Below are 115343 nucleotides of genomic sequence, written 5' to 3'. Positions count from 1 at the left end.
TTTCTCGCGTCGAAATCGCCCTGGCGCAAAGCACGGTCGCCTTTCAGCATGTGATGGGACAAAGCGATCATCATGCCGACAGCATGCTCGGCCACCGAATTGGAATTGGCGTGCGGCGTGTTGCATACAAAAATGCCGCGCTCGGCCGCAGCCTTCTGATCGATTTGATCGATACCCGCCCCGTGACGGGCGACGACCTTGCAGTTGGGAGCGCTTTCGATCAGCGTTCTGTCAATCGCAGCCGTACGGACAAGAATCGCATCCGCTTCACGGGCAAGCGGCAGAACCGTCTCCCGATCCAGCCGATCGGGTATCGTAATGCGGCAATTCGCTTGCCGCAGCACTTCCAATCCTTCGGAATGAATATGCTGCATGACCAAGATGTTGAAAGGTTTCATCGTTTGCCTCTTTTCTCGATCCCTTATTGATATTTTCGTATATAATCCGCCGTAAACTGCTCGATAACCGTGTCGCCGCCGCTTTTTCGCCATCGCTCCAGCTCCGCCTGCCAGCCGGCATCGTCGATATTGCCCAAAATGTAGTTGGTTTGGGCGCTGCGGATCATTTCATCGAGCTCCTCGCCTTTGTCGATATAATGTTGGGAAGTCAGCGTGAGCGCCGCATTCGGGACGATATACCGCATATTATCGGCAGCAATCGTCCAGCCTTTGTTCTGCAGCCCGTTCAGCTTCAACTTTCCGGTAAATAATGCCGCCAGGTCCATACTGCCTGATTGGTCGTACCCCTCCTTCTTATTTGGCCAACATGTTACAGACTTGTCTGATTACGCGCAATAGTACTGATTCAACCAATCTGCAGGGGATAGCCGTTAAACCTGAGTCTGGCATGGTTTTCGACAATGATCCGCATTGACGGCCCAGAACCGCTTTCGTACTGTTTTAACCGGGCAAACCGCAAGTCGATTCCATTTCCCGTCGCCATCCAAGCCGCGCAAAATTAATGATGGAAGGAAGCCGCCGTTTCCGATACAATGAGAAAGGCAGCGGCCCATTTTTTCCCGAATAGGAATTAAGGTGACATAATGAGAGCGGAGTACAAGGTACTCAGGGACAACATCCGGAACAATTTGTTGAACGGTATTTTCTGGTCCATCGGATTTAATTTCGTCACGCCGTTTATCGGCGTGCTCGCTTCGCGTCTCGGAGCCACCAACAGCGACTACGCCATGCTCTCTTCAGTACCTGCGCTGTTGACCATTTTGTTGACCCTTCCTGCGGCGATGGTGATTACCCGGTTCCGCAGGCAAAAACGAATTGTCGGCGGTTTGATTTTGCTATGCCGCTTTTTTTATTTTTTGTTAATCTTCGTTCCGTATTTAACCGCTTCTCCGATAACAGCGCTTATTTTGCTGGTCGGCTTGTACAACGCTTTCAATTCCGTCATCGCCGTGGCGTGGCAATCGATGATAGGGGAATTGATTCCCGCCGCCTATCGCAACCGCGTATTGGCCAAACGGAATATATGGACCGGCTTGTGCGGGATGATCATAGCGTTTGTCGCCGGCTGGAGCATCGATCGTTTTCCGTACCCGTACGGGTATCAGCTTGCTTTTTCGATCGGCTTTGCCGCTGCTGTTGTGGAAACATGGTATTTTATGAAGCTGCGCATTCCGAGCGAGGAGCCGGAGGCGACGGTTGGGCCAAAGAAGCACCGGCCCGAAGCCGGCAAGGAACGGGACGAACGTCCGCAAAGCGACGCTGCCGCAGTCCATTGGCTGGAAAAATATCAATTAAACCACGGCAGAGCTTATTACCTGTTTAGCGCAAGCGCCATCATCTTCATTTTTTCGTGGCAGGCGGTTTGGCCTGTTTATACGAAAATCAAAGTCGACACTTTGCAGGCAACCAACACGATGATCAGCATCGATACGATTGTCGGTGCGATCGGCATGCTGATCGGCTTCCAATTATGGGCCCGCTTCGCAGACCGCAAAGGGACCGGCTGGGCGTTATTCGGCTCTGCGTTTACGCTTGCGGTCACTCCCTATTTCTGGCTGTATATCCCCGGCATGAGCTGGGCGTACCTGTACGATTTTATCGGCGGCATCGCAACGGCTGGCTTCCAGCAGGCCGTCTTCAACCGGCTGCTGGAAATCGTCGCGAGTCGTGGGCGTCAGCGGGCGATCGCCATTTACACGACGCTGACGCAGGTGTCGGCGATTTTTGCACCGATAGTCGGCATGCAGCTGTACTCCGGCGTATCGTATGAAGTCTTCATGAGCATACTCGGTACGGCACGAGTCACAGGCTCCTTGTGCTTTCTCGCCATTTTGTCCCCGGCGCTTGTCAAATGGGCAGCCGGCCGCAGGACTGAAACGGTTCCTGGGTCTGTCGGAGCGGCGGATGAAGGCATGGACAACGGCGCAGGTACCGGCGAACGGAGCGGAACAGACGGCGGAAGCTCCGTCATCGATACGGACGGCGCAGCAGGCGGCGATATGGGCAGCAGCCCGGCGCGGAACGCCGTTAAGAGAGATCGCGGCCATACGCTGTGAACGGACACCAACAATCCGACAGGTCCGCGCTCGATACACGCTGCTGCTGTACACGCGGTTGTCGGACCCCGTGCAGTCGTCGGCAAGGACAGCCCGATACAAAGGACGTCGCCGGTTTTAATCGACTTTTGCCCCGAACGAGCGTAAAAACGCAACAGCCTGAACCGCATCCATCCGCACGCCTTTCACATTGACGGGTTTCAAATCGACGCCCTCCAGCACCGCTCCCCGCAGGTCGGCGCCCTGCAGCTTCACCTGGCCCAGCTGGGTCCGGGTCAAATCCGCGTCTCTTAAGTCCGCTTTCTCCATATTGCAGCCATGCAAATCGGCCTCATACAGCCTTACTCCCCGCAAATCCTGCTTGGCCAAATTCATATTCCGCAAATTCGTATACGACCAGTCGCCCCGGCGAATCGTGACCCCTTCCATTTGCGCCAGCGAGAAGTCCGAGCCCGTCATTTTACATTCGGTGAAAGACGCCACGAACAGATTGGCGCCGTAAAAGCGGCAGTTCAAAAACGCGGATTCGGCATGCGCCGAAGCATTCAGCGATGCGCCTTGAAAATCGCATTCGATAAACCGGCAGCTGATGGTGTTAATCTCCTGCAATATCGCACTTTTAAAGCTGCAGCGCGTAAACGTACAGCGGATAAGCTCGCCGTCTCTTTGATCGGCCCCGCTGAAATCGTGGCTTTCGTATGTTTGGTCGATATATTGGTACATCTGGGATCACCTTAGACTTTTTTCAACCAGTATACCATGACGTCTGCGCAAGAGGCATCAACATGTATCGCATGCCGACGGACTGTGCTAAGATGAAAGCCAAGCGCGATTACGCATAAACCTGCAGCATTGCCCGCAAGGATGCCGGCCCGCTCGCTGCATCGTCCGAAGGAGGAGAAACGACAATGACATTAAAGCAGGAACTGCAATGGATTTTTTTCGATCTGGGGGAAACGCTGATTGATGAATCGGCGGCTATATTGGAAAGCATCCGTCAATTTGCCGTGGAATCGGCAGCGCTCGGATATGCGTTTCATCCGGATGAGGTAGTTAGAGGACTTGAGGATGCCTATCGCGCATTTGCCGAATTTCCGATGGGCGATTATATGGAGCGGCATGTTGCTTCCGTCGACCACCGACGGATCATAAAACAAAATATGCGATACCGAAAAGATATGGAGCGGCCGTTTCCCGCCGCCCTCCCTCTCGTCCGCGAGCTGTCCGGTCTGTACCGGATCGGAATCATCGCCAATCAAGGTCCGGGAACCACTGACCGGCTGAAGGCTTATGGGTTCGCGGAATATATTACGGTATGCTGCGAATCGGCCGAGGCCGGGTTCGCCAAGCCGAACCCGCAGCTGTTCCAGCTGGCGCTGGAGCAGGCGTCGTGCCTGCCCCGGCACGCCGTTATGATAGGCGACAGGATCGACAACGATATCATCCCCGCGAAGCGGCTTGGCATGAAAGCCGTCTATGTGCGCCAGGGACTTGCCAGGTATCAGCCGATTCCCAAAGGAGCCGATGCTCCCGATGCCGTATTGGATAAAATAGAAGACATTCGTTCCCTGCTCATGCGCTGAACGGCTAATGTATAATCCTTGCGTACACGTTAAGACGGAATAGATGCGGGTATCAACATTTAGAGGTTTACCCATTGACAGGAAAAGCCTGCCGATGCTATATTTTATAGTAGAGTATCCCGCTGGGTATTATATGCATTCACAACCGGACAACCGGAGACCGCCCCCCCAGGGCTGCGTTTCCGGTTTTTCGCGTTGCATGAACAAAAAGAATCTTTAGAAAAGGAGAAATTGCGAATGAATTCGACGATACGTCAACTGCAGCAGCACCGCTCCATCCGCAAGTATAAGCCCGATCCGTTAAGCGGCGAGCAGGTCAGAGCCATCATCGAATCGGCGCAAAAGGCTTCAACCTCCAGCAACATGCAGGCCTACAGCGTTGTCGGAGTGACCGGAGCGGAGGCGAAGCGGCAGCTGGCTCATCTGGCGGCCGATCAGCAGTTTATCGAGGAATGCCCGTTGTTCCTTATCTGGTGCGCTGATTTGCTGCGGCTACAACATGCGTGCGCCCCTGTCGAGGAGGTGCGCATACCGGCAACGACCGAAATTTTTATTATTGCGACGGTCGATGCCGCGCTGGCCGCGCAAAATGCCGCCGTTGCCGCGGAATCGCTCGGGCTCGGCGTCGTATTTGTCGGCGGCATCCGCAACCATCCGAAGGAGGTGTCGGAGGTGATCGGACTGCCGAAGTTTGTCTATCCGGTGTTCGGCATGTGCGTAGGCTACCCTGATCAGGAGCCGACACAACGGCCAAGGCTGCCGCTGGAAACCGTCTACCACCGGGAAACGTACTCAACGGATTCGTATGCGCAAGGGATCGAGGCGTACAACCGCTCGCTCGCCGAATTTATGCGCACCCGCGCAGGAGGTACACGGGAATCCGATTGGTCCAGGGAAATGGCCAAACGGTTAAACTCGCGCCAGCGGACCCATATGAAAAGCTTCTTATTCGAGCAGGGCTTTGAGCTTCAATAACGCGAACGGAGGCCGACAATTGACCGATCTGCTTATTATTGGCGCCGGACCTTACGGGATTTCATTGGCTGCCCATGCGAAAGCCCATTGCCTGACCTATACGCTGCTCGGTTATCCGATGCATTTCTGGAAGCATCAGATGCCGCAGAATATGTTCATCCGCACCCACCCGGATTCGGTCTATTTATCCGATCCTCATGAAAGCTTCACCCTCCTGCGGTTTGCCGCCGAAAGCGGAATTGATCTGCCGGTTCCGCTGCCCCGCCCGCTGTTCGTCGATTACGCGACATGGTTCGCGGCCCGAACCGGCGTGCGTTTCACGCCCGAGCATGTGCTGCAGCTGAGCCGGACCGCTGACGGCTACGAAGCCGTCACGGAGGGAGGGGGCGTCTATACCGCGCGTCATGCAGTGATCGCGACCGGCCTGCAGCACTATTCGTACATACCGGACACGTACGACGGCCTGCCGCCAGGCCTCGTTTCCCATACATTCGCCCTAACGGACTTCCGTCCGTTTGCCGGGAAACAAGTTGCCGTGATCGGCAGCGGCCAAAGCGCATGGGAAGCCGCGGCGCTGCTCCATATGGCTGGAAGCGATGCGGAGCTGATATACCGGCGCGACGCCGCCAATTACAGGGAAGGCCAATCGGGCAGCGAGCTCATCCAATTGGGCGAGACGTTTTTCGATTTGCCGCTGGAGCAGAAACGGGAAAAACAGGTGCAGCCTCCCGGCAGCGCCGCCGCGTTCCTGCGTCCGTATGTGGAGGGCAAAATCCGCGAAACGGGCAATGCAGTTGTCCAAAAAGCGGAAGCCGTCGACGGCGGCAAGCTGCGGCTTGAGCTGTCCAACGGGGAGACGCGGCTGTTCGACCATCTCGTCAGCGCGTCCGGCTATCGGATCGATATCGGGCGCGTTCCGTTTCTGGAGCAGCGGCTGCTGGAGCTGCTGGAGCGCGAGGATGACGGAAACGGCCGGTATCCGAAGCTGGATGCACACTTTATGAGCAGCCTCCCCGGTCTGTACATCGCCGGCCCGCTCGCCTCATACAGCCACGGCCCGGCCTTTCGCTTTATCGCCGGAGTGCGGAAAGCTTGCCGCAGCATTATCCCGCGCATCGTCCGGAGCATGGCGCATGCGCGAAGCGGCAGCTCATAATAAGATGTGCGACATAATGAAGAACGCTGCCTTGGGGAATACGCTGGCGGCGTTCTTTTTTGCCGATTGACGGTTTTAGCCCTCTACTGCCGCATATTGATTTTCAAGCGTCATTTACATACATACAGTATGTATGTTAAACTGGATATATCCAAAGCTAAGGAAGTGATAGTATGAAATTATCCAGTTTTTATCCGGTCATTTTGACCGAACGGGTTGCCGAAAGCTCCGCGTTTTACACGGACTATTTCGGGTTTGAGAAGGTGTATGAAGCCGATTGGTACGTGAGTCTGCGATTAGCCGGAGGAAATACTCCGTTCGAGCTGGCTCTGCTGAATGCGGCTCATCCTACCGTACCTGCAGCTTACCGCAAGCCGGCGCAAGGCTTGATCCTCAATTTTGAGGTGGACGATGCGAACGCGGAGTATGCCAGGCTCATTGCGGACAACCAGCTTCCTCTGGAGCAGGATATCCGCGACGAGGAGTTCGGGCAGCGGCATTTTATAACTCGCGATCCTAACGGCGTCCTCATTGACGTCATTCAAATCATTCCGCCTTCCGAAGCGGAGAGCACCCAATACGTGGAGAACATTTGGTCGGGAGCCCAAGCGGGCGAGCCGGCACCTGGCATCGGAACTGCCGGAAAGAATCGGGATTGAAACGTAAAATCAGATAGGAGCCAAGCCGCATCATGAGGAGAAAGAAGGAAGATACGAACGAAACGATCCGCAAGCTGATCGACGTCGCGAGAAATTATTTTACAGCGCAAGGTTATGCCGATACGGCGTTGGAGGATATCGTGCATGAGGCCAAGCTGACGCGCGGGGCCGTCTACCATCATTTCGGAAGCAAGAGAGGCATTTTTCAAGCGGTACTGGAATCCGTCCAAAAGGAGGTCGGGGAACGGGTTGAAGCCGAGGCATCCCGAAGCGACGATGCTTGGGAGCAGCTGCTGCTTGGATGCCGCGCATTTGTAGCAGCGGCCGTCGAGCCCCGAAACAAGCGAATTTTGCTCATCGACGGTCCTGCGGTGTTAGGCTGGGAAGCCTGGCGCATGATGGATGAGCAAAATTCGATGCGGCACCTGCGCGAGCAGCTTCACATGATGCAGCGGCAAGGATATGTGAAGCCGGTATCCGTCGATGCGCTGACTCATTTGCTTTCGGGCGCTCTGAACGAAGCCGTACTCTGGATGGCGCAGCTGCCGGATGAAAAACAATCGTTGGAGGAAATCATGCCAGTTATTTCCCTTTTATTGGAAGGATTCAAGCTTCCGCGCATGACGATTTGATCGGGTGGATGCGGAAAGAAGTCCGCATCTCCTTCAATCGGTTAAAAGGACGGTTCGGCTCCCGCTGCCGTCCAATTGGTGCCGCGAACGTGTTCCGGACGCGCCAATCCCAAATGGCCTCGCAGCGTCTCCGCCTCGTAGGCGGTGCGAAACAAGCCCCGGTTTTGCAGCTCGGGCACCACTTTGTCGACGAAAATGTCCAGCCCGCCAGGGAAAACAGGCGGCATCAGATTAAACCCGTCGGCAACGCGTTCGATAAACCAGCGTTCGATCACATCCGCCAGCTGGAGCGGCGTTCCCGTGAACGTCAGATGTCCGCGCGCTCCGGCCAGATGGACGATCAGCTCCCGGAAGGTCGGCCGTTCCCGCTGAATCAAATCGAGCAGCAGCTGATGGCGGCCTTTCATCCCGTTAATGGTTTCAATGCCGCGCGCTCCGTCGACAGGCACGCGGCTATCCAGCGAATAGCCCGTAAAGTCGACGCCCAGCCGGTCGGAGAGACGCTGAATCGCCCCGGAAACATCGGTCAACGCAAACAGCTCGTCTTCGAGCTCTTTTGCTTCGGCCTCCGTCCCGGCAATGATCGGGCTGAGCCCCGGCAGTACCTGGAGCTGGTCGGGGGTGCGGCCATACCGGGCCAGCCGTGACTTGACGTCGGCGTAGAATGATTGCGCCTCCTCAATCGACGGCTGCGCCGTGAAGATCACCTCCGCCGTCTTCGCCGCCAGCTCTTTTCCGCTATCCGAGGAGCCGGCCTGCACCAGCACCGGATAGCCTTGGGGAGGGCGCGGAATATTAAGCGGACCCCGGACGGCATGAAATTTTCCTTTGAAATGAATTTCATGCACCTTGCCGGCATCAAACTGCCGTCCCGATTGCTTATCGAGCAGCAGCGCATCGTCCTCCCAGCTGTCCCACAGCTGCTTGACGACTTCCACGAACTCCTCCGCGGTCTCATACCGCAGCGCATGATCCGGGTGGTTCGCTTTCCCGAAATTATAAGCGTCGTTGCCGCCTGCTCCCGTTACGATGTTCCAGCCGGCACGGCCGCCGCTTATATGATCTAGCGAGGCGAATTGGCGGGCGATATGAAAGGGCTCGTTGTAAGTCGTATTGACCGTCGCAATCAAGCCGATATGGCGCGTCGCCATCGCCAGAGCCGACAGCAGCGTGAACGGCTCCACCCGCCGCCAGGTGCCGGAATAATTGTCCGAAATAAACAGCGAATCGAACAAGCCCCGCTCCGCCGTCTGAGCCAGCTCCCGGTAAAAGCCGACCTCCAGCGTGCGCTCCGGCTGCGCCTGCGGATGCCGCCATGCCGCTTCATGATGGCCGGTATTGCGCAGAAACAGGTTGATATGGATCTTGCGCTCCCGCTCCGGACGTTCCCGGTAAGACGATATTGAACTCATGCTTTTCCACCTCATTTTCGATCATAATTTAAGGCTGTCGGTTAAATGTCCGTTATTTGTTTTTTTGCAGCCGTTCGACCTCTTTATCCACGCTTTCCGACGCTTTGCGGATCGCCGTATTGACGTCCGTGCCGGTTGCGATGCTTTTGGCGGCTTCGGTTACGTACTTCTGGACGTCAAGCTCGAACTGATGGAAGTTATGCTCCTGCAGCGGCTCGCCGACGAAGACGTTCTGCACTTTTTTGCCTTTCAGCACCGGAATGTCGGCTCCATACTCCTTTTCCAGCTCTTTATTGATAATTGCGGGCACCCGGCCGTTGCGGGCCAAAATCCGCTGCACCTCCTCGGACAAAATTTGCGCGATCGCCAAAAAGGCTTCGTCCTTATGCTTGCTTTTGTTGGAAACCGAAAGCGTGTGAACCTGCGCCTCCCTCGTTTGGCCCAGATGATCGCTGAAGGTCGGAATCGGCGCGATGTCCCAATTCACCTCAAGTCCCTGCTGACGCAGCTCCTCCAACGGGCCGACCATATTGGCCAGCCAAGTCGGCCGCATCGCCAAATTGCGGTCTTTCATAAATTCGTCGCGACCGTACACATATTTGTTATCTTTGCCGAGATAACCGGGAATTTCATAGTTCTGTTTGGCGATTGCAAACACGCGCACCCAATCCGGCGAATTCAGGAACGATTTTCCCGTCTTCGAATCGATAATGGGCAGCGCCAAATTTTTGGCGATTCCGATCGGGCCTTCGGCATCGATACCGATATAATTGACGCCGTTTTCTGTCTTCGTCAGCAGCCGTCCCAGCTCAAGAGCCTGCTCCCACGTCATCTGCTGGTCGGATGGATACGGAACGCCGAATTTATCGAAAATATCTTTGTTGTAATACAAAATATGTTGGTTGGAATTGAACGGAATTGCGAATATTTCGCCCTTGCCCGAAAGCCCCTTGGCGTAATTGTATAAAAACGGCTTGATCCGGCTTTCGTCGAATTTATACTTTTGGATCAGCTCGCGCAAATCCTGGTACACGCCGATGCTGAGCAGCTTCGTATGCGTGGTCGAGCTGGAATAAATCAAATCCGGATTGGCTCCGGAGGAGAAAAAGTCCTCGGGCGTCGTCCCTGTCGGCGGTTCGATCCGCTCGATCGTAATATTCGGATACTTTTTGTTGACGGGATCGGCGATAAACGTTTTAAATTCCGTATTCGTCAAGGTGCCGCTGCTCGTGTAAAACTGCAGCTTGACCGGATCTTTCGAGCCGGCTGCCGCTTCTCCGGCAGGATTGCCTGCAGCGGATGGGGACGATACGTCGTTTTTGCCCGTGCAGCCCGCAAGCGCAATAAAAACCAAAACCAACAAAGCTGATAACCATTTTCTCATTTCAATCATACACCGCCTGTTATAAAGTAGCTTTTCTGTAAAACAATCGACTAACCTGACTCTCCCCCCGCTACTCGACCAATCCGGTCCTTTCGATTCCTTCGACGAACCACCGCTGGGCAATCGCGTACACGACGAGCACCGGCAAAATGATCAGGAAGGACGCGGCCATTTTGACCGGCTCGGCAAATATGCTCGTGCCCCCCTGTGCGGAATCAGCATTCAACGAAGCTGCCAGCTTCGCCAAGCTGATCGAGAGCGGGACCTCCTTCGCGCCCGACATGTACATCGACGGCAGGTAGAAATCGTTCCAGTTCCAAACGAACGAAAACAAAAAGACGACGATAATCGCAGACCTGGATATCGGCAGCATCACCTTAAAGAAAAAGCGAAACGCGTTCGCGCCGTCCATCCTCGCCGCCTCCTCCAGCTCCTTGGGCAAGGTGGAAAAAAACTGCCGGAATATAATGACGAACAGCGCGCCCTTCAGCCCATGCCCGAAGATGGCCGGCACAATCATCGGCAGGACGGTATTGGCCCAGCCGAGCTGCTTGAACATAATGATCGACGGCAAAATCGTCAGCTGCGGCGGCAAAATAAATGTGAATACAAGCGCGGCGAACCACAGCTTTTTGAACGAAAATTCCAGCCTGGCGAAAGCATATCCGGCAATCGCGCAGGAAATGATTTGCAATACCGTCACCGACAATGAAATCGTCAGGCTGTATACGAAGCCGGAGTTGTACTTGAGCAGCTTGAACGCTTCCTCCAGATGTCCCGTATAAATCGAACGCGGGACCCAGATCACGGACGGATCCAGCATATTCGAAGCGTCCTTGATCATCGTTCCGGCCATATACAAAATCGGTTTGATATAAATGAACGCCGTATCGACAAGGATCAAGTACATGAACAACCGGAACAGAAATCCTTGATCCGCTTCCTTCCCGATCCAGAAATGCTTGGCGGAGACGAGCCGGTCATCGGCGGTTTTCCGATACGGCCGGCTGCGGCTCCTGACTGCGCGAACGATGCGCTCCATGGCGACTGCCTCCTCGTCATATGTCGTCCTGTTATGTTGCCCTGCAATGTCATGCTGTATATCGTTCTGTTTGTCATACTGTTTGTCATACTGTTTGTCGTTCTGTTTGTCGTTCTGTTTGTCGTTCTGTTTGTCGTTCTGTTTGTCGTTCTGTTTGTCGTTCTGTTTGTCGTTCTGTTTGTCGTTACGTATCGTCATGCGTCAGCTTACCGTTTCCCGCCCAACGCTTTATCCAGCCGGCCGAACACAAGCAGCACCGCCCCGATAAAAACGAGCACAATGATAAAATAAATCCACGCCAGCGCGCTTGACAGCCCATAGTTGGCTGTGGTCACTTTGCTGATGATCGGATTGGACGGAAACGTAAACAGGTCGACGACCGTGAAAATCGTATTCAGAAAAATAAACGGTGCGAGCCCGGGCAGCGTAATTTTCCAAAAGGTGTGCCAAGGGTCGGCGCCGTCGATTCGCGCGGCCTCGTAGACCGATGACGCAATCGTCTGGCGGCCGGCCAAAAAGATTAAAATCTGTACGCCGGAATACCACAGCACGATCACGAACGAGCTGATCACATGATTGATCGGCTCGGCCCAGGAGGCGGGCACATACTCCATTATGAAGTAGCTGATATGGAGCGATTCCACGAAGGCCAGCTGCCCTTCCCCCTGCTGAATGAACTCCATCATAATCTGCCCCGAGGAAAAGATGACCGGCAGGAAAAAGATGATCCGGAACAGCGTCCTCCCCCAAAAGCGTTGATTGAGCAGGATCGCGACCATCAGCGAAAACAGGATAATGACCGGGATCATGACGGCCGCCTCGCGCAAAAACGGAATAAGGCTGTCGTACAGCAGCCCGCCGTCCGAAAACAAAATTTCGCGGTAATAGTCCACGCCGTTCGGCACCGTTTCAATTCCGCCGACCGTTACCTTCACCCGGTGAAAGCTCATGTAGAGCGAGAAGCCGAGCGGAAACGCGACGAAGGCGAAAAACCCGAATATCCACGGAGCTATAAACAGCGTGCCTTCCCATTTACGCAGTGCGGCCGCCTGCAGTCTGATGCGGCTCACGGCTTCAAGCCTCCCTTCACCACGATGAAATCTTGCGCCGGTACCCGGACCCGGCCGTCCGAATAGTCCTGCTCATTGTAATTGACAATGACCGTCTGGCCGCCTTCGTACGCCGTCTCCATCACGTTCGGGGCCAAGGCGCGGTGGCCGGTAATAAATTTGTCCTGAACGGCGCCGAGCGCTTCGTTAAACCGTTTGTATTCCTCGGCCGCCTTCTCCAGCCAATCGCGGTAATCCATACTGTAATACCAGATGGAGTAAGCGCCTTTCATGCTGCCGGAGGAAGCGCTCGTAAACACATAAGCGGGATAAGCTCCATACTCGATGCTGCGCAAAAACTCGTTGCGGTACTGCTCGCGCAAGTTCGACCATTCAGACGTATAGGTGACCAGTCCGTGAAGCACAATTTGCGCAAACGGAATCGGCTCGTCGACGAAAATATCGTAGGAGTACGTGTCCGCCAACCGGTGAATGTGGTCAACCTGATCCAATGCGTACAGGTTGGCGTTTTCCACATTGACGCCGCCGAGCGCCTCCTTCGTCTGCTTCAGAATGCCGCGCTGGCTTTGCAGCGCCTCGCTGCGGCTTGCCGAATAGCGGCTGTTGAAATCGCTGTTCAAATATTGTCCGATCCCTTCGTTGTAATAAACGCCGTCGGCCCCGAGCTCCTTGTACATTTTCAGGTCGCCGTCGGCCAGCCGGGCTGCGAACTTGGGACTGACCAGCGTCGTCATTTCCCGGTTCGCCGGATTTTCAAACTCCAGCACCGTGCCGGACAAATCCCGCATGCCGTCGAACATCGGCCAAAACCCGTCGCGCCCGTTGCTGTTCAGCGTATAATTGGCGGTCAAGTAAACGGGAATACGCTCCGAATGCGCATAGTCGATAAACCGTTTCATCCCTTCGTTGCCGCCGAGCCGGGAATCGACCGGGAACAAGCCGCCGTACGAGCTGTAGCCGCCGTCCTGCCATCCGGCATACTGCACCGTCAGATTGCCGATGCCGTGCGCAAGCAGCCCTTTGACGATGTCCGCCGCTTCGGTCGTCGTCGTCCCCGTTATGTATTTGTCCCAGAGCAGCCCCTTTTTAATATCCGCCCCGATAATATCCGCATAAAACGGCACGTCGCCGGATTTCGGACGCAGCGGCTTCAAGCCTTTCTCCTTGATTAAATAAGTCCGGTATTTATCGGCCATAGCGGCGTAATCGCTGCGGCCCGGCTCCAGCAAATAATAACGGGTTACCCGTTCGGGCACGGTAAACCGGTCTTTGCTGTAGGTGAAAAAGCCGGTTTGCGTTTTTTTGCCGGTCGCCTGAAAATATTTCGTCCGGTACTGCCATTCCGGAGTGACCCAGTAATATTGCCCGAAAGCTCCGCCCGGCGCGGCGAACAGCTTGCCGTACTCCTCGCCGGAAACCATCACGCCGACAAAAGCTCGCGACCCCGCTTTCATTCCGAACACGGGAAGCCGGAGCGGATTGCGGGCCGTCTTCTCGTTGAAGAAGGCGCTGTCCGCACCGTACACGCTGGCACGGTAGAACGACTTGTCGTTCGTCAGGTTCGGCTTGAACCGGATCAGCGCGCCGGAGCCGTCCGGCACGACGACATAGCCTTCTTCCTGTTCCTTGTAGGCTGCGGAACCGAAGAGCGGATACAGCTTCACATTCAGCAGACTCAGCTTGCCCTCTTTAATCTCCCGGTCATATATGACCGTTTCCACGCTGTCCTCCTTCATCCTGACCTCCACCGGAATTTTGAACTGCGTGCCGGTAAAGTGGAAGGTCGCCCTGAAGCCGCCGGCCGTCAGCTGGAATGATTCCAGTGCGCCCCGATCCTCCAGCCAGCTGATCGTCTTCGCTTGCGATTTGGAATTCGAGGCATCGATATACTCCGCCATGATCGGAGACATCAGGTTGTTCCGCCAATTGCCGGTGATCGTCTCCTTAGGCCACTGCTCGGGGTCGGGATACGAACGCCATGTTTGCCCGCTCTGCTTGTGCTCCACCTTGAAGTGGGCGGTTTTGTCGTCCACCCACAGCTTTAACGCCGCGGATTCCGCAGCCGGGCGGAATCCCGCCTCGTCCGGCAGCGCCAGCCTCGGCGCTGCGCTTGCCGCCGCAGCCGGCTGCGGCTGTGCCGTCCCTGCTGCGGTCGCAGCCTCGGGAGGCGGCGGCTGTGCCGCCCCTGCGCCGGCTGCGGCCCCGGCCGCCTGAGCTGCCGAAGGGGCCCCTGCAGCCGCAGCAGCGGTCGGCGGATCGGCCGCATACAGCGGCCGGTCGCCCGGCGCCCGCAGCAGGTACAATCCGGCGGCAAGCGCCACCGCCGTGACGGCGGCGGAAGTAACCCATACGCGGTTTCGGCTCATCGGATCGTCACCTCCTGGAACACCGCATAGACGAAATCCGTCAATTCCTTCGTAAGTCCGATCGTAATGAAGACCAGGACGCCGCATACCGCCATCGTCAATGCGGATAGCGCGACATTGACCGTCGTCTCGCCGACGCTGTAGTTTTGCATGCTTTGCACCTTCCAGAAGAGCAGCAGGCCGATCCACAGGAACAGACCGACATGCATAAAGTTGAAAATCGCGCTTTCGTTTAAAGTCATTACATTGGAAATGACCGTTAGCGGCAGCCCGATCAGCACCAGCGGGAACAGCGCATAGCAGCTTCCGTAGACGACATCGCGGAATCTGCCTTCCCCGCGGTATATAGTGCTGATCAAATAGTTGGATACAACCCATACGAGCCAAATCACGAGAAATTGAACAACAACGACAAGCAGGTTTATTTCAAGAAACACATCCGGATTATAAATGAAGCTGATTCCCGCCCGCATCACGCAATAGGAGGCAAGCGCCAGCACAAAGAGGATCAGGCTGCTGGCGAAGCTGCCCTTCCGCTCGTACCTGAGCGCGCCGAATCCGTCGATCGGATGTTTCAGAATCGTAAACGCGTGCCTTAGCTGCCGTACAAGCCCATACTCGCCGCGCTGTTCCTTCCAGCTTCGCCATTCGGCCCGCCAACCTGCTCTGCGGCTCCATGACCGCAGTACAAACAGCAATAGCAGTGCGATCAAAATCGCATTCATCAGCATGCCGAAGTTTTTTTGAAACCAGAACAGCCGGTTTTGCCAGAATGCGTCCGAATATCCCTGAGCATGGCCGGCCTCCGCGAACAGCCTTTGCGCTCTTGGATAGTCGCCTTTTTTATAAGCGGCTTTGGCAAGTCCCGCAATGGCAGGCGTGTAATAGGCGTTCAACCGGTTTACCTCGGCCCAGGGCGCCTCGCTCTCCTCATATTTGCCCTCCTGCGTCAAATGATTCGCCTTATGCACAAGCGCGCCGAATTCGGAAAGGCGGAACGACTGCACGAGATTGTTTTCGCCGTCCAGAATAAACAGTTCATTCTTCGAATTGTTGGCGATCGCGGTCGGCGTTTTGACCATGCCGAGCTTCGTTGTGACCGTACTGTCGTCGCCCCACCAGAAAAACAGCAAATTGCCGCTGCTGTCGTATTGGTTGACGACCTTGTGCTTGGCGTCAATCGCGGTCATATTGCCGTCGCGGTCGACCGTCAAATCCGTTAAAACCGGCACGGAGCGGTTAAAATTGGAAAACGCGATTTCGCCGAAGACCGTCTTTTCCCCGGGCTTCGCAAATTCGCCCTTGCCGCCGAGCTGATCCAGCCCGGCAATATTCAGCTTCTTGATCTGCTGCGTCTCCACATCGCTCGATACGGTGTAGATCAAGCCGTCCTGATCCGTCGCCACGCTGGCGATTGATCCGGGAAGCTTGCTGATTTCCCTCTGGTACATCTCCCTGGAGTAGATGAATCTTTTGAACATGTCGATGACTGAGAAGCTCGTCGCATTCGCCCCGAAGAAGCCTTGGAAATTGCCTTCCGGATCGAGCTGCAGCAGGCCCTGATAGCCGCCGAGCGAGGCGATGTACAGAAATCCCCTTTTGTCCACAACAAGCTTTACCGGATCAAACTTGAACGACGCGGATAAAAACTTCGATTCGGGACGCTTGTATTCGCGCACCAGCTTTCCATCCTTATTTAACCGGACAATCCGTTTATTTCCCGTATCGGCGATGTAAATATGCCCATTCGTATCGACAAACAGCCCCTGCGGCTTGTTCAGCGGGCTTTCCTTGACTTCCAGTATGCGAACGAGCTCCCCCCGTTCATTCAGGTGGACAATCCGGTTGTTGCCGGTATCGGCAATATACAGCTGGTCATTGCTGTCGATGAACAAATCCTGCGGCTGCTTGAGCGGCGAATGGAGCGGCTGCCCGGGCTTTTTGGGATCGTCGATATATAGCTCACGCGCCCATGCCCCCGCAGGGTTATAAGCCGGCTGCGTCCAAACGAGCTGCTCGTAGCCGTCTTTGTAATTCGTATTGTAAGGCGTGTAGGCATGCGCCGCTTCAGGCCGGATCAGCACCGGCCCGAGCAGGACCGTCACAACGACCGCAAGAAGCCGCTTCAATAAACGTGGACGCAATAGCAACAAGGCTCCTCCTTTCCGCGGCCGCTCGTTATTTAATCCCCGAGTGGGCCATCGTCGCGATCACTTTCCCTTGAAGAAACAAAAAAATAAGCAAGTTCGGGACGAACATAATAAGCGCAGCAGCGGCCGCCGCCCCTTGACGGGCCACGATATTCGCTTGATTATTCGTCAGCGTCGTCAAAAAGAACGGGAAGTTTTTCATCTCGTCATCCTGCATGAACAACGAGGATGTCTCGACGTTTCCCCACGAGCTCTGGAACGTCAAGATCGCAACCGTGGCAACGGCCGGCATGCATACCGGAATGACCACCCGCAAAAAGATGAGAAACTCGCCGGCGCCGTCGATTTTGGCGGCCTCCAGCAGCTCGTTCGGGAGCTGGTCGATAAATTGCTTGAGCAAAAATACCCCGACCGGCATTGCCAAGAGCGGCAAAATATGCCCCCAATACGTATTCATAATGCCCAAATGGCTGACAGCCAAATATCGCGGAATTTGCATCACCTCGGGTGCGAACATCAGCGTCAAAATAATAACGGCAAACACGAGCTTATGCCCCGGAAATTTATGCTTGGAGATCGGATAGGCGCACATGGCGCTCACTAGAGTGACGCCGATCACCGCAATAACGGCGATAACGATGCTATTGAACAAGTACCGGGACAGCGGCACCGTCAGATTGGAAGCGACAACGAACAGCTCCGTGAAATTTTGCAGCGTCGGCTCTCTCACGATAAAGTTCGGCGGATAGACGAACAGCTCGTGATACGGCTTGAACGCATGATTCACGATGTAGACGATCGGGAGCAGCATAAACACCGCCAGCACGGACAGAAGCGCGATAAGCACGATCTGAAAGCCGTCCACCCGCTTCAGCCTGGTCCTCCTTTTCCAGCCGGAGAAAGACTTGAAAGGCTTGTGAAGCACATCGATCCGTCTCATCCTTCATCCTCCCTGGTTCCGAACAATCCCCAGCTCAGCTTGTTACATGCATACATCAATATGAGCAAAAATACGGAAATCGCCGAGGCGTATCCCATCTCGAACCGGATGAAGCCGTAATCGTCGATATGATTAATGATCAGGTGGCCCGCGTATTCGGGTGTCGGATGCACACCGGACAGCTCCTCGCCGATCGCTCCCGCTTTGAATGTGGACACGATCGCCATCACCGCGCCAAACAGCATTTGCGGTTTCATCGACGGAATCGTAATGTACCAGATTTCCTGCAGTCTGCTGCCGATTCCGTCCAGCCTGCCCGCTTCATACAGCTCTTTATTGACGTTTAAAATGCCGGCCAGCATCGCCAGAAATCCGACACCCATGCTGGACCACAGCGTCACGACGATCATCGAATTCATTAAATAGTCTTTATCGGTCACCCACAGCTTGGGCACATCAATGATTCCGAGCTGCAGCAGCACGCTGTTCAAATAGCCGATCCGGTCGCCGGTCAGCATCGGCAGCCAGACGATCGACATGGCAATGCCTACCGTCAACGACGGCGTGTACATCGCCAGCGCGAACCATCTGCGCAGGACGTCGGGCAGCTGGGTTATTAGCCAGGCCAAAACAAATGCGGCGACATAGCCGCCCGGACCTACCAGCAGCGCAAACTTGAACGTATTCGGCAGCGCGTGCTTCAGGAACAGCAGATCCTGCGACAGCAAATACTGAAAGTTTTGCCAACCGATAAATCTCGGCGGCTGAATCGCGTTAAAATAAGTAAAGCTCAAGCCTATGGCGGCCAGCACCGGGATGAGGATAAAAGCGACAAAGCAGAGCATGAACGGCGCGATAAACAAATAGGAAAGACGATACGCCCATATGTCCGCAAGCAGGCTTTTGCCCCGCGCACGCACAGCTTTTTCCGCAGCCGCTTCCGGCGCAGGGCGGACGGCCGGATTCGCGATTTTACTTAACATATGCATCGACTCCTTCCCACGGCGTATCGATAACCGGCAAATCCAACGTTTTTACCGTACGGCCGTCTTGATCCACGTAACCGAACTCCTGCTGCTTGCGCCTCAGCTCCCGGTCGATATCGAGCACCGCCGTCTCCAGCGAAGAACGGAAATTGACGCCGTCAACAACCGTCCTCAGCCACGCGTTTTTCAGCTCCCGCTCGAGAAAATAACCGCCGGGCAAGTTAGGAATATCTTTGTACCAGCGCCACTGCTTCAAAATGACCTGAGCATCCTCCTGCTTCCACGGAAGCTTCACGAACGCATCGGCGATAGATGTGTTCCAGCGAAACGCCACGCCGTTCACCGCTTCGATATCGTTGCCGTAGCGTGCCTGCACCTCGGCGGAAGTCCACCATTTTATGAACGTCCAGGCTTGATCCTGCTTTTTCGACTTTGCAAAAATAACGCCGGTCCGCTGGCCGCCGCCGGCCCAGCGCTCGATCGTGCCGTCCGGCTGCCGGACGCCGGGAATTTCGGCTATTCCCCAACGACCGTTCAGCTCAGGCGCTGCAGCGGCCAGCTGCACGTACATGTTATAGTCGGAGACGCCGACCGGCATCGTGCCTCTGCGGAAATGCTGGTAAAAGCTCGGCACTTCCTTTTCCACCGCGTAAATGTTGAACAAATCCGTCCACTGCTTGAAGGCTTTGAAGCCCTGCGGCGTGCTGAGCGCGGTCGACAGGCCGTCGGCGCTGTAAAAGTCCGACTGATTTTGATAAAAGAACGGCGTGTAATCTTTCGAATTCGAATAAAAATTGAGCGAGTGCTGCTGCAGCGTCGGCAGCATCGCATTTACGTCATCCCATGTTTCCGGAACTTCCAAATGTAGCTGCCGCAAAATATCTTTCCGGTAAAAAAGCACCTGAAACGATTGCGTCTCCGGAATCGCGTAATACCCTTTGTTATAGTAAAGCGGGAGCCACGAGCCCGGACTGAACCGCCGGTACAGCTCCTGAAAATCGGGGAACTGCGACAAATCCGCCACGCTGCCGCGGATTGCGTAATCGACGGGCAAATCCTGAGTCAGGCCAAGCGCCACATCCGGCTGAATGCCAGCCGCATTCGACATGACCAGCAGCTGCGCGGTCGGCAGCAAATTGACTTTGACCTTAATGCCCGTATCCGGAGTAAACCATTCGTCGGCCAGCTGCTGCAGCTGGTCCACATAATCCCTTCCGCGCTGCACCCACACATTCAGCACGCGCTCGTCCAGCCGGCTCAATTGATTCCGGGATTGAAACGAGTAGAAAAAATTCGCGACCGTCCCGGCAATTCCGGACAGCCATGAAGCTTCCATCGAAGGAAACGGCTGCTCCACGGGAGCGATGTAAATTTCATCCAGCTGCAGCGGCTGCTGCAGCAGCGTTTCGATGAAGCTGCTTATTTTTTCATTCATCAATGTGATCTGATCGGTATAGTAGGGAATATCGTCGAGCTTCTCCAGCAATTTGCGGATATCCTGGGCTGACGTGTCCAGGCCTTGGCTGACATTGTCCTTATCCCCGTTCACGCTCTGCAGCTGCGCCGACAAGTCCGCCAGCCGCCTGGCCGCCAGATCGAGGCGCTCAGGCAGATCAGGCAGATCCTGAGCGATCTTGTACGTCCGGTTCCGGTCCACGATGCCGCCGGTCAGCGACCGTAGATCCTGCTCGATCGAGCGCAGCTGTGCGGACACGTCGTCAATGCCGATCAGCACCGGCTTGACCGGCGCATGGGTAACGGCCATCGACAGCGTATGCCGTCCTTTATCCAGCTGAAGCTCATACGGCTTGCGGTCGCCATCCTGCAGCGTCCTCCCCTTCCAATCCGAATGATAAGGAAACCGGTAGGCAAGAAATTCGCGGAACGGAACTTGGCCGTCCAGCTTGATCGTGCGAAACGACGATTTTTGCGAATATTGATTTTGCAGCGCTCGCATCGCCAGCTTGTATGTGCCCGTCTCGGGAACCTCAAAGCTCCAGGTGATCTCCTGATTCTGATACACCCACCTCCGTCCGCCGACGGTATTGTAGGTGATGTAGCCTTTGGCCGCCGGAACGGTGCGAGCGTCCGTATCGGAAAACAATTTGATGGATGTATCGTTCTTATATTCCATCTCTTCGGCCTGAAGCGTTATTGCCTTCGCCTGCACGGGAGCCGATTTGGCGTAGGCCGCCCGCACATCCGTATAAGACTTGAGCTTTTGCGGCGGAACGAGCCGGATTTCGTCGAGCGCGACCGGCTCGACGCCGCTAAGCCTAAGCGTATGCATCCCTTCGCCGAGGTTCCATTTTAACGGTTCCGCATAGGCGCCTTCCGAGTCGATGAATGGCTTGGTCTGCCATTCCCGGGCTTCGAAGGAACGCGGACGCACTTCATCGCCGTCCTCATTTTTCAAAATCGGGCGCGCGTCCTTCCATTTCCGGTATAAGCTGATCGAGGAAGCTTCACGAAACGGATGGCGGCCGTCCAGCGTCACATCCCATACGATTGCATTTCCGACCCCGTTTCCTTCAAGCGGACGGTATGTAACATGAATCTCATACAAGCCGGCGGCCGGTACCCGGAAGGTGTATTCGACCCATTGGGTCTTCGTTCCTTTCCACTGCAGCACATGCGGCTTGCCCTCAAAGCCGCCGCTTGCGAACGAGCCGCCCGTTGAGTAAGCCGACGGCTCTGCGGCCGGAATAAGGATCCCGGATTCGGCGTCCTTGATCCCCTGCTTCTGCCAGTCCTCGATCAGGCCGGCGTAATAAGGCTCCGCTCCGCCGACGTTGCTTGCCGTATCCGCCGGCCCGGAAGCGTCAGGCTGAGGCGGCTTGCTTGCCTCCGCAGCGCTTGCCTTCCCGATCAGCCCGGTCCAGCCTGGCGAGCTTTGTCGCGAACCGGGCTGCCCCGGTTCGACGGTCTGTCCGGTCCGCCCGGGCTGCACGGATTGAACGGATTGAACCGTCAAACCGGGCAGCAGCTCCGCCAATATAAGCACAATCGCCAACAACCATACCGGACGGCGAAGCTTTGATTTGAAACGCAATGCGAACACCTCCTCACGATGAAATGCGCTTACTCTGTAAATCTAACGCCGGTGTCCGCATGGAAAAACAATGCCTTGCTCATATCAGGGGCGATTCTCACCTTTTCGTCCTCGGCGTATTGAAAATTCGGATGGACGCGGACGACCAGCAGCCGGTCCTGGCCGATATCGAGATGCAGAAACCGGTCGGCTCCCATTAATTCGCTGAGCTTGTAAACGCCGGTCATGACCGTATCGGAATACAAGCCTTCCAGACTTATATTTTCCGGCCGAATACCCAGCGTGACCGTCCGGTTGACCTGCTTGTGCTTCTCAAGCACCCGGCCGATGTCCTCCGGAATTTCCAGCGAAAATCTTGAAGTCGAAAATTCAAGCCGGCCCGGCACATGTTCGACTATACGTCCTTGCAGGAAATTCATTTGCGGGGAGCCGATAAAACCGGCGACGAACGTATTGCTCGGATAGCGGTAAATCATATCAGGCGTGTCCACCTGCTGAATTTTGCCGTCCTTCATCACGACAATCCGGTCGCCCATCGTCATCGCCTCGACCTGATCATGCGTCACGTATATAAACGTGACTCCCAGCTGCTTGTGCAGCTTTATAATTTCCGTCCGCATCTGGACGCGCAGCTTGGCATCGAGATTGGACAGCGGTTCGTCCATCAGAAACACCTGCGGATTGCGGACGATCGCGCGCCCGAGCGCCACACGCTGCCGCTGGCCGCCGGACAGATGCTTCGGCTTGCGTTCCAGGAACGGCTCGATTTCCAGGACGCGAGCGGCGCGCTTGACGGCCAAATCGATCTCATGCTTCGGCAGCTTGCGAAGCCGCAAGCCGAACGCAATATTTTCGTATACGGTAAGGTTGGGATAAAGCGCATAATTTTGAAAAACCATCGCAATATCACGGTCTTTCGGGGGCAGGTTGTTAACCAGCTTTTCCCCAATATAAATTTCCCCTTCGCTCACATCCTCCAGCCCTGCGATCATTCGCAGCGTCGTCGATTTGCCGCAGCCGGACGGCCCGACAAATACGAGAAATTCCTTATCGCGAATGTCAAGGTGAAAATCATGGACGACCGCATGCTTATCTTTGCCGTACTTTTTATACAGATGATTGATGACGATGCCAGCCACGCCTCTGCCACGCTCCTTTGCCTGATTCGCTGTTCCGCTGTGCCCCCAGCTTAGTTGGGCGAGGCGGCTGCGGTCTCGCGCTGCGCGGAAGCGGAAGAAGAAGCGCCGTTCACGGCTTCGGCTTGCCTCGGTCCGCTGTCTCCGCCATCCGTCCCGCTCGCGCCATTCGTAATGGCGTCGATCTCGGCCAGCTCTTCGGCGGACAGCTTCTCCCCGACATGCTGTAGCGATTCGGCAACCTGATTCGGATTGGACGCCCCGAGGATCGCCGATGTAACATGCGAACGGCTCACGACCCAGGTCAGCGCCAGCTGCGCCAGGGACCAGCCTTTGCGCTCGGCGATTCCCTTCAACCCCTCGACGATTTGGAAATTGCGCTCTTCGGCGAGCAGCGGCTTCAGTCGCTGCTCGCCGGCTGCACCGCGCGTCCCCGCCGGCGGCGTCTCGCCGAACCTGTACTTGCCGGTCAGTAATCCGCGTCCCAGAGGGCTGTACACGATCACGCCAACCCCTTCGGAGGCGGCGAACGGCAGCAGCTCCCGTTCAATTCCGCGGGCGATTATGCTGTACTCCGGCTGTACGCTTTCGAACCGGTGCAAATTCAGAACGGCCGACAATCCGTGCGCCTTGGCAATTTGCCAGGCGGCATAGTTGGAAGCGCCCAGATAGCGCACTTTTCCTTGGCGGACCAAATCGTCCAGCGCCCGCAGCGTCTCCTCGAGCGGCGTGTTTTCGTCAAACCGGTGCACCTGGTACAAATCGATATAATCCGTTTTCAGCCGCTTCAGGCTGTTTTCCACCGCCCGGATAATATGATACCGGCTTTGCCCGGCATCGTTGGCTTCCACCCCGACGCGACCGTGAACCTTGGTGGCCAGGATGATTCTGCTCCGGCGCGGGCCGAGCAAATTGCCGAGAATCGTCTCGGATTGGCCGGATTCCAACGGGTTTTGGTTGTCTGTTCCTTTTCCGTACACATCGGCTGTATCGATGAGCGTAATGCCCGCATCCAGCGCCGCGTCCAGCACCTCGGCCGAATGGCGCTGATCGATCCAGCGACCGAACGCCATCGTTCCCAGGCTCACCTCGGACACTTTCAAGCCGGTTCTTCCCAATCTTCGCAAAGCTATCGTCATTCTATGACACTCCCTTTAGTTTGATTAAATAATGAAAACTCCACAGCTGTAGTTCCGCCGTTTTGAAACAAGCTGCCGTTGCGGGCGCGGCGGGTAATCCTTCTGCTTCCCCGCTGCGGTTATGTCGTTGCCGGTTTTCAGCCATCCCTGTGATGCGGTTCCGTCGTTGCCCGGTTTTCAGCCATCCCTGTGATGTGATTCTGTCGTCGTCCGGGTTTCAGCCATCCCTGTGCTCCGGTTCTGTCGTTGCCCCGGTTTTCAGCCATCCCTGTGATGCGGTTGCGTCGTTGCCCGGTTTTCAGCCATCCCTGTGATGCGATTCTGTCGTCTTCCGGGTTTCAGCCATCCCTGTGCTCCGGTTCTGTCGTCTTCCGGGATCCAGCCCTCCCTGTAATGTGGTTCCTCGTTGTACTGAACTCCAGTCATCCTTGCGCCGCAATTTCTTGCGCTTGGCGGGCCCGTTCCCTGAGCTTTCGTTGAACCGCCGGAATGAGCGTCCGTCCCGACAAGGAAGCCTCCTCCAAATTCGGGTAGCCCGAAAGTATAAACGACGAGACGCCGATGTCGATATATTCAAGGAAGCGGTCAGCCACCTGCTCCGGCGTGCCGACGAAAGCCATTGCGCCGCCGCCGCGAATCGTCGACAGGCCCGCCCAAAAATTCGGGCCGATCACATAATCGTCCTTGGCGGACAGCCGCCGTACCCGATTTTGCCGTTGCTGACCGGCCGACTCCGCTTGCGAGAAACGCAGCTCCGTATCGGCCAGCACAGCCGGATCGACCTTGCTGACGATCCGCTTGGCCGCCGCCCAGGCTTCCTCCTCGGTATCGCGGATGACGACCTGGGCCCGGATGCCGTAGCGGATTTTCCGGTCAATGCCCTGCGTCCGCAGCAGCTCCTTCCGATGAAATTCCACCTCGTCAATCTGCTCCCGGATCCAGTCGACCGGCTCTGCCCACATGAGGTACACATCGGCGATTTCCGCCGCAGTTCGCTTGGCGGCAGGCGAGCTGCCGCCAAAATAAAACGGCGGATGCGGCCTTTGTACCAGCGAAGGATAGCTGACGCCGCCCTCCAGAGTAAAGTAAGTGCCGTTAAAGTTCAACGGCTCGATCTCCTTCTCCCGGCTGCGGCTCGCCAACAGCTTATTGCCTTCCACGCCATGGGAGTTGATCCACAGCTGGCGAACGATCTTTATATATTCCAGCGTCCGGGCATACCTGGCGTCTTTATCGAACGCCAACGAATCGCCCATCGCTTTCATATCGTCGGGCGAGCTGCCGGTCACGATGTTGATCAACGCCCGGCCGCCCGTCACCTCGTCCAGCGTCGCTCCCATCCGGGCGGCAAGCGCCGGTGCAATAAGACCTGGTCGCATCGCGACCAATGGCTTGAACACCTTCGTGTGCGCCGCCAGCGTCGCTCCCATGATCCATGCGTCGGTGCATGCGCCCCCGGTCGGTATTAACGCGAACGTATAGCCGGCCTCCTCGACGGCCTGCGCGACCTTGATCATGTATGGAGTATCGACAACCCGTTCCGGCTTTACGCCGATAAAGGGGCCGTCTCCCCGCGTCGGCATATACCAGCCGAATTCCGGCACCGCATCACTGCTGCCAATTGCCATTCCATCCACCTCTTTTTCATAAAATATTGACAACCCGGAATAAACGGCTTCGCCGACCTTGCGGGACGTGCGCGTTTATCAAGGTTGTGCGAAGCAAAGTGTAAAATCTTGCACTTTTTATTCAATCAAAAAAAACACAACGATGCGCTGTGCTTCTCCAGTTGTCTGGTCAGAGCTTTTTACCTCTATTCATTTTGAAATAATAGGGTTAAAAATGCTGTTACAGCCGCGCGATGTCGGCAGCTTTCCCAATTACAAAATCGTCGTCTTTGCGCTTTGGAACAGATTAGCGGGCTTTGCCAAGCCCAGATTTTCCCGGAGCGTCTTTCCTTCATATGACGTGCGGAACAATCCCCGGTTTTGCAGCTCGGGAATGACGCGGTCGACAAAAATATCGAGACCGTCAGGATAAATTTGCGGCATGACGTTAAATCCGTCGGCAGCTCCGTTCTTGAACCATTGCTCGATGACATCGGCCGCCTGCACCGGCGTTCCGGTAAACGTGAGATGTCCCCTCGCCCCGGCCAGACGGGCGACAAGCTGGCGGATCGTCAGCTGTTCGCTGCGCGCCAGATCGACGACAAGCTGGTGGCGGCTTTTATTGCCGTTCACCTCCTCCAGCTGCTTGGCCGCATGCAGCGGCACGGGTCCGTCCAGCGGATATTCGGACAAGTCGACGCCGAACCGGGCGGAGAGCCGGCCGACCGCCGCTTCTATATTCGTCAATGCGTTCAATTCCTCCTCAAGCTCGCGCGCTTCGGCAGCCGTCTCGGCAATGATCGGACTGAAGCCGGGCAAAATGTTCAGCTGTTGCGCGGTCCGGCCGTATTTGGCCAAGCGCGACTTCACATCGGCGTAAAACGACTGGGCGCCCGCTAAAGTTTGATGCGCGGTGAAGATGACCTCCGCCGTTTTGGCCGCCAGCTCCTTGCCGCTATCCGAAGAGCCCGCCTGCACCAGCACCGGATAGCCCTGCGGCGGACGGGGAATATTCAGCGGTCCTTTAATCGCGTAGTAGTTCCCTTTATAGTTTATTTCATGCACCTTGCCGTTCTCGATCTGTACGCCGGATTGTTTGTCATAGACGAGCGCATCATCCTCCCAGCTGTCCCACAGCCGCTTTGTTATTTCCACGAACTCCTCCGCATCGTCGTAACGCTCCGCATGCTCCGGATGCTCTTCCCTGCTGAAGTTGAAAGCCGCCGATTGAGCGCCCGTGACGATATTCCAGCCTGCCCGCCCGCCGCTTATATGATCGAGCGAAGCAAACTTTCGGGCCACGTGGAACGGCTCGTTGTAAGTAGTGCCCACCGTAGCGATCAAGCCGATGCGTTCGGTAACCATCGCTAACGCGGCCAGCTGCGTGAACGGCTCGAGCTTATTGGAGCGGCCCGCATAGCCGTCCGCCAAAAAAACGGAATCCATCAGCCCCCGCTCGGCGGTTTGCGCCAGCTGTTGAGAGTAGCGGATATCCAGGTTCAGCTCGGGCTTCGTTGCCGGATGCCGCCACGAAGCTTCGTGATGACCGCTCCCAAACAAAAATGCGTTTAAATGCAGCTTGCGTTCAGATTGACTCATGTCTCCAACTCCTTTTTTTATACCTCGTCCTTAGGGGACGAGCACGTTTATCAAGGTTGTGCGAAGTCTAAGTATAATATCTTATACTTTCTATTCAACGAACGAAAAAAAACCGGAGATCTGCCTGTGGCGGGATCTCCGGTTTTCCGGTAGCTATACTATATTATTCCTATTAATTTACTGTGTTTTTAACTATAATGCGCTCCGTTCGTTTTGTCAATCATCAATTTCAATTTTAAACTCCCGGCGGTTTAATCGGCAGCGATCCAGTGAATGTCCATACGTTCCGGCCTTATCCACCCATTCTGCGGGCGGAGCCGTATCGCTGATGACGATATCCGCCTTGTCCAAACTCTCGATTTTATAATAATGGTTCGTCCCGAGCCCCTTTCTTGCCGCAGCGAATGAAATTCTCTTCCTTTTGATTGCATATATACCCGCCGGTGACGCAAAATAATTGGAAGGAGCAGCCAATCAACCATCCGATTGCCCTCATTTGCTCATTTTTTCCCTTACAAAAAAATTACCAATCTCGTTTTTCGTATGAAATGAATTGACTGAGAGCGTCAGTACAATTAAACTATGGTTAATTATGTTTGTGTATGCACAGGAGACAAGCCCTTTTTCCCTTTAACGCTTTTCCCGGTTAAAATGATAAAGTGCTCTTAGGCAAGCATGCGAAACAAAGTTACAGATTGAGAGGGGACCTAATAATGATGAAAAAGAAAACATGGACATCGCTTGCACTCGCAGCGCTGCTGATTACCGCAGTCGGCTGCGGCCAAAAGCCGGGAAACACCGCGGCACCGCCTACAACCGGATCCGCCAACCCGGAGCAAAAAACGTATAAAGTCGCCATATCGCAAATCGCCGAGCATCCGTCGCTGGACGCGACGCGCCAAGGCTTCATCGCAGCGTTGAAGGACGCCGGAATCGTTGAGGGCAGCAGCCTGAAGCTTGATTACAACAACGCCCAGGGCGACCCTACGAACAATTTGTCCATCGCTCAGAAACTCGCTTCGGCCGATAACGATCTTGTACTCGCTATCGCCACTCCGTCCGCTCAAGCGGTCGTACAGCAGGTGAAAAAATCGCCTGTTCTTTTTGCGGCCGTAACCGATCCCGTCGCGGCGAAAATCGTAACCGATCTCGAAAAACCGGGCGGCAACGTCTCGGGCGCGTCCGATACGAATCCGGAAGCCATTACGAAGCTGATGGATTTCATCGCCGGCAATTTTCCGAAAGTGAAAACAGTCGGCGTCGTGATCAATGAAGGCGAGCCGAATGCCGTCGTCATGACGAAGAAAGCGGAAGAAGCATTGGCGAAGCACGGCATCAAGCTTATCAAAGCGCCTGTCACGAACACCTCGGAAGTCAAACAAGCGGGCCAATCGCTGATCGGCCGTGTGGACGCGATGTACATTACGCTGGACAACACCGTTGTAAGCGGCGTGGATACTTTGCTGCAAATTGCAAAAGATAAACATATCCCATTCTTCTCCAGCGATCGCGATACGGTCGAGAAAGGCGCATTCGCCACGTACGGCTTCAAATATTACGATCATGGCTACCAGGTCGGTCAGATGGCTGCCGACATTTTGAAAAACGGCAAAAAGCCGGCCGAGATGAAAGTAACCGTACCGGATAAGCTGGACCTCATTCTTAACCTGAAAGCAGCGAAAGATCAGGGAGTTGAGGTAACCGAGGCAATGAAATCGTCGGTGAAAGACAAAGAGAACAACATCATTCAATAATCATTGCCGGTTTTCACAAGGGGTGAACGGTCCTTCTCGTTCACCCCTTTTCCAAGTTGAGCTCAATTTTCGGGAGGTTATCCACCATGATAGATTCGCTATACGGTGCGGTTGAATTAGGACTGCTGTACGCGTTGATGGCGCTTGGCGTATACATCACGTTCCGCATTCTCGATTTTCCCGATTTGACCGTGGACGGCAGCTTTACGACTGGCGGAGCTATAGCTGCAATTATGATTACAAACCATTATTCTCCGCTGCTTGCCTGTCTGACGGCCTTCGTCGGCGGCCTCGCCGCCGGCGCATGTACGGGACTGCTGCATACAAAAGGAAAAATTAACGGACTGCTGTCCGGTATCTTAATGATGATCGCGCTGTACTCGATCAATATGCGGATTATGGGCAAGCCGAACATTTCGCTGCTCGGCAGCGACAGCTTGTTCAGTTCTGTATCGCCGTTTACGCTGATGGTGATTGTCGTCGTCGTCGTCAAACTGCTGCTCGACGCCTTTTTCCGCACCGATCTGGGGCTTGCGCTGCGGGCAACCGGCGATAACGCCCGGATGATCCGGAGCCTGGGGGCAAACACGGATACGACGACGATTCTCGGCGTCAGCTTGTCCAATGGGCTGGTCGCTTTATCCGGCGCGTTGATTGCCCAGCAATCCGGTTTTGCCGATATTTCGATGGGGATCGGGATGATCGTCATCGGTCTGGCTTCCGTCATTATCGGCGAAGCGATTTTTGGAGCGCGCACCATATTTCGCGCCACCCTTGCCGCTGTGCTGGGCTCCATCATCTATCGGATTGTCGTGGCGATCGCGCTGCAGGTCGAATGGCTGAAAACGTCCGACTTGAAGCTGATTACCGCTATTATCGTCATCATCGCGCTGGTTCTGCCCTCCATGCAGCGTTCGTTGAGACAGCGGGCCTACGCGAAAAGGCGTTCCGCCGAGCTGACGGCTGCCGTCATGAAGCAAAACCCGGGAGGTGGCCGTTAATGCTGCAGATCGCCCATGTATCCAAATTGTTCAACCCGGGAACCGCGGACGAAAAAATCGCCTTGATCGACATTAATCTGAAGCTTAACCCAGGCGATTTCATTACGGTTATCGGCAGTAACGGGGCGGGGAAATCGACGCTGATGAATGTTATTTCCGGTGTCATGACGCCCGATGCCGGGGAAGTGAAAATTGACGGAAACGCGATTCATCAGCTTCCTGAATTTAAGCGCAGCCGTTGGGTCGGACGCGTCTTTCAAGATCCGATGGCCGGTACGGCGCCCCGGATGACGATTGAGGAAAACCTCGCGATGGCGTATAAGCGCGGCAAATCGCGCTGGCTCGGATTTGGCGTAACCGCCGGCAAGCGCGCCTTCTTCCATGATCAGCTCAAGCGGCTCGGCATCGGCCTGGAAAACAGGCTGCGCGCCAAGGTCGGCCTGCTGTCCGGCGGCGAGAGACAAGCGCTCAGCCTGCTGATGGCTACGTTCACAAAGCCGCAAATTTTGCTGCTGGACGAGCACACGGCGGCGCTGGACCCGGCCAGGGCGGAGCTGATCACCCGTCTGACGGAGGAAATCGTTCGCGAGATGAAGCTGACGACGCTGATGGTCACCCACAACATGGAGCAGGCGATCCGTCTCGGCAACCGGCTGATCATGATGGATAAAGGCCGGATCATTCTCGACGTCAACGAGCAGCGAAAAAAAGATTTGACGATCGAGCAGCTGCTCGGCGAGTTTGAAAAAATTAGCGGCAGCAAGCTGTCCGACGACCGGGTCGTGCTCGGTTAAGCGGTGCGGTACAAAAAGAGCTTCCCCGCACAAACGTTCATAACGCTATTTATCGAAACGCAAAGAAGATCGCCAAGCCCGGACAAGCCGGGCCATAGCGGTCTCCTTTTTTTTCATGCGCACGTTATCGGCAGCGCTCGACCGCCGCCTGTTCGGACATTTTCGCCGTTAAGATAAGCGTGTCAGCGTATTATTCGGTCAGACCTTCAGCTGATATTCCGCTTTGTACTCTCTGTATTCCGGGTTTTCTCCGCAAATCATCAGACCTTGCCCCCAGTTGATGTGAACGTCGCTGGTCGGCGGATCGGCCGGATCCCGGAATTGGAACAGGACATTCCTTCTGGGGCGCCGGCTGCGGTTAATGTCCGAGCCATGGATGGTCAAGTAGTTGAAGAACAGTACATCCCCGGCATTGGCCGGACAAGGCATCGCCGATGTTAGCGGATATTCGCGGTGGTCCAAATACCATCTGCCGACATGGGGCAGCGGACCATTTTTGTGACTTTCGGGGATGACGCACAAACAGCCGTTCTCCATATCCGAATCGTCCATATGAACGCTTGCCGCCAGCATCGAATGATTGGCATGGGGAAAGTAAGGATAATCCTGATGCAGCGGAAAGGCTGCGCCCTTCTCCGGCGGCTTGACAAGCATCTTGCTGTGATGCAGCTGTACATTCGGCCCGATTAATAACGACAATATGGCTCTCATGTTCGGATGGCAGGCGGCTCGCGTAAATACGGCGTCATGGTAATGAACATCATGAAACCCTTTCAGCACAAGGCTTTTCAACTCATCCGGAGGCAAATAATCCCCTTGCCATGTATGGCTTTGTTTAATATGCTTGGCTGTCGCCGCCTTCGTTATAATACGGTCCGTAGCCAGACGCATGTCGTTCACTTCCTCCGGAGCGTACACCCCCTTCACGAGCAAATACCCGTTTTCATTGTAAAAATCGGCATCCTGTGCTTTAATCATACTACGAGTCCTCCCCTTTCAAGCAGCTGGTTGAAGCGATAATCTCCTTTCATTATAGGGTTTGTTTATCGAATTTGTATTTGTCAAATTCAGTCCACTTTTTGTATTTTTCAGACAGGATGGTGATAGAGATGTTTCAATTTCAATCGGAAAAGGCATTGTCGATATTGGAAAGCTTCGCATCGCATCCCGGGGACGACCGGCTGCAATTTAGGGTCCATTATTGGGGAATCAATCCCATGCATTATGACAACCATCTGCATAAGCATTCGTTTTATGAAATATGCTATGTGATTGACGGGTCGGGCCGGTACTTGGACGACGGCCATTGGTTTGCGCTTGAACCGGGCACGCTTTTCTGCTCCAGACCCGGTATTTGGCATCAAATCCGCAGCGATGCAGGCATGTATTTGCTGTTTGTAGCGTTCGAGCCTGATTCCGCTCATTCCGATCCGCAAGCTTTACGAATGTATCAAACGCTGCATACGACGGACCGGTTTCTGCTTCACCAAGCCAACCATACTTCAACGGCTCTGCTATGGCAGGCTTTGATGAGGCAGCTGGAGGCGCCGCACCCGTTATGGAAAGAAACGTTATCACCCATGGCTCTGGCTCTTATCGTTTCGTTCTGCAGTACGTTCCGCAAACCGGACGAGGATATGAGGACCATTCCCCCGATTAAAACGGATGCCCGCCTGCTCAAAAGAGCATGCGTTTTCATTATAGACAATATATCCCAGCCGCTTCCGCTTGACTCTATCGCCCGATATTTGAATATATCCGGCCGCCATTTATCCCGTTTGTTTTCCGAGAAGCTCGGAATCAGCTACATAGGTTACGTGCAGCGCGAACGGGTTCGCCACGCCGCCGAGCTGCTTGCTTATACGGATATATCCATTCTGGAGGCTGCAGAAAAGACCGGCTTCAATTCGGTCCATTATTTCACTCGGGTATTCGCCAAACAAACCGGACTTCCGCCGGGGGAGTATCGTCAGTTGCACAGATCAACCCTTGATCCCCGTTAAAGTTACGCCTTCAATAATATATCTTTGCCCGAGAATGTAGACAATAAGAACGGGAATGACTGCAATGGCCGAGCCTGCCATCATTAATGTCCAATCGGTTATGTACATGCCCCGAAATAAATTAAGCAAAAGAGGAACGGTAAACTTTTCGGGGCTGTTCAAAAATATAAGCGGTCCGAAGAAGCTGTTCCACATGCTTAAAAAGGTAAAAATAGCCAGTGCCGCAATGGCCGGTTTGATCAAAGGGATGATGATGCGCCAATAAATCGTCCAGCGGTTGGCGCCGTCCACGATGGCCGCTTCCTCCAGCTCATCCGGAATGCTTTTTATAAACTGCCGCAGTAAAAATACGCCGAACGCATTAAACAAGGCCGAGGGAACAATTAAAGACAGATGGGAATCCAGCCAGCCGATCCCCTTCATCATCAAATACAGCGGAATGATCGTAACCTGATGGGGAACCATCATCGTAGCCAAAAATAAAACAAAAATCGTTTCCCGGAACGGGAAGCGGATTTTGGCGAACGCATAGGCCGCCATCGAGCAAGTAATCAGCTTGCAGGACACCGAAATAAAAGCGATGTAGAAGCTGTTGAAATAAGCTTGGCCGAATGGCAGCGCTTCCCATGACTTTCTGTAGTTCCCCCATTCCCAGGGATCGGGTATCCACTTGGGCGGAATTAAAAAAATTTGCGAGAACTGCTTGAGCGAGCTTAGCACCATCCATAAAAACGGGGCTATCATAATCATCGCGCCGATGATCAATATGACATGCAGCATAACCGTAAATACGGTGCTGCTCCCGCTGCGGTCCGTCTTAAGCGCGGTCAATTCCGTCATGCGGTCCCGGGATTCTTGAACTGCTTTTGCTTCCATATCGTTTGCCTCCTTCTGCGCTTTATGCTATCCGCCATAATGAACCCACCTTTTGGACATATGCATTTGAATGAGCGTCAGCGTCAAAATGATAGCAAACAATATCACTGCGGCCGCAGCGCTTTTACCGAAAGTGAATTCCACAAAGGCCAGCTGATACACGTGATAGACGATCGTATAGCTTGCCTTGGCCGGGCCTCCCCCCGTCATAATGAACGATTGGTCGAACACCTGGAAAGATCCGATAATGGACATGATCGTCGCAAAAAAAGTCGTAGGCGACAGCAGGGGAAGCGTGATGTGCCAAAACTGGCGAAACTTGCTGGCTCCGTCAATCTGCGCAGCCTCGTAATAGGAAGCCGAAATTCCTTGAAGACCGGCCAAAAACAGTACCATGTTGCCTCCAAGCCCCCACCAAATACTCATCATCGCAATCGAGGGGATGACAAGCTGCCGGTTCGTCAGCCAATCGGGGCCGATAATCCCGAACCACTGCTTCAAATATACGTTAATGATGCCAAATTCCGAATTCAGCAACCACAGCCAGACGATGGAGACGGCAATCGAGCTTGTCACAACGGGCATATAAAAGAACAACCGGTAAATCACTTTGCCGCGTACCTTGTTCAGCGCCACCGCTACCAGCACAGCGAGAAAGATCCCGACAGGCACAACCAAAGCCGTATACCACGCCGTATTGAACAAAGCCAGCTTAAAATCGGGATTATGAAACTGGCTTGTAAAATTCCCGAGCCCGATAAATTGCTTCTCGCCGAAGCCGTCCCACTTCATGAAGCTTAAAATAAAGGCGGAGACGAGCGGAATTAAGGCGAATAAAATAAGTCCGACCATTTGAGGCAAAATAAAAAAATAACCCCAAAGGCCTTCCGACATCCGTTTTTTCATTGGTCACCCACCCTTCGTTAATAAGGGGGAAGGCTCCTCTGAAGCAGCCTTCCCATCCCCTATCGAGTGCTTATTTTTTGCTGGACTTATATTCCGCAATTTTCTGATTGGCCTTTACGCCAAGATTTTTAAGCGTCTCGTCCAGATTTCCGTCCTTCAGCCAGAGCGCCTCCATCTCGTCCAGTATTACTTTGCTTAGACCGGGTATACCCGCTTCGGCCGGCGTTAACGCGTAGCCGATTTCACGCGCTTCCAGAAAATATTTGGAATGCTCCGGCAAATTGCCTTCGGCAACGACCTGATCCGCGCCCATTATGGAAGGAACCGCATTGCCTCCGCCTTGAAGGCGGAACATCTGGCCTTCCTTGGAAACGAATTCGCTAATAAATTGATAAGCTTCCTTCGGATATTTGGTCGTCTTGTTCAATACCATATAAGCGGTCGCCACGCCTGCAGGTTCAATCTTTTTCCCTGTATTGGTCGGGAAAGGCACGACGTCAAACTGAAGATCTTTATTTTGTTTAAATATCGGCAAATACCAGCGGCCTGCGGACACGTATCCGACCTGATTGGACATGAACATGGCATCCCCGCCCTGTCCTTTCGGCAAAGTGCCGGCAAACGTAATATTTTTATTTTTTATATTGTCATAAAGAAATTTGTAGCCTTCCACGCTTTTCGGGTCCTTATCCGCTACAAACTCGCCTTTATCATTGTAAATGGTTCCTCCATTAGCCGTTAGAAAGCTGTAATACCGGTACCAGCTGTTGTCCAGCACGAAGCCATGCTTGCCGTTGGCGCGTATTTTCTCCAGCGTGCCTTTAAACGCATTCCAATTCCATTCGCCGCGTTCATACAAATCCGCAGGCATGACGGAAACGCCGGATTCCTGCAAAAGCTTTTTATTGTACCAAAGCACAATCGGGTTGCAATCCACAGGGATTCCATATATTTTCTCATTTTGTTTACCCGGGCCCCATAGCCCTTTGTAGAAATCATTTTCTTTGATTTTGCCTTCTCCCCCTTTCAAATAAGGGGTCAGCTCCGTAACGGTCTGGTTTTCAATCAGCTTGATCATCGTTTCGACCCCGGAATAAAATACATCCGGCGCCGTTCCCCCGCTTAGCTGGGTCAATATTTTTTGCTCGTAATCGCTCGGGATCGGAATCAATTCAAATTCGACGTTCGCGTTCTTTGCGTTATATTCTTTAGTGAACTCCTGGAATCGGCTTAATTCCCCGGGATTTCCCCATGTCGCCCATTTCAGCTTTATTTTTTCCCCGGCCTTGGGGGCCGCTGTCTGCCCTCCCGCTTTGCCTTGCCCCCCGTCATTGCTGCAAGCTTGCATCAGAGGAACCAAGGTCATAGTCGCCGTTAATAATGCAAGCGGTAATCTGGTTTTCAGCTTCATATCGATCATCCTTCCGGCAAAATAATAATGAATACGCTTTCAGTATATCTTTTGCTTTTTTCGATTGGTACCGCTTATATTCCGAAAAGGTGCATTGCTTTCCGAAATTTGGGAGACGGGATTTTAGCCCCGCCCCTCTCTGTAATCGGCCGGCGATACTTTCATGACCTTTTTAAAAACTTTGCTAAAATATTTGACGTCGTTGAATCCGGATAATTCCGCAACTTCATACACCTTTAATGTCGTGGTCCGAAGAAGCTCGCACGCGCATTTCAGTCTTAAATGGGTTAAATAGTCGATAAAGTTTTGATCCATTACTTTTTTGAACATCTCGCTAAAATAATTTTTACTTACCGCCACGTGATCCGCCACATCCTGCAATGAAATATTTTGCTTATAATGGGCTTTCAAATAAGCTACCGCATTGCCTACAATACGCCGATGGGTGCCGAGATCTTCCTCGGACTCGTCCCCGGAGCTCCACAGCTTTTCGAAAACATGCCGGATCAAGCCTTGCACCTCGTCTACCGTTTCCATAAATGCCAACGCTTCAATCTGCTCGACGGGAGTTATTCTTTTATTCCTGCACATTTCGAACAGCGAGATCAGGTCCTGAGCTTCGCGCTTCACTTCCGTCGGCGTTCGATGCTCCTTGGTCCAGTATTGCATCAGCCGGTTCAAGTGAACGGAAGCCTTCTCCCTGCCTGCGACGGTTATCGCTTCCTTGAGCCGGATCATCAATGCTTCCGCTTCGCTTTTGTCCGCACCGCAAAAGTACGGTTCATACGGCAGAATGCCTCCAAGTCCCTCGTAAAAACGTAATTTCGCCGCCATTTTCCCTTCCTGCATAGCTTGTTTAACCGATTCCGCTCCGGTAAACCTTCGGCTGACTCCCAATGTAAACGAAAATCCCCGGCTTTTAAGCTTGGATTGGAACAAGGATACGCGCTCCATAAAATCGCACTGCTCATTCGGCTGGGGCATAATCATGATTAAGGGACCGGAAAATCCCCTGACGGCAACGCCTTCACCGATGATTTCATAATAGCTCTCCTGGATTTCTTCCATCGTAATTTCCACGTACACGTCTTCTTCCGAAAGGAAATTTAGAGCGCCGTCCAGCAGGCATACGACGATCCGGTAGCCTTCATTCATCCACAGCAGCGCATGGTCCGGCTGATGCACGGCAGACGCCTCTCCCGCTACCATCTTCATGAAGGCTTTCTCCAGCTCGATGCGTTTTTCCGACAGCTCGTTTTGAATATACATGCTATTGATTTTGCGCTCCTCCAGAAGCTGCAGCTTGACTTTTTCCAAAATTTCCTTCAAGCCTTCCGGCTCCAGTGTCGGCTTCAGTATATAATCGGATGCGCCCAGACGCATCGCTTCCCTGACGTAAGCAAAATCGCTATGGCAGCTGAGCAATACGATCTTGATCCATGGGGACCGCTCTCTGGCCATGCGCATTAATTCCAAACCGTCCATGACCGGCATGGCAATATCGGTAATCAGGATATCGACTTCGTTACGTTCTATCCAGCGAAGCGCGCTTTTACCGTTCGATGCTTCTCCGATCAAGCTAAACCCGTGCGACTCCCAATCGAATGTCGTCCTTAACGCCATGCGGGCGAAAGGCTCATCATCGACCAATAAAACCCGATAGATGCTCATGCTTATCCCCCTCGCTGAAATAGGTTCCGTATTCGGACTCGGCAGACGCTTTTTTGATCGGAAAGGTCAAGGTTACACTAGTGCCATGCCCCTCCTTGCTTTCCACCTGCACACCGTAAGAAGCTCCGTAATACAATTGGAGTGTTTGATGTACATGAAAGAGACCGATCCTCGTCATTCCGGTCGTTTTCGTGCTGTCTTTTCCGGAAAGCAGCTGCGGCACCTTATCCTTTTCGATGCCCATACCATCATCCTTAATGACAATGACGGCATTGTTTCCGTTCGTACTAACAGTGATCTCAATGGAGCCTTCATCCTCCTTCGGAGCAATTCCATGGAAAATCGCGTTTTCCACGATGGGCTGCAGCAGCATTCTCGGTAACGTCAAATCCGCCAGCTCCCGGGGACTATGTATGTTCAAAGCGATTCCGTTATTGTACCGGTATTGCTGGATCACCATATATTTCTCAAGCAATTCAAGCTCTTCCCCCAATTTCACGATAGAGCCGCTTCTTTCCAGACTCGCTTCAAGCAAATGCACCAGATTAGTAATGGCGTTGGCTACATCCTCCGTCCTTTGCAGCTTTGCCATCCACCGAATCGAATTGAGCGTATTGTATAAAAAATGCGGATTGATTTGATAGCGCATGGCCCGGATTTCCGCCTTTTTCTTTTCATTCTCCTCTTTCGCAATCCGTTGGATAAGAACGTCGATTTGGCGAATCATTTTATTGAAGCTTTGTCCGAGCTGGCCGATTTCATTTTTACCCGTAATGTTGAAGCGCACCGACAAATCCCCCGCCTCGCTTCGCTTCATCAGCTTGCTCAGATGGATAAGCGGCTGGCCGATTTTATGCGTCACAAAAAAACCGATGATGACCGCCACGATAGCGGAAGCCAAAGCGATCCAAACCGTCAAATCCCGTATTTCCATGGAGCTCGCCACCAGCTCTTGAACCGGTACGATGCCCGCTACCCTCCAGCCGTTATCCAGCTCCGACGGAATCACCATCATATCCCGGCCTCTTATATTCGTCACTTGTGTTCGATTCGGCAAAATCAGATCCGAGGCCTGACTATACAGCGAGGAATCGCGATGATACACAAACCGGTTGCTTTGATCGATCATGTAGGCATATCCGGTTTGACCGAATTGAATGGCGTCAAGCGTTTCCGTCAATATTTTCCCCCTCGCCTCTATGAACATCACTCCGATGATTTTTCCCGTATCGACATCTTTAATCGTCCGTCCCAATCCGAAAACGGGAATTCCCATGTTAATCCCTTTCAAATAGGAGGTATCGGACAGACCGAACCAAACTGTGGGACCGTTGGCTTTGATGATTTGTTCGTACCATTCCGTCTTCCAGGGGTCCATAACGCTTTGCAGGGGCGAGCTGACAACCGAGTTTTGCCTGTTGATGTCGAGAATATAAATATCCATCACTTCAGGCATATTCATCATCAACGAAATTAAAAAATCTTTGGCTTCGGTATTCAGTTTAATATTGTCGTAGGGAGTTATGGTATTCTTAGATTGCAGAGCCTCTTGTATCGTTTTATTGCTGAGCAGCCTCATCGATGTATTATCGAGACCTTTAAAAACAAAATTTAAATTGTCCCTCACCTGTTTTATCGTTAATGAGGCTACATTGCTCACCTGATCCTCAATCATGCGCGCCGACTTTTCATACGACAAGTAACCGCCAATCAAAACCGGAATGAGAATGCTTACGAAAAAAAGTAAAAACAGCTGGAGCGCAATCGAATGTAAGCGGTTAAATGTTGCGATGCGAAATAATTTGGGCCCGGCCATGCTTCATCCTCCATTCAAAAATTAATTATTGTCGGGTCAGATCGCCCGTCGGACAGCTTCTAGTATATTATTCAATTAAAGGGTCTTATTTCCTCCCGGACCCATCCTTCCGGACGACGGCATCACCGTCCCTCAAGGGCGGGCAAATTTATCAAATTTGGCAAAACAAAAAACTCCCGAAAGAAGGGGCTCCCTTGGAAAATCGAAGTTCATTATCCGATCGGCGCTTTCCCCGAATTAGGATGGCCGGCGATTTTACAGTGAAAGCCGGATGGACGCTGGATAAGAGGCAATTATATGAATATGAGCTTGTTTATTTCCCGGCCGGCACTCAAACCCGCTATACGGTTGAAGACAAATACTACATTCTGGACGAGCCCTGCTTCATTCTAACCCGTCCATTGGAACCGCATATGTACCAATTCGACTCCTTGCAACCGACAAGACATTTGTTTATTCATTTTGATATCGACTTGCCGGCGGCTGACCGGCCTGCGTGTTCCATTTTATCGCCCGGATCCGCATCTTTAATCCCGAGCGCGCAAATATCAATTCTTCCCGGCTTATTAAAGCAAATTATACATCTGGCTTCTGCCAAACCGATCCGTTGGATGGAGAGAGGCGCTTTGCTGCTGTATACCCTTTTGACTGAATTGGACGCCGCCGCTTCGGACATCGGCAGCATGGAATCCCCGCCTCCGTCACAAATCTCAAAGGCTCTTCAATACATTGACCATCATCTGACGCGGTCTCTTTCCGTCGCCGAAATCGCCCGCGATTCCGGATGGACGCATGAGCATTTCACAAGAGTTTTTGTGCAGGCTGTAGGCGTTTCTCCGCAAAGCTTCATCGCCCGCCGTCGTATTGAGAAAGCAAGCCAATTGCTTATTCAAACCAACTCCAGCATTAAAGAGATAGCTTACGCCGTCGGCTTCCGGGACGAACATTATTTTTCCAGATGCTTCTCCAAAATAAAAGGCCGTTCGGCATCCGATTACCGCAACCAATTTTCGGATCCGCGCGCACAGCACTTGGCCCCGGCCGAGGCGTATACCGCTGCCTATCCGATGAACCGTTATTTCATCTATTCAAGGGAATAATTATCAAATCCGTCCACCAAACAAACATATTCGTTCATTGAGCAAGCCGTGACGATTATAGATAATGAAATTAACCAAAGATAAACGGTTTCTCCGTCCTTAGGGGACGAGCGCGTTTGTCGAACAAAATTTGTTTGGGAGGTTTTCCTGATGTTGATTTTTGCCGGAATACAAAATCCTTATGCCCTTGGACAATACGGGGTCGAAAAAAACGCAAAGGTTTTGCAGCGGTACCGTTATATCCATGAGAGCTTGCTGCGCATCGCCGCAGGCCATCTGCCCGCCAGAGAGGATTGGAATTTGAAGGCAGCGCTTGCCAGGCATCTCTATGAGGATGCGGAAGCCGCCGATCTGCTGCGGAAACGGATTACGGAACTGCGTACGTCTCCGGCCGTTCTGAATCACGAGCCTGACGCCGCTCTCTCCCTGCTTATGGAGGAGCTGATTCAAGCCCGCAGCGATTTGGAGCTTACCGCCGGTATTTATAAGGTCATTAAACCCGCGATGCTCCGAGTGTATAAGAAGCATATTGCCGCTACACAGCAAATCGTGGATCAGCCGACGATCCGTATTTTGCGCACGCTTATATTGGACCTGGAGGGACAAATTGCATGGGGCAAGCAAATGATCTACGAATTGGAAAATAATGGATTTAGCATTGAGGATGCCGATCCATTTGCTGCCAAGCTGACGGAATTCCTTGGCATTGCGGGAGATATCGACGGTCTGCAGCAAAAATCAACGAGCTTGCCTGTCCGATGGCGTTCCCATGAAACCTATAAGCTCCCGCTGCAATCCGTTCGCGACCCGAGAAAAATGGGGCCGGCGACTTGGGCCCGAACAAGCGTGGCAAACCCTCCCGACGATCCGGTTTTAAAAAGCTTGTACGCTAAAATGCGCGTCAGGCAGGAGGAAATGACCGCAGCGGAATTGATCGCCGGTGTCCTTTTCTCGCAAAAAAACATGCCGTGGGAATTTTACAAAGATTTGGCCCGTCATTTATGGGACGAGGTTCGCCATGCCATGTTCGGTCAGGCCGCTCTGGAAGCGGAAGGATTGGATTGGATGAGCCGGCCCCAATACACCTCCGATTATGACGTTAATGCGCCGAAAATTCCCGGCGCGCAGTATGCCTGGTTATCCATCGGCATCGAAGAGGGCGCCATGAAGCGGCCCGGTAAAGTCGGCGAGTACGAATTTTGCCGCGATGAAGCGAAGCATCCGTTAATGACCCAATTTCAGGATTACGATTGGGCGGATGAGGTTGTGCATGCCCATCTGGGCCGGAAATGGTCGCCGGATCTGATTGGCGAAGACATCGCGTTTGTCCGGGAGGTAGCGAAGAAGGAATTGGAACAGTTTTGGCATGAAGTCCGCCTTGCGCAGCAAAGATGGAATGACTTGGAGTCCCCCTCGGCTCCATGACAGCTACTAACATCCCCTCATCATGACGCAGCCAAGGATAACGGGCAGCCTCGTTCATGAGAGCGAAGCTGCCCGGGTATGGCTTGACCCTTTGATCGGGCAGACGGAACAAAACTTTTGGGTGAGCCCCGATGAAGAGCCCTCAAAAGTGACACACTGCTTCGAAGCCGATTCCGCCAACCCGTGTTCACCGGGTTTCGTCAAGAGTATAAGCGGCTCTTGATCTTTCTTTCGGGGAGCTCCCGGTGAAGAGTCATCGGTTACCCGCAGAACAAGAAAACGCAGGCTCGCCCTTGTCCCCGGTCTCTTATGCCTGGCCCGGAAATCGCACTTGCAAATAAGCTTCCATCCGCCGGATTGCCTGTGCTTGGGCAGCCGTCTCGGTGCCATAGCCGAACCCGTGACCGACGCCTTCGAGCACTTCCAGCTCGGAATTCGCCCCGGCCTTAAGCAGCGCGCCGTGAAACGCCTCCGCCTGTTGAAGCGGCGTCGTCTTGTCCGCATCTCCCTGCAGAATCAGAAACGGCGGTTCCGCGCCGGTAATCCTGCATAGCGGGGATGCTTCCCTGTATAGCCGCTCGTTGCCTTCCGGCGGGCAGCCCATAAACTTGCGAATAAAATCGCCGCCTGCCAACAAATCCGTAACCGGACAATACAAAATTGCGCCTTGCGTGCGCGCTCCCTCATTCCTCGCTGCAATCGCCAGCATGGCCGCCAAATATCCGCCTGCCGACGACCCGATCGCAAGCACCCGCTGCGGATTGAAGCCGAACCGGGCCGACTGGCGCTTCATGTACAGAAGCGCAGCCTCCGTATCTTCGGGCTGAGCCGGATAGACGGCCGAATCCGTCAACCGGTAGCCTGCGGACGCGGACATATAGCCGAGATTCGCGAAATGCTTCGCGACGGCATGCCACTGCTCCTTGCCGCCCTTTTCCCAACCGCCGCCGTGAATAAACAGCAGTGCGACCTCTCCGCGAGGTGCGTCGGGAACGAAAAAATCGATCCTCTGCTTTTCGTGATCGTCCGCATACTGCTCGTCCAATATTTCCTTAACCATACTTGCCCAGCCCCATTCCCCTATTTGTTTTGACCGGCACCGCCACGAAAAAACGTATCCGCTTGTTCACGCTTATCTGCCTGACGCACGCTGCGGCGCACAGCGGTTGGCCGGACCCCGGACCCCATGCATCACGCTGCGAACCCGAGATCCCGTTTATTAACATGCTACCGCTTTGTACACGATTGTACAAGTAGCCCGGCACCGCAAGCAAATAATGATTAAAACTTGCTCCCCGTTATGTTACTATTTGGTTGAAACCGTTAACAAGTTAAACTTTAAAGCAAATCGCTAAGCCATCCGCTTCGAGGAAAGGAATGAGGAGAACATGACGAACAACAGCAAGCCGCTGCAAGCCGCCGACATTGAAACGCCATGTATCGTGATCGATACGGATACGATGGAGCGGAATATCGTCCGCATGGCGGAAGCCGCCAGCTGCCGCAAGGTCAAGCTGCGGCCCCATACCAAGACGCATAAAATGCCATGGATTGCGCACCGGCAGCTGGAAGCCGGAGCTGCGGGCATCACGGTAGCCAAAGTGTCCGAAGCCGAAGTTATGGCCGAGCATGGCATCACGGATATTTTCATTGCTTTTCCGCTTGTCAGTCCGTCCAAGATTGAACGCGCCTTAAGCTTGAGCCGGCGCATACGGCTCATTGTCGGCGTTGACAGCTTTGAGGGGGCGCAACGATTGGCGGAGATTGCCGGACGGCACGGGCACGTGCTTGAAGTAAGGCTCGAAATCGATACCGGCCTTCGCCGGTCCGGCGTCTTGTTCGAGCAGGCGCCGGCATTGGCCGCGCAGATTCACGGCATGAAGGAGCTGCGCCTTACCGGCATTTATACATTCCGCGGCGCCGTTTATCAGCATAAGGCGACGCTCGATTTGCAGACGGCCGGCGAGGAGGAAGGACGCATTATGGCCGGCATGGCCGAGCGGCTGCGGGAGCAGGGCATCCCGGTCGCCGATGTGAGCGTCGGTTCGACGCCGACGGGCGCTTATGCGGCAGCCGTGGAAGGCGTCACCGAAATCCGGCCGGGAACGTATGTGTTCAACGACCGGATGCAGGCCCGTTTCGGCGTATGCGGCCTTGACGACTGCGCAGGCCGCGTATGGGCCACGGTCGTGAGCCGGCCGTCGGCCGACCTGGCCGTCATCGACGGCGGCAGCAAGACGTTCGCCACCGATGTGCAGCCGAACACGGAGCCGCTGCTGCTGCAGGGCTTCGGCTATATCGAAGGCCTTGAGGACGCCGTCCTGGAGCGGCTGTCCGAGGAGCATGGGATGATCCGTCTCGGCCCCCAATCGCAGCTCGCGAATCCGCAGGTCGGCGACCGGCTGCGCATTATCCCGAATCATATATGCAGCACGGTCAATCTGCATAATCAGGTGCTGTTCCGGCGCGGCGACGCTTACGAGCCCATGACCGTGCTCGGCCGCGGCAAGCTGGAGTGAACTCGTTCAGCTTTGCTGAACATCGGGGAATCAGATGGGGACTCTACCCCACCTGATTCAAGGCCCACCTTAGAGGTGGGGGTCTTAACCCGAGTAAAGTCGTAATCGGATAATATCGGCCGTATTGGCAAAGGAGTGAACACCGAATGCTCGATCTCATCCTGAAAAACGGCCGCATTGCGGACGGCACCGGAAATCCGTGGTTTCCGGGCGACATCGGGATCAAGGACGGCCTCATTGCGGCTGTCGGCCGCCTCGATCAGGAGGCGCGCCGGACGATCGACGCGCACCGGCAGGTGATTGCGCCCGGATTTATCGACGGCCACTGCCATTCCGATCTGATGATTTTCAATCATCCGCTCAGCGAAATAAAAATCAGCCAAGGAGTCACGACCGAGGTTGTCGGCAACTGCGGCCTTGCCCCTGCGCCGTACACCCGGCAGCATGGAGAGATGCTGCAGGTATATACCGAGCCCGTGCTCGGCAAAACCGGCTGGGCATGGCCATGGGAGACGGTAGCCGAATATATGGACGCTCTGGAACGGGCAAGCTTGTCCGAGAATATCGCTACCTATGTAGCCCATGGCGCGCTGCGCATCGCCGTCATGGGCTTCGCCAAACGGCCCGCCACTGTGCAGGAGCTGGAAACGATGAAGCTGCTGCTGGAGGAAGGGCTGAGGGCAGGTGCCATCGGCCTGTCCATCGGCCTGTTGTACGCTCCCGGCAGCTATACCTCCAAAGAGGAAATTGCCGAGCTCTGCTCGGTGCTGCCCCGTTATAATGGGCTGCTGTCGACGCATATCCGCGGCGAGGGCAACAACCTGCTGCCGTCCGTCCGCGAAGTGATCTGGATCGCCGAAACGGCCGGCGTCTCGCTGCACATCAGCCATCTGAAAGCCGCCGGCAAACGCAATTGGGGGAAGGTGCTGGAGGCGATGGAATACATTGAGGATGCCCGGGCGCGCGGACTCGACGTGACCTGCGACGTCTATCCTTACTCCGCGGGATCGACGGCGCTAACGACCGTATTGCCTCCATGGTCGCTCGAAGGCGGAATCCGGAGCGCTCTGGAGCGGTTCAACGATGCCGGACTGCGCAAGCGCATCAAAGAAGAATTGGACAGCGAGCAGGATGATTGGGACAATCTCGTCTGCTCGACCGGCTGGCAGAGCGTCACCGTCTCCGCAGTCCATTCCGAGGCCAACCGGCAGCTGGAGGGCAAGCATATCGCGGAAATCAGCGAGCTGCGGGGCATGCATCCGGTGGACTGCATGCTGGACCTGCTGCTGGAGGAAGAGGGCCGCATCTCCATCGTTTACTTTCATATGGCGGATGCGGACGTGAAGCAGGTCGTCGGCTACGAGCGCTCGTTAATCGCCTCCGACAGCCTTGCCTGCGATACCGGCAAACCTCATCCGCGGCTGTACGGAACATTCCCGCGCGTGTTTGCCAAATATGTGCGGGATGAGAAGGTACTCACGCTGGAGCAAGCTGTCCGCAAGCTCACGTCGTTCCCCGTACAGCGCTTTAAGCTGGGCAAACGCGGATTGCTGGTGCCCGGCTATGCGGCCGATATAACGGTGTTCGATCCCGATACCATTCAGGATCACGCCACATTCGAAGAGCCGCGACAGTTTCCCGACGGGATCTCGCATGTGCTTGTCGGCGGCAAGCCGACCTTGGATGCGGCGCGGCATACGCAGGCGAAGGAAGGCAGTCTGCTGCGCGCGCATCACTGCTGCAGCCTGTAGGCGGCACAATATAGCTAGGGGCAACCCTAATATCATTTTCGGATTTTCAACCCCGCGCTCCGATATGAATTTGCATGTAAAAAGCCGCTTTCATCCCCACTTTTAGAGTGGTGTAGAAGGCGGCTTTACATTTTTTTAGGGGGGACTGTCTCACAAGTCGATTCCCTTTGTGACAGTCCCTGCTTAATTTCCGGCTCGGCTGTATGCCTGCCTATACGCCCGAGTAAGCCATAAATCCGCCGTCGACCGGAACCGTTATGCCCGTTACGAAGCCGGACATGTTATCGTCCGCCAGCCACAGCAGCGTACCGAGCAGGTCGTCCGGCTTGCCGAATCGCCGCATCGGAGTGTGCGTCAATATTTTATTCGACCGCTCGGTCAACGACCCGTCCTCGTTCGTCAGCAGCCGGCGGTTTTGCTCGGTCAGGAAAAAACCGGGGGCAATCGCGTTCACGCGGATTCCCGCATCCGCCATATGAACGGCCAGCCACTGCGTAAAGTTTTCGATTGCCGCTTTGGCGGCGCTGTAGGCCGGAACCTTGGTCATCGGGCTGGGCGCGCTCATGGATGACATGTTGATAATGACGGCACCCGGACGGTCGACCATATTTCGCGAGAACACCTGTGTCGGAATGAGCGTTCCCAAGAAGTTCAAATTAAAGACGTATGCAAATCCTTCTTCGCTCAAATCGAAAAACGTCGTTACTTCCTTATTCGTCAAATCTTCGAATTTGAACGTTTCATGGGTCGTGCTTCCCTTCGGATGGTTGCCGCCTGCGCCATTGATCAATATGTCGCAAACGCCGAGTTTCGCTGCAACTTCCTGTTCCGCAGCCTTCACGCTCTCCACGTTCAGCACGTCGCAGGCTACCGCTATCGCCTCCCCGCCATCGGCGTTAATGGCATCGGCGACCTGAGCGCCTTTCTCAAAGGTCCTGTTCAAAACCGCGACCTTCACCCCATGCCGGCCGAGCTCCCGCGCCATCGCCGAGCACAGCACGCCGCTGCCTCCGGTGATGACGGCTACTTTTCCTTTTAAATTATCGTTGATCGTGATCATCTTGCCGCCTCCCGCCGATTGTTTTGCAGCGAATCCCAGACGCCCCACAAGTACATAATGCCGAGCGCCCGGTCGTATAGGCCATAGCCCGGCCTGCATTCCTCGTTCCATATATGGCGGCCGTGATCCGGACGGGCATAGCCTGTGAAGCCCGTATCGTGATAGGCCTTCACTATCCCGCAAATATCTACGGTGCCATCGCTGGCCCGGTGCGAGGTTTCAATAAAATCGCCATTCTCGTACAGCCGCACGTTGCGGATATGGGCAAACGGAATTCTATCCGCAAACTCTCTCACCATAGCCGGCAAATCATTGTCCGGATTGACGCCGAGCGACCCGCTGCACAGCGTTACCCCGTTGTACGGACTGTCGACCAGCTTCAGCAGCCTGCGAATATTCGCTTGGTTAGTCACGATTCTCGGCAGCCCGAAAATCGACCATGGCGGATCGTCCGGATGAATGGCCATTTTAATGCCGTTGAGTTCGGCGACTGGAATAATGCGCTCCAGAAAATATCGCAGGTTATCCCACAAATGTTGTTCCGTTACATGCTTGTAGGCTTCAAAAAGCTGCGACAGCCGCTTGAGCCGCTCCGGCTCCCAGCCCGGCATCGTAAACTCGGGATTGGCGGCAATTTTGCCTACCAGCTCCATCGGGTCCATATCGTCCACCTTCGCTTTTTCGTAAAAAAGCGCCGTCGAGCCGTCCTCCAGCTCCTTGAACAAGTCCGTTCGAATCCAGTCGAACACGGGCATAAAGTTATAGCAAATGACCTTCACGCCAACCTTCGCCAAATTGTCGATCGTCCTTTTATAGTTGTCGATGTACAGATCCCTCGCAGGCAGGCCCAGCTTAATATCTTCGTGGATATTGACGCTCTCGACTACTTCGATGTGGAAGCCGTACGAATCCGCCTGTCGCTTGACCTCCAAAATTCGTTCCAACGGCCATACATCGCCCGCAGGCAGATCGTGAAGCGCCCAGACGATGCCCTCAACGCCCGGAATTTGCCTGATTTGCGGAAGCGTAACCGTATCGTTCCCCTCTCCATACCATCGGAACACCATTCTCATCGGATTTTCTCCTCCAACCGTTATTGCCATGCTTTTATCCGCTGCCGCGGGAACCATTGACCTCCGGTGCCGGAATGTTAACCTCCGACACAGGCATGCTTGCCTCAAGGCGCCGAAATCAATCATCGTGTCCGATCCGGTCCGCTGCCGCTAATAAAAATATACTTGTATCCTTGTATACATGTCAATTGAAATTTGGAAGCAGCCGTCGCAAAAAAAGCATCCATGCAGGCCGGCTGTTTGCCGTTTACCTGCGCGGATGCCTCTCATCGCCATATCCGAACGCGAATCTTTCATTTCTATCCGTCGTTTGACGTATACCTGGCTTCTCCCCTACGGCCGTGGCAACCTTACGGTAAAGATACAGCCTTCCCCTTCGCGGCTTTCCACCTCGACCGAGCCTCCATGCAGCTCGACGATCGATTTCGTAATCGATAAACCGAGCCCGGCTCCGCCGTATTTGCGCGTGCGCGAGGAATCGCTCCTATAAAACCGGTCGAACACATGCGGCAAATGCTGCTCGCTGATTCCCGGGCCGTTATCTTTTATCTCCAACTCAATCCCGTGCGGATATCCGGTTAACGAAATCTCGATATGTCCTTTGTCCGGGTCCGTATGCTGCACCGCATTATGAAATAAATTTAAAATAACCTGCTTCATTTTATCCGCTTCAAAATTACAGCTCGTATTCGGCTCAACCCGGAGTGTAAGCTGCCGGCTGCCCGCCAAAATACGCAGCTGCGGCTCCATTTCCCGGATGACCGAATCCAGCATCCCGTCAGTAAGCTGGGTATGCGGCGTTTTGTCGAGCTTGGCCAGCACGAGCAGATCATGCACCAATTTGTTCAGCCGTTCCGATTCGCCATGCATACTGGTCAACGCTTTGCGAAGCTGGTCGGGGTTGCCGGCCGCGCCGCGGAGCAGCACCTCGAGAAATCCGCGTATCGACGTCAGCGGCGTACGAAGCTCATGGGAAGCGTCGGCAATAAATTGACGCATTTGCTCTTTCGTTTCTTTTTCCGCCTCAAACGACTCCTCCAGCCGCATCAGCATTCCGTTGAACGATTCGGACAGCCGGTCGATTTCCATCTGCCCCTGGCTTTCGGGAAGACGGGTCGCAAGATTGCCCGAGTTGATTTGCTCTACGGTTTTGACCATGTTCGACAGAGGGATCAGCGTTTTCCGAATAACCGGTAAAAAGCCCAGCAATCCGATCAGCAACGCAACCAGCGACAGAAATATAAAGGTCAACTGCTGGCGAAGAATCAGTTCCCTGAGCGGAGCTGTAGGCGTGCTCACCTGTACGACGCCGATCGTTTGCCGCGGGCCCGTACCAACAAGCTGCAGGACCAGAAGCTGCTCTTCTCCCTCCGCATTGATGACAAAATAATGCTTTTTCTTCCTGGTGTCCAGCAAGCTCTCGTACTCCGCCTCATCGAGCTGCAGAGGGGCTATGTTGCCCGGCCCGTTCGAGAGGACGGCAAAATTTCCTTTTAAATCGATATAAGCCATGCTGGAATCAGGTATAAAAAAAAACGGAGGCCGGAAAACTCCATTGCGCTCGAAACGGCCGTCTGTCCTTTGCGCACTTCGTCCATCGCTCTTGGACTCGTTTTTGGCGTCGCTTTTGACATCGTTTTTGGTGTCGTTTTTAGCTTCATTTTTGGCGTCGTTCCCGCTGCCGCTCTTGGCATCGCCGCGGGCTTCATTGCGCGGCGAATCGTTCCGGCTATCGCTGCCGCTGGCATTGCCGCCGCTGCGGTTTTCGCCGCGGGTCTCATTCCCCGCGCTTGTTCCTTGTCCCGCCTGCGAGCCTGCTGCATTATTCTCGTTCGCCGCATTTGCGGCAAGCAACTGCCAAGCGTTCGGAGGGACCGTCAAGATCTGGCTTTCGATGCTGCTCGCTTTATTTTTATACACGTTTTCCCGCATGAATACATACTGAAAAATACCGATAAGCACGAGCAGGCAGGCGAGAATGATGAGCGTTCTCGACAGCAGCTGAACGCGCAGCGAGTTGGGGGCGAACAGTGTTGCGAACCAGGAACGGTTCCGCTTCCCGGGTTTCATGACAGATCGACCCGGTATCCAAGCCCTCTAAGGGTACGAATGATTTGATGGTTTTTGTCGTTCAGCTTATCCCGCAAGGCGCGGATATACACCTCGACAATATTTTCTTCCCCGCCGAAATCATAGCCCCATACCTTATCCAAAATAACCGTTTTGCTCAGCACCAGACCGTGGTTGACCACCAGAAATTTAAGCAGCTCGTATTCGGTCGGCGACAGCTCCAGCACCCGGTTATCCATCTTGATTTCTTTGCGGCGGTCATCGATGTGAAACGGTCCGATCACCACCTCGCCGAACAGGTTCGGAAACTGATTGCGGACTCTGGCGTAAATGCGGGCAAGCAGCTCTTCAAAGCTGAACGGTTTACTCATGTAATCGTCGGCGCCCAGCGTAAGCCCCTTTACTCTGTCATCCACCTCGTCCTTGGCGGTCAGCATGATGACGGCCACGTTTTCCGTTTTTTTGAGCATGCGGCACACTTCGAAGCCGTCCATCCCCGGCATCATGACGTCAAGGATGGCAACATGCGGCTGAAATCGTTTCATCAGGCTGATCGCAGTCATGCCATCGTTCGCCGTCTGCACCTCGAAGCCTTCGTTTTGCAAGCCGAGCTCCAGAAATTGAATGATATTCGGTTCATCGTCCACAAGCAAAATTTTGATTCCTTTTAATTGCTGCACGCTCGCTACCCCCTTTAAACAATCTTCTATTGTCTATTATACGGGTTTATCCAACCTTTTTCATATCTCCGTTTGCAGCGGTATGCGCCTTGCCGGGCACCGCTTTTTAATACCATCATATGCGCCTTGCCTGAATTCATCCTGAACGTAAACTGAACGTTGCTTTAGAACATGCTGAACGTTGGCTGAAGATCCATACCGTCACTGGCAAAAAGGCCCTTGTGCATTCATTCTGCATCAAGAGCCTTTCCGCTATTCAAATGAGCCGGTTACTGCGTTAAAGTTGCGAGAAGACGTCTGGCCGTGCCGGTGGAAGTCGTAATATTTTCATAAATCCGGACCGTGACCGGATACTCCAGCTGCTCCGAAGCAATATTCGGGAAATTGATCGTCTGCAGGCCGCTGATCAGCTTGCCTGTGCCTTGAAGCTTCTGCGTCGTGCTGCCCAATACGCGGTTCGCCGCATCCACCACTTCCAGCTCAAGCGTGGAGAACGAATCGTCCACAATGACCTGCTCGACTTTTTGGATATCGATATTTGCTTTCAGCTTATAGGTGTACGTGCCGCCGTTATACTGCGCATTCAGCGTCCACGCATCCATCTTGATATGGAACGGATACAGATCAAGCTCCTTATCGACGGCATGCGGGTCCTGCTCGCCCGTATTGTTGACCGTTACCTTATATTCGCCGATCGGCACTTTAACGCTCGAACCGCTGGTCGCATCCAGAATGCTCAGCTTAAACGCATCCGTCGCAGACGGAGGAAGCATGTAAGAATAGCTGTACACATAAGCTGCGTTCGGAATCAGCTCCTGCAGCGAAGTTGTTTGACGCGCTCCCGGATACGACGTGCCCGCCGAATCGGTGAGCGTTGTATCGAAGCTCGGCAGCTTTAACGTTTCCGTGCTTTTGTTCAAAAACTTAAATTTGGCGACGACCGTCCGGTAGCCGTTTTCCGCGTTCGTGTGACCGTCCATCTCCACGATGGAAACATCCAGGTTCGGATCGATCAACTGGCTGCTGCCGGCACCGAATACAAGGGATTGCCCCGGCGTATACAGAGGAATGCTGTTAAAATCCGACGCGGCGGCAAGTCCATCCTGTAAAGCAACGGCCAGTACCGGAACCGCACTCGCTGTCGAGCTTGCCGATGCTCCGGCGGCTGTATTGGATGAGGTCCCGGCGCCCGACGAGCTGCCGGAGCCGGATGTGCCCGTACCCGTACCTGTCCCGGAAGCCGGTGCCGCACCGCTTGATGACGGTGTGCTGCCTGAAGCGGATGAGCTGCCGTTTGCGTTCACACCGCTGCCGCCATTCGCACTGCCCGCCGACGATGCGCTGTTCGAGTTCGAAGAAGCGGTGCTGCCGGATGACGTGTTTGACTTCGAAGTCTGGGAAGAAGAACCGGTGCTTGTCTGGGAACCGTTCAGCTCCTCCGCTATGATCAACTGCAGCTTTCCTGTGGCTGTGCCGTCAGGCAGTTGAGCTGCGAACCTGTAAATGCCCGCATCGCCGGGGGCGATATACGTTTCGGGAACGGATACCGTGCTGGCGGCAACCGACAGCTTGTCATCCTTCGAAATTAAAGTGCCTTCCAAGGAGGGCGACTTGATCGTGCTCTTGCCGTCATTATGAAGCACAGCCGTCAAGAGAGCTCCCTTCTTGTTGGAAAGCTGCTGCTCTTCCGCCTTTTGCAGCTCCAATGTTACGCCCTCATATCCATGAAGCGTGTAAGATACGCGTTCGCCTGTCTTGGACAGCTGGAACAGCGGAGCCAGCGACAACTTGCCGAGCGATGAGGTCCCTGCGCTGTCGCGGGCCAGGTCCAGTATCATCGCATCCGTCGAAGGCAGCGAATCGGCAGTCGCGGTCAGCAGAACATGCTTCGTTTGCCCCGCTCCGATCGAAGCGCCTTCTACGGCGTTGGCCGTCAATGCCAATGTGGTGCCGCTGCCGTCATGCAGCAAATATTTCAATCCGGACGGCAATGTTATCGCGTCGGTCCCGGCAGCTGTAACGGCAGCGTCCACCTGGACGGTCCACTTGCCGTCCTGGGGAAGCGCGACCGCCTTAAGCGCCTGGAACGAAACGAATGCATTCGCAGCCGTAGCTGTGTCGACGTCCGATAATTTGATCAGCAGCTTATTGTCCTGCTGCGCTACGGACTGAGCGTTCGCTACGGATAACGCGCCGAGATCGCGCATCGCGGAGCCGCTCCGCTCGAATATCGTGACATGCAGCTGTGAAGCGTCCAATCCGCCCGGTACGGTCGAGACGAAATAATAGCTCGCCGCCGAGTGCCCGGCAACCCGCGCGTCCGCCTGCTTGCTTAATTGCGCGTAGTAGCTGCCGCCGGCAGAGCTCGTCACTCGCGCTCCGAAATAATTGAAGTCGATGGCGGCGTCGCCGTCGTTGTTCAGCTTCAATTGAAACTGCATCGTTTGATTGTCCGCGCCTTTGGACAACGCCACTTCCTCCAAGGTAAAGTAAACGGCGTTGTTGACAAATACGCCTTCTTTGCCCGCGTATGAGATGGCGGGCCCCCATACCGAGAACGCTACGCATAACGCTGTGAAAAGAATGGCCGCGATTCGCACGATTCGTGAGGAAGCCGCTTCGCGCAATTGTTTTATCATGGGTGTACCCTCCTAAAAGTTTTCGGTAGAAAACTTACTTCGTAAGCATTAGCTGACTTTGCTTTAGCAAAGTTTCTTCGTAAGCATAAACCTTGTCTTCGTAGAAAACATACTTCGTAAGCATGTTTCAATCGTCAGTCCGTTCTCAACGCATCGATCGGCCGGAGCTTCGACGCCTTATTGGCGGGATACAAACCGAACACGACGCCGACAAGAACGGAAAATAAAAATGCGTACATGCTGATATCGAATGAAATGACCGTCATTTGCTTCGGGTTGAAATACGGCCAAGCCTTCGCGAGCCCGATTCCCAGAACAAGCCCAATCAGCCCGCCCAAGCCGCTGATGACGACCGCCTCGAATAAAAACTGCAGCAGTATATTGCGCCGTTTGGCGCCGATCGATTTGCGGATGCCGATTTCCCGTGTCCGCTCGCTTACCGTTACGAGCATGATGTTCATGATCCCGATGCCGCCGACCAAAAGCGATATGCACGCGACGCTGACCAGTTGGCTCGTCAAAGTGTTCGACGCTTCCGTGCTCGCCGACAGCAGCTGATCCTGGTTCATAAAGCGAAAGCCGTTGGAGCTTTTGAATTTATAAGTCAGAAAAGATGTCAGCGTGTTCTGTGCCGTAGTTATATCGTCTTTCGTCGTTGCCTCGATATATGTCGTCCTGATCGTTCCGAGACTCAGCTGCCGCTGCGCCGTAGTAAGCGGCACGATAACGGAGTCGTCCGCCGAGACGCTGCCAAGCGTGGAGCCCTTGGGCTTCATCAAACCGACAACCGTAAATTGGAAGCCGTTAATGTTGATTTGCTTGTTGAGAGGATCGGTTCGTCCGAACAGCTCCTGGGCCACGGTAGTACCGAGCACCGCCACATTCGTCCGTAAATCCAGATCCGCCTCGGTAATAAACCGGCCTTCGCTAAGCGACGCTTTCAGGATCGTCATATAACGATTGTCGGAGCCCAGCACGTTGTACGACTCCTGTGTCGTATCGTACTTAATATTCAGGCTGGAGGACACCGTCGGCGCTATCGCGGCGATTTCCGGAAACTGCTCGAACATTTTGATATCGTTGTATTCGAGCTGCGTAGCCCGGCCTTGATTGAGCACATTGATGACCAGCAGATTCGTCCCCATATTTTCGTATTGCTGCGCAATCTGGGCGGATGTCCCTTTCCCGATGGCAACCAGCGTGACGACCGAGCTGACGCCTATAATGACGCCGAGCATCGTCAATAGAGTACGCATCCAGTTGGCGCCAACTGTTTTGAGCGCCATCTGAAGCAGTTCCGTCATTCTCATATTGTCGCCCCCGCCGGTTCAGACTCGGGCGAATGCTGCGGCGGCGATCCGTTCAGCGTGTCGCTCACAATTAATCCGTCTCTTATCGTCACGATTCTTTTCGCATTTTCGGCAATGTGCAGATCATGGGTGATCAGCACGATCGTATTGCCGATCTCATTCAAGTGAAGCATCAGCTCCAGCACCTCTTGACCGGTTTTGGAGTCAAGCGCTCCTGTCGGCTCATCCGCCAGCAGCAGCGACGGGCCGATGGCCAAAGCGCGGGCGATCGCCACACGCTGCTGCTGGCCCCCCGACAGCTCGCTCGGCTTATGATGGGAACGTTCGCCCATCCCGAGCATTTCCAGCATTCGCTGCGACCGCTCCCTGCGCTCCTTCTTCGAGGTGCCGTAATATATCATCGGCAGCTCCACATTTTCAATCGCGGTCAGCCGCGGCAGCAAATTGAACTGCTGGAATATAAAGCCGATTTTCCGGTTTCTCAATGTCGCCAGATCATCGTCCTTCATGTTCTCCGTAGCGACTCCGTCGAGCATATACGTACCGGAAGTCGGAACGTCGAGCAGACCGATGGTGTTCATAAGCGTTGATTTACCCGAGCCGCTCGGCCCGACAATCGCCACGAATTCGCCTTGAGCGATAGAAAGGGATACGCCTTTCAATATCATCAGTTCTTCGACGCCGCGGGAATACGATTTTTTAATATCTTTGAGTTCGATCATGCTCATGCTATCACCGCCCTCCTCCAGGGAAGCCGCCTCCGCCTGCAGGGGAGCCAGCGCCTCCACGGTTGTTGCCTTGTCCGCCGCTTTGACCGCCGTTGCGCGCTCCTTGCTGGAACTGGTTTCTCAATTGGTTGATCTCCTGATCGGATAGCTTTCTCTGCGAACCTGCCGCTTGGACGACAACCTGATCGCCTTCTTTCAAGCCTTCGGTAATTTCGATCATCGTGCTGCTGTTGGCGCCGATTTTCACCTCATGCTCGGCTTCGATCGTACCGTCCTCCTTTTTCAGGGAGACGATCCGTTTGCCGTTCCGCTGCTTGACCGCTTCAACCGGAAGTACGATTACATCTTTTTTGTCCTGGATTAAAATATCGGCCGTCGCTGTCATCGTATATTTCAGCTCGGACGCATTTTTCAAAGAAACGACCGCCGTATAGAAGGTAACGCCGTTCGTAACCGTCCCGACGGTCGACACCTGCGTCACCTCGCCGGTGAACGTTTTACCCGGCAGCGCATCCACCTTTACTTCCGCCTTTTGCCCGACTTTGACCTTTGGCAGATCAAGCTCGTCGACCTTAATCGGCAGCTGCAGCGTGTCGAGATTCGCAACCGCACCCAGCTGGACACTGCTCGCGATCGTGGTGCCGACCGGATAGGCGGTCAGCACATTTTTTTTCTGATCGACGAAATCTGTGGAGAATACGCCGTCAAAAGGAGCGGTAACTTTCAGCTTTTCAAGCTGATCTTCCAAATCTTTAATGCTCTTGACCGATTGATCGATCTGGTTTTGCTTATTGGTTATATCTTTTTTCAGCGTATCGCTGACGATCGTATCGATCAGATCGCCTTTATTGACCATTTGATTTTCTTTGATGGCCAGCTGTTCCAGAGTGCCTGCCACCCCGGCCAAAACGGTGACCGACGATTTGTACTGCAGCGTCGCCTGCCCCTTGGATTCGATTTTAACGCCTCCGGCCATAACCGATCCTTTCACCGTCTGCCCCGCATCCATCGTTCCGTCATTGTCGATCCGTATCGCCACGTCGAGCAGCCGGTTGCCTGTCGCATCGGATTTCACCGATTGAGACACCGAGCTGACGGCACCGGATTTGGTCAGCATATATCCGTCGATCGTCAGTTGAACGCTGTCTCCTTCATGAATTTGCGCCGCTTCCTCCTGCAAGAACGGCAAGGTTGCCGTCAATGTACCGGTATCGGCGATAGTCGCGATTTTCGTCGTTTTGGACACGGATGCGCCTTCGCTGATGTTGGACGCCAATATCAGCTTCCCGCTGGCCGGCGCCACCGTCCGCAATGCCGCCGATTGCGCCTGCAGATCCTGCATATCCGATTGATACTGACTCAGCGTCAGCTTGGCCTGGTCCAGCCTTTCCTCCAGCGTGGAGTCCGAAATTTCAAGCAGCAGGTCTCCCTTTTTGACCGTCTGATTGCGCGTCAGGTTGATCGTTTTGATCATGCCTTCCTTGGGCGCGACAATCGTTTGCTGCTCCTCAGGCTCGAGCTGGGCGGTGCCGGAAATAACGGAGCGGATGTTGCCCTTTTTGGCTGTAACCGTTGTTTCCTGAACCGCCGTTTGCTTCTTCGTTTGAAACATGCCCTGATTCAGATACAAATAAGTGCCGCCGCCGCATACGACTACCGCCGCTACAACCGCAATAAGTCCTTTTTTCATCTTCATGAAACTTGATGCCTCCCCAGCTCAATTTCCAATTGCTTGCTTCCAATTTGTACCGCGGGTCCGGTTATTCCCGCAATGTTGAATGCTTCCTTCTATTGTAATGAAGATCGCCTCATACTCCGTCGTGTTCTGGGAAAACATCATGACTCCGGCCGGCTGTATGTAGATTCAGCTCCTTCGGATAACGCCAAAGTTCCGATCTTTTGCTGCTCCTTCCACGAATCGTTAATTCCGATCAAACACGGATCAAGCTTCGCGCGGGGCTTCCCCATACACTGAAGCTATGTCCCGCCTGCAGCAGCCCCTGCCGTAAACGCAGCCTGTAATGAAATAATCGCCGAGCTGCCGCATGATCCAGAGCTTTTTACTTATGGCTCCATTATGAGCGGCATATCTGAATTGGCCTTGATGACCGGCTGAAAGAACGCTGAATGCGGAAAAGGGCTGAAGCTGCGCTGTTTTCCGCCTATTTTAGCTCCAGAGTCATGCAAGTACAAACAACGACTTTCAGCGTTTTTTCAGCAAATTTTCAGGAAACATCGCCGTCCTACAAACGACCGTATCATAAAAAAAATAGACCCTCCAAGTCAATTTGACTCAAGGGTCTGCTGTGTCGTTCCTTCTTACTTCAGCACGGAAGCCGAATAATCTTCGATTTTCGCTTCCGATTTTTTTTGCTGCAGCCATGCGGCCGACATAGTCTGCACTTTTTCATCGGCCAGTATATCGTGGATTTCCGTTTTCTTTTCGTCCAACGTCGGCGTAGCGGCATCTTTATGATCCGTTACCTTAATAATATGAAAGCCGTTGCTCGTCTGCACCACATCGCTGATTTCACCCGGCTTCAAAGCAAAAGCGGCCGTTTCGAACGACGACTCCATCACGCCGCGGCTAATGAAATCGAGATCGCCGCCTTTAGAATTCGTGCCGGTATCCTGCGATTTCTCCTGAGCGGTTTTCGCAAAATCGGCGCCTTTTTTCAAATCGGCCAATATGGCGTCGGCTTCTTCTTTAGTCGCTACTAATATATGCGAAGCTTTGACCTGCTCCTGCGTTTTCAACGAATCCAGGTTTTTATCGTAATACTGCTTAATTTCATCGTCGGTCACGGTCACTTCTTTTTCCAGAAGCTTGTTCATCATGACCTGCGGCTTCATTTCCTCCTTGATGCCGTCCAACGTCAAGCCGTTCGCTTCCAGCGCCTGGTTAAATTCATTGTCGGAAGGGAAATTTTGTTTGAGCTTGCCGATCTCCTTTTCAATATCCGCATCCTGAATCTGAATGCCCGCTTTGTCGGCTTCCTGCCGGATCAGCTCCTGCTCGATCATGCGCTGTACGGTTTGCTGACCGGTGCCGGCCAGTGCCGTTTTTACCAGCTGATCTTTGCTGATGGTCGTTCCGTTCACCTTGGCCACCGCTTCGCTGCTTTTGGCGATAGGGGGATATACTACGGCATAGGCGATCAAAATAATGAGTAAAATCAATGAGACAAACATCCATTTGCGGTTTGCCAAAGATGTATTCAATTGGGAAACACCCTTTCCTGAAGTAGATTCTATGATGATCGTACGGGATAGAAACCGGTGGACCCGGTCACAATAGAGATGGTTAATATAGACCATTATGGACGGGCTAGCTTAAAATAACCTGAAATTTTGGCCTGTTTCCAGCATTACGCCAGTTTGACTCACCTTATGCGAAAGTGCTACAATTCAAGCAATTCCTTAGGTTTAGTCGTGATTGGAGGCATCCTGGTGCATCGTTCTGCACGAAACCGTTTTTGGGTTATTTTTGTCTGGTTGATCGTCGGCTTTTTCATTTTTCCGTTGACGCCTCCTATATCTCAGCAGCTGCCGTATGAGGATACCGTATTGAATCAGCCTGCCAATTCGTTTACGGCCATGCATCTGGAGACGGTACCTTCCAAACAGGCCGTTAATCTGCATAAGCCAACATGGCCCCGGAACGAGCAGGAGACTGAGAAATGGTTCGGATTGTCCTTATTGATATTATTTATCATCTTTTTGCATTCCAAGGTTCCCGAGCTATTACGACGATTTTTGTTGGCTCCGCTCAAGTTCACCTCGGTTTTCGTAGTAATGCTCTCATTCGATTTATCACAATCCAAGTTTATGAATGAGAATTAGAAAAGAGGGAACCTTACATGTCTAATGCAACTATTCAAAGTGAACCGGCCTCTCAGCATCAGAAGCTGACACTTGCCAAATTTTTGCGCCGCGCCTTTTTTATGGTGGTCGGATCGGCTCTGTTTTCGGTAGGTTTGGAAATTTTCCTTGTGCCTAACAATATTATTGACGGCGGAATTGTCGGTATTTCTATCATTTTTTCACACTTGTTTCATGTTCCGCTCGGTGTGTTCCTGGTCGTTCTGAACCTACCCTTTTTATTGATGGGCTACAAGCAGATCGGTAAAACGTTCGCCGTCTCCACATTGTTTTCGGTCGTTGTCATGTCACTCGGGACGACGCTGCTTCATCCGGTCAAGCCGATTACGATCGACCCGCTGCTGGCTGCCGTATTCGGGGGTATTATTCTCGGGATCGGCGTCGGACTTGTTATCCGCTCGGGAGGGTCTTTGGACGGAACCGAGATCGTAGCGATTTTATTCAGCAAAAAATCGGCATTTTCCGTAGGCGAGATTGTCATGTTCTTCAACCTGTTCATCCTCGGCAGCGCAGGGTTCGTGTTCGGCTGGGATCGTGCGATGTATTCTCTGATTGCCTATTTTATCGCTTTTAAAATGATAGACATAACAATAGAAGGCCTGGATCAATCCAAGTCGGTATGGATCATCAGTGATGAATTCGTCAAAATCGGCGATGCGATCACGCACCGGCTGGGCCGCGGCGTCACTTATTTGAACGGAGAGGGAGCCTTTACGGGCGACGATAAAAAGGTTATATTCAGCGTCATTACCCGTCTGGAGGAAGCGAAGCTGAAATCGATTGTAGATGAGCTGGACCCCCGCGCTTTTCTAGCCATAGGCAATATTCATGACGTTAAAGGCGGACGGTTCAAAAAGAAAGATATCCATTAAAATGCCGCCCAAGAGAGACGTGCCGCTCTGGGCAGCCCGGTCATAAGAAAACCTTTATCGAGGCCTATCCAGGATGAGCGACCGCGATTTAAATGTAGATTTTCTTGAAATGATAGAAAGCTTCAGCTCCGCTGAAAATATATAAATTCTGATATTATAAGAAAAGAGGCTGTCCCAAAGGTCATTATTGGATTTTCATCCCCCCACTCTAATATGTATTTTCATGTAAAAAGCCGCTTCCATCCCCACTTATATAGTGGTGTGGAGGCGGCTTTGCATATTTTCTGGGACTGTATCACCGGTCGATACCCTTATGGGACAGCCTCTTTCGGTTGTAAAGAAGGCGATTTTCTCTATGCCTGCTAATATTGGATAGCGATCATTTGATGGCCTTGCAGCTTCGGCAGCGTAAACTCGATGCGGCCGTCGACGCTTGTGTAAGGAAGCGGCTGCCGCTCCGGCACACAGACGACCGATTTGACATCGGCCGCCGCCTTGACGCTAATCTTCAGATCGTACAGCGGAATAACATCCTCAATAATGTCGATATCGGCGCTTCGGCGCTCCGGAATATAATGAAGCAGATGCGCGACCCAGCGGTTCTCGCCAGGCTGTTCGTTCAACGTTGCCAGCACGGTGCTCGGCCCTTCATGCCGGAGCAGCGGCTCCGGCAGCAGCATAGCCAGTGCGTTCAAAAACAGCTGCTTGCACCAGCGCGGCGCATTTTGCTGATATTGGGTGAAGATCGGATGAGCAAAATAGATGACGCTGCCGTTCTTGACGACTCCCGCATAATCGGCCGCGCCGGATGACGGCGATTGGCGGTGGGAGCAAAAATGCTTGTACGACCGGTTGAAGTACGACTTGATCACCGGCGCCAGCAGCTCGCTGCCCGGCTGCGCTTCGACCTCGACGCCCTTCAAATACATCGCGTGCTCGGTCTGCGGCAAGCCTGCGCCGATCGTTCCCTGCGGCAAAATATAGTCGACGTAATCGCCTCGGGCATACGCCTTTCCCCGTACCAATTGACCGTCCGCATCGCGCGTCTGATCGGCTTTCAGCCGGATGCCGAGCCGGCTCCAGGCGACTTCGCCGCCCTGCTTGTCCAAGCCGGATTCGAACGAGGCAATGACGGCGCCGCCGCCGGCCGTATAAGCGTCCAGCTTGGCCGCCAGCGCTTGCGAGACCGGGATGCGGTCGGGCAAAATAACGACCTTGTAACGGGAGAAATCGCTTTCACTATCAATAATGTCGAACTGGTGTGCGCTTTCCTGCAGCATGCGGGCGACGCCGATCGAGGCCGGAGGCATCCGCAGCTCTTTTTCGCTGAACTCCTCGGGCGTCAACACGCCGATATCGGTTACAGCCTTCGCTTGTGCGCACCAAGGCTCCTTTTTCTCCACCTGGCTGTATACGGCGCCGATGAGCTCATAGACCGGGGCCGAAATGCGACCGTTCGGGTCAAGCTGGTCTCCGATGCTGCACTTGGCGTTCAGCGACAGCATATTGAAGCATTCGAACTCGAGCGCCGCCTGATTTTTAAAGGAATGAAAGTCGCCCCACGATGTATGGAACTTGCCCGTCATGCCGAGGCTGTCCAGTCCCAGGTTGCGCGCATAGCGTACGGCCAGCGGAAAGTGCATGTAGCCCCAGCCGCCGCTCGGCAGCGATTCCAGCTCCCAATGGCTGAATCCGGCCGCCGCCGGTTTATCCGCAACGCCGACATGGCCTTTATTATAAAAAATGGTGCATTCCTCATTATACTGTCTGACAAAGGCGGAGAGCTCCAGCTTGAAGTCGTCCATCATTGCCGTCGCGTAGCTCATTCTGTCCGAAGCACGGGTCGGATCAAGTCCCGCCGCCGCCATGCCGTCACGGCAATATTTACAAGAGCATTCAACTGTTTTGACAATATCGAAGAAAAGGCCGTCCACCTCAAACGTATCGAGTACTTCCTTCGTATGCTGCTTCAGAAATTCGCGGTAAGGCGTATTGACGCACAGATGGCGATAAAAGCCCGCTTCATAAACCGGCGTGCCGATCGGGCAGCCCTGCTCGTCCAAGCCGATCCACTCCGGATGCTGCTCGGCCGTATAGTGATCCCATTGCACAGTGATATAGATCGGAACGCGAATGTTGCGCTTATGGCAGGCTTCGATCTGCTCCTTCAGCAAATGCCTGTTTTTCAGATCGGGATGAATGCGCTCCGGATTCAATGCAGAATCGTAATACAGCATGCCGTGGTGGCAGCGGGCGAAGCAGGTAATCGAATCGACCCTCGCCGCTTCCAGCGTCGCGGCAAACTGATCCGCATCGAATTCGGCCCCGATGCCGGGAATGTCCGGGCTTGTGTGAAAATCCAAATGGACCTGTCTGAACCGCAATGAAGTTGACATGTTCGAATAGAGCCTCCTTTATGGTTAAGCTGTACAGCTCTATTATTTCAAAGCGACCCCCATCATGAAAATGTACAAAGCTAACATTGTTTTAGACAGAAGTAATATCTGCTTAGGCGGAGCCCGAACCCGGTCATTCAGTTTCAATATTTTTGAAGCTGCGGTTAACCGTAGTGCCGAAGACTCGCGAACGCTTCAGCATTCGAATCGGCGGTCGCCCAATTAACGCCATGCCGTCCGGCATGGCGCTTCAAAGCGGCGGCATATCGCCGCGTTTAATCGATTCTCCCTTTATATTTGCCCGTATATTTAATCAATGCTTTAACCGTGATTTGATCGATATGAATGTTTTCCATATCCTTGTTCGGAAAAATATGCGATTTCCAACCCGAAAAATCAAAGCGGTATACCGGGGTATTCAAATTCAAGACGTCGGCTTTTATTTTTTTGCCGCTGTTGAACGTTTCCCTGATTTGCTTTTCGACTTTATTCTCGATGAGCGAAGTCATCGTTTCCTGCTTCAAATCTTTATATAGTTCATCGATATAACCGTTCAAGCGAACGCGAATATCATAATAGACCTCGCCGTTCTCCAGCCTGTGCTTGTAATGAACGTCTGGGGGCTCCAGCACGATTGAGGCTACCGGCTTTCCTTTCTCGAAAACCGTTATCGGAACGCGCAAGGCATGCTCGTCCAAATATCGCTTGCCGATAAGCTGCTCCCGAGTCAGACTCCCCTTCAGTTTTTTATACGAATAAAAATAGGCTCCGGATATTTCCAAATGCTCCGTAGCTTTGCCGCCTTCCCTCCAATGCGAGTTTTCGTAGGAAAGCTTGGGCAGCATGGCGGTGACCCCTCTTTCGAAATAATGTTTAATAAACTGATATAAAAAGACAGGCTCGATCGCGGAAAATTGATTGAATGTTTTATCCGGCTTCATCAGGTTGGAGTCATAGGGCGAATAGCCGAAATTCGGCGTCACTTCAAGCAGCTTTTCGATCGGCTCGCTCGTTCCGTATACCCATATATTATAGCGGATCTCCCGATACCGGTTGATCGTATCCGTCAAATCCTCGACGGAGACCCGCCTAAGCGCCTGCTCGCTAACAATCATGGCGGATATATGACCCCAAAATATACGCTGCTGCTCCGATTTATACAGATCGAACATCGCGTCGGTAATCGTCGGTCCTTTGCCGACACCGATTACCGCGCTGTGACTCGGAGGGCGCAGCCCCTCCTTTTGCGCAATATTGGCGAAATTGAGCGCCTGCACATAAACGAAAAAAACGTCATCCTTGTAATCGATACCGATTGTCGTAACAAACGTTAAATGATGAATCTCCTTATAGTCCCAGCAGCCGGAAAGGAAAAGCAACAGTACAATAGCCAATTTTATCTTCAGGAACCGTCTTGTCGTATTCAAGGCTACCTATCCTTTGTTTTTTCTTCTTAAATATGTCGGGACAAAACCGCCCAGCTTGCGCGGAAGCATAAAGAACGAGCGCATGATGTCTCTGAAGGAGATGGGAGAGACCGGCGCCAAATAGGGGATGCCGAAAGAGCTCATGCTCGATAAATAAACGGTGATCAAAATGAGCGAGCACATAAATCCGTACATGCCCAGCAGCGAAGAAAGCAGCAGATTGAAATATCTGAGCACGCTGACCGTTCCAGAAAGCGTCTGACTGATCAGGGTAGAGCCGGCCACAATCGAGATGGCGCCCACAACGACCATCGACGGCGAGGTGAGTCCTGCCCGGATCGCCGCATCGCCGATGATGAGACCGCCGACAACGGTCAAGGTTTGACCGATCATCGACGGCAGCCTGTACCCCGCTTCCTTAAACGTTTCCAGTAAAATTAAGATGAGAAACATTTCCATCGGCGAAGACAGCGGAATGCCGAGCCGCGTCATGACGATGGTCGCCAATAGCGGAAACGGGATTTGATCCTGATGAAATCCGGTTAACGCGACAAAAAAGCTGGGCAAATAAATGGAAATGACGAGACTGAAAATCCGCAAAATCCGACCGAACGAGGCTGAAATATAATTGAAATGCAAATCCTCGGGAGTTTTCAACAGCAGGCCCAACGTCGCCGGAGCAATCACTGCTCCCGGAACCCCGTCCAGCAAAATGATGAATCGCCCTTTCAGCAGGCAGGCGACAATAAAATCCGCCCTTCCGGAATACGCCGTCAGCGGAAAAAAGCTGTACGGATTATCCGAGATGATTTCTTCCAATTGCGTCGCGCTGGACAAATCCTCCACCTGCCCCTGCAGCTTTTGCAGCTTTTGGCGGATATTCATTAATAGCGATTCTTCCAGCTTGTCCTTCAAATACATCAGGCCGACTTTGGTCTCGCTGAGCGAGCCGATCGTATAGGTTTCAAGAGCAAGCGACGAGGTCGGCAGCCGTTTACGGATTAAACCGACGTTCGTATCGATATTTTCAATCAAACCGTCTTTAGGGCCGCGAATCGACACGTCAATATTGCTCGGTTCCGTAGTCCGGTTCGGAATTTTTTCGATGGAAATCGAGAATGCCGTTTGCAAATTAGGAAACCAGATGATCGCCTTGCCCGAAAAAATTGCCGAGCTGTAATTGAAGTTGGCCTCCGTCTGCCGCATATTAACCGCTGTCGCCGCACTGATGCTGTCAGCATCCGAGAAGGACGTAATCTCCCACAACCGAATCAGCTCGGGCATAACGAGATTGCTGATCCGTATTTCATCGCAAAGCGTACGGCAATAGACCAGCACCGCCTCCAAATTTTCCGGAAAGCCGTGACGATAAAAGATGATATCTTCGCATTCTTTGAACGATTCCCGGAGCGTTTCAAGATTCATTCGGTTTTTGCACCTTATCCTTTCCCGCACATAGAACGAGCAGAAAGACGGTCAACAGCAGTCCGGACATCAAGCAGAAGTTAATCGGAAAGTAATACTTCTTCATGATGAGCAGGAAATTTATATCCCCCACCTCATAAATCAACAGCACGAGCATGACCACCGCAATAATAAACAAGACCAGCTTTTTGTACTTCGGCAGCGTCTCGGCAATCAAAAATATCGCCAGACTAATCCTGACAAAGGCGCCGCATACCCATTGATAAATCGATAAAAAGTCGACATGCTCGATGTAATTCCCGATTTTCACCAATCTCCACTCTTCAAAGGCCGGGTATCTCTGGATTTGGGCTTCGACCGGACCGAATGCGGCAATGGAGCCCATCGTCGGACCGAGCGTCAGCCCGGCCAAAAACAAACCGAGCATAAGCACATACCATTTCCTGATCGGAGTAGCGATATGCTGCTGCAAAAAAATTAAATACATGACTTCAATCAATCCGGTGCCGACAAAAATAATCCCGTTTGTCAAAAACTTTGTACCAAATTCGAACATCGGGAATAACATAGAGTAATCCTTATGCGGATAGTTGGCGACCATGACAAATTCGCCGAAAATGATCACGAGCGGCAGCAGCACCGCCGAGGCGTAGGCAATTGCCCGGATCCCCTTATAAGACATATAGCAGGCCAATGCAACCAAAATAATGGCGATGACGCTCGGCGGCGTTTGCGGCAAATACGAAGCATTAGTCCATGTTTTAAAATCTTTTCCCGTAAGCACAGCCGAAAAAAATAACGATACGGACATGACGAAAGTAATGATACCGGCTACCCATCTCCCGTATTTTTCCTTCAGCCATTGCAAAATCGAGCTGCCGCCGCCTGCCGTCGTTTTTTGAATAATATAAGCGATTATTAAAAAGACCGGCACAAAAATAACGCTCGTTGCCAATACGCTCAGCCACGAATCACGCCCGGAAACCTCCAACAGCACGGGAATGATAATGACATGATTCATCATTCCGATCGATAAAATCAGGATGGTCGATATTTGCAGAAAAGAGAAAGTCGTATTCTTCATCGTCGTCTCCCAGTTGGCAAGCTTTATGCTTCCATTATTGCCATCCCCTTGCTTTCTAAACGATCAAAAGGCAAAACCGGCATGGGTCCCAAATTCACCGAAAAGCGAGCATAACCGCTGTGCTGCGACAAAGCGCAGTTGCTTTAAATCAGATGCTTGCGGAAAAACCGCTTATGGCTTACAATGCATGTTAATCATATGCAGCTGAACTATTTTGACCGTTTAACAGTCCGGCGAAACACCGGATATTATTAGGAAAAAGGCAATGAAGGAAAGAGTAAGCGGACCTGGACTCATGACAGGGACGGCGTGCCGGCAGACTGAGAGCACCCGATCGAGTACACCGCCGAAGTTCACTCCCGAGCCGATCTCTGAACGGCCGCCCGGACCGGGCTGCTTTTAGGAGAAGCCGTATCCCCTGCGTTAAAGGGTTAAAGTGAGAAAAGCGAGCCCGGTCGAACGTCCGGAGACGACTTTTCTAATAAGGGTGGTACCACGGCTCCTCGTCCCTTGCGACGGGGGGTCTTTTTCGTTTTCCGGAAATTATAAAATCGAAGGGGTGGAGTACAAATGGAACAAATCCATATGGAGCAGTTGGACGAACAATTGGAACGGGTGGACCGGCAGCTGCTGGAATTATTATCGGAAAGAGCGCGGATTGCGCAGCAGATCGGCAAGTTGGTTGAGAAATCCGATCCGGTGCGGGAAAAGGAAAAGATGGAGCGGCTCATCGCGATGAATACAAGCCCTTACGATCAGGCTACGGCCCGTCAATTATGGGGCCAAATCATTCAGGCTTCCTCCAGTCCGCGGCAAGCGGGTCGGCATAAGTCATTGCTCGTCAGCCGGAAAAGCCGGAACGAGGATACGGTCGTAAAGCTCGGGGAGATTGCTGTCGGAGGCGGCAAACCGGTGATGGTTGCAGGTCCTTGCTCCGTCGAAAGCTACAAGCAGGTGCGCGAGGTGGCGGCTGCGTTGAAGCAGGCGGGCGTTACCGTCATGCGCGGCGGCGCCTTCAAGCCGAGAACATCTCCGTATGAATTTCAAGGTCTCGGCATAGAGGGACTGAAAATATTGAAGGAAGTCGCCGACGAGTTCGGCCTGAAGACGATCAGCGAAATCGTCAGCCCGGCCCATATCGAAACCGCCTGTCAATATATCGACGTTATTCAAATCGGGGCGAGAAATATGCAAAACTTCGAGCTGCTGAAGGCCGCCGGCGATGTGCGCGTTCCGATCTTGCTGAAGCGGGGTATCTCGGCGACGATTGACGAATTTATGCATGCGGCGGAATACATCGTGTCGCGCGGCAACAGGCAGGTCATGCTGATCGAACGCGGCATCCGCACCTACGAGAAGGCTACCCGCAATACGCTCGATATATCCGCCGTGCCGATCCTGAAGCAGGAAAGCCATCTGCCCGTGCTTGTCGATGTGAGCCATTCCACAGGCCGCAAAGATATTTTGGTCCCGTGCGCCAAAGCCGCATTAGCCGCCGGAGCGGACGGCATTATGGTCGAGGTTCATCCGAATCCGGCGGCCGCGCTGTCCGATGCCGCCCAGCAGCTCGATATCGAGCAGTTCAACCGCTTCTACGCGGGCGTCTTGCAATCGGGCCTGCTCGGTTAATTATATTTGCAGCCTGCAGCCTGTTGGCGTTATGCCAGCAGGCTGCGGGCGTTTCTATGACCGAGGCCGATCTTGCGGCAAGACTGCACTGCACGGTTGGCGCCCGTCGTCATCGTATCTGTCAACGTTTACACATGAATGTCAATGCAAAACGGATTTCATATCGGATGCGCGGTTCAGAAGCTTTCGAACCGAGGCATCAAGATCCGCTTTTCCTTCTCGTGATTGCCATCCTTCACTCTCTTTAATACAAGCTCGGCCACGGCCTCGCCGATAAGCTGGGGATTTGGCCGGATGACAGCCAGCCGATTGGAAAATAAAGGCGCGGCGTCCAGCTCGCCGAATGAAACGACCTTTATGGAATCGAGCCCAGCTCCGAGCTCCTTCAAGCGAAGGTAGAACCCGTATGTCATTTCGTTGTTGAACGAAATGACCGCGCGGGGCGGAATCGTCATGTTCATGAAGTAGCTGCAGGCCAGAGAGCCCGATCCTCGGGTGAAATCCCCTTCATAGATCATCCGCTGCTCGAATTCATGCGCCAACCCGGCCGTCTCCAACGCTCTGACGACGCCTTCGTAACGCTCACGCGCCGTGCTAATGCCGGTCGGACCGCATATAATGCCGAATTGCGCGCCGAATTCCACTATGATTCGGGATGCGGCTTCCTCGGAGGCGCTGACGTTGTCCTCCAGCACCATGCTGGAGTTAACGCCCTGAATCGTTCGATCCATCAATATAGTCGTCGTCCCGGCCTGCATGATCTGGTTCACCAGGTCGCCGTTTTCGCCCGTTCCGGCTAGCACAAGCGCCTCGATCCTCATGCCCAGCAGCAGCTGAATGGCTTCCCTCTCTTTAACCGGGTCTTCACCCGAATCCATATAGATGAGGTGATAGCCTTCCTCCATCAGACGCTTCTGCACAATTCGCGCTGCCGTCATTAAATAAGCGTTCGTCATATCCGGAAGCACCATGCCGATGGTTTTCGTTTTTTCCATTTTCAAGCTTCGCGCCAAAACGTTAGGCTGGTAGTTCAGCCGCTCAATCATCTTCTGCACGTGCAGGCGCACTTCGTTGCTGACATAGCCGCTATGGTTAATGACGCGGGAAACGGTGGCGGTGGACACGCCGGCCGCTTTTGCGACGTCTTTGATTGTAAGGGGGGCCACTTTGCTCGACATCCTTAATATGTAAAAATTTAGTATAACGTTTACATACGAAGTTTATCACGGGTTTCCATACTATGCAATCCGTTTCCGCGCAGGGTCGGACAAGCCTCTTGAAAAACTTTAAGATCATGACCCGCTCCGCTGTGTTGCGCCGAAATCCATGCATCGTCATATAACAGACGCGTAACTTCCCCGGACGGGTTGGCCCCGAAGCTTTCCGTTAGCTTATATCCATCCATTTTTCCCCACACTCTATATAAGTCTAGTCTCCCGCTTTTTTATCCGATTACGACTTTATCGGGTTAAGACCCCCACCACTATGGTGGGCCTTGAATCAGGTGGGGTAGAGTCCCCATCTGATTCCCCGATGTTCAGCTAAGCTGAACGTCTTTCTTGGAACAAGTAAGTCTTACGACCCCGATCTTTATGAGAAATGGGGAAACCAAAGGCAATAAAAGCGGAGAAGAGGCCGCTTTCGCAGCCTCGTAAATTAACATTTGTACCTGTAATATTCAATATCTCGCACTACCGACGGACGCCGGCATGATCTCTAATTTCGTATTTCAAGCCTGCTTTCCGTGAAGCGGAGGGCGTTCCCGCGACTCGCTGTTCACGTTGACCGAGCGTTCCAGCACCAGCCGGTCGTCATAGAACCGGCAAATGACGGTGTCGGTAAACGGCGTTTCGACAAAGCACCACGTCATGACGTATGTGTCCGCATCATGCCAGGTGCCGCTGGCGGCGACGCGCAGGGCAGGCGGCTCGTACTGATGATGCAGACTACGGCCCGACATGGTCGTCCCGCCCTCCTGCCATTCGCCGATCCCGCAGCGAATCCGGTGCTCGCCCCGGTAATCCGACAGCGTAAACGTACAGCCGTCGGCGCCGAAATCAAACAGGACGGACTGTACCCCGTCGGCGTTGTCCTCCACCATGTAACGTCGGCCCGACACTTGCGCCGCCACTGCCGAATGCGACTGCGCCTGGGGCGGCAGCATGTTCAAGCTGCGCAGCTTGCGAAGCAGCATCGTCTGCGACTGCTCGTCGCGGGGCAGCGGTCCGTCGCCCATCGCGGGCAGCAAATGCTCCCAGACCAGGCGCAGCACGGCCTGCATGTTGGACAGGCCGCCATGAATCGCGATGACGGCGGACTGCTTTGGCATCACCAGACATAATTGGCCGAACGCGCCGTCGGCCCGGTAAGCTCCATGCCGGGACCGCCAAAACTGGTAGCCGTAGCCCTGCTGCGAGTCGCTCAGCGGATCGCGACCGTCTGCGCTGCCATTGCCGATCTGACGGGCCGTCGCTTCCGCGACCCAAGACGCCGGCAGCAGCTGCCGCCCGTCCCACATCCCCCGCTGCAAATAAAATTGGCCGAACCGCGCCAAATCCTCGGTTCGCAAGCTCAGCCCCCAGCCGCCGGCATCGATTCCGGAAGGACAGCTGTCCCAACCGGCGACGTCAATCCCTAACGGCTGAAACAAGCGGGGCTGCAAATAATCGAGCAGCCTTTGCCCGGTCGCCTTCTGTACGATGGCGGACAGCATATAGGTGGCTCCGCTGTTATAGACGAACCGCGAGCCCGGCTGATGGTCCATCGGCCTTTGCAGGAAATAGCGGACCCAGTCGCCGTCCGTCCGCCGCCATTCGGCGCCCATAATCGGCTTCGCATGGCCTGCGCTCATCGTAAGCAGATGTTTGACCCGCATGGCGGCCAGCAGCGGATCGACCGGCCCGTCGGGAACCGCCTCAGGAAAAAAGCCGATAACCGAATCGTCCAACGACAGCCGATCCTCGGATACGGCAAATCCGACCGCCGTCGAGGTAAAGCTTTTGCTCAGCGAAAACAGCATATGCGGCTGTCGGGGCCCGTAAGGGGCCCACCAGCCTTCGGCCGCCACCCGCCCGTGACGCAGCAGCATGAAGCCGTGAAGCTCCAGACCCTGCCGCTCGACCGCTTCGAGGAAAGTCAGCACGGACGCCGAAGCGATGCCCAGTTCCTCGGGGGTGGAGCGCAACAATTGATTCTCTGCGGCCATGTCCGCATCACTCCTTTGCATTGTATGCTTCATCGACTTATTTCAATGCGCCCTCGGTCAATCCGCCGATAATATAACGCTGCATAAACCCGTATAAGACAATAATCGGCAGCATCGTCAGAAAGAATCCGGCAAACGCTTTATTATAATCGAAGCCGTAATCGGTCTTGAAGTTATAAATGAACAGCGGAAGCGTCCAGTAGTTCGGGCTGCGGTTCAGCAAAATAAGCGGCAGCTGGAAGTCGTTCCATATCCACAGACAATTTAGCGTGACAATCGTCACGATAATCGGCAGCATCAGCGGATAAATGATCCTGACGAACGTCTGCCCGACGGTGCAGCCGTCGATGGTCGAAGCTTCGTCCAGCTCCAACGGCACATTTTTCAAAAAACCGACGCTTAAAAATATGCCTTGCGTCAACGACAGCGCAATATACATCAGAATAAGCCCCGCCTGATTCAGCAGGTGCAAGCCGGACATATGCTTCAGCACGGGCAGCATAATGACCTGGAACGGAATGAAAATACCGGACAAAATAAAATAAAAGACGAATTTGAAATAACGGTGTCTGAAATTTCTCGAGATGGCGAACGATACCATCGGCACGAGAATCATGATGAACAGCATCGAGACGACCGTGATCGTCAACGAATTGGCCATATGGATCCAGAATTTCCCTTTTACAACCTCGGCAAAATTGCCCATGTACAGGCCGGACGGCAATGAAAAGAAGCTTTTTGCCGACTCCGCTTGCGTCTTGAACGACAAGGTTGCGGTCAAATACATCGGAAGCATGACAATGACCGCACCGACAAGCAGTATCGCGTATTTCAACGACTGTGCAACCGGGTTCTCTCTCACTGCTGGCCCACCTCCTGCTTGTTCAGCCATTTCATCTGCACGTAGGAAATGATCGCGATCATCGCAAAGACGAAGATCGACTCGGCGGTAGCGTAGCCGAATTTATTTTCCAGCATGCCATGCCGGTAAATGAGGAAGCCGATCGATTCGGTCGATGTGCCGGGACCTCCGTCCGTCATCGCAACGATGGAGTCGAATACGGTCAACCCGCCCTTGATCAGCAGCACCAGGTTGACATTCAGCATCGGGATAAGGAAAGGAAGCGTAATCGAGAAAAACCGCTGTCTCTTGCCCGCTCCGTCGATCGTGGCCGCCTCGTGCAAATCTTTGGGTACGCTCGACAGACCCGCCATAAAAATGACCATCGGCACCGCGACCCCATGCCATATGTTGGCGATCAGAATGCCGTACAGCGCCGTATCTTTATTGCCCAGAATGTTGCGCGACAGCGGCTCGATCCCTAATGCTTCACCGATAACAGGCAAAATCGTGAAGAAAATTTCGTTAAAAATCAAGCCGATCGTGATTAAGCTTAGCACGGCCGGGAAAAAATAGATCGACCGGAAAAAACTGCGGAACCGCATCCGGCTCGTTAACAGCAAAGCCAGCCCAAGGGCGATTGCCAGCTTCGCGACGACAACGATCAGCGTGTACTTGAATGTAAAGCCCAAAGCGTGAAGAAACCGTTCATCCTTGAAAATAGCCGCATAATTGCTTAGCCCGATATAACGATACGTCCTCGCCATCCCGTCCCAATTCGTCAAGCTGTAATTGAGCCCCATCAAGGCCGGGTAGAAAAAAAATCCGATATAGAGCAGCAGCGCCGGCAGCGTAAACCATACGTAAACCCGCAGCTTTTTGCTGCCAAGCGCCATTTTCCGTCTGCCGGCCGTTTGGGCGTTTGTTGTGCCAATCACTTCCATTCTCAACCTCCAAAGCTGCAGTTTAGCCATGCCTAGTTGCCTTTATTGTAGAAAATGTCCTCGAGCTTTTTCATGTAGGCATCCAGGCTGCCCCCGCCGATCAATTCCTGCGTCGCCTTGCCGAAATCATCCTGCATCGCCGGCGTCCACGGGGAATCGGCCGCTCTGTAAATTTTGTTGGCCTGCGTATATTCCGCCAGCGTCTGGTTGATTTTGTTGTTATGCTTCACGCCCTTGACGACGGAAATCATGCCGGTCTCGTCCGAATAAGCCTGGGCAACTTCGGTGCTGCTGAAATATTCCATAAACTTTTTGGCTTCGGCGGCGTTTTTCCCGTCCTTCGGCAGGGCGATCGCCGTCCCTACCTGCATCGCGACCTTCGTATCCTCCGCCTTATCGGCCGGGAACGGGAAAATGCCTACGTTCATATCCGGATTCGCCTTCTTGACAGCGGGCCCCTGCCACATGCCGTGGAAAAACATCGCGCCTTTGCCGGCGGCCATATCGCGCACGACGTTATCGGCGGAAGTTCCAAGCAAATCTTTCTGCCCGTACTTTCTCAAATCCAGTATCCGCTGCGCCACCTTGCGCACTTCCTGATTGTCCGCAATATGCTGCTTGCCGTTAATGACATCGTCGAAATATTGGGTTACGTTCGGGATATACAGTCCGAGGAAGGCGGCCGTCGTTTGCCGGATGATCGCGTAATCTTTGTCCGGGAACAGGAACGGCGTTTTGCCTGCCGCCCTGATTTTCTCGGCCGTCTGAATCAGCTCGTCGTACGTTTTCGGAACCTCCAGGCCGAGCTCTTTGAACATGTCCATATTGTACGTTACCCCATAGCCTTCCAGCGCATAAGGGACAGCGTAGTTTTTATTGAACGTTTTGCTGAAATCGACAAAGCTTGGCGAAATATTGTTGAACAGGGCCGGATCGCCGGTCAGATCGGCATAATAGCCGTCCTTGGCGGGCTGGCGCATGCTGGGTGCCGAAGGATAGACGGTAAAAAAAGGCGGCGCATCGTTGTTCGCGATCCGCATCGCCAGCACCTTCAGCATGTTCGGCGGGGCATTGACCTCGATATCGATGTTTTGGTTTTTTTCACGAAATTTTTGGATGATCTTGTTCATGACATCGACTTCGTTCGCTTTGTTGGATAAAAATTCAAGCTTCACCTTTTGCCCGCTTGCCGCCGCCGCAGGAGCGTCCTTTCCCGTTCCTTCGCCGCCTCCGGCGGAACAGCCTGCGGTAACGGCCAATGCGACCGCCGTTCCTAACGAGGCCATGATTTTGAAGCTGTTTCGGTTGTTCATCTCGAAGTTCCCCCTACATTTTCTTTTTGGTTGCGCTTACAATAATAGCAACCGGAGGAGGGGAAATATATGAGAACCATGACCATATCGACATGAGAGATTTGATCATTAACATCCTCTATTCCTCGGCCCGGTAAAACGTCTCCTCCATTTTCCGCATGAACGTATCCAGTCCTCCGCCCGCGATCAGCTCCTGCACCGCTTTGCCGAACTCGTCCTGCATCGACATCGTCCACGGCGAGTCCGCCGCACGAAACAGCTTGCCCGCCAGCGCGTACTCGGCAATGCCTCCGTTTTCCTTGGTCGTATGTTTAACACCGTTGATGATTGAAATATTGCCCGTCTCGTCGGAAAACAGCTGGGCCATCTCCGTCGTCGTCAGAAAGCTGAGAAATTGCTTCGCTTCAGCCATCGTCTTCGATTGCTTCGGGATGCCGAATGCCGTGCCCACCTGCATCGCCACCCTCGTATCTCCTTTCCGCTCCGCCGGAAACGGAAACATCGCCACATCCAGATCGGGGTTAGTCCTCTTGATCGTGTTCACTTCCCACATGCCGTTGAAAAACATCGCCGCCCGCCCGCCGGCAAATTCGCGGACCGCATTTTCAATCGACGTGTCGAGCGAATCCCGCTGCCCATACTTGCGCAGCTCCATCGTTTTTGTGGCCATACCGATCAGCTGAACGCTGTCTTGAATATGATCCCGTCCCGCCATTACGTTTTCAAAGTACGGAATGATGCCTGGATTGTCCAACCCCAATAAAACGCTCGATATCCGGCGCACGTACGTGAAGTCTTTGTCAGCGAAAATAAACGGCGTTATCCCGGCCGCTTTTAACCGCTCGCATATGTTCAGCAGCTCGGCATAGGTTTGCGGTATATCCAGATTCAGCTCGCGGAACATAGCCGTATTGTAAATGATCCCGTAGCCCTCCAGGGCAAGCGGAACCGCGTAATTTTTGCCGCCTGTCCGACTAAACTCGAGAAAGTCGGGCCGCACATTCGATAAAACCGGGTCTCCGGTTAAATCCGTCAAATAGCCGCTTTTCACCGGCTGACGCATGCTGGGCGCCGTCGGATACACCGTAAACAAATCCGGAGGCGTATTGGTGGAAAAGCGCATCGCCAGCACCTTTAACATATTGGGCGGCGCTTCCTGCTCGATCTCAACGTTCGGATAGCGCTCGCGAAAGCGGGCGATGATCTTATCCATCGTCTCCATCGTGTCGCTCTTGTTGGTCAGCAGCTCCAGCTTGATCTTGGGAGCCTTAGGCGTGACGGCCGACGGACCCGAGGCGGAGCAGCCGGTTACGGCAAAAGCAAGACTCAACCCCAGAAGCAGCGCTATAATCGACTTGCCGGACATCCTGTTCCCTCCTTCAGTGCGTTAATCCCTTTTCTTGCTTTGACCCGGCGTCTCCCCGTAAAACTTTTTGTACATATGGATAAAGTAGGAGTAGTCGTTGAACCCGACCGCGCTCGCTACGTCGGCAACGGATAAACTCAAGTCGGTTTCCAGCAGCTTTTTGGCGTTCTGCATGCGGACCGACAGCAAATAATTCGTGAAGCTCATGCCGCTCTTTTTCTTGAACAGCCGGCTTAAATACGAGGTATCCGTATAAAACATCGTTTTCGCCATATCGTCCAATAAAATTTGATGCCGGTAATTCCGCTCCACATAGTCCTTCATCTGCTGCACGATGTCGGTTCTGGACCGGACCTGCTGCAGCTTGGCGGATAAGGCGGCAGCCTGCCCGTTCAAATAACGGACGATCTCGTCCGGCTCGTAGTAATCGTATAAATCTACCGGGGCCAAATAAGGCTCCGGCTCCGTACCAGCCCCTTCCTCGTTAATCCGTTCAATTACGGCGTTAAATATGGCAATCAGCTTCGAGCACGTATCGTGCAGCGTATGCGCCGACAGCCGGCGCTCCGCAATGACCCGAAACAAATTGCCGATCAGCTCGGCCGCCTCTTTATCCTGATAGCGGATCAGCTTGTTGTACAACGGGAGCAGCAGCTCCTCCAGCAGCTCAAAGCTGTAACGGGGATTGCCGCTCAATTCCTCGTACAGGCCGACGCTGCCGCCCCCGGCCAAATGCCGGTTCAGCAAAGCCCGCTTCGCCTGCCTATACGACTGCCTCAGCTCATTGCCATGATCCGTCCCGCCCGCGTTGTCCTTGATAACGCTACTGAGTCCGGCGTATATCCGGGCGCCTGCCCGCTTTATAGGCTCCATCGCAGCCATGCACAGCTCCTTGAGCCGCAGCCGTTCCCACGGGAACCCGCCAGGCGCATGCAATACGGCGACATGCATCGTTCCGTTTCTGCGATCGCAGAAAAAGCAGCATGCGGCTCCGGCGTGCCGCAATTGTTCATTGAGCGCCTGCTCCAGCCGCTCCTTGTACGGCCGGTCCATCTGAAATACCGCCGTCCTGTAAGAGCGGCCCGCGAGCGGAAATTCCGTCTCGGCTTCTTCGCCGCCGTCCGGCTCTTGATAAATCACGGCCGCCAGCCGCTCCTCCAGGCAGCGCTGCGCCGACAGCTCCGCCTGCTGCTGAATCCGCTGCATAATTTGTGCTATCTGCTGCATCTGCACCGGTTTGAGCAAGTATTGCTCCACGCGGTAAGCAATCGCCTTTTGCGCATATTGAAAATCGTCGTAACCGCTTACGATAACATTGACCAACGACGGAAACTGCTCGTGAACGGCTGCGGCCAATTGAATCCCGTCAAGCCCCGGCATCCGGATATCGGAAAACAGCAGATCGTAGCGGTTCGACCGCAGCATGCCTAGCGCCTCCCCGCCATCCTCCGCTTCATCCAGCGCCGCGTGCGGACAGCAGTCACCAATCATTTGCATGATCGCCTTCCTTGAGTAATATTCGTCGTCAACGACCAAAATACGCATCGTGCAGTTCTCCTTTTTCAGCGGGAATCATCATTTCGACGCTAGTGCCTTGCCCCTCCACACTTGAAATTTGCAGCCAGTACTCGTCGCCGTAAAAATTTTTGATCCGCGCATTGACATTGCGCAGCCCGATATGATTTTTCGATTCGTTTTGTTCCTCGGCAGCAGGCTTCCGGAAGGACAGATTCAGCTGCTCCGCCTTGTCCCGGCTTATGCCCATGCCGTCATCTTCGATGAGCAGAAAGAGCGTATGGCCGTTTTTCCGGATGGACAGCTTGAGCGTTCCGCTGCCGCCCTTCGGCTCGAGCCCGTGATAAAACGCATTTTCCACAATCGGCTGCAATAAAAATTTCAATATTTGATAATCATGGAGCTGCTCGTCAATCTCGTAGATCACCTGAAATTTGTTCAGGAACCGCATCTGCTGGATCTGGACGTAGTTGCGAATTTGCTCCAGCTCCATCCGGATCGTGACGATATCGTTCGATTTCAGATTGTACCGGTACAGGCTCGACAAGCTTTGCGCCATAACCGAAATCGGCTCGAACCGGTGCAGCTCGGCGATCGAATGCATCGTATTGAGCGTATTGTATAAAAAATGCGGATTGATCTGCGCTTGCAGCATATTCAGCTCCGCCCGTTTCTGCAGGCGGCTCGACATCAGCTCTTTTTCGCGGCTTTCCTTTAAGCGGTGCATCATCGAGTTGTAGCTTTGCATCAATTTGCCGATTTCATCCTCGCGGTTTTCATCGTCGGCAATGCGGTCCAGCGTACCGGAGTCGGCCATTTTCATCGTTTTGATCAGCTTGGAAATCGGCTTGAAAAAACGCCTTGAAAAAAAGTACGCCATAAAGATTGCAATTACGAGACAAATAAGACTGATCGATACATATTTCCCGATATTTTTTTGAAACGCGTTGTCAATGGCCCGGGAAGGAATGAATTGAATGATCGTCCAATCGGTCAGCTCGTTCAACGTTTCCGCAAACATGTACGGCTCCCCGTTAACCGTCAACCGCATCAGCTGATTTTCATGGCCGCCGCTCCTTTTGAACGCCGCTGCAATTTGTTGGATCGCAACCTCGTCAAAAACCGCGTCCGCGGAAGTGTAGATCAAATGCTCGCCCGCCGTCACAATCGTGCCGACCTCGCTGTTCGATTCCGAAATGCCGCCGAACAAATTTTCAATCAGCTTGAACCGGATATCGAGCTTCGCATACACCTCATGGCTCTTGATGCCGTCCAAATCGGCCAGGAAACGGATGATCGACACGACCTTGCCCTGATTATTGATAAATTGGCTGTTGTATGCATTGGATACGGTAATTTTACCGTCGCGCAGCTTATCCTTCGGCAGCTCCTGCAGCAGCGCGTTTAAATATCCGGTATTGGCGCTCGTGCTGCTGTACACCCGGCCGTTAATACCGGTTACGCTCATCCCGACCAGCTGCCCGTTCATTAATAAAATCTGGTCCATCGCCTGCTGCATATAGTTCGAGTCGTCGATAAATTCCAGATTGCTCTGCACGTACTTTTTCTCCAAAATCCGTTTCAACCGGTTGTCCGTAAAGTAAAAATAAGAGTTTCGCGAGATGTTGGAAAAAAAATCGGTGACGACAAGGCTTGTCCGTTTGTTCAACTGATTCATAATATCCTCGTAGCTTCGCTTCGTTTGATTATAAAAATCAAGACCAAAAATAAGCAGAGCAGACAGCACCGGAATGAGAATAATGAGCAAATAGGACAGCATCAGTTTATTTTGAAACGAGCTCGACCTCGCTTTCAGCTTCAGCATGGCTTCATCCCTTCGACCGGAAGTATAAAACTCATACTAGTCGAATTCCTGTACACGGTCAACGGTCCCGGTAACTTACAAATAATTCCATCCAAACATTCAATTGAGGCGGCCCGTCCGCAGCAGCAGCGGCTGGACGCACAAAATTATTTTGACGAGAAGCGAGCGGGCCCGGTATAATATGAGAAGTATGTAACCGGTACCACATTGTACCGAAGCGAACCAATCTACTACACGGAAAAGAGGGATTGCGTTGAAACGTCCTCATATCGTTATTATCGGCAGCTTGAACATGGATTTGGTCGTCACCGCCGAACGAATGCCACGGGTCGGGGAAACGATCGAGGGGCAGCATATCCGCTACCTGCCCGGCGGCAAAGGCGCCAACCAGGCGGTCGGCTGCGCGAAGCTGGAGGCCGATGCCACGATGATCGGCTCGGTCGGCGACGATCTGTTCGGCCACCAGATTATACGCCAGCTGACCGGGTACGGCGTCAAGACCGACCGCATCGCCGTCATTGAGCATGAAGCCACAGGTACGGCGACCATCCTGCATACGGCGGAAGATAACTGCATCGTCATCGTGCCCGGCGCGAACGCAAGCACGAACGAGCGGCTTGTAGCGGCGCATGAGGCGGTTATCCGCGATGCGGATATTGCGCTCCTGCAGCTGGAAATCCCGATTCCGGCCGTCAAGCTTGCGCTGCAAATCGCGCGCGACAACGGGGTAACCACCGTATTGAACCCGGCTCCCGCCAAGCTGCTCCCGGCCGAGATTCACGACATGGTCGACATTCTTACGCCGAACGAAACGGAATTCGAGCTGCTATCTCAGCGCACCTACGCGAATGAGGACGAACTCGCCGCGGGAATGGGCGACTGGGAGCAGCGGCACCGGCAGACGCTCATTGTCACCCGCGGCGAAAAAGGCGTCTCCTACCTGGAGGAGGGCCGGCTGAAGACGATTCCGGCCGTACCGGTTCAGGTAACGGATACAACCGGGGCCGGCGATGCTTTCAACGCCGCCTTGTGCTGCGGACTTGCCTCCGGCCAATCGCTGGAGGCGTCCATCCGCCAGGCCGTCAAGGCCGCATCGCTCTCGGTTACCCGATTCGGCGCGCAGGAGGGCATGCCGACGCTTGAGGAGGTTACCGGCTGCTGAGCCGCCGACCGCCTATGGCAACTATCCGAGACGTGAGCAAGCTGGCCGGGGTATCGGTCGCAACCGTATCCCGCGTATTGAACAAGAGCGGCTATGTGCACAAAAGCACAATCGAGGCCGTCGAGAAGGCGATGCAGACACTGCAGTACAAGCCGAGCCATATTGCCAGAAGCTTGGCCGGCAAGCGCACCGCTACCGTCGCCTTGATCGTGCCTAATATTTTAAATCCGTTCTTTCCGCTGCTCGCGCGGGCGATCGAAGACACCGCGCAGGAGAACGGCTTCTCCGTGCTGCTGTGCAATTCCGACAGCAGCACGGAGAAGGAGCGGCAATATATGGAGGTGTTGGCGACCAAGCAAGTCGACGGACTGCTGCTCGCCTCATATACCGCCCGGCCGGAGGAGCTGTCGGCTTTCGAGCGGGACAGCTCGATCCCGGTCGTTCTGGTCGATAACTGCTTTCCCGGCCAGCCCATCGCTTCGTTTATAGCGAGGCATCGGGAAGGGGCAAGGATGGCCGTCCGCCACTTGACCGCGCAGGGCTGCCGCAAAATCGCTCATATTAGCGGTCCTCCGCATGTGTTCGCGGCCCATGAAAGACGGCTGGCTTATGAGGAGCTGTGTCAAGACCAGCCCTGGTACACGCCGGATCTCATCGTACAGAGCGATTACATGATCAGTGGCGGCGAGCTCGCCGTCAAGCAGCTGCTTAGCCGGCATCCGGATGTCGACGGCGTGTTCGCCGGCAACGACCTGCTCGCCGTCGGCGCGATGAGAGTCCTGTACGCGATGGGCGTTCACGTGCCCGGACAGATCAAGCTGATCGGCTTTGACGGCGTAGCCGTGGATTACGCCGTTCCCGGGCTTTCAACGGTCGTTCAGCCCGTATACGAGATCGGCACGCAGGCGATGCGGCATTTGCTCGCCCGCATCAGGGGAGAGTCCGTCGCTCCCGAGATTCGCGAGTTCGACACCCGTCTCGCCAGTGCGGCCAGCACCGGCTGCTGACCGGCCGCGGCCCCAGAATCACGCGGTGCGGAATTCAGACGGCAATCTATTTGCGGAATAATCAATCCTTAGGCGAAAAAGTCTCCAAATCCGTACAAATCTTTCGCCGTTACACCGTTCCCAGTTTTACGCCGCATTCAGCGAGCCATTTCCGGTACGCAATCGACATTAGATCCGATTTCAGGCTCAGTTCCGCCTGCAAATCGAGCGGCAGCTCTTCCGGCTTTTGATTTTCCAATATGACCATATCCTGCATCATGACTGCATCGTTGACGGCCATATATTCCGAAATTTCTCCCGGATCGAAATTAATCGCATGAACCGTATAAGTGACCGAGGTTTGCTCGTCAATCGGACAGCTGGCCATCAAAATGCACATGACACGCCCGGCACCAAACCGTTTTTCGAGAAAAGCGGTGAGCGGCCTGTAAGCTTCTTTCACATAAACGACCGGGATGAGGGCTCGGTCCGGATCGTCAAAATCGAATTCAAATATCGTCACCTCATCTGTCACAAGCCGCCCATTCACCCGGTTTACGCCATAGTTGGCAATTTCCGAGTACTCCGGATCGCTCAAGTAGCCTTGATGCACCCACATGAGGTGGGAATAATCGAGAAAATTTTCAATCACCCGCGCACTGCTGCTGTTGATCCGGTACGGGCCGAATACATGAGTGGAAAATGCCGGGTCCGCATACGGTTCAATCTCCGGGATCGGAGCGGCCGGGGCGCCAAGACAAACCCAGACGAGCCCGTATTTTTCTTCGCACACATATGTTTGGGCTCTTGCTTTCAATGGGATCGAAGCCCCTTTGGCCTGTGCCGGAATGCAGACGCAATTTCCGTCAGAATCATACTGCCAGCCATGGTACGGACATACAAGAGTATCGTTCTTGACCGTACCGATCGACAACGCCGAGCCGCGGTGAATACATAAATCTTTGAATGCATGGATGCCTTTGCTCGTTCGGAATACGACAACCCGCTCGCCCATCACGACAACCTGTACCGGAGCTTCCTTCACTTCCTCGCTCTTCAAAACGGCAAACCACTCATTAACCAGCACCTCATCCATAACCGTCTTCATCCCCATGTTCCTCCCATGCATTGAAGTCAGAATACATGACATCTCCAGCTTGCCATCATGCAAAAAACTATGAACCCGGCTTTGCTTCATGACCGGTTCCATAGTTAGGAAATGCGCATTTCCCCGCATAAACCTAAGCTTCATAAGTCTATGCGAACGGCTTGCATATTCGGTTGTAGATTCAGTATAAAAGCTGACGTACCGATATGTCAATATTATTTGTTATGTGTATGTTATATTATATAACACATTAAAGAGCAGCGCAGCCTTGAAGCGGCAGCAGCCGCATTCATACGATTACGACTTTATCGGGTTAAGACCCCCGCCTCTAAGGTGGGCCTTGAATCAGATGGGGTACAGTCCCCATCTGATTCCCCGATGTTCTGCAAAGCTGAACGAGTTCATTCGCCGCTCTCTTTTACCCGCTATCTCGTCCTATCCTATCCGGCATCCGGCCCGGAATCGCGGGACTCATAGCCTGCGGCCTCCGCCTCGATGCGTTGTCTCCGCGCGACAAACCGGGTAATCAGCGCGGTCAGCACCGCTCCGCCGACGAAGCCGCCGGCATGCGCATAGATGTCGACATGCGGGACGATGAACGAGTACAGGAAGCCGATGATGACGATGACCCGGATCGTCTGCTTTGACTGGTAATCGATCAGATCTTTGCGGAAGATGGACAAAAACAAGTACGCGGCATACACGCCGTAGATCGCCCCCGAGGCTCCCGCGCCGATAAAATCATCGCGGTGCAGCCATACGCTGGCTATATTTCCGGCGATGCCGCATGCCAAATAAAACAGCGCATACTTCCACGCGCCGAGCAGCCGTTCAAGCGGCGCCGCGAACACGTACAGCGCAAAGCTGTTGAACAGCAGATGCTCGAAACCGATATGCACGAAAATCGCCGTCACATAGCGCCACGGCTCCGGCGTCAAACCGGGCAGGCCGAACATCGCTCCAAACCGCAGCAAGGTGCCGCTGTCCATGGACGATCCGTACCATTCCATAGCTGCCCAGACCAGCAATTGAATGACAATCAACAGGCTTGTTACCGGATACAACCGGATATACTGCTTCAAGCTTTCTCTACGTAAAAACATTTGCCCCGCCCCTTTTGCCGATTCCGGTTCGTTTACACCTATTATAGCGCATATTCGGCAAATCGCTAAATCGGGGCGGCGATCAGGAACGGGCCGCTTCCTCGCCGTTCATCTTGCAATCCTCGCATATCCAGTGGGTTCCGATCTCGCCCTGACCATTCGCTTTCCCGCAGTCATTGCATGTGACCGATACGGGCTCGCCCGTTTTGGATTCGGATTCCGCTTTCATCGTATCCCTCTTTTCCGACAAATGAATAATTTCATTATAGCCGGCTGCGGCGGCCGAAGCTGTGAGAAACGTCACAACGGAGCGTCAACCGTGGCCGCCGTCATATTTAGAGGTGTGCTGCGCTGCATATTCAGGCTGCAGGCAGTGACGTATTCATGTTCGTCCAATCCATCGAACGACGTTGTTGCCCCCTGTTTCGACAGTCCACACGATGGTTACGCCGCAGCTGCTAAGGATTCGTTTGCGGTTCCATAACAGGGTGGCGAATCGTCGCTTTACAGCCTCCCTGCTCCCTGTTGGCCAGAACGACGCCGTATTTAAAGCCAAACCGGTTTTTCAATCTTTGATTCACATTGTATAAGCCGACTCCGCCGGTCTGATCCGGCTTTACCGTGAAACAACCGGTTGCGGCAGCAGCCTCCTCCGGGAAACCGGGACCGTTGTCTTCTACCGTGCAGACTAAGTCCTCACCATCCATAAAGATCCTGACAAGTATTTTACCTTGCCCGGGCTGTAATTTATTCAAGCCGTGCCTAACCGAATTTTCTACCAGCGGTTGAATAATTAATTTTAAGATCGGATAATTCAATAAGCGGGGCTTCACGTTAACTACTACCTGAAAGGCGTCCTGATTTCGTAATGCTTCTATTCTCAAATAGCTTTTTACATGCTCGATTTCGCGTTCCACGGTTGTAAACTCTTCCCCGTTGTTGATGCTGTATCTAATCAGGTTGCCTAAAGACGATACCATTTCGGTTATGGTTTGTTCCTTGACATGATCGGCTCTCCACTTGATTGCGTCCAAAGTATTATACAGAAAGTGAGGGTTGATCTGATGAATAAGCATCTGCATTTCCATTCTGCTTTTCTCGGATTCCATCAGCTTGGTCGTATCCAGCAGCTCCTGCATGCCGAATATCAAAGAGTTATACCCTTTGGCGAGCTGGCCGATCTCATCCCTTCTTCCGTCATACCGATATCCGGGAACAAGTGTTCCCAGTTGAACCTTCTTCATCTGACCGAGAATATATTTAATCGGATTAATAAAACTGTTCGTAATAAGCGCAAGCAGCATGGCAATCAGGCAAATGCTAATGAAGACGAGAACAAACGAGAATTGTCTGATTTTCTCCACCGGGCCTATTAAATCCGCCTCCGGAATGGCAGCCACAAGCTTCCACGGACTGTCAGCCAACGCAATATCCGCTGCAAAAACGTTCTTTTCCCGATACAAAATATTAACCGAATTAGCCAACAGCACTTTATCCGTTTCCCTGTCGACAATATAATGTCCGAAGTTAGAATAATTTGCCGGGGAGAGCAGCTGTTCTTGCAATGCCGCGCTTGGAATCGTCAACTTAATGACGGCCAAAGGCCGCAGATCGGACATCGCTCTTACTAATCTTGCATATATAAACGTGTTGTTATCGAAATACCAGAAGCCTTTGCCTTTAAGCTCAAGCGCCTTGCTAATCCATTCCGTTCCAGCCGGCTTGGCCTCCGTCCGGATAAGAGAGGTAAACGTTACATACCTGGCTTCATCGGGCGGATACATACTCAGATCATAGCGGCCCTTCAGTTCATTGGTTAACGTGATCGACCTGCTCAAAAACAACCTGTCCTCCAACGGCTTCTTCTCCAATTCATCCGCCAGAATCTCCAGCCTCTGCGAACCGATAATAGATTCCGAATGCAGCTCCGCTTCTTTAAAAAACTGCTCGATCCTCTGGCTGTTTTGCTGCAAATTTTCCATGAGCAATGCTTTTGTAATATGTTCAATTTGATCCTTGGATTCACTGAAATACAAATAACCCAGTATCGTTACGGGGACAGAGACAGAAAGAAACAGGAGTATAAACATTTTTTGAAATAAGGTAAGATTCGCGAGCTTAATCGTTTTCATTTGCCATATCTGTACTCCTTTGGAGTTATGCCGGTTCGTTTTTTGAATATTTTACCAAAGTACTGGATTTCCTGATACCCGATCCTCAGGGCGATTTCATATATTTTCAAGCTCGTATCCCGCAGCATAACCTTGGCTTGCTCGATTCGAATTTCAGTTAAGTAATCTAAAAAGTTTTGCCCTGTCTCTTTCTTAAACAAGCGGCTCAGCCAAACAGGGTGAATGCTCAGCTCGTCAGCCACGCTTTGCAAAGTAATCGGTTCCCCGTATTTCTCATCAATGATCCGTTTGGCTTTATTAATATTAAAATTAAGCAGATTGGGCTGCTGCTGATTGGCAACGGTTTCAATAAACTCATGCAAATGACGGTTCAAAAGCTGCTTTAAATCCTCAACGCTCGGACACTGCTCGGCCTTCTCCCATAGCTCCAGGGGGAAGTGGCTAATTTCCATGCTAACCTTATCTGTCAAGCTTGAATGAATTCCAATACCCACTCAAAGCATTTGATAGACAAGTCTGCCGGTTTGTTGACATCCCTCGCCAGCATGAAACGGTGAATGATATCTTCCACGGATTGTTCCACTTGATACGCATTCCCTTCGAGAATGCAATCGGCCACCCATTCACTGTTTACCGGTCCTGTCTCAGGATTCAGTATACTTGCTATATCCTGAAAACAAACGATATGTTTGTTATCATGCAATGAGGACAGCTTCAATGCCATTTGCGACTGCTCGTACGCTTCCGAGACGGCTTGAAATGAATGCATCGTTTCGCTGATCCCGACTACCAGATTCAATTTCTGATATTTCAGCACCCGTTCCAAAATAGCATGAGCAACGGACAGTACTGGGTCCCAGGAGGCCAGAATAATCCAGTCATTATGAACATTGCGTATCAAAACCGACGGCTGATAGCTTCTTAACGTCTCTTCCGCTATGTTGCCTACGGCGAAATTTTCCAAGTTTATATCTTTGTCTTGTTTGGCCCTGATATCACGCTTGTTGACGCTTAAAGAGATGACGGCGTAAGAATGTGTTTCCATCCATGATAAATCCCATACCATTAAGCGGTGATGGATGTGTTCTTGAAGAGGGGTCTTCTGAAGGCAAAGCCCTAGCACAAAGCGTTCTTTCAAGGTTTCTGTCCCTAGCCTGGCATAAACGGTTTGATCCTTAACCTGCTCCCGGTTCACATATTCATTTTGAACCATCGTATAAACGGATTTAATTTTTTCCGAAAGCTCGTCCTTATGTATGGGCTTCAAAATGTAATCGACTGCTCCTAATTGAAGGCTCCGCTGCGCGTATGAGAATTTATTGTAGCTGCTGATAACGATCACTTTGGGCTGAACCTGGAGTGCTCTAACCTTTTCAAGCATATCCAGGCCTGTCATCTCCGGAAGTAAAATATCCGTTACTATGATTTCCGGTTCATGCTCTTCAATCAAATCCAGCGCCTCTTCCGCGTTGCTGACTGCGAAAATTTTTTCAAACGGCAAATTACACAGTTCTACTACCTCTTGAATTCCTCTTAAGATGTCCGCTTCGTCTTCAACAATTAAAATTTTCACGGCTTCGCCTCCCCTCCTCTAGTATAGCTCTAAAAGCTTCATCCTTTAACCGAGCCCATCGTAATCCCTTTAATAAAGCTTCGCTGCAGCAGCATGAAAAAGCAAATCATCGGAACGGCGGCAATCGTAGCCCCGGCCATGGCAAAACCGTAATTAACACTGTTCTCGGAGTAGGTGATCGTAGAAATGCCCAGAGGCAACGTAAGCTTTTCTTTGGTTTGCAGGATGATAAGCTGCCATAAGTAATCGTTCCAAGTGTGCATAAATGCAAAGATCGATAGCGCCCCAAGTGCCGGTATAAGCAGCGGGAGTACAATTGTCGAAAATATCCGGATTTCGCCCGCTCCGTCAATGGTTGCCGATTCTATGATCTCGTCCGGGATCGTCAAGGCGAACTGCCTCACGATAAACACGCCGAACGGAAAAGCGACCGCCGGTAAAATAACGCCTAGGTAACTGTCAATCAACCCTAAATTTCTGCACAAAATATATAAGGGCACAAGAGTTACCTGAGTCGGCATCATCATAGTAGCGACAACGATGACAAAGAGGATTTTCGCTCCGGGAAATTTCTTCTTTGCGTAAGCATAGCCTGCCATAGCTGAAAAAATAACGACGAATAGAACCGACACAGCACTTGTAAAAACACTGTTAAACAGCCAGAGCAGCGTTGGCTTTGTCGCGAAAATATGGATGTAGTTATCGAGCTTGAATTGAACCGGAAACCATTGCGGCGGTAAAGCCCAGATCGCTACTTGGGTTTTGAAGGAGCCCGTGATCATCCAATACAAAGGAAAAATAAAAATAACTGAGGCCGCAATGAGCAAAGTATACCTGGAGACTATATGTATTTTCATTTCGCTTCTATCTCCTCTTCCAAAACTAGCTTAGTTCATGAATCCAATTTGGATTTGAATAACCGGAACTGCAGCAGCGCGATCAGCAAAATGATAAAAAACAATACGACGCTTTGAGCAGACGCTTTCCCAAATTGCAAGGATACGAACGCAGTGCGGTAAATCGTATAAACAAGTGACTCCGTGCCATGGTAAGGACCGCCGCTTGTAAGCAAATGGATAACAACGAAAATCTGGAATACGCTAATCGTCGATGTGATAACAATGAGTAAGGTCGTATGGGAGATCATGGGCAGTGTGATGCTAAAAAAGGCTTTGACCGGACCCGCTCCGTCGATTTCCGCCGCCTCATACAGTTCCCTCGACACACCGTCAATGGCGGACAAATATAAAATAACCGGCTGTCCTATCATCCACGTAACTACTATCGCCGAAAGGGCCAGAATGGCAGTCAGTTGACCGGAAAAGACATCGATGGCCCCGAACCCGAGCAGCTCCGAAAAATATTTAATAATACCGAAGCTCGGATTATACATCCATCCCCAAACGAGAGACAGCACAACCGGCGTACTGACGACCGGCAAATAAAAAACAAGCCGGAAGAAGCTTTTCGCCTTCTTATGAAAGCCTTGCATGAAGGCAGCCAAGACAAGCGAGGTGATGACCACGCAAGGCACGATAATCAATACAAAATAAAACGTATTTACAAACGATTTGTGAAATACATCCTCAGCGAATAAGCTGCGGTAATTTTCAAGTCCTACAAAGACAGATGAATAAATATCCGCTTCAAAAAGGCTTAAATAAAACGTATAAAATAGCGGGAAAACAAGAAACACGGTAAGAAACAGCAGATTAGGACCAATAAAGAAATAACTCCAGAACAAGTTGCGCGTTTTCATCTTTGCGGAACACCCCGTTTATCCATGACATTTGAAAAAAAACTCCGCCCCGGCATAAAGCTGTTAACCGGGACGAAGTGAAGGTATATTGCCCGTAGAGTTACTTTTTGGCAGCTAATTGGTTCGCGTTTTTCACGAAATCATCAAGCGCTTGCTTGGGAGTTTTGGCCTTCAGGAAGGCGGCTTGCATCTCGGGATAAAACTTTTGTCTAAGCGTCGCAAAGTAAGCTTGATTTTTTCCCAGATCAACGATTTCCAGCTTATTCAACTGCGTGAACAGCTCGGCAAAATCTTTATTTTGAACCTCATACGTGCCTGATTTGCGGGCGGCAATTCCGTATGTAGCTTTGTTGATTGCTTTAATATTTTCCGGCTTCGTTAAAAACTTTACAAACTCCACGGCCATCTTTTTCTTGTCCGGATCGTTCTGCTTAAATATCGCATAGCCGTTTTCCCCTGTTACGGTGAGTCGCGGGGTGACCCCTTCCTTAACTACCGGGAGAATGCCGTACGCTTCTACCGAAGGATCAACGGCGCCGTTCTTCTTCCCGGATTCGATATCCGCATACACAGGGGATGTATGGTTCATGACGGCCAGCTTGCCTTGTTTGAACAATTCAAAATTAGCATTCACATCCATAGTTGCAGTGCCCGGAGCAACCAGACCTTCGTCAGCCAAGCCCAGCATAAAGGTTAATGCCTCTACGCCCTCCGGACTGTTCACGGTGTACTGCGAGAAATCTTTATTGGCCCATTGAGCGCCAGCGGCCAAAATATTGTTAACCATCAGCTGGTCTGCCTGCTCATTTTTGGCGAAATACGCGATACCGTATGTGTTTTTATCGGCGACCTTCTTTAAAGCATCCTTCATTTCATTCCAGGTCCAGGTTCTGTTCTTCGGAACCGTTACCCCTTTTTTATCAAAAATAGTTTTGTTTAGAAACACAACTTGCGGTACACTGCCAAGAGGCAACGCATACATTTTGTTGTTGATGGTTCCCATCGCCAGAAAGGACTCTTTCCAGTCGGCTTTATCCTCTTTCACAACATCTTCAATCTCTTCCAAAACATTATTGCGCGCATGCTTGCTGATACGGATAGGAATATTATCGTATAAAATATCAGGCGGATTATTACCGGCTACCGCTACATTCACCTTCTGCTCGATATCGGTAAACGGCACGACCTCCACATTGACCGTTACATTGGGATATAATTTTTGAAATTCCTTCGCTTTCGCCTTCTCCCAATCGCCATAGTTTTTACTGTCGTAGCCTTCAATTTCCTTGAAGCCTGTGCCTGCCCACATCGTTAATGTGACCGGTTTTTGAGCGGCTCCTGCGGCGGCATCCGTGGCAGCTCCTTGCGGTTGCGGCTGGGCTGTCTGATTGGAACCGCAAGCCGTAACTAAAGCGGAGGAAAGAAATAAGGCTGCTGCCCCCGTAAGCATTGATCTTTTCATAACGTCACCCCTGTATGTTTCTACAATCACCGTCTGTGTGATTTGTTACTTCTCATTATAGTGAATAGAGCAGTTTGAATTAACATGTGTGTTTTAACATTTGCCGGTATATTTTTAACCTTTGGGTATGAAAAGTGAGGATGCAGGGGTGCAGGCAGTTCGTTATTGCAATTACATTAAATTCTTGGGAAACCGGGCCAGCTTGATTTGCTCATAAGGTCTCGCCTCACCGCATTCATACAAACAGAGCACCGTATTGCCGCTGTCCGCTAACGCTAAATCCGAATAAGCAGCCGGCCCGTCATGCAGCACCTGCTGTACACTCCAAGTACGGCAACCGTCTGTGCTGATTTGAACGGTCAGCTTCTCCCTCGCTTTACTGGCCGGGTTGGAAAACAGAATCCCGCCCAGACCGTCCTCCAGCACGCTTCCTTGGCATACAGGCTCGGTCAAAGCATCATCCAGCACGATATCCGACCACGTCAATCCGCCGTCCCGGCTCCAGGCATAAGCGCGTTTATTTTCGCCGCGATAGCTTCTCATATTGATATAAACCGAGCCGTCCGGCAGCTCGGCCGCAGCGCATTCGTTCGTATATTCGCCGACGATACCTCCGATCGACCAGCTTGCCCCATGATCGTCACTGTATATGACATGCGCAGTGTAAGGTCCCGACCCGCCTGTTTCGGGATTAAGAACGGCATGATTGCACGGAACAAGCAGCCGTCCGCTCTTCAGCTGTACAGCATGGCAAGGTCCTGCCGCATACCAGGTCCACCCGGGAAGCTTCACGTCGGCAGTAATATCTCTCAGATCGCTCCATGTTGCGCCGTCATCGTCGCTTTTTATGACAAGTACCTCTCTCGCCGCTTTCCCGGCCAGTATATCCTTCTCATGCCCGTCCTCCGCGTTGCGGCACAAAACCAGCCAGATCGTCCCGGTCTCCCGGTCTTGGACCGGACACGGATTCCCGATCGTATTCGTGCCGTCATCGGCGATGATTTCAAACGGCTCCCACGTTTTCCCGTTATCGAAGCTGCGCCGAAGCACGACATCGATGTCTCCGGCGTCGCCGCCGCCGTTTTTTCTGGCCTCGCAAAAAGCGAGCACCGTCCCTTTATTAGTAACAAGCAACGATGGAATGCGGAACGTATGATAACCGTCCTGCCCTGATTTAAATAGTTCGGTTTGCTTAACCATTGCAATCTCTCCTTTTTTTAACGTGGATATTTATTCATAAGGAGTACAATCCCTTTCCCGGAATAACCGCAGTGATGAATAAATATTCACGGTTTTACTTGCGTCAGACCGCCTAGCCCTTGATCGACCCGACCATAACGCCCTTGACGAAAAACCGCTGGATAAACGGATATACAAACAAAATCGGAAGCGTGCTAATGATAATAACCGCTGATTTTAAGGTTGCCGCAGGCGGCGGATCGTGAACGAACTCCAGCTGCGTCTCATTCTGCGTAACGCCGCTTAACAAAATATTGCGCATCACGACCTGAACCGGAAGCTTGCTTTGCTCATTGATATAAATCGAAGCCCCGAACCAATCATTCCAATGATGGACCGCATAAAAAAGTCCGATAGTCGCCACAGCCGGCATCGATAAAGGAATGACGATTTTCCACAAAATAACCGCTGGCGAAGCCCCGTCGATAATGGCCGATTCCTCCAGCTCTTCCGGCAAGCTCATGAAAAAATTACGCATAATAAACAAATTCCACGCACTGACCAATCCGGGCAATACAAGCACCCACAAAGTATCTTTAATGCCTAAATTATCGATCAGCATGTAGCTCGGAATCAGCCCGCCATGAAAGATCATGGTCAGAAAAATAATAAGCACCAAAGCGTTTTTCCCTGGCAGATGCCTTCGCGACAGCCCGTACGCCAGCGTGGAAGTAAACAATAAATTGAGAAAGGTACCTGCAACCACTTTGAAAACGGTAACCTTATAGGCGTTGTAGATGATGGGACCGCGATTCAGCAGCAAATCATACGCAGTGAAATCGATTTTTTCAGGAATCAGAACAAAAGCGCCCCTCCTCATTGATTCTTCCGCGCTGATGAAGGACGTGGACAAAACAGCCAGAAAAGGGATAAGAAACAGCAGCGACAAGCAAATTAAAACCGCGATGTTGACGCTGTCAAATATCCGTTCTCCTGCCGTAGGCTTCAATAAACTCATCCTGCGCACCTCCTCTCTTACCAGATTCCCGTCTGGTTCATTTTCTTGGCAATATAATTGGCCCCGAGAATGAGGAACATCGCCAGCACATTTTTGAACAAGCCGACCGCCGTAGCAAACGAATAATTGAGCGAAAGCAGCCCTTCCCGGTAAACATACGTATCGATGATGTCGGCGACCTCGTAGACGGCGGGAGAATAGAGCAGCAGCACCTTTTCAAAGCCTGCATTCAGTAATCCGCCAATGGAAAAGATAAGCATGATCACAATGACATGTGTGATACCCGGCAGCGTAATATGCCACATTTGCCGGTACCGGCCGGCCCCGTCCATCTTGGCTGCTTCGTACAAGCCCGGATCGATCCCCGACATGGCGGCCAAGTACAGAATGCTCCCCCACCCGATCGATTGCCATACGTGGGAAATGACAAGAATTCCCCTGAAGTACGCGGGATCTCCAAGAAAGTGAACCGGCTCGCCGCCGAGAAACACAACGATCGCATTGAGCAAGCCTCTGTCTGTAGAAAGTACCATCATCACCAACCCGGCAACGACAACCGTGGAAATAAAATGCGGCAAATAGGAAATCGTTTGTACAATCCTTTTAAACACGGCATGTCTGAGCTCATTCAACAGCAGCGCCAAAACGATGGATGCGGGAAACCCGAAAAACAGCTTGTATAGGCTGATCAACAGCGTGTTTCTCATCACATTCCAAAAATAATACGAATTCCAAAAGCGGACAAAGTGCTTAAAGCCGACCCATTCTCCTGTAAAGATGGCTTGCACGCCTTCAAAGGGTGAAATATCTTTGAAGGCGATGATGATGCCGAACATCGGTATATAATCAAAGATCAAAAAATAGAGCATTCCGGGTAAAATCAAGTAATAGTAAAAGCGGTTAGATTTGATGGAGCGCCAACCCTTTGTACTGCGGGAAAGGGAATGCCGGGCGGACTTGCTTAACGTAATATTAGTATTCACACTCCGTATTCCTCCTCAAAATAATCCCCACAAAGTGGGGCCACGCTTCGAAGCTGATTCAGGTACTTTGCGGAGAGCCCCAAAACTTATAAAGTCTGTATATGCAAGGATAAACGGCTTCGCCGTCCTTCGGGACGAGCTCCCGTCTTCATCCTTCATGCTTACTTTTTTCGCTCGTTATACTGCCTTGTATACTCTTCAATCCACTTATCCAATCCGGCTTTATACAGCTGATCGATGTATTTATCAAAATCGCTTACAGGTCTCGCTCCGGTAACGAACTTGACCAGCTCCTCGTTTCTAAGTCTGTCCAAATCCCCCAGTGTCGGAATTTTCTCCTGCAGCAGCTTCTTATCGTACATGATGGTAGCGTCAACCGGCATTTTGGCGATACTTAGGTTAAGGATTTCTTTGTTTAAATAGTCGGCATGCATTTTTTTCACCGGATCGTTAAACGAATATTTGTTTTCTGTCGCAAGACCAAGAGAAACCATATACTCGCCTGCATACGCAATATCCTTGTTCAGCAGTTCAATCTCCGATTTGCTGTTTCCGACATATTTCCAGTTCGTTCCGAATGCTGCGTTAAGCGAATTGGTCGGCAAATCCTGATATTGATGATTGATAAACTTCATTACGGCATCCGGATGCTTCGCTTTTTTCGTAATCACCATCGCGCTTGTGTTGGCTGCAGTGGCCGTAATCAGCTTGCCCTTAGGCCCTTGCAGGTTCCGAATAATTTCATAATCGGCTTCCGGAGGAAGGCCCGGCTTGATTTGCGGAAATAACAGCGTGACCCGGGAATACCACATCGAGGACGTGCCTACCCGGTTTGTTTTCAACAACTCCAGCGGATCGAATTTGGCGAACGCCTCTTTGTAAATGTAGCCCTTCTGGTACCAGTCGGCCATTTTGGCGACAAAGTCCTTGAACCCGGGAGCAAGCTCCACCGGCTTCAATTTATTATCCGCAGGGTCCATCCAATTGCTGTTCCCGTATTCCACAAATCCGCCCATCAACCCGTTCTTGATACCGTTCAAGTCTGTCATCATCGGGATCGTATCCGCTTTTCCATTTCCGTCGGGATCCTGCTCTTTGAATGCTTTTAATACCGCCTCCAGCTCATCGACCGTTTGCGGCATTTTCAAATTCAGCTTCTTCATCCAATCGGAACGGACCCAGACCGGATAATGGACGGACGGCACGCCACGCGGTACGCCCCATATTTTACCGTCTTTATCCTTCATGTAATCCCAGGCTTCCTGAGGCCACGCTTTTTTGACATCCTGCCCGTATTTGTCCAGCAAATCGTTCAGCGGAATAATAGCCCCCTTGGGAGCGTACTCGTCCCATGCGCCTTGAAAAGTGTCGATCTCATCCTTGGAGCCCAGCAGCAGGTTCAGCTTCTCCCCTTCGGAGCCTTTCGGCGGAACGATTGCAACCGGTTCTATGTTCAGCTTCTCCATGTACATTTTTTTCATTTCCTCGAGCTTTTCCGGTACGCTTCCTTCAGGCTTCTGGTTTAAGGCCCCGGTGTTTTGATAAATGTAAATTTTGGGCATGCTTTTTGCTTCGCCCGGTTTGGAAGTATCCTTCGTTGTTCCTACTGCCTGGCCGTTACTGCCGGAGCCGGAGCATGCCGCGAGTGTAGAAGCAGCTAACGTAACAATGACGGAAGCGCTCACAACTTTTCTAATCATCTCTTGTTCCTCCCTTTATGTTTTCCACAAGAACATTAGCACGGCATGTAAGCGTTTTATATAATAAAAATTGCATATTCGTACTACAATCTTGACATATCAAAAATGTTGTATCCGAACCGCATCCCGCTCACCGCTGAATCCGGCAATGACCGGGATGCGTTTATGAGCCGTACAGCTTTTTATATTCGCCCGGTGTCAGACCTATCATTTCCTTGAACACTTTGATGAAATAATAGGAGTTTCCGTAACCGACCTGTTTGCCGATTTCATTAATTTTCAGGTCGCTTTGCGCCAGCAGCTCCTTGCTTTTTTCTATCCTGACCCGCTTCAAATAATCGACAAACGGCTGACCGGTAATTTGTTTGAACAGCCTGCTGATGTACGCCGGGTTCAGGTTCAATTGCTCCGCCACCGAGTTCAAGGAAATATCTTGACTGTATTCCCGCTCAAGGATGTCGACGACCTTGGTAATATGCTGATTCCCTTTGACTTTCATTTCCTTCTCAATATAAACGGTCGTCAGGTGGATAAGCTGATGAAACCACCGGCTGATTTTATCCATCGAATTTTGGTCCAATAGCTCTCTGTACGGGTCCGTTTCATTGCCAAAGACGGCACTTGCATCCGCTCCCAGCTGGCTGTACGTGTTCATGAAGCCGGTTAAAAGCTGCATAAACATCGGCATAATTTGATTATAATGCAGCTTGTTTTTATGAGTGTTGATCTCGGCGACAATTTCATCGAACAGCTGATGCGCCTCCGGTTCACGGGCTGTTTTGATATGCCCCAGCAGCAGCTCTTCCTTTTGCTTCGGGTAAATGAATTCACTCTCGCTGTCGATCATTATATCGTCGATGGAAATGACATACCCTTTTCCGTAAATAATCCGGTACTTTAAAGCTTCCAAAGCTTCCTCGTAAGCTTGCGGCAGCTCTTGGACGGTTGCGCATCTTCTCCCTACCCCGATAGTAAAACGGCTTTGCAATTCGAAGTTGACATCATCGAGAACATGCTGTGCGATGCGAAAAACTTGCTGCTGATCGATCCCGCTGCAATTGAGGACCATGGCGATCTTATCCTTTTCCGAATCTACAAGGAAATAGCGGGTCCTAATGGCGTGACATTTCTTTACAATGTCTATCACCTGAATCTTGTAAAGGTCGCTCGTTCTCATGCTGCGCTCTTCCATGCGGTTAGATCCGTCCTCCAAAGCCAACAGAAGCACTACCAGCTCCTCGGAAGCAAAATCCAAGCCCAAATAAGCTTTCTTTTCTTCAATCTCTTCTATCGTCAACGAGTGCCGGTGCAGCAGCGAATATTTGAACTGCTCTCTGTAGAAGGGCAAGCTTTCCTCCAGCTTCTCCTTATAAAAATCCCTTTCGTCCATCGTCGACTGTACAAAGTTCCCGATAAAGTGAATTTCGTCGGTATGCCCGGATTTTCGTTCCAGCTTACCGGTTATAAGCGTGCTGAGCCGGGAAATCGGTTTATATAAGCTTCTTGAGGACAAATAGGCCAGTGTAACTGAAAACAAGACGAGCAATACCGCCGATAACAGAATAGTACGCTTTATTGAGGCCGTGCCTGCAGAAAGCGCTTCCATGTCGGATGCGCTTACAAATGTCCAATTCAACAACGGGGAAGTCGAATAGCTGACTAACATCTGGCTCTTATTTAGCTCAGCTACTAACGAGCCCGATTTTCCGACGATTTGCTCATGGCCCGGTAAAACGAGGCTCAACGGCTGTCCCGTTGCTGACGGTTGGCTTTCAAACAAAATGTTTCCTGTTGAAGACACTACATAAATCTCATCCTGATGGTTTAACTTGTTAATAATTTCACTATAGATAACGGCTGCATCCAGGTTAACGATTAGCGCATTACCGCCCTTATTCGATTTATAAATAACCGATAAAATGCTTTTTTCGGCAGACTGATACTGCTTTGCGATCCGCGTTTCCATAAATACGGCATTTGCGCTTGCATTAGCCAGCGTGTCGTACCAGCCTTTATCATAAAATGCATCCAGCATAAATTGCCGGTTGGAGCCATCGTTTTCCGAGGTAATTACGAGGTTTTTGTTTTTATCGTAGAAGTAAGCGGAGTCCACAAATTCATTGGATAACCGGAAGGAATTGATCGTTAGAAAGGCATTTTTTTTCGCTTCCAAATATCCGTACAAGGCCGGTAAATCCTCGGGCGGGATTTCTCCTTGCAGTCCCTCATAATAGCTGCCGTTTGGAAACTTTTCAAACTCCTGAAACGATTGGTTCAGCGCCAACAGATTCGAATTTTCCTTAATCCGGTTCAGTACAATGTCTATGGCGTTAATCGTCTGATTCAAATATTGAAGCTTGTTACTGCCCGTTTCCTGTTCGAAGGTTCGGGATACTTTGTAGTATGCAACAACGTTGGAAGCCAGATTAGGAATAATCGCGATCAAGGCTGTAGTCATAATCAATTTCACAAAGAAGGCTTTTCTCATGAGCTTATTGAATAACGAAAACCCTCTGCCGTTATCTTTGGACATCGTTTTGCCGCCTCCTTTCCTTTCTAAACCACGGAGGAACTTTCCCGAATAATTAATTCAGGCTGCTGTACAATGGTTTGGTTGTCTTCGGTTCCGTCACAGAGCAGCCGTGCCGCTTGAACGCCCGTCTCATAGGTTTGGAATTTTACGGAGGTCAGCTTCGGCTTCAGCGTCCCGCATATGTTCGTATCGTCGCAGCCTGCAATGCCGAGATCCGTTCCTACCTTCAACCCCGCTTCCCCGGCTGCATCATAAGCTCCTTTGGCAATTCCGTCATTAAAGCAAAAAATGCCGTCCGGCCTGTCATCGCCTGCCAATATCCGCTGTGCGCTGTAATATCCTTCCCCGTCCGTCTCAAAGCTTGATTCGAACAGGATCCGGTCTCGCCGGACCGGAATGCCTGCTTCCGACAAAGCGCAAACATAGCCTTGATATCTGTCTGACGATGCGGAGTACACCGGTCTTGATATGTAAGCAATCTTCTTACAGCCCGAAGCTATCAAATGCTTGGTTGCGATATAACCGGCATAAAAATTGTTGGAAATGACTCTCGGAGCTTGTATGCCTTCCAGCATCCGATGGCAAAAAACAAACGGGATCCCCGATTCCTTAAGCTTATAAAACGGCTGCAAATCAATGGCTCCGCTTATCGCTGGGACGATAATGACCCCATGCACTTTGCTTTCTATTAATTTGTTTATGTGCTTCGTTTGCTTTTCATACTCATTATCTGTATTACAGATAATGACATTGACATCATGGTTATTGGCTACATCGCCAACGCCGCGCACAATACCCGGATAAATATAATGCAAAATATCGGGAATCAAGAGCCCCCAGGTTTTAACTCCGTTGCCTTCAAGGAGGGCATTACCGGTGTTAGCTTCGGAAACATAAGTTCCGCTCCCGTCACGCGCATACAATAAGCCTTCCCCGATCAATTCGGAAACGGCCCGTTCAATCGTCGTCCGCGCGGCCTGGTAGGTTTCAGATAGGACGGTCCGCGAAGGCAGCCGGTCGTTAGGCTTTAATGAAGCTATGTGCCGGATCAAATGCTCTTTAACCTGCATGTAACGAAGTGAACTGACATTCATTAATGTTACCTCCAGCTCAATAATCTGTATTACTGGTTTATATCTTACATACTGATTATTATACGGAATGAACGAACTATTTTCCATAGTTTTACACGAGCTATTATTACCTTTTATCGACTAACCGCTTATCCGATTACGACTTAATCGGGTTAAGACCCCCACCTCTAAGGTGGGCCTTGAATCAGGTGGGGTAGAGTCCCCATCTGATTCCCCGATGTTCAGCAAAGCTGAACGAGTTCACTTGCTTAGCAGGAATTTGATGCGAAATTTTCGGCATGATCAAAAAAACCGGCCACGGCGAGCAAGCCTGTAACCGGTGCCTGCTTGACCGCCGGAACCATTTTTACAATGCAGTTTAGGACCAGCCCCGCCAGCATCGCATCGAGTATTGGCCGCGGGATGCAAAAAGAGCTGCCCTCAAGTAGAATGATCTACTTTGGGACAGCCCCCTTGCCATAAGCCTTAAGGATAGAACGTGCTTTGCGACGTGGTCGACGGGCACCAGCGAGACTTCAGCAGGAAGTCGATCAGCACGGTTTTGGCCGCGTCGGTGCCAATATAGTGAAGCGCTTCTGCGGCATGCCCGCGCACATAGCGATTGTCGTCCTCCAGCGCTTCCTCAAGCGCCGGCACAGCCGCATCCGCAGCGGCTCCCATCCGGCAAAGCGCCAGTCCCGCCATGAAACGGACCTGCACATCGTCGTCCTTCAGGCAGCGGATAAGACCTTCTACCGCTTGATCGGCCGGCTGCCCGATCATCGCCAGCACCTCGGCAACCGTCTGCCGGATGACCGCATCCGTCGACGGCTGAAGCAGCCCGAGCAGCTTCGGTAGCGCGGAAGCGGCATAAGCCCCCAGCTCGCCAAGGGCAAAGGCCGCATGGACTACCGTCTCGGTCCGCTCGTCGGCGAGCGCGGCTTCCAGTCCCGCTACCGCTCCGGTGCCTGCTGCCGCCAGTCCGTAAGCGGCCGTGCGCGATACCTTCACATTGTCGTGGCGCAGCCCCTGCAGCAGCGCCTGCACGCCTGCTTCGCCCATGCCTGCAAGCGAGTAGGCCGCATTGATCGCGTTCGGCTCGAATTGATCTGCGAGCTGAGCCGCCGCTTCCTGCACCTGGGAGGCATCGGCGTTCACGGTGCCGGCCAAGCTGCCCGTCCGGCCCGACAGCCAGTTCCAGGTGTCCTTCCACATCGCTTCATGTCGGACGATGTTCGTGCTGAACGACGCCGGCTGCTTCCAGTCCCGCTCCACGCAATCCCAGCTCGGAGCAGTCGGCGACTCGGTGCGCATAAACTCAAATTTCAGCATATAGCGAGGCTGGCCCAGCACATTCGGCGTGGACCGGTGCCAAATATCGTAATGAATCAAGGCGAACGTACCGGCTTTGCCGCTCGCGACCGCCTCTCCTTCCGTCTCGTCAGATATGAAGGTGCGGCTTTCGTAATTTTGCGTGCCGGGCATGACGCCTGTCGGTCCAAGCTCAACCGGCGTATCCTGCGGGAAATACATGACCATCGCCCACCACGGATGATGATTGCGCATTTTTTTATAGCCCCAATAGCTGTCTTTATGCCAGCCGCCGGCTTTGGGCGAAGCGTTGAAATGGCCGTGCCGGTGCGTGTGCATCATATAATTAGGGCCTAAGACGCTGGTCAGCGCTCCGGTTACGATCGGATGATCGAACACCTTTTGCAAATCGCGCAAGCGCGGCAGCAGATTGTTGCCCGGATTGCCTTCCTGTTCGTAAACCTGGTTCAACTGCTCGGTCAGCCGTTGATGAAACTCCTCCGGAAAATCCGTTTTCAGAATTAAAAATCCTTCGGCAATAAACGTCCTCATTTGCTCATCGGTCAATAGTACGGGAACATTGCGGCCCATCGTCTCTACCTCCTATTTGGTCTTGAACCAAATTATAGTCACTCGGACGGTAAGAGCACATACAGAATGCTAACCCATATTTGCACAATAATAAGCTGATGCGCTTAAAGCTGTTGAAACCACGCCATCAGCCAAGGGGCCGCGCATAAAGTGACGAATGCGGTGAACATCATCGCAATGCCGGCGGCGGAGCCGGTAACAGAGTCGTATTCGAGTGCTTTGCTGATGCCCGCGGAATGGGCGCTCGTCCCGAACAGCGCGCCGCGCGCAATCGGACTGCGAATGCGAAGCCAGCGAACGACGAGCGGTCCGAGTATCATCCCGCACAGACCTGTAATCATCGTAGCGACCGCCGTAATCGTCGGAACGCCTCCGATCAGCCGGGATATCGTAACCGCAATCGGCGTCGTCGCCGAGCGCGGGGCCAGGCTGTCCATAATTTCGGCGTTCAAGCCGAACAGCCGGGCAAGCCCCGCCGAGGTGACGATCGCGGCCAGAGCGCCGCAGCTGACGCTGGCGATAATCGCGTATGCGTTCTTTTTCAATATATCGAAATGCTTATACAGCGTGACTCCCATGGCAATCGTGGCCGGCTCCACCATCCGGGTCAGCCAGCCCGCCCCTTCGTTGTACGCTTCGAACGAAACGCCGCTGCACTCAATAATCGCAATGACAACAGCGGGCGTGATCAGCAGCGGCGTTAAATACAGCTTGGCGCATTTGCGGTATATCCATTTAGCCGCCGCATATACGACAACCGTGCAAATTAGCCAGAACAGCGCGGTCATCATCCGGTTTCACCCTCTTTGCGGGCCGACAGCCGTTGGCCGATCAGCCCTGAGCAGAGCATAACGGCCGCCGTGCTGCATATGATCGTAACCGCAATCGGCAGCCCGCTGTGGACGACCAGGCTTTTATAATTGACAATCCCGACGGTAGCGGGGATAAAAAACAGCAGCATTTCCGCCAGCAGCCATTTGGAGCCCAGCTCGATCCACTCCAGACGCAAAATGTTCAATTTGAGCAGCGCAAAAAGGACGACGATGCCCACAATGCTGCCGGGTACAGGCAGCTGCATCCATCTCACGAAAGCGTCGGTAAGCTGCGAAATCACAATCAGCAGTATAATTTGAAAGACTGTTTTCAGCAGCGTCTTCATGATCTTTCCGCTCCCTTCGGTGTCCAGTATACAGAATGAGGGATCATGAGTAAAATGAATATATATCATGATTAGCATTCCATTTATGCATGGGAGGGACAATCGTCTTGGAAATTCGCCATCTGCAGTGCATCGCCGAAATTGTGCGTCTCGGCAGCTTTACCAAAGCGTCCGAAGCGCTGCATGTAACGCAGCCGACGATCAGCAAAATGATTAAAAGCCTGGAAAACGAGCTCAACATCGAAGTATTTGTCCGCGACGGCAGGCAGCTTCAATTAACGGATGCCGGACAAGCGATATTCAGCTACGCCGCGCCGATTTTGCAGCTGTTCGAGCAGCTGCAGGCGGAGCTTCATGACCTGACCTATTTAAACAAGGGCCATATTCGCATCGGTTTGCCGCCGATGGCGGGGGCAAGCTATTTTCCGGAAGTGCTCAAGCGGTTTCAGGACCGCTATCGGGGCATCGCCATTACCTTGCTGGAGGACGGGGCAAAAAAAATCGGGGACCAGGTCGCCGAGGGCGCTATTGACGTTGGAGTTGTGCTGGGTCCGGTCGATGCGGAAATGTTCGAATCGTTCCCGCTCGCCAAGGACCGGCTGAAGGTGATTTTGCCGCTCGGCCATCCGTACGCCGACAAGCCCCGCATCGCGCTTGCAGAGCTGGCAGAGGAACGGTTTATATTGTTCAACAGCGACTTCGCGCTGCACAGCCGGATCATTAACGAATGCCGCAAGGTCGGTTTCGATCCGCACATCGTTTTTGAAAGCTCCCAATGGGACTTTATCGGCCACATGGTAGGCGCCGGGCTCGGCATCGCGATGCTGCCCGATACTGTTTGCCGCTCGCTGCCGGCAAGCAAGGTATGCGCGGTCCCGCTCGTCGAGCCCGTCATACCTTGGCTGCTTGTCATGGTCTGGAAACGCGAAAGCTACCTTTCGTTAGCCGCACGGGAATGGATCGCTTTTACGAAGGAAAGCTTCGGCGTCGGAGCTGCACTCGGCAACGGCAACGGCAGCAACGATCGTTGAAGCGGAGGCGGTTACCGAAAGTTGGGAGGAAGTCAAAAGTTTGAAAGCACTTCAAAAACAACGATATAATGTAGCTAAACGTTCAGGCGATCACGAAAGCCTGAACGCAGGCAGACGACGAATCAATAAAGGGGTTGCGGCATGGACGAGAAAGACTGTAAAGTATTACTCATTATATATGAGGAGCAAAATTTGTCCAAGGCGGCGGAACGCCTATATATTACCCAGCCCGCCCTAACGTATAGAATCCGGCAGCTTGAGAAGCAATTTCAGCTGCAAATCATTCAAAAGTCGGGAAAAAACATTAAATTTACGTCCGAAGGCAAGCACCTCGTCGACTATGCGCGGAAATCGCTGCAGGAGGAGCAGCGCTTCAAGGAGCTAATTATCAATTTGAAAAGCGAAATTCAAGGAACGTTGCGTCTGGGCGTATCGGGCCATTTCACGCAGTATAAGCTTGCGCCGGTGCTTCAACAATTTCAAGGGCGGTTTCCCAAGGTGCAAATTTATTTGAACACCAGTACGAATCAGGAAATATTTCAATCGCTGGAAAACGGCAGCATTCACGTCGGGATCGTGAGAGGCGAATTCAACTGGATCGATCAAAAATATTTAATCAGCGAAGACCCTTTCTATGTGATTTCCAGGGATGAAATCGACATGAAGCAGCTGCCCCGGCTGCCCAGGATCAATTACCGGCCCAGCACGCTGCCACCGAACAAATTCGGCTATAAGCCGGACACGTTTTTGATGGAAGTCATCGACGGCTGGTGGAAGGACTGGTACAGCGTTCCCCCTATGATTACAATGAACGTCAACAATTACGAAACGTGCAAGCAGCTTGTCAAATACGGGCTCGGCTATTCCATCGTTCCGCAAATTTGTCTGGCTGCGGACGACCGGTTTCATAAATATCCGATGCAATTCCAGAACGGACTGCCGCTGCTCAGAAAAACGTGGCTGATCTATAAAGAAGCTTCATTGGAGCTGAATCTGGTCAACGAGTTTGTCAATCTGATCAAATCGTTGAACTTCATTCAATTCGAATAGCCCCTTCCTTTCAATAAAAAAAGACTGAAGAATGCGAATTGCCGTTGCGATCCATTTCTTCAGTCTTTTTACGGTTCGGTCTATTACAGATAATGGCCGCTTGCGCTTAATTCATAACGTACGATTGCTTGGCTTGACGGAATTCTTCTTTAATTTCCTGCAATAAATCGGGGACGGCGATAAGCTCGTAAGCCGAGCCGGCAATCGCTTTGGCCGCCGAAATAACGGCCCGGTGACCCGCTTCGCTCGTACCCGCCTCAACCCATTCGGTCGAATGGCTGGCCGTTCCGAAAGGAACGAAGGCAACCCGCAGACAGGCGCCGGGAATGATATAAGTAACATTCGCGAAATCCGTCGAGCCTGTGCTCGTCCGCGGCGGCGATATTTCCTGAATGCCGGCTTCCGCCGCATTTTTCAATAATACTTGATTCAGCTTTTCGACGTTGACTTTATTTTCGCAGCGCTTGATCTCTTTAATCGTTAATTTGCTGCCGGTCGAGAGCGCCGCGCCGCGCGCCGCATTGTATACGCGTTCCAGCACCGTGTCCAAATAAGGGCGGTCGGCGGCCCGTACATAGAACTGGGCTACCGCATGGTCGGGAACGATATTGGCGACGGTGCCGCCATTCGTTATAACGCCGTGAATTTTAACGTCGGGGCGGACATGCTCGCGCAAATATTCGATCGCGTTGAAGGTCATTAATACGCCGTCCAGCGCGCTGATTCCTTTCTCGGGGGCGACTGCGGCATGTGCGGCTTTGCCTTCGAAAATAAAATCGATCAAATTCATCGCAAGCGATTTGCCGTCTACGGTAGTGCGGTCGCCGCCATGCATCATTAATGCGACGTCCAGGTCATCGAAAACGCCCGCTTTGATCATCGGCAGCTTGCCGCTGGTCGTTTCCTCCGCGGGCGTGCCGTATACGACGACGGTTGCCGGCAGGTCGCCCAAATTTTGCGACAGCGCGATCGCGGCACCGACAATCGACGAAGCCTGCAGATTATGTCCGCAGCCATGGCCCAATCCTTCCAGCGCGTCGTACTCGCACAGCAGGCCGATGATCGGACCGCTTTCCTTGTTCGTAAACGTCGCTTTAAACGCCGTTGGCAGCGATACGATTCCCCGCTCGACCTGAAAATGATGCTCCGCCAATGTACGGGTCAGCAGCTCCACCGCTTGAAATTCATTATTTCCCAATTCCGGATGATCATGAATGAAGTCGTTAATTGCGATAATCTTTTCGCTCAGACCGTCAACCGAAGCGTAAATGCTCTGTTTGGTGTTGTTCATTCCCACTACCTCCGAAAAACAATCTCATTAGTTGTATAAATGACATGCCACGAACTGGCCGTCCACTTCTTTTAACGCCGGCTTTTCCGTCCGGCATACGGCCATGCATTCGCTGCAGCGCGGGTGAAACGTACAGCCGGAAGGCGGATTGGCCGGGCTCGGCACATCGCCCTGCAGCACGATCCTTTCTTTCTTCACGAGCGGATTCGGAATCGGCACGGCTGACAGCAAAGCTTTGGTGTAAGGATGCTTCGGATTTGCAAACAGCTCGTTTTTATCGGAAAGCTCCACAATCCGGCCCAAATACATGACACCGATCCGGTCGCTGATATGCTTCACGACGCTCAAGTCGTGGGCAATGAATAAATAGGTCAATTGAAACTGCTCCTGCAAATCCTGCATCAGGTTGATCACCTGCGACTGAATCGAGACATCGAGCGCGGATACCGGCTCGTCGGCGACGATCAGCTTCGGCTTCAACGCCAGAGCGCGGGCGATCCCGATCCGCTGGCGCTGTCCGCCGCTGAATTCATGCGCATACCGCTTGGCATGGTAGCCGCTCAGCCCGACGACGTTCAGCAGCTCCTCGACTTGGCGGTCGGCTTCTTTGCCCTGGGCGATCCCGTGAATTTTGAGCGGCTCGGCGATAATGTCGCCAACCGTCAGCCGCGGGTCGAGGGACGCGTAAGGATCCTGGAACACTATCTGCAAATCCCGGCGCAGCTTTCTCAGCTCGGCCGGCTTCAGGCCGACGAGGTTGGTGCCCTCGTACCGCACCTCGCCCTCGGTCGGCTGGAGCAGCTGCAGCAGCGTTCTTCCGGTTGTCGATTTGCCGCAGCCGCTTTCACCGACCAAGCCTAACGTTTCTCCTTTATAAATGGTAAAATCAAGGCCGTCGACCGCTTTTACATGATTAACGGTCCGGCTGAACAGCCCTTTTTTAATCGGAAAATATTTTTTCAAATTCGTTACTTCAATGAGCGGTGTTTTCATTTCGGGTCTCCCCCTGATCGGATGAATGAAGCCAGCAGCGGCTGCTGTGTCCGGATTCGACTTCTTCCAGCTGCGGCGCTTGCCGCCGGCAGACGTCCATCGCATATTCGCATCTTGGAGCGAAGGAACAGCCTTCCCGCAAACTGCCCGGAATCGGCACGTTGCCCTTAATCGAATACAATCTCTTTTCGTTCGAATCCAGCGTAGGTATCGATTTCATCAAGCCCTGCGTATAAGGATGCTGCGGATTGGTGAATATCGTAACGACGTCGCCTTCTTCCACCACTTTCCCGCTGTACATGACGATGACGCGGTCGCACATTTCGGCTACGACGCCCAGATCGTGGGTAATCATCATAATCGAAGTGTTTCGCTCGGCTCTCAGCTTCCGCATCAGATCGAGAATTTGCGCCTGTATCGTAACGTCCAGCGCTGTCGTCGGCTCGTCGGCAATGAGCAGCTTCGGCTGGCATGACATCGCCATCGCAATCATGACGCGCTGCCTCATCCCGCCGGACAACTGATGCGGATATTCGTCGACGATCTGCTCCGGTCTGGGTATGCCGACCAGCTTAAGCATCTCTACCGCATGCGTCTTCGCCTGCTGCTTGCTGTAATTCATATGGATTTGCACGGCCTCACCGATTTGCTGGCCGATCGTAAATACCGGATTCAAGGAAGTCATCGGCTCCTGAAAGATCATCGCCATTTCGTTGCCGCGAATGCTCCGCATCTCCGCCTCCGAAATCGCCAATAAATCTTTGCCGTCGAACTCGATCGATCCTCCGACCACTTTGCCCGGCGTCAGCCGCATCGCGGTTAAAGAGGTTACACTTTTCCCGCAGCCGGACTCGCCGACAATGCCGACCGTCTCGCCCTCGAATATGGCAATATCCACGCCATCGACTGCCGGAACAACTCCTTCATCGGAATAAAAATACGTTTTAAGCTGTTTAATGTCGAGAAGCTTTTTGTTCATGTTGGCCTCCTGTTTACAGATTCGTTCCGTACGAATGTTCCGATCCGCAGCACAGCCCGTTTACAGCTTCATCTTCGGATCCAACGCATCCCGCAGCCCGTCGCCCAGCATGTTAAAGGCCAGCACCATGAACATGATCGCAAGTCCGGGGATCGTGCTTACATGCGGCGATGTCCGCAAATATTCGCGTCCCGTGCTGAGCATGGCTCCCCATTCCGGTGTCGGAGGCTGCGCGCCCATGCCGAGGAAGCTTAAGCCCGACGCCGTCAAAATGGCGGTAGCGATCCGCAGTGTGGACAAAACGATGATCGGGGCGATACTGTTCGGAATGACGTGCTTAAAAATAATGAGCCCGTTCGTTGCGCCCATCGCTTTGGCGGCTTCGATGTACTCTTTATTTTTGACGGAAATGACGGCGCTTCTGGATATCCGGGCGAAGGTCGGCACGGAAAAAATACCGATCGCAATCATCACGTTGGCCATGCTAGGCCCCAGCACGCTGACGATTGCAAGTGCCAGCAGGAAGCTCGGGAACGCCATAAAAATATCCATGATCCGCATAATCAAAGAATCGATGTAGCTTCCGAAATAGCCGGCAATGGTGCCGAGCGCGACCCCGAATACGACGGAAATCAATACGCCGACAATACCGATCATCAGCGAAATTTGCGCCCCGTAAATGACCCGCGATAAAATGTCCCGGCCAAATTCATCCGTTCCGAACGGATGGCTCCATGAAGGGGATTCCAGCATGATCTGCATATTTTGATCGTACGGATCATACGGCGCGATCCAGCGCGCAAGCAGCGCGACGACGACAAACACCGCGACCATCCATAGGCCGACCATCGCCCGTTTATTTTTTTTGAACCGGCTCACCATCATTTGCATCGGCGAACGCGGCGTATATGTCTGCTCGAGCGCATTGCCCGTGTTGTTGTCAGCTTGTGTTAATGAGGCTGATTGACTCATGAATGGGCTCCTTCCCTCAATCGGTTCTTAATCGTATCTGACTCTCGGATCAACCAGACTGTAGCACAAATCGACGATCAGGTTGACGATAACGAAGATGGCGGCAATGAACAGCACGGTGCCCTGAATGGCCGGGTAATCGCGGAACTGTATCGACTGGATGACGTATCGTCCAAGCCCGTTCATGGAAAATACCGTTTCGGCAAGAACCGCGCCACCGAGCAAATGGCCGAATTCCAATCCGATGATCGTAATGATCGGGATGAGCGCGTTTTTCAAGGTATGCTTGTAAATAACGAGCTTCTCCTTGACGCCTTTAGCGCGGGCCGTGCGGACAAAATCCTGATGGATCACTTCCAACACCGATGAGCGGGTGAGCCGGGCCAATATCGCCGATGACGAAAGTCCTATGGCCACCGCCGGGAGAATAAAATATTTGAAGCTGTCGCTGCCGCCCGAAGGCAGGATGCGCAAGTAAAATGAAAAAATGAGGATGAGCATGAGCCCCAGCCAGAACACCGGCATCGAAATGCCGAACAGCGAAAACATCATGGTCGCGTTATCCCTTAAGCTGTTCGGCTTGGTAGCGGAAAATATGCCGGCGAACAGCCCCACGACAATCATAATGACGATCGCCATGACCGTCAGCATAATCGTAGTCGGGAATCTTGTTAAAATTTCCGTGAGCACCGGCCGGTTGGAGCGAAGCGATGTGCCGAGGTCTCCCGTGACCAGGTTGGCCACATACGTTCCGTACTGTACGTACAACGGCTCGTTCAACCCGAGGCGGTCGCGGACAAGCGCGACATCCTCTTCGGATGCGTCATTGCCGGCAACCAGCCGGGCAGGATCTCCAGGCACCGAGTGAATCAGAATAAAGACAAGAATCGATACGCCGATCAAGGTTGGAATCATTTGCAGCACACGCTTTACAATGTAGCTAAACAACCTTGCTACCTCCTTTTACAAGCATAGAATAGGGGGATGCGATCCCCCTAGGTTGAGTGAAGCCGTTATTTTTTTACAACATCGCGCAATATGAGCCGCTCGTTGTTCCAGTTGTACACATTTTCCAGACTGCTTTGGTAGCCGGTCGTTTGCTTGTAGTCCAGCAGGAAAATCCATGGCGCTTGTTCTTTGATTTGCTTGAGCGCGTCGCCATACACTTTTTTGCGTTCGTCCGCGTTGGCCGTTTTCATTCCTTTATCGATCAAAGCGTCGATTTCCGGATTGGACAGCTTGGAATAGTTGCTCGCACCTTTCGTCATCAAGATCGGTCTCAAGCCCCAGTCCGCATCATTCGTAGACGTGCCCCAGCTGTTCAGCGCCAGGTTGAATTCCGCTTTCGGATCACGGGTAGCCTCCTGGAAGGCGCCGAATTCCCATTTGCGGTAATCGACCTTAAAGCCTACCGCTTGCAGATTGCCTTGAATAAACTCGGCGATTTGGCGGTCCATCAAGTAACGGCCGTCCGGCGTCCACAATTTGATCGTCGTGCCCGGCGCCACACCGGCTTCCGCCAGCAGCTGCTTCGCTTTTTCCGGGTCGTACGGGTAAGCGCCTACGGAGGAATAACCCCATACCAGATCGCCGATCGCCGCTTCGGATACTTTGGCTTGACCGGACATAATTTTTTTCACGATCGTTTCTTTATCGACTGCATAGTTCAAAGCCTGGCGCACTTTGGCATTATCGAACGGCGCGCGCGTCGTATTAATCGACATGTACAGATTGCGCGAGCTTGGCTCGACATTGATTTTGATTTTATCGTTAGCTTTCAAACGCTCTACGTCGGTCGTCACGACAGGCACGATAATATCGGCTTCGCCGGTTTCCAGCATGATGGAGCGCGCAGAGTTTTCGGCCACGGTTTTGAACGTGATCGTATTCATTTTCGGCTTGTCTCCCCAATAATCAGGGTTCGCTTCGAATACGACTTTGTCGCCCGGAATCCAATTTTTCAATTTATAAGGACCGGAGCCGACAGGAGATTTGCCGACATCTTTTCCTTTTTCCTTCACATTTTTAGGGCTGTGGATCCCGCCGTTCGTATGAGCAAACGTAATCAGCGCAGGACCGAATGGGAATTTCAGATCGAAGCTGATTTGGTATTCGCTGTCCACGTTCACTTTGTCGATGAATTCCGCATACAACGAATAACGGTTCAGCTTGTTTTCCTTATTGATAACGCGGTCAAACGTAAACTTCACGGCTTCCGCATTGACAGGTGTGCCGTCCTGGAATTTCGCTCCTTCGCGAAGCTTGAACGTAATCTTTTTGCCGTTCGGCGCTGTGGTCCATTCGGTCGCCAGCTGCGGAACGATGTTATTGTTTTTATCCAAAGTGACCAGCTTGTCGAAAATAAGCTCGTTCGCGTTATTGGAAATGCCGTCGCTCGTATCTTGAGGATCCAGGGTAACGGGCTCCGAGCCAAAGGCGACTACGAGATCTTTAGGCGCAGCGGCATTTCCATCCCCGGCCGGCGCTCCACCGCCGCAAGCGGTCAGAAGCAGAACTATCGCTAATACAAGTGCTAATGAAGCTTTTTTCAAAATAATTTCCCCCTCATTCTTTGGCAAAATGATTTTATAGAAAGGTTTGCTTACACAAACTCGCGAAGCACCGCGGCAACCATTTTGATACCATAAATATAATCGCTCACGTAAATATTTTCATTAGGTGCATGTTTCCTGGAATCGGCATTTCCTACGCCGAAACCGACGGTTGGAATGCCGAATTGCTGGCAAAGCTGGTACATCGGACCGGAGCCGGGATTCATCAGCACCTTCTGGGGCGCTTTGCCGCTCACTTTCTCGGCAGCCCGCATCACCTTTTGCACCAGCGGATGGCCGGGATCGGTTTTGGCCGCCCGCGTCCCTTTTCGCGCCTTGATTTCAATATCCTCAAAGCCGTGACGGTCCAGATGGTCTCTCAGCAGCCGCACGATTTCCTCGGGGTCCTGATCCGGCACCAGGCGAAAATCAAGCTTGGCCCGTGCTTCCGAAGGCAGCACCGTTTTGGAGCCTTCGCCCGAATAGCCGGAGTAAATACCGCAAATATTACAGGTAGGCTGAAAAATAAGCTTCTCCTTGAGCGGCATGCCGGTCAAGCTCAATAAAAATTGATCCAGCCCGTACCGCTGCAAAGTATCGCCTTCCGGGTAATCCATCGTTTCCAGAATGCGCCGCTCTTCATCGGACAACGGGACAACGCGATCGTAAAAGCCGTCGATTTGTATGCGTTCCTTGTCGTCCTTCAAGGTGGCAAGCGCCCATACCAGCCGCCAGGCCGGATTTGTCACGACAGCCGCATTTAAGGAATGCATATCCGAGTTGGCGCCTTGTACCGCCAGTTCGATATAGAGTATCCCTTTCGTACCCATTTTCAGCTCGATGCTTTTATCCGCATAAATAATTCCGTTTTCCCAAATGCACAGATCGGCCTGCACTTTATCCGGATGTCGACCGATAAAATCGGGCAAGTTGATGCTTCCCTTCTCCTCCTCACCTTCCACGATAAATTTGATGTTGACCGGAAGCTCTCCGTAAACTTGCTGATACGCATGGATCGCGCAAATACGTGCCATAAGAGCGCCTTTATTATCCGCACTCCCCCGCGCCGTCAATACGTCGCCACGGATTTCGGCAGCAAAAGGGTCGCAGTGCCACGCTTCTATCGGGTCCTCCGGCTGCACATCGTAATGATTATAAAATGAAATCGTTTTCTTGCCGTTGAATAAAAATTGGCCGTAAACAACCGGGTGACCGTTCGTTTCGATCATTTCGGTAATGCCGCCCAGCTGCCGCAGCAAGCTCGCAACCATGTGCGAGGCTTCCCGAATTCCCCGGTTTTGGGTGGAAACGCTCGGAATTTGGCACAAATCCTGCAGCCATTTTACATACATATCCTGATGCTCTTCGATATAGCGGTAAACCAGCTCCATATGGGGTCCTCATCTCTGTCGTTGTTCGTTACGGGTTCTCCCCTCGAATTTAATATTGTGAATCTTTTGTAAAAAATTATATCACCCGAATAATTCGATGTATAATTTATAATTTTATCATTTTTCGATTAAAAATTTTTATAGTTAGCTGTATCCGTTTCCTTCCCTGCCTCAAGCGGCATAGGCACATCTTGTGAAGTTCAAATTATTAAAAGATTGGTGAATTCACAGTTGACGTTAACGTTAACTGTCATTAAAATAGAAAATACAATCTACATTAAACGGAGGAATGTTATGGAGCTGTACAAAATCGACGATGTATCCAGGCAAACAGGGTTAACGAAGCGAACGATCCGTTACTACGAGGAAATCGGGCTGCTGCCGACGCCCCAACGGAGCGAGGGCGGGATTCGGCTGTATTCGAAAGACGACATCGACCTGCTGCTGAAAATGATGGAGGCGAGAGAAGTGCTTGGTTTCTCTCTTCAGGAGCTGCAGCAATTCGTCTCCATCGCCAGGCTGCTCAACATGCAGCGGGAGGAATACCGTCAAATCAAAGGCAGCATCACTCCCGCTGAGCAGCGAGATAAGCTGATCGACATCGATAAGACATTGACGGATCAGATCGGCATGCTGGAGCAAAAAATTCAAAAGATTCAATCGTTTGAAGCGGAGCTGAAAGACCTTCATCAGCGCGTTCAAGAGAGAATCTCGACGCTCCGGGACGAAATCGGGAATTAGCCGCGGTTCAGCTGCGGCGACCGAATTTATTTAGGAGGGATTATGCTTCATGAAATCAGAAACACGATTGCATCAAGAGCTTCAGGAGCGCAGCAGCTTCCTATCGCAGCCTAAGGCTGTCTGGGCTGTTGCGTTCGCTTGCGTCATATCGTTCATGGGTCTCGGACTGGTCGATCCGATCCTGCCGGCGATTGCGAATCAGCTGAACGCTTCCAAAAGCCAGGTTTCGCTGCTGTTTACAAGCTATAACCTGGTCACCGGGGTCGCCATGCTGATTACAGGCGTCGTGTCCAGCCGCCGCGGCATCAAATGGACGCTGCTTACGGGTATTTTGCTGATCATTATTTTCTCCGCCTTGGGAGGCATGTCCGGCAGCATCGGCGGAATCGTCGGCTATCGGGCCGGATGGGGGCTTGGCAACGCGCTGTTTATTGCGACCGCATTATCGGCGATTGTCGGTTTGTCAACCTCCGGAACGGCCAAAGCGATTATATTGTACGAGGCCGCGCTCGGGCTCGGCATCTCGGTCGGCCCGCTGCTCGGCGGGGAGCTTGGCTCGATCTCGTGGCGCGGGCCTTTCTTCGGCGTCAGCGTGCTTATGCTAATTGCCTTTATTTTTATTTTCTTCATGCTGCCGCCCATCCCGAAGCCCAAGCAGCGAAGCACGCTGGCCGATCCGTTCAAGGCGCTCGCTTTTCCCGCTTTGCTGACATTAGCTATCGTGGCGTTCCTGTACAATTTCGGATTTTTTACGCTGATGGCTTATGCGCCTTATGTGATGGGGCTTGACGAGCACGGTCTCGGCTACGTCTTTTTCGGATGGGGCCTGCTGCTGGCCATTACTTCCGTATTTGTAGCGCCGAAAATTCAAAAAAGCTTCAGCCTCGTCGCTTCCATTGCCGTTATGCTTACGTTATTCGCCATTGATCTGATCGTCATGGCGATCGGTACGATCGCACATTCGCCGAATACGGTTATCGTCGCGGTCATTGCGGCCGGTATTTTTCTCGGCATCAATAATACTTTGATCACGACCGCCGTTATGCAGGCCGCGCCTGTCGAACGATCCATCGCCTCGGCTTCCTACAGCTTCGTCCGGTTTCTGGGCGGCGCCATTTCGCCATGGCTCGCCGGCAAGCTGTCGGAATGGTATACGCCGGAGTCGCCGTTTTACTTCGGCGGCCTGATGGTATTGATCGGCGTCGCCGCGCTGCTGCTGCGCCGCCGCCATCTGGATCATATTAACCGGTTGGAATCCGCACATTAATCCTAATCCGTACTTTAAAAGGAGGGCTTTTCCTATGTATCGCCATATACTCGTTCCCGTTGACGGCTCCAAGCCGTCGCTGCGCGCGCTCGAAGCCGCGCATACGATGCTCGGCAGCCAAAAAGAGGCGGGAAGTCTCATCGTACTGTATGTTCAACCGAATGTAACGTACAACGAGGTGCTTGTCGGCATCAATATCGAAGAGCGGCTTGAGGAAGAAGGCCGTGCCATTTTGAAAGAAGCGGAGCAGCGGCTGGCCGGCACCGCTTATAAATACCGGACGCTGTCTGCGGAAGGGGACCCCGCCAAGGTGATATGCCGCGTGGCGGAAGATGAAGGTTTCGACCTAATCGTGATGGGAACGCGGGGCATGGGGCTGGTCAAGGAGATGCTGCTCGGCAGCGTCAGCCATGGCGTTATCCAGCATGCCCGTTGTCCGGTAACGCTCGTGAAATAATAGGAGCCGAAAGCGCCAAGCAACATATAGCCATACGCGAAACAACCTTAATTCGAACCGGAATTAAGGTTGT

General features: G+C 52.7%; 93 protein-coding genes (1 of these 93 running past the window's edge). 24 read left to right on the top strand and 69 right to left on the bottom strand.

The annotated features are described in order from the left end of the window. Both E1757_RS04335 and E1757_RS04330 read right to left on the bottom strand, forming a co-directional pair. Nucleotides 1–398: the 5' end (the start) of a hydroxyacid dehydrogenase gene (locus E1757_RS04335; RefSeq protein ID WP_165971948.1), read on the bottom strand. Its footprint begins 571 nt before the window's first position; 398 of the gene's 969 nt are visible here — the first part of the coding sequence; it begins with the start codon at nucleotides 396–398; its stop codon lies off the left edge, out of view. 23 nt (nucleotides 399–421) lie between these two features. Further along, nucleotides 422–724, bottom strand: coding sequence for a hypothetical protein (locus tag E1757_RS04330; protein ID WP_133225558.1), 303 nt, complete (start codon nucleotides 722–724; stop codon nucleotides 422–424). A gap of 318 nt (nucleotides 725–1042) precedes the next feature. Here E1757_RS04330 and E1757_RS04325 point away from each other — a divergent pair, with 318 nt between their 5' ends. Beyond that, on the top strand, nucleotides 1043–2515 hold the full coding sequence (locus tag E1757_RS04325; RefSeq protein ID WP_133225557.1) for an MFS transporter: 1473 nt from the start codon (nucleotides 1043–1045) through the stop codon (nucleotides 2513–2515). 117 nt (nucleotides 2516–2632) lie between these two features. Here the strand turns inward: E1757_RS04325 and E1757_RS04320 are convergent, their stop codons facing one another. Continuing rightward, entirely contained in the window at nucleotides 2633–3238 is a 606-nt protein-coding gene (locus E1757_RS04320) for a pentapeptide repeat-containing protein (RefSeq protein ID WP_133225556.1), read from the bottom strand. Between the two features lie 185 nt (nucleotides 3239–3423). Here E1757_RS04320 and E1757_RS04315 point away from each other — a divergent pair, with 185 nt between their 5' ends. From E1757_RS04315 to E1757_RS04295, 5 genes are all read left to right on the top strand, one after another. After that, nucleotides 3424–4098 carry an HAD family hydrolase gene (locus tag E1757_RS04315; protein ID WP_133225555.1) on the top strand — a complete coding sequence of 225 codons (675 nt, stop codon included), beginning with the start codon at nucleotides 3424–3426 and terminating at the stop codon, nucleotides 4096–4098. Nucleotides 4099–4335: 237 nt separating this feature from the next. Next, complete coding sequence (gene nfsA, locus E1757_RS04310; RefSeq protein WP_133225554.1) at nucleotides 4336–5073, top strand: oxygen-insensitive NADPH nitroreductase; 738 nt, start codon at nucleotides 4336–4338, stop codon at nucleotides 5071–5073. A gap of 19 nt (nucleotides 5074–5092) precedes the next feature. Further along, a complete protein-coding gene (locus E1757_RS04305) occupies nucleotides 5093–6229 on the top strand; it encodes an NAD(P)-binding domain-containing protein (protein WP_165971947.1) in 1137 nt (378 codons plus the stop codon). A 173-nt stretch (nucleotides 6230–6402) separates the two neighbouring features. Next, nucleotides 6403–6888, top strand: coding sequence for a VOC family protein (locus E1757_RS04300; protein WP_133225552.1), 486 nt, complete (start codon nucleotides 6403–6405; stop codon nucleotides 6886–6888). A gap of 32 nt (nucleotides 6889–6920) precedes the next feature. Then, the gene (locus tag E1757_RS04295) at nucleotides 6921–7520 is read left to right on the top strand and encodes a TetR/AcrR family transcriptional regulator (RefSeq protein WP_133225551.1); all 600 of its coding nucleotides are present in this window, start codon (nucleotides 6921–6923) and stop codon (nucleotides 7518–7520) included. 41 nt (nucleotides 7521–7561) lie between these two features. Here the strand turns inward: E1757_RS04295 and E1757_RS04290 are convergent, their stop codons facing one another. From E1757_RS04290 to E1757_RS04230, 13 genes are all read right to left on the bottom strand, one after another. Next, entirely contained in the window at nucleotides 7562–8932 is a 1371-nt protein-coding gene (locus E1757_RS04290; protein ID WP_133225550.1) for an LLM class flavin-dependent oxidoreductase, read from the bottom strand. 52 nt (nucleotides 8933–8984) lie between these two features. After that, complete coding sequence (locus E1757_RS04285; RefSeq protein WP_133225549.1) at nucleotides 8985–10316, bottom strand: ABC transporter substrate-binding protein; 1332 nt, start codon at nucleotides 10314–10316, stop codon at nucleotides 8985–8987. A 70-nt stretch (nucleotides 10317–10386) separates the two neighbouring features. Then, a complete protein-coding gene (locus E1757_RS04280) occupies nucleotides 10387–11556 on the bottom strand; it encodes a carbohydrate ABC transporter permease (RefSeq protein ID WP_246079005.1) in 1170 nt (389 codons plus the stop codon). An 8-nt stretch (nucleotides 11557–11564) separates the two neighbouring features. Further along, the gene (locus E1757_RS04275; RefSeq protein WP_133225547.1) at nucleotides 11565–12428 is read right to left on the bottom strand and encodes a carbohydrate ABC transporter permease; all 864 of its coding nucleotides are present in this window, start codon (nucleotides 12426–12428) and stop codon (nucleotides 11565–11567) included. Then, the gene (locus E1757_RS04270) at nucleotides 12425–14794 is read right to left on the bottom strand and encodes a DUF5696 domain-containing protein (RefSeq protein WP_133225546.1); all 2370 of its coding nucleotides are present in this window, start codon (nucleotides 14792–14794) and stop codon (nucleotides 12425–12427) included. The genes E1757_RS04275 and E1757_RS04270 overlap by 4 nt, the downstream gene beginning before the upstream one ends. Next, nucleotides 14791–16944, bottom strand: coding sequence for a YIP1 family protein (locus tag E1757_RS04265; protein ID WP_246079004.1), 2154 nt, complete (start codon nucleotides 16942–16944; stop codon nucleotides 14791–14793). The genes E1757_RS04270 and E1757_RS04265 overlap by 4 nt, the downstream gene beginning before the upstream one ends. A gap of 28 nt (nucleotides 16945–16972) precedes the next feature. After that, nucleotides 16973–17884: a carbohydrate ABC transporter permease gene (locus E1757_RS04260; protein ID WP_133225545.1), complete on the bottom strand. Its 912-nt coding sequence runs from the start codon at nucleotides 17882–17884 to the stop codon at nucleotides 16973–16975. Beyond that, on the bottom strand, nucleotides 17881–18867 hold the full coding sequence (locus E1757_RS04255; RefSeq protein ID WP_133225544.1) for a carbohydrate ABC transporter permease: 987 nt from the start codon (nucleotides 18865–18867) through the stop codon (nucleotides 17881–17883). The genes E1757_RS04260 and E1757_RS04255 overlap by 4 nt, the downstream gene beginning before the upstream one ends. Then, the gene (locus E1757_RS04250) at nucleotides 18857–21922 is read right to left on the bottom strand and encodes an extracellular solute-binding protein (protein ID WP_246079003.1); all 3066 of its coding nucleotides are present in this window, start codon (nucleotides 21920–21922) and stop codon (nucleotides 18857–18859) included. Before E1757_RS04250 ends, E1757_RS04255 begins: the two co-directional genes overlap by 11 nt. 29 nt (nucleotides 21923–21951) lie before the next feature. Next, complete coding sequence (locus E1757_RS04245; RefSeq protein WP_133225543.1) at nucleotides 21952–23061, bottom strand: ABC transporter ATP-binding protein; 1110 nt, start codon at nucleotides 23059–23061, stop codon at nucleotides 21952–21954. 50 nt (nucleotides 23062–23111) lie between these two features. Further along, nucleotides 23112–24197, bottom strand: a complete 1086-nt coding sequence (locus E1757_RS04240) for an aldo/keto reductase (RefSeq protein WP_133225542.1) — start codon at nucleotides 24195–24197, stop codon at nucleotides 23112–23114. 422 nt (nucleotides 24198–24619) lie between these two features. Beyond that, nucleotides 24620–25825 (bottom strand): LLM class flavin-dependent oxidoreductase, encoded by a 1206-nt coding sequence (locus E1757_RS04235; RefSeq protein WP_133225541.1) that lies wholly within the window; start codon nucleotides 25823–25825, stop codon nucleotides 24620–24622. Between the two features lie 252 nt (nucleotides 25826–26077). Next, on the bottom strand, nucleotides 26078–27403 hold the full coding sequence (locus E1757_RS04230) for an LLM class flavin-dependent oxidoreductase (protein ID WP_133225540.1): 1326 nt from the start codon (nucleotides 27401–27403) through the stop codon (nucleotides 26078–26080). Between the two features lie 716 nt (nucleotides 27404–28119). Here E1757_RS04230 and E1757_RS04225 point away from each other — a divergent pair. The 3 genes from E1757_RS04225 to E1757_RS04215 all read left to right on the top strand — a co-directional run bounded on the left by E1757_RS04225 (nucleotide 28120) and on the right by E1757_RS04215 (nucleotide 30952). Then, on the top strand, nucleotides 28120–29157 hold the full coding sequence (locus E1757_RS04225) for an ABC transporter substrate-binding protein (RefSeq protein WP_133225704.1): 1038 nt from the start codon (nucleotides 28120–28122) through the stop codon (nucleotides 29155–29157). An 86-nt stretch (nucleotides 29158–29243) separates the two neighbouring features. Beyond that, entirely contained in the window at nucleotides 29244–30158 is a 915-nt protein-coding gene (locus tag E1757_RS04220) for an ABC transporter permease (RefSeq protein WP_133225539.1), read from the top strand. Continuing rightward, nucleotides 30158–30952 carry an ABC transporter ATP-binding protein gene (locus E1757_RS04215; RefSeq protein ID WP_133225538.1) on the top strand — a complete coding sequence of 265 codons (795 nt, stop codon included), beginning with the start codon at nucleotides 30158–30160 and terminating at the stop codon, nucleotides 30950–30952. The genes E1757_RS04220 and E1757_RS04215 overlap by 1 nt, the downstream gene beginning before the upstream one ends. 198 nt (nucleotides 30953–31150) lie before the next feature. Here E1757_RS04215 and E1757_RS04210 read toward each other — a convergent pair whose 3' ends face one another. After that, nucleotides 31151–31930 (bottom strand): phytanoyl-CoA dioxygenase family protein, encoded by a 780-nt coding sequence (locus E1757_RS04210; protein WP_133225537.1) that lies wholly within the window; start codon nucleotides 31928–31930, stop codon nucleotides 31151–31153. Nucleotides 31931–32061: 131 nt separating this feature from the next. On the opposite strand from E1757_RS04210, the gene E1757_RS04205 reads away from it, so the two are divergent. Beyond that, on the top strand, nucleotides 32062–32955 hold the full coding sequence (locus tag E1757_RS04205) for an AraC family transcriptional regulator (RefSeq protein WP_165971946.1): 894 nt from the start codon (nucleotides 32062–32064) through the stop codon (nucleotides 32953–32955). Here the strand turns inward: E1757_RS04205 and E1757_RS04200 are convergent. The 5 genes from E1757_RS04200 to E1757_RS04180 form a co-directional block, all read right to left on the bottom strand. Continuing rightward, nucleotides 32935–33735 carry a carbohydrate ABC transporter permease gene (locus tag E1757_RS04200; RefSeq protein ID WP_425464819.1) on the bottom strand — a complete coding sequence of 267 codons (801 nt, stop codon included), beginning with the start codon at nucleotides 33733–33735 and terminating at the stop codon, nucleotides 32935–32937. The two genes, E1757_RS04205 and E1757_RS04200, sit on opposite strands and share 21 nt — an antisense overlap. A 123-nt stretch (nucleotides 33736–33858) precedes the next feature. Continuing rightward, nucleotides 33859–34737 (bottom strand): carbohydrate ABC transporter permease, encoded by an 879-nt coding sequence (locus E1757_RS04195; protein WP_133225535.1) that lies wholly within the window; start codon nucleotides 34735–34737, stop codon nucleotides 33859–33861. Nucleotides 34738–34807: 70 nt separating this feature from the next. Next, the gene (locus tag E1757_RS04190) at nucleotides 34808–36157 is read right to left on the bottom strand and encodes an ABC transporter substrate-binding protein (protein WP_133225534.1); all 1350 of its coding nucleotides are present in this window, start codon (nucleotides 36155–36157) and stop codon (nucleotides 34808–34810) included. 114 nt (nucleotides 36158–36271) lie between these two features. Continuing rightward, nucleotides 36272–37819, bottom strand: a complete 1548-nt coding sequence (locus E1757_RS04185; protein WP_246079002.1) for a response regulator transcription factor — start codon at nucleotides 37817–37819, stop codon at nucleotides 36272–36274. Further along, the gene (locus tag E1757_RS04180) at nucleotides 37788–39635 is read right to left on the bottom strand and encodes a cache domain-containing sensor histidine kinase (protein ID WP_133225533.1); all 1848 of its coding nucleotides are present in this window, start codon (nucleotides 39633–39635) and stop codon (nucleotides 37788–37790) included. Before E1757_RS04180 ends, E1757_RS04185 begins: the two co-directional genes overlap by 32 nt. Before the next feature lie 194 nt (nucleotides 39636–39829). On the opposite strand from E1757_RS04180, the gene E1757_RS04175 reads away from it, so the two are divergent. Then, the gene (locus tag E1757_RS04175) at nucleotides 39830–40735 is read left to right on the top strand and encodes a helix-turn-helix domain-containing protein (RefSeq protein WP_165971945.1); all 906 of its coding nucleotides are present in this window, start codon (nucleotides 39830–39832) and stop codon (nucleotides 40733–40735) included. A gap of 150 nt (nucleotides 40736–40885) precedes the next feature. Then, nucleotides 40886–42160 (top strand): hypothetical protein, encoded by a 1275-nt coding sequence (locus E1757_RS04170; protein ID WP_133225531.1) that lies wholly within the window; start codon nucleotides 40886–40888, stop codon nucleotides 42158–42160. A 307-nt stretch (nucleotides 42161–42467) separates the two neighbouring features. On the opposite strand, the gene E1757_RS04165 is transcribed toward E1757_RS04170, so the two are convergent. Next, a complete protein-coding gene (locus E1757_RS04165; protein WP_133225530.1) occupies nucleotides 42468–43220 on the bottom strand; it encodes an alpha/beta hydrolase in 753 nt (250 codons plus the stop codon). A gap of 328 nt (nucleotides 43221–43548) precedes the next feature. Between E1757_RS04165 and E1757_RS04160 the strand changes: the two genes are divergently transcribed. Both E1757_RS04160 and E1757_RS04155 read left to right on the top strand, forming a co-directional pair. Then, on the top strand, nucleotides 43549–44679 hold the full coding sequence (locus E1757_RS04160) for an alanine racemase (RefSeq protein WP_133225529.1): 1131 nt from the start codon (nucleotides 43549–43551) through the stop codon (nucleotides 44677–44679). 146 nt (nucleotides 44680–44825) lie between these two features. Beyond that, nucleotides 44826–46430, top strand: a complete 1605-nt coding sequence (locus E1757_RS04155) for an N-acyl-D-amino-acid deacylase family protein (RefSeq protein ID WP_133225528.1) — start codon at nucleotides 44826–44828, stop codon at nucleotides 46428–46430. A gap of 211 nt (nucleotides 46431–46641) precedes the next feature. Here the strand turns inward: E1757_RS04155 and E1757_RS04150 are convergent, their stop codons facing one another. The 9 genes from E1757_RS04150 to E1757_RS04110 all read right to left on the bottom strand — a co-directional run bounded on the left by E1757_RS04150 (nucleotide 46642) and on the right by E1757_RS04110 (nucleotide 59212). After that, nucleotides 46642–47490 carry an SDR family oxidoreductase gene (locus E1757_RS04150; protein ID WP_133225527.1) on the bottom strand — a complete coding sequence of 283 codons (849 nt, stop codon included), beginning with the start codon at nucleotides 47488–47490 and terminating at the stop codon, nucleotides 46642–46644. Continuing rightward, nucleotides 47487–48563 carry a mannonate dehydratase gene (gene uxuA / locus E1757_RS04145; RefSeq protein WP_133225526.1) on the bottom strand — a complete coding sequence of 359 codons (1077 nt, stop codon included), beginning with the start codon at nucleotides 48561–48563 and terminating at the stop codon, nucleotides 47487–47489. The genes E1757_RS04150 and uxuA overlap by 4 nt, the downstream gene beginning before the upstream one ends. A gap of 333 nt (nucleotides 48564–48896) precedes the next feature. Beyond that, the gene (locus E1757_RS04140) at nucleotides 48897–50633 is read right to left on the bottom strand and encodes a sensor histidine kinase (RefSeq protein WP_246079001.1); all 1737 of its coding nucleotides are present in this window, start codon (nucleotides 50631–50633) and stop codon (nucleotides 48897–48899) included. Beyond that, nucleotides 50630–51313 (bottom strand): response regulator transcription factor, encoded by a 684-nt coding sequence (locus E1757_RS04135; protein WP_133225525.1) that lies wholly within the window; start codon nucleotides 51311–51313, stop codon nucleotides 50630–50632. Before E1757_RS04135 ends, E1757_RS04140 begins: the two co-directional genes overlap by 4 nt. A gap of 269 nt (nucleotides 51314–51582) precedes the next feature. Further along, nucleotides 51583–53952 (bottom strand): hypothetical protein, encoded by a 2370-nt coding sequence (locus tag E1757_RS04130; RefSeq protein ID WP_133225524.1) that lies wholly within the window; start codon nucleotides 53950–53952, stop codon nucleotides 51583–51585. A 134-nt stretch (nucleotides 53953–54086) separates the two neighbouring features. Further along, nucleotides 54087–55262 (bottom strand): ABC transporter permease, encoded by a 1176-nt coding sequence (locus E1757_RS04125; RefSeq protein WP_133225523.1) that lies wholly within the window; start codon nucleotides 55260–55262, stop codon nucleotides 54087–54089. Continuing rightward, a complete protein-coding gene (locus E1757_RS04120) occupies nucleotides 55259–55990 on the bottom strand; it encodes an ABC transporter ATP-binding protein (protein ID WP_133225522.1) in 732 nt (243 codons plus the stop codon). The genes E1757_RS04125 and E1757_RS04120 overlap by 4 nt, the downstream gene beginning before the upstream one ends. A gap of 4 nt (nucleotides 55991–55994) precedes the next feature. Then, a complete protein-coding gene (locus E1757_RS04115) occupies nucleotides 55995–57686 on the bottom strand; it encodes an efflux RND transporter periplasmic adaptor subunit (protein ID WP_133225521.1) in 1692 nt (563 codons plus the stop codon). Nucleotides 57687–58309: 623 nt separating this feature from the next. Continuing rightward, nucleotides 58310–59212 carry a peptidylprolyl isomerase gene (locus E1757_RS04110; protein WP_165971944.1) on the bottom strand — a complete coding sequence of 301 codons (903 nt, stop codon included), beginning with the start codon at nucleotides 59210–59212 and terminating at the stop codon, nucleotides 58310–58312. A 228-nt stretch (nucleotides 59213–59440) separates the two neighbouring features. Between E1757_RS04110 and E1757_RS04105 the strand changes: the two genes are divergently transcribed. Further along, entirely contained in the window at nucleotides 59441–59833 is a 393-nt protein-coding gene (locus E1757_RS04105; protein ID WP_133225519.1) for a hypothetical protein, read from the top strand. 17 nt (nucleotides 59834–59850) lie between these two features. Next, on the top strand, nucleotides 59851–60744 hold the full coding sequence (locus tag E1757_RS04100; RefSeq protein WP_133225518.1) for a YitT family protein: 894 nt from the start codon (nucleotides 59851–59853) through the stop codon (nucleotides 60742–60744). 362 nt (nucleotides 60745–61106) lie between these two features. On the opposite strand, the gene E1757_RS04095 is transcribed toward E1757_RS04100, so the two are convergent. The 4 genes from E1757_RS04095 to E1757_RS04080 form a co-directional block, all read right to left on the bottom strand. Then, nucleotides 61107–63140 (bottom strand): alpha-amylase family protein, encoded by a 2034-nt coding sequence (locus E1757_RS04095; RefSeq protein ID WP_133225517.1) that lies wholly within the window; start codon nucleotides 63138–63140, stop codon nucleotides 61107–61109. 275 nt (nucleotides 63141–63415) lie between these two features. After that, nucleotides 63416–64567: a Ger(x)C family spore germination protein gene (locus E1757_RS04090; RefSeq protein WP_133225516.1), complete on the bottom strand. Its 1152-nt coding sequence runs from the start codon at nucleotides 64565–64567 to the stop codon at nucleotides 63416–63418. A gap of 6 nt (nucleotides 64568–64573) precedes the next feature. Beyond that, nucleotides 64574–65992 carry a spore germination protein gene (locus E1757_RS04085; RefSeq protein WP_133225515.1) on the bottom strand — a complete coding sequence of 473 codons (1419 nt, stop codon included), beginning with the start codon at nucleotides 65990–65992 and terminating at the stop codon, nucleotides 64574–64576. After that, nucleotides 65982–67076, bottom strand: a complete 1095-nt coding sequence (locus E1757_RS04080) for a GerAB/ArcD/ProY family transporter (RefSeq protein WP_133225514.1) — start codon at nucleotides 67074–67076, stop codon at nucleotides 65982–65984. The genes E1757_RS04085 and E1757_RS04080 overlap by 11 nt, the downstream gene beginning before the upstream one ends. 570 nt (nucleotides 67077–67646) lie before the next feature. Here E1757_RS04080 and E1757_RS04075 point away from each other — a divergent pair. Further along, nucleotides 67647–68705: a bifunctional 3-deoxy-7-phosphoheptulonate synthase/chorismate mutase gene (locus tag E1757_RS04075; protein WP_133225513.1), complete on the top strand. Its 1059-nt coding sequence runs from the start codon at nucleotides 67647–67649 to the stop codon at nucleotides 68703–68705. Between the two features lie 176 nt (nucleotides 68706–68881). Here the strand turns inward: E1757_RS04075 and E1757_RS04070 are convergent, their stop codons facing one another. The 8 genes from E1757_RS04070 to E1757_RS04035 all read right to left on the bottom strand — a co-directional run bounded on the left by E1757_RS04070 (nucleotide 68882) and on the right by E1757_RS04035 (nucleotide 79714). Continuing rightward, on the bottom strand, nucleotides 68882–69871 hold the full coding sequence (locus tag E1757_RS04070; protein WP_165971943.1) for a LacI family DNA-binding transcriptional regulator: 990 nt from the start codon (nucleotides 69869–69871) through the stop codon (nucleotides 68882–68884). A 563-nt stretch (nucleotides 69872–70434) separates the two neighbouring features. Next, nucleotides 70435–71910, bottom strand: a complete 1476-nt coding sequence (locus E1757_RS04065) for a serine hydrolase domain-containing protein (protein ID WP_133225511.1) — start codon at nucleotides 71908–71910, stop codon at nucleotides 70435–70437. 37 nt (nucleotides 71911–71947) lie between these two features. Then, nucleotides 71948–72772 carry a carbohydrate ABC transporter permease gene (locus tag E1757_RS04060; RefSeq protein ID WP_246079000.1) on the bottom strand — a complete coding sequence of 275 codons (825 nt, stop codon included), beginning with the start codon at nucleotides 72770–72772 and terminating at the stop codon, nucleotides 71948–71950. Beyond that, a complete protein-coding gene (locus E1757_RS04055) occupies nucleotides 72769–73695 on the bottom strand; it encodes a carbohydrate ABC transporter permease (protein WP_246078999.1) in 927 nt (308 codons plus the stop codon). The genes E1757_RS04060 and E1757_RS04055 overlap by 4 nt, the downstream gene beginning before the upstream one ends. Before the next feature lie 32 nt (nucleotides 73696–73727). After that, nucleotides 73728–75008: an ABC transporter substrate-binding protein gene (locus E1757_RS04050; RefSeq protein ID WP_133225509.1), complete on the bottom strand. Its 1281-nt coding sequence runs from the start codon at nucleotides 75006–75008 to the stop codon at nucleotides 73728–73730. Nucleotides 75009–75126: 118 nt separating this feature from the next. Next, nucleotides 75127–76374, bottom strand: coding sequence for an ABC transporter substrate-binding protein (locus E1757_RS04045; RefSeq protein WP_133225508.1), 1248 nt, complete (start codon nucleotides 76372–76374; stop codon nucleotides 75127–75129). A 21-nt stretch (nucleotides 76375–76395) separates the two neighbouring features. Further along, nucleotides 76396–77919, bottom strand: a complete 1524-nt coding sequence (locus tag E1757_RS04040) for a response regulator (protein ID WP_133225507.1) — start codon at nucleotides 77917–77919, stop codon at nucleotides 76396–76398. Next, complete coding sequence (locus E1757_RS04035) at nucleotides 77900–79714, bottom strand: cache domain-containing sensor histidine kinase (RefSeq protein ID WP_133225506.1); 1815 nt, start codon at nucleotides 79712–79714, stop codon at nucleotides 77900–77902. The genes E1757_RS04040 and E1757_RS04035 overlap by 20 nt, the downstream gene beginning before the upstream one ends. Before the next feature lie 253 nt (nucleotides 79715–79967). Between E1757_RS04035 and rbsK the strand changes: the two genes are divergently transcribed. Both rbsK and E1757_RS04025 read left to right on the top strand, forming a co-directional pair. Beyond that, nucleotides 79968–80876: a ribokinase gene (rbsK, locus tag E1757_RS04030; RefSeq protein ID WP_133225505.1), complete on the top strand. Its 909-nt coding sequence runs from the start codon at nucleotides 79968–79970 to the stop codon at nucleotides 80874–80876. Nucleotides 80877–80890: 14 nt separating this feature from the next. Next, complete coding sequence (locus E1757_RS04025; RefSeq protein ID WP_133225504.1) at nucleotides 80891–81883, top strand: LacI family DNA-binding transcriptional regulator; 993 nt, start codon at nucleotides 80891–80893, stop codon at nucleotides 81881–81883. Between the two features lie 109 nt (nucleotides 81884–81992). Here E1757_RS04025 and E1757_RS04020 read toward each other — a convergent pair whose 3' ends face one another. From E1757_RS04020 to E1757_RS03935, 18 genes are all read right to left on the bottom strand, one after another. Beyond that, nucleotides 81993–82970: an aromatic ring-hydroxylating oxygenase subunit alpha gene (locus E1757_RS04020; RefSeq protein WP_246078998.1), complete on the bottom strand. Its 978-nt coding sequence runs from the start codon at nucleotides 82968–82970 to the stop codon at nucleotides 81993–81995. 440 nt (nucleotides 82971–83410) lie between these two features. Next, on the bottom strand, nucleotides 83411–84073 hold the full coding sequence (locus tag E1757_RS04015; protein ID WP_133225503.1) for a rhomboid family intramembrane serine protease: 663 nt from the start codon (nucleotides 84071–84073) through the stop codon (nucleotides 83411–83413). Nucleotides 84074–84155: 82 nt separating this feature from the next. Further along, nucleotides 84156–84377, bottom strand: a complete 222-nt coding sequence (locus tag E1757_RS04010; protein WP_133225502.1) for a hypothetical protein — start codon at nucleotides 84375–84377, stop codon at nucleotides 84156–84158. Nucleotides 84378–84531: 154 nt separating this feature from the next. Then, complete coding sequence (locus tag E1757_RS04005; protein ID WP_133225501.1) at nucleotides 84532–86205, bottom strand: cache domain-containing sensor histidine kinase; 1674 nt, start codon at nucleotides 86203–86205, stop codon at nucleotides 84532–84534. Beyond that, complete coding sequence (locus tag E1757_RS04000) at nucleotides 86202–86675, bottom strand: helix-turn-helix transcriptional regulator (RefSeq protein WP_133225500.1); 474 nt, start codon at nucleotides 86673–86675, stop codon at nucleotides 86202–86204. Before E1757_RS04000 ends, E1757_RS04005 begins: the two co-directional genes overlap by 4 nt. Next, entirely contained in the window at nucleotides 86672–87778 is a 1107-nt protein-coding gene (locus tag E1757_RS03995) for a response regulator (protein WP_133225499.1), read from the bottom strand. The genes E1757_RS04000 and E1757_RS03995 overlap by 4 nt, the downstream gene beginning before the upstream one ends. 38 nt (nucleotides 87779–87816) lie before the next feature. After that, entirely contained in the window at nucleotides 87817–88635 is an 819-nt protein-coding gene (locus E1757_RS03990; protein ID WP_133225498.1) for a carbohydrate ABC transporter permease, read from the bottom strand. 35 nt (nucleotides 88636–88670) lie between these two features. Continuing rightward, complete coding sequence (locus E1757_RS03985; RefSeq protein WP_133225497.1) at nucleotides 88671–89537, bottom strand: carbohydrate ABC transporter permease; 867 nt, start codon at nucleotides 89535–89537, stop codon at nucleotides 88671–88673. Nucleotides 89538–89637: 100 nt separating this feature from the next. Continuing rightward, nucleotides 89638–90999: an ABC transporter substrate-binding protein gene (locus E1757_RS03980; RefSeq protein ID WP_133225496.1), complete on the bottom strand. Its 1362-nt coding sequence runs from the start codon at nucleotides 90997–90999 to the stop codon at nucleotides 89638–89640. Between the two features lie 171 nt (nucleotides 91000–91170). Beyond that, nucleotides 91171–92199 carry a sialidase family protein gene (locus E1757_RS03975; protein WP_133225495.1) on the bottom strand — a complete coding sequence of 343 codons (1029 nt, stop codon included), beginning with the start codon at nucleotides 92197–92199 and terminating at the stop codon, nucleotides 91171–91173. Nucleotides 92200–92311: 112 nt separating this feature from the next. Next, nucleotides 92312–93196, bottom strand: coding sequence for a carbohydrate ABC transporter permease (locus E1757_RS03970; RefSeq protein WP_133225494.1), 885 nt, complete (start codon nucleotides 93194–93196; stop codon nucleotides 92312–92314). Nucleotides 93197–93213: 17 nt separating this feature from the next. Beyond that, a complete protein-coding gene (locus E1757_RS03965; RefSeq protein ID WP_342774510.1) occupies nucleotides 93214–94179 on the bottom strand; it encodes an ABC transporter permease in 966 nt (321 codons plus the stop codon). Between the two features lie 161 nt (nucleotides 94180–94340). Continuing rightward, entirely contained in the window at nucleotides 94341–95879 is a 1539-nt protein-coding gene (locus E1757_RS03960) for an extracellular solute-binding protein (RefSeq protein WP_133225493.1), read from the bottom strand. A 163-nt stretch (nucleotides 95880–96042) separates the two neighbouring features. Then, nucleotides 96043–98412 carry a helix-turn-helix domain-containing protein gene (locus E1757_RS03955; RefSeq protein ID WP_133225492.1) on the bottom strand — a complete coding sequence of 790 codons (2370 nt, stop codon included), beginning with the start codon at nucleotides 98410–98412 and terminating at the stop codon, nucleotides 96043–96045. A 23-nt stretch (nucleotides 98413–98435) separates the two neighbouring features. Then, nucleotides 98436–99506, bottom strand: a complete 1071-nt coding sequence (locus tag E1757_RS03950) for a GntR family transcriptional regulator (protein ID WP_165971942.1) — start codon at nucleotides 99504–99506, stop codon at nucleotides 98436–98438. Between the two features lie 465 nt (nucleotides 99507–99971). Next, the gene (locus E1757_RS03945; RefSeq protein WP_133225490.1) at nucleotides 99972–101387 is read right to left on the bottom strand and encodes a HEAT repeat domain-containing protein; all 1416 of its coding nucleotides are present in this window, start codon (nucleotides 101385–101387) and stop codon (nucleotides 99972–99974) included. Nucleotides 101388–101491: 104 nt separating this feature from the next. Continuing rightward, a complete protein-coding gene (locus E1757_RS03940) occupies nucleotides 101492–102178 on the bottom strand; it encodes an LrgB family protein (RefSeq protein ID WP_133225489.1) in 687 nt (228 codons plus the stop codon). Then, on the bottom strand, nucleotides 102175–102546 hold the full coding sequence (locus E1757_RS03935; RefSeq protein ID WP_133225488.1) for a CidA/LrgA family protein: 372 nt from the start codon (nucleotides 102544–102546) through the stop codon (nucleotides 102175–102177). Before E1757_RS03935 ends, E1757_RS03940 begins: the two co-directional genes overlap by 4 nt. A gap of 107 nt (nucleotides 102547–102653) precedes the next feature. Here E1757_RS03935 and E1757_RS03930 point away from each other — a divergent pair, with 107 nt between their 5' ends. Together E1757_RS03930 and E1757_RS03925 are read left to right on the top strand one after the other, a co-directional pair. Further along, the gene (locus E1757_RS03930) at nucleotides 102654–103577 is read left to right on the top strand and encodes a LysR family transcriptional regulator (RefSeq protein WP_133225487.1); all 924 of its coding nucleotides are present in this window, start codon (nucleotides 102654–102656) and stop codon (nucleotides 103575–103577) included. A 141-nt stretch (nucleotides 103578–103718) separates the two neighbouring features. After that, nucleotides 103719–104627 (top strand): LysR family transcriptional regulator, encoded by a 909-nt coding sequence (locus E1757_RS03925; protein ID WP_133225486.1) that lies wholly within the window; start codon nucleotides 103719–103721, stop codon nucleotides 104625–104627. 106 nt (nucleotides 104628–104733) lie between these two features. On the opposite strand, the gene E1757_RS03920 is transcribed toward E1757_RS03925, so the two are convergent. The 7 genes from E1757_RS03920 to E1757_RS03890 all read right to left on the bottom strand — a co-directional run bounded on the left by E1757_RS03920 (nucleotide 104734) and on the right by E1757_RS03890 (nucleotide 112805). Next, the gene (locus E1757_RS03920) at nucleotides 104734–105918 is read right to left on the bottom strand and encodes a M20 family metallopeptidase (RefSeq protein ID WP_133225485.1); all 1185 of its coding nucleotides are present in this window, start codon (nucleotides 105916–105918) and stop codon (nucleotides 104734–104736) included. A gap of 27 nt (nucleotides 105919–105945) precedes the next feature. Next, nucleotides 105946–106911, bottom strand: coding sequence for an ABC transporter ATP-binding protein (locus E1757_RS03915; RefSeq protein WP_133225484.1), 966 nt, complete (start codon nucleotides 106909–106911; stop codon nucleotides 105946–105948). Further along, nucleotides 106892–107890 (bottom strand): ABC transporter ATP-binding protein, encoded by a 999-nt coding sequence (locus tag E1757_RS03910; protein ID WP_133225483.1) that lies wholly within the window; start codon nucleotides 107888–107890, stop codon nucleotides 106892–106894. The genes E1757_RS03915 and E1757_RS03910 overlap by 20 nt, the downstream gene beginning before the upstream one ends. Nucleotides 107891–107950: 60 nt before the next feature. After that, on the bottom strand, nucleotides 107951–108862 hold the full coding sequence (gene nikC / locus E1757_RS03905) for a nickel transporter permease (RefSeq protein WP_220446480.1): 912 nt from the start codon (nucleotides 108860–108862) through the stop codon (nucleotides 107951–107953). Nucleotides 108863–108889: 27 nt separating this feature from the next. Continuing rightward, nucleotides 108890–109810, bottom strand: a complete 921-nt coding sequence (nikB, locus tag E1757_RS03900; RefSeq protein ID WP_133225482.1) for a nickel ABC transporter permease — start codon at nucleotides 109808–109810, stop codon at nucleotides 108890–108892. Nucleotides 109811–109875: 65 nt separating this feature from the next. Further along, on the bottom strand, nucleotides 109876–111414 hold the full coding sequence (locus tag E1757_RS03895) for a glutathione ABC transporter substrate-binding protein (protein ID WP_165971941.1): 1539 nt from the start codon (nucleotides 111412–111414) through the stop codon (nucleotides 109876–109878). 50 nt (nucleotides 111415–111464) lie between these two features. Beyond that, entirely contained in the window at nucleotides 111465–112805 is a 1341-nt protein-coding gene (locus E1757_RS03890; protein WP_133225480.1) for a M20/M25/M40 family metallo-hydrolase, read from the bottom strand. A 294-nt stretch (nucleotides 112806–113099) separates the two neighbouring features. Between E1757_RS03890 and E1757_RS03885 the strand changes: the two genes are divergently transcribed. From E1757_RS03885 to E1757_RS03875, 3 genes are read left to right on the top strand one after another with little or no spacing between them, the layout of a single operon-like run. After that, on the top strand, nucleotides 113100–113546 hold the full coding sequence (locus tag E1757_RS03885) for a MerR family transcriptional regulator (RefSeq protein WP_133225479.1): 447 nt from the start codon (nucleotides 113100–113102) through the stop codon (nucleotides 113544–113546). Between the two features lie 49 nt (nucleotides 113547–113595). Beyond that, nucleotides 113596–114813: an MFS transporter gene (locus tag E1757_RS03880; protein ID WP_133225478.1), complete on the top strand. Its 1218-nt coding sequence runs from the start codon at nucleotides 113596–113598 to the stop codon at nucleotides 114811–114813. 34 nt (nucleotides 114814–114847) lie between these two features. Beyond that, on the top strand, nucleotides 114848–115270 hold the full coding sequence (locus E1757_RS03875) for a universal stress protein (protein WP_133225477.1): 423 nt from the start codon (nucleotides 114848–114850) through the stop codon (nucleotides 115268–115270). Nucleotides 115271–115343 lie beyond the last annotated feature (73 nt).

The organism is Paenibacillus piri, from assembly GCF_004354045.1.
Lineage (GTDB): Bacteria > Bacillota > Bacilli > Paenibacillales > NBRC-103111 > Paenibacillus_S > Paenibacillus_S piri.
The sequence above is the reverse complement of the archived record's forward strand: the minus strand, read 5'-3'. Positions and strand labels throughout refer to the sequence as shown.

What these genes read in the sequence shown, in the direction of transcription:
- E1757_RS04235 (WP_133225541.1), bottom strand. Translation starts at nt 25,825, where the DNA reads ATGGCAATTGGCAGCAGTGATGCGGTGCCGGAATTCGGCTGGTATATG.
- E1757_RS03975 (WP_133225495.1), bottom strand. Translation starts at nt 92,199, where the DNA reads ATGGTTAAGCAAACCGAACTATTTAAATCAGGGCAGGACGGTTATCAT.
- E1757_RS03970 (WP_133225494.1), bottom strand. Translation starts at nt 93,196, where the DNA reads ATGAGTTTATTGAAGCCTACGGCAGGAGAACGGATATTTGACAGCGTC.
- E1757_RS04210 (WP_133225537.1), bottom strand. Translation starts at nt 31,930, where the DNA reads ATGATTAAAGCACAGGATGCCGATTTTTACAATGAAAACGGGTATTTG.
- uxuA (WP_133225526.1), bottom strand. Translation starts at nt 48,563, where the DNA reads ATGAGAATGGTGTTCCGATGGTATGGAGAGGGGAACGATACGGTTACG.
- E1757_RS04190 (WP_133225534.1), bottom strand. Translation starts at nt 36,157, where the DNA reads ATGATCGATATGAAGCTGAAAACCAGATTACCGCTTGCATTATTAACG.
- E1757_RS04080 (WP_133225514.1), bottom strand. Translation starts at nt 67,076, where the DNA reads ATGAAGAATACGACTTTCTCTTTTCTGCAAATATCGACCATCCTGATT.
- E1757_RS04230 (WP_133225540.1), bottom strand. Translation starts at nt 27,403, where the DNA reads ATGAGTCAATCTGAACGCAAGCTGCATTTAAACGCATTTTTGTTTGGG.
- E1757_RS04155 (WP_133225528.1), top strand. Translation starts at nt 44,826, where the DNA reads ATGCTCGATCTCATCCTGAAAAACGGCCGCATTGCGGACGGCACCGGA.
- E1757_RS04330 (WP_133225558.1), bottom strand. Translation starts at nt 724, where the DNA reads ATGGACCTGGCGGCATTATTTACCGGAAAGTTGAAGCTGAACGGGCTG.
- E1757_RS03985 (WP_133225497.1), bottom strand. Translation starts at nt 89,537, where the DNA reads ATGAAAACGCGCAACTTGTTCTGGAGTTATTTCTTTATTGGTCCTAAT.
- E1757_RS04285 (WP_133225549.1), bottom strand. Translation starts at nt 10,316, where the DNA reads ATGAGAAAATGGTTATCAGCTTTGTTGGTTTTGGTTTTTATTGCGCTT.
- E1757_RS04180 (WP_133225533.1), bottom strand. Translation starts at nt 39,635, where the DNA reads ATGGCCGGGCCCAAATTATTTCGCATCGCAACATTTAACCGCTTACAT.
- E1757_RS04100 (WP_133225518.1), top strand. Translation starts at nt 59,851, where the DNA reads ATGTCTAATGCAACTATTCAAAGTGAACCGGCCTCTCAGCATCAGAAG.
- E1757_RS04300 (WP_133225552.1), top strand. Translation starts at nt 6,403, where the DNA reads ATGAAATTATCCAGTTTTTATCCGGTCATTTTGACCGAACGGGTTGCC.
- E1757_RS03935 (WP_133225488.1), bottom strand. Translation starts at nt 102,546, where the DNA reads ATGAAGACGCTGCTGAAAACAGTCTTTCAAATTATACTGCTGATTGTG.
- E1757_RS04315 (WP_133225555.1), top strand. Translation starts at nt 3,424, where the DNA reads ATGACATTAAAGCAGGAACTGCAATGGATTTTTTTCGATCTGGGGGAA.
- E1757_RS04085 (WP_133225515.1), bottom strand. Translation starts at nt 65,992, where the DNA reads ATGAATCTTGAAACGCTCCGGGAATCGTTCAAAGAATGCGAAGATATC.
- E1757_RS04195 (WP_133225535.1), bottom strand. Translation starts at nt 34,737, where the DNA reads ATGAAAAAACGGATGTCGGAAGGCCTTTGGGGTTATTTTTTTATTTTG.
- E1757_RS04290 (WP_133225550.1), bottom strand. Translation starts at nt 8,932, where the DNA reads ATGAGTTCAATATCGTCTTACCGGGAACGTCCGGAGCGGGAGCGCAAG.
- E1757_RS04055 (WP_246078999.1), bottom strand. Translation starts at nt 73,695, where the DNA reads ATGGAAGTGATTGGCACAACAAACGCCCAAACGGCCGGCAGACGGAAA.
- E1757_RS04270 (WP_133225546.1), bottom strand. Translation starts at nt 14,794, where the DNA reads ATGAGCCGAAACCGCGTATGGGTTACTTCCGCCGCCGTCACGGCGGTG.
- E1757_RS03910 (WP_133225483.1), bottom strand. Translation starts at nt 107,890, where the DNA reads ATGAACAAAAAGCTTCTCGACATTAAACAGCTTAAAACGTATTTTTAT.
- E1757_RS04225 (WP_133225704.1), top strand. Translation starts at nt 28,120, where the DNA reads ATGAAAAAGAAAACATGGACATCGCTTGCACTCGCAGCGCTGCTGATT.
- E1757_RS04215 (WP_133225538.1), top strand. Translation starts at nt 30,158, where the DNA reads ATGCTGCAGATCGCCCATGTATCCAAATTGTTCAACCCGGGAACCGCG.
- E1757_RS03880 (WP_133225478.1), top strand. Translation starts at nt 113,596, where the DNA reads ATGAAATCAGAAACACGATTGCATCAAGAGCTTCAGGAGCGCAGCAGC.
- nikC (WP_220446480.1), bottom strand. Translation starts at nt 108,862, where the DNA reads ATGAGTCAATCAGCCTCATTAACACAAGCTGACAACAACACGGGCAAT.
- E1757_RS04170 (WP_133225531.1), top strand. Translation starts at nt 40,886, where the DNA reads ATGTTGATTTTTGCCGGAATACAAAATCCTTATGCCCTTGGACAATAC.
- E1757_RS04160 (WP_133225529.1), top strand. Translation starts at nt 43,549, where the DNA reads ATGACGAACAACAGCAAGCCGCTGCAAGCCGCCGACATTGAAACGCCA.
- E1757_RS03915 (WP_133225484.1), bottom strand. Translation starts at nt 106,911, where the DNA reads ATGAAAACACCGCTCATTGAAGTAACGAATTTGAAAAAATATTTTCCG.
- E1757_RS03980 (WP_133225496.1), bottom strand. Translation starts at nt 90,999, where the DNA reads ATGAAAAGATCAATGCTTACGGGGGCAGCAGCCTTATTTCTTTCCTCC.
- E1757_RS03925 (WP_133225486.1), top strand. Translation starts at nt 103,719, where the DNA reads ATGGACGAGAAAGACTGTAAAGTATTACTCATTATATATGAGGAGCAA.
- E1757_RS04050 (WP_133225509.1), bottom strand. Translation starts at nt 75,008, where the DNA reads ATGAACAACCGAAACAGCTTCAAAATCATGGCCTCGTTAGGAACGGCG.
- E1757_RS04075 (WP_133225513.1), top strand. Translation starts at nt 67,647, where the DNA reads ATGGAACAAATCCATATGGAGCAGTTGGACGAACAATTGGAACGGGTG.
- E1757_RS04260 (WP_133225545.1), bottom strand. Translation starts at nt 17,884, where the DNA reads ATGAGACGGATCGATGTGCTTCACAAGCCTTTCAAGTCTTTCTCCGGC.
- E1757_RS03950 (WP_165971942.1), bottom strand. Translation starts at nt 99,506, where the DNA reads ATGAATGTCAGTTCACTTCGTTACATGCAGGTTAAAGAGCATTTGATC.
- E1757_RS04200 (WP_425464819.1), bottom strand. Translation starts at nt 33,735, where the DNA reads ATGCTGCATGTCATATTGATCATCGGCGCGATGATTATGATAGCCCCG.
- E1757_RS03955 (WP_133225492.1), bottom strand. Translation starts at nt 98,412, where the DNA reads ATGTCCAAAGATAACGGCAGAGGGTTTTCGTTATTCAATAAGCTCATG.
- E1757_RS04095 (WP_133225517.1), bottom strand. Translation starts at nt 63,140, where the DNA reads ATGTCAACTTCATTGCGGTTCAGACAGGTCCATTTGGATTTTCACACA.
- nfsA (WP_133225554.1), top strand. Translation starts at nt 4,336, where the DNA reads ATGAATTCGACGATACGTCAACTGCAGCAGCACCGCTCCATCCGCAAG.
- E1757_RS04280 (WP_246079005.1), bottom strand. Translation starts at nt 11,556, where the DNA reads ATGACGATACGTAACGACAAACAGAACGACAAACAGAACGACAAACAG.
- E1757_RS04205 (WP_165971946.1), top strand. Translation starts at nt 32,062, where the DNA reads ATGTTTCAATTTCAATCGGAAAAGGCATTGTCGATATTGGAAAGCTTC.
- E1757_RS03885 (WP_133225479.1), top strand. Translation starts at nt 113,100, where the DNA reads ATGGAGCTGTACAAAATCGACGATGTATCCAGGCAAACAGGGTTAACG.
- E1757_RS04185 (WP_246079002.1), bottom strand. Translation starts at nt 37,819, where the DNA reads ATGAGCATCTATCGGGTTTTATTGGTCGATGATGAGCCTTTCGCCCGC.
- E1757_RS04020 (WP_246078998.1), bottom strand. Translation starts at nt 82,970, where the DNA reads ATGAAGACGGTTATGGATGAGGTGCTGGTTAATGAGTGGTTTGCCGTT.
- E1757_RS04125 (WP_133225523.1), bottom strand. Translation starts at nt 55,262, where the DNA reads ATGAGAATGACGGAACTGCTTCAGATGGCGCTCAAAACAGTTGGCGCC.
- E1757_RS04325 (WP_133225557.1), top strand. Translation starts at nt 1,043, where the DNA reads ATGAGAGCGGAGTACAAGGTACTCAGGGACAACATCCGGAACAATTTG.
- E1757_RS04025 (WP_133225504.1), top strand. Translation starts at nt 80,891, where the DNA reads ATGGCAACTATCCGAGACGTGAGCAAGCTGGCCGGGGTATCGGTCGCA.
- E1757_RS04005 (WP_133225501.1), bottom strand. Translation starts at nt 86,205, where the DNA reads ATGAAAACGATTAAGCTCGCGAATCTTACCTTATTTCAAAAAATGTTT.
- E1757_RS04255 (WP_133225544.1), bottom strand. Translation starts at nt 18,867, where the DNA reads ATGTTAAGTAAAATCGCGAATCCGGCCGTCCGCCCTGCGCCGGAAGCG.
- E1757_RS04115 (WP_133225521.1), bottom strand. Translation starts at nt 57,686, where the DNA reads ATGAAGATGAAAAAAGGACTTATTGCGGTTGTAGCGGCGGTAGTCGTA.
- E1757_RS04220 (WP_133225539.1), top strand. Translation starts at nt 29,244, where the DNA reads ATGATAGATTCGCTATACGGTGCGGTTGAATTAGGACTGCTGTACGCG.
- E1757_RS03875 (WP_133225477.1), top strand. Translation starts at nt 114,848, where the DNA reads ATGTATCGCCATATACTCGTTCCCGTTGACGGCTCCAAGCCGTCGCTG.
- E1757_RS04295 (WP_133225551.1), top strand. Translation starts at nt 6,921, where the DNA reads ATGAGGAGAAAGAAGGAAGATACGAACGAAACGATCCGCAAGCTGATC.
- E1757_RS04035 (WP_133225506.1), bottom strand. Translation starts at nt 79,714, where the DNA reads ATGCTGAAGCTGAAAGCGAGGTCGAGCTCGTTTCAAAATAAACTGATG.
- E1757_RS04320 (WP_133225556.1), bottom strand. Translation starts at nt 3,238, where the DNA reads ATGTACCAATATATCGACCAAACATACGAAAGCCACGATTTCAGCGGG.
- E1757_RS03890 (WP_133225480.1), bottom strand. Translation starts at nt 112,805, where the DNA reads ATGGAGCTGGTTTACCGCTATATCGAAGAGCATCAGGATATGTATGTA.
- E1757_RS04130 (WP_133225524.1), bottom strand. Translation starts at nt 53,952, where the DNA reads ATGATAAAACAATTGCGCGAAGCGGCTTCCTCACGAATCGTGCGAATC.
- E1757_RS04040 (WP_133225507.1), bottom strand. Translation starts at nt 77,919, where the DNA reads ATGCGTATTTTGGTCGTTGACGACGAATATTACTCAAGGAAGGCGATC.
- E1757_RS03920 (WP_133225485.1), bottom strand. Translation starts at nt 105,918, where the DNA reads ATGAACAACACCAAACAGAGCATTTACGCTTCGGTTGACGGTCTGAGC.
- E1757_RS04015 (WP_133225503.1), bottom strand. Translation starts at nt 84,073, where the DNA reads ATGTTTTTACGTAGAGAAAGCTTGAAGCAGTATATCCGGTTGTATCCG.
- E1757_RS03945 (WP_133225490.1), bottom strand. Translation starts at nt 101,387, where the DNA reads ATGGGCCGCAATGTTCCCGTACTATTGACCGATGAGCAAATGAGGACG.
- E1757_RS04165 (WP_133225530.1), bottom strand. Translation starts at nt 43,220, where the DNA reads ATGGTTAAGGAAATATTGGACGAGCAGTATGCGGACGATCACGAAAAG.
- E1757_RS04120 (WP_133225522.1), bottom strand. Translation starts at nt 55,990, where the DNA reads ATGAGCATGATCGAACTCAAAGATATTAAAAAATCGTATTCCCGCGGC.
- E1757_RS03990 (WP_133225498.1), bottom strand. Translation starts at nt 88,635, where the DNA reads ATGAAAATACATATAGTCTCCAGGTATACTTTGCTCATTGCGGCCTCA.
- E1757_RS03940 (WP_133225489.1), bottom strand. Translation starts at nt 102,178, where the DNA reads ATGATGACCGCGCTGTTCTGGCTAATTTGCACGGTTGTCGTATATGCG.
- E1757_RS04240 (WP_133225542.1), bottom strand. Translation starts at nt 24,197, where the DNA reads ATGACGATAGCTTTGCGAAGATTGGGAAGAACCGGCTTGAAAGTGTCC.
- E1757_RS04150 (WP_133225527.1), bottom strand. Translation starts at nt 47,490, where the DNA reads ATGATCACGATCAACGATAATTTAAAAGGAAAAGTAGCCGTCATCACC.
- E1757_RS04045 (WP_133225508.1), bottom strand. Translation starts at nt 76,374, where the DNA reads ATGTCCGGCAAGTCGATTATAGCGCTGCTTCTGGGGTTGAGTCTTGCT.
- E1757_RS04140 (WP_246079001.1), bottom strand. Translation starts at nt 50,633, where the DNA reads ATGAAACCCGGGAAGCGGAACCGTTCCTGGTTCGCAACACTGTTCGCC.
- E1757_RS04065 (WP_133225511.1), bottom strand. Translation starts at nt 71,910, where the DNA reads ATGGCCGCAGAGAATCAATTGTTGCGCTCCACCCCCGAGGAACTGGGC.
- E1757_RS03960 (WP_133225493.1), bottom strand. Translation starts at nt 95,879, where the DNA reads ATGATTAGAAAAGTTGTGAGCGCTTCCGTCATTGTTACGTTAGCTGCT.